The sequence below is a fragment of the Streptomyces mirabilis genome (assembly GCF_039503195.1).
Taxonomy (GTDB): domain Bacteria; phylum Actinomycetota; class Actinomycetes; order Streptomycetales; family Streptomycetaceae; genus Streptomyces; species Streptomyces mirabilis_D.
This window is the reverse complement of record NZ_JBCJKP010000001.1, coordinates 1,648,037-1,763,379: the sequence shown is the minus strand read 5'-3', so window position 1 is coordinate 1,763,379 and position 115,343 is coordinate 1,648,037. Positions and strand designations below refer to the sequence as shown.

The window sequence follows — 115,343 nt, the reverse complement described above, 5'->3', positions numbered from 1 at the left end:
CGCATCCTGCTCGACGAGTCGGTGTGCACCCTCGACGACGCCCGCACCGCCGTCGAGTCCGGGGCCTGCGACGCCTTCAACGTCCGCGTGGCGAAGAACGGCGGCCCGGTCACCGCCGCGCGAGTGATCGAGCTGGCCCGGCGCGCGGGCCTCGGCTTCCAGGTCGGCGTCCAGGTCGCCGAGGTCGGACCGCTCATCAACGCCGGCCGCGCCCTCGCCTTCGCACACGGCGACGCGTTCACCGTGGAGGCCGGCCAGTCCGACCGCTTCTTCCCCGAACCGGTCGTCTCACCACCCCCCGCGGTGTGCCGCACCACCAACACCATCACCCCGGCCCCCGGGCCCGGCTTCGGCCTCGACCTCAACGAACACGCCGAACCCTGGGCCGTGCTGCGCCGCACCGAGGGCGACACGTCCTGGCGGCCCCTCCCCGCTCCCGCGCCCCGTACGAAGGAACACGCATGACGACGTCCTACTTCTCCGACCTGGTGGTGGAGTTCCTGCACCAGCAGGGCATCGACAAGGTCGCCTTCAACCCCGGCGCGTCCTTCCGTGGCGTGCACGACTCCCTCGTCCACGCGGACAACGCCGAGATCGCCCCCGAGATCGTCATGACCTGCCACGAGGAGATCGCCGTGGCCGTGGCGCACGGCTACCACAAGGCGAGCGGCCGGCACATGGGTGTGTTCGTGCACGCCAACGTCGGTCTGCTGCACGCCTCGATGGCCGTCTTCAACGCCTGGTGCGACCGCGTACCGCTGTTCGTACTCGGCGGCAACGGCCCCGTCGACGCCGGCAAGCGCCGCCCGTGGATCGACTGGATCCACACCTCGCAGAACATCGAGTCCGTCGTCAAGGACTACGTGAAGTGGTGCGACCAGCCCATCGGCCAGCGGGCCACCGTCGAGTCCCTCTACCGCGCCTTCAAGCTGATGAACACGCCGATGCAGGCGCCGGTGTTCGTGGCGCTCGACTTCGACGTGCAGGAGCAGCCGCTCGAGGACGGCGTACGGCTGCTGCCCGCGCGATCCACCGAGGCCGCCCGGCTCCCCGCGCTGAACGGCGCCGACCTCGACGACCTGACCGGGCGACTGCTCGCCGCCCGACTCCCGGTCCTGGTCGTCGACTTCTCGGGCCGTGACCCCGGTACCGTCGCGCAGCTGGTCGCGCTCGCCGACGCACTCGGCCTGGCCGTCGTCGACCGCGGCAACAGGCTCAACTTCCCCAACACCCACCAGCTCAACGTCAGCCACACCTCGGGCACGCTCCTGGCCGACGCCGACCTCGTCCTCGCCCTCGAGGTGCAGGACCTGGTCGGCGCCCTCGGCTCCTTTCTCGCGCTCACCGACCAGGGAGCGCCCGCGAACGGCGCCGACATCGTCACCGTCGGCTTCAACGAACTGCTCACCAGCAAATGGGCCGCCGACTACCAGCAGTTCGTGCCGGTCACCCGCGCCGTCGCGGCCGACACCGCGGACTCGGTGGCCGCGCTGCGTACGGTCGTCGAGGACCCGGCCGGTCCGTTCGCGGCGCCCGCGTTCACCGAGCGCCGCGAACAGCGCACCAAGGCCCTCGCCGACCTGCACACCGAAGCCCGCGCCGACTGGGCGCGCCAGGCGGAGGAGGCGAAGGGCCGCGACCGTATCCACGTGTCCGCGGCCGTCGACGAGATCCACCGTGCGGTCCGCGACGAGGAGTGGATCCTCACCAACACCGGCAGCCTCACCATCGACGGCTGGGTGAAGAAGCTCTGGCCGCTGGAGCGACCCGGCAGCTACCTCGGCCTCAACGGCGGCGGCGGCCTCGGCTACGGCCTCGGCGCGTCGATCGGCGCGGCGCTCGCCCACCAGAGCGACGACACGCTCTGCGTCGACCTCCAGGCCGACGGCGACTTCCTCTACACGCCCAGCGCGCTGTGGACCCTCGCCGCCTACGACGTGCCGCTCCTGGTGATCGTCATGAACAACCGCCTGTATCTGAACTCCACCCAGCACGCCGAGCGCATCGCCGGCAACCGCGACCGGGACATCGACCGCGCGCACATCGCCACCAGCTTCTACGACCGGCCCGTCGACTTCGTGACACTGGCCCAGTCGTTCGGTGTCCACACCCTGCCGCGGGTGGAGCACGTCGACGCCGTCGCGCCGACCGTGCGCGAGGCGGTCGCCCACATCAAGGAGCACGGCAGGCCCGTCCTCGTCGAGATCCTCATGGAGTGACCGGACCGGCCCGCCCGGACCGGGCGGGCCCCGTCTTCCCAGCCCGCGACTTCCCAGGAGGCACCCACCATGACGGTGGTCTTCGAATGCATCTACGACGACGAGCGGTACTTCGGACTGGGCGTGCCGCAGGACGGAGCGTCCCTGCGTCTGTATCCCCTGGCCGGTGACACCCTCGCCGCGCTGCTCACCACGGCGGCCGACGACGGGGCGGACACCGCCGCGCTGCTCACCCGGGGCAGGGCGGCCGTCGACGTACCGTCCGCGGACCGTCACCGGGCGCGGCTGCTGCCCCCGCTGCTGCCCGCTCACGTGGGGGACGCGCTGGTCAGCGGCTTCATGATGACGCACAACGTGAAGGTCGGCGCCGAGGTGCCGGACCAGCCCAACTGGTTCGTCAAGGGGCTCGGGGACGTCCTGAAGGTGTCGGGCGAGGCGCTGTCCGTACCCGGAGACGCCGTGGCCGTGTGCGAGGAGGCCGAGGTGGTCCTCGTCCACGTGGGCGACGAACGGGGGACGCCCCGCTACGCCGGCTACACCTTCGGCAACGACGTCACCGACATAGGCCGCTTCCAACAGCACGCCGGACACCTGTCGTACGCGAAGCTGTGCGACGCCGGGGTGGCCCCCTGGCTGCACCTCGGCGAACCGCCGCGCTCGGTGACGGGCGAGGTCACCGTCGAGCGCGGCGGGGCACCGGCCTGGAAGGGCCCGTTCACCACCGGTGTCGACGCCCTCCACTACGACCTGCCCACGATGATGTCGCGCCTCTTCTCCTACGAGGCCCTGCACCGCCCCGGCCGGGTGCACTACGTCTACATCGGCGCCGACCGCAGCAGCTTCCACGCCGGGTTCCGGACCGGGGACGGCGACCGGGTCACCATCGACGTCGCGAGCCACGGTGTGCGGCTGTCCCACCCGCTGGTGTGGACGCGCCGCCCCGGACAGGACTGACGCCGTGACCCCGCTGCGCCGACTCAGTGACGTCGAGGCGGCGTTCGCCCGCACCCACGCGCTGATGCACGGCACCACGCAGGTCACCACCCATGTCACGGTGCGCGGCGACCTCGACCCCGAGCACTTCCGGCGCGGCGCCGAGCGGTGGGCCGCCGAGCTGCCGCTGCTGTCGTTGCGCATGGAGGAGCGGCCCGACGGCCTGTGGTTCACCACCGGTCCCGGACTCCGGCCCGGACAGATCCGACACGACCCGCTCGGCACGCCGGAATCGGCCGACGACGTACTGCGCGGGGAGCTCAACGACGTGCTGGAGACCGGTGGTCCACTGTGGCGGCTACGCCTCGTCCGCGACCCGGGCGCGGGGGCGTCGCACCTCTACTTCACCCGCAACCACGCGATCTCGGACGGCCACTCCACCGGTGCCGTGGTCCGCGCTCTGCTGGACGCGCTGTTCGCCCCGCCCGACGGGGTGAGCGTTCACGACGTCCGGACCCTGCCACCCAACGGCGACGCGTTGACGTACCGTCCACCCGCGCGGCCGGACGCCCCGGTACGGGAGTTCGTGCCGCGGCCCGAGCCCCTGCCGTTCGCGGCGCACCGGCCGTGGGACGAACGGGCCGCGGACTTCGTCCCGCTGACGTTCACCCGGGAGGAGAGCCTGGCCCTCAAGTCCTGGTGCCGGGAGCGGAGGGTGACGGTCAATCAGTTCTTCGCGGTCGCGCTGGCCGACTCGTACGCCGAGGCCACGGGCCGTTCGGAGGTGAATCTGTGCACGGCCGTGTCGCTGCGGCGACGATACGGGGAGAGCGCCGAACTGCCCGACGTGGGCTGTTTCATCAACGTCCTGAACGTTCCCGTGCGGGTCGGCCGGGGCGATCCGGTCCACGAAGCCCGTGACTACGCCGCGGCGCTGGCGCGGGCGGACGCCGCGTGGCGCCCGCCCCTGCGCGACCACGCGGTGATCCGGCGGGCGGTGGAGGAGACCGCGGCCGCCCGGTCGGCCGCCGGGATCTGCATCACCAACGTCGGTGTCGTCGACCCGGCGCTCGGCCCGCACACCGCCCGGGTCACCGGCTATCGCACCGTGGTCAACCGCGTGGGCGCCAACTACGGGGTCGTCCTCCATCTCGGTACCCTCGGCGGGGCGTTCACGACGGCACTGGCCTTCGGCACCCCCAGCACCGCCCCGGACACGGTGCGCGCCATGGCGAAGGCACTGCGCGACCGCGTGCTGCGCCCCGCCGCGGCGCGTCGGGGTCTGCCGGCGGGGGCTTCCCGATGAGGTGTTCAGGCCTTGTCCTTGGTGTCCTTGGTGTCCTTGGTGTCCTCGGTACGCAGGACCAGGGCGAGGAGGCCGGGGAAGCGCTCGTCGAACTCGGCGCGGCGCAGCCGGTTGAGCCTCTTGGGTCCGGCGTCGCGCTGCTCCAGGAGGCCGGCCTCGCGCAGTACGGCGAAGTGGCGGCTGAGGGTCGCTTTGGTGACCGGCACGTCGAAGCTGCCGCACGACCGTTCCCAGTCGGCGGCCCCGGCCAACTCCCTTACCAGGGTCTGGCGGACCGGGTCGGCGAGGGCGAGCAGCGCCGCCTCCAGCGGTACGTCGCCCGGGGGAGTGTGGACCGGCGGCGTCCGGTGACTCGCGGCTGCCGTCGGCTGTCGGCTGTCCACGGTCGCCCGCCCGCCCCGTGCCGTCGACTCTCGGCTCTGTGCCGTCATGGCTGGTTGCTCCGTCCCGACTCGCTTGGTCCGTGAGGCGTGCCGTACACGGATTGCAGAGTGTTCGATGATCTGCGTACACTCGGACTGTTCGCTTGTAGGCGAACAGTCTACCGGAGCCCGCTGCGTATCGCCCGGCTCCGGCTCACCGCCCTCCGGCACGACGGAAGGAAAACCGTGCCTCAGACCCAACCCCACAAGACCCGGCCGGGACTGACGCTGTTCGCGGCCTGCCTCGGTTTCGTGGTCGTCATCCTGGACGTCAGCGTCGTGAACGTCGCCACCAAGGCGCTCGGTGCGGACTTCGGCGGCAGTCTGTCCGGTCTTGAGTGGGTGATCAACGGCTACACGCTCACCTTCGCGGCCTTCCTCCTGACCGCCGGCGCCATGGGCGACCGTTACGACCCCAAGCAGATCTTCATGGCGGGCTTCGCGTTGTTCGCCGTGACGTCCCTGGCCTGCGGCGCCGCCCCCTCGTTGGTCGCCCTCATCGCCGCCCGTGTGGTCCAGGGCGTCGGCGCCGCGATGATCGTGCCGTCCTCGCTGTCGATCGTGAACACCAACTTCCCCGACCCGGCGGAACGCACCCGCGCCGTGAGCCTCTGGGCCGCGGCCGGCGGACTCGCCCTCGCGCTCGGCCCGGTCGTGGGCGGCCTGCTGGTCGACTCGCTCGGCTGGCGCTCGATCTTCTACGTCAACGTCCCCATCGCCGCCGTCGGCATCGTGCTCGTGCGAGCCCACGCCAGGCCCGCCCCCGCGCGCGACGCCTCGGTGCGCCGCTCGCTGGACCTGCCCGGTCAGTTGCTCGCCGTCGTCGGCCTGGGCGCGTTCACCGGAGCGATCGTGGAGGCCAACGCGCAGGGCTGGTCCTCGGCCACCGTTCTGACCTGCCTGGCCGTCTTCCTGGTCGCGCTGCTCGGCTTTCTCGCGGTGGAGCGCCGCAGTGGCGACCCGATGCTGCCCCTCCACCTGTTCGGCCGACGGGCGTTCAGTTCCACGTCCCTCATCGGAGTGCTGCTGAACTTCGCCTTCTACGGCCTGATCTTCGTCTTCAGCCTCTTCTTCCAGCAGGTCTGGGACTACTCGCCCATCGGCGCCGGACTGGCGTTCCTCCCGATGACGGCCGCCATCATGATCGCGAACCTGTCGTGCGGTCCGCTGGTCAAGCGCTACGGCGCCCGGACCGTACTGATCACCGGCAACACCCTCGCCGTCCTCGGCTACCTGGCCACGGTCCCCGTCGTCGACTCCGGGGCGTACGCGCAGATGACCGCGCAGTTCGTCGTCGCCGGATTCGGCATCGGCCTGGTCGTCCCCTCCATGACCAACGCCATGCTCGGGTCCGTGGACCCGGCCAACGCCGGCATCGCCTCCGGGGTCCTCAACGCCTCGCGTCAGCTGGGCGGCCTCATCGGGGTCGCGGTAATGGGTCTTCTCGTCGGCCAGGCCGCCTCCGACCACTTCCTGTCCGGCCTGCGCGCGGCCCTGCTCTGCGCCGTGGTGGCCCTCGCGATCAGCGCGGTGCTCAGCGCGGTCGGCCTGCCCAGGCGGCAGGTGACCACCGCGACGGCACCGACGGCCGCCGCATCCCAGGCCGGGTCCGAGCCCGCTCTGAAGACCGCCGACGCGCGCTGAAGGCCGCCGCCCGGTCGCCCTACCCCAAGGAGTCCCCGTTCCATGCCTCACCTCGTGCTCGAATACTCCGGCAACGTCCGGGAGCGCATAGACCCGGCCGCCCTCTTCGGGAAGCTGCACATCGAACTGGCCTCGGTCGGAGGCTTCCGCATCCAGGACTTCAAGAGCCGTGCCGTCCGCATGGACCAGTACTTCATCGGGGACGGCACCCGCGAGCAGTCGTTCGTCAACCTCGACGTGCGGACGTTCGGCGGCAAGTCCCCGGAGGCCAGGACGGCGGTGAGCGAGGCCGCCCTGACCGTACTCGCCGACGCCTTCGAGGCGACCCTGCGCGAGACGGCCTGCGACATCTCCGTCCAGATCACCGAGCTGGACCGCCCGAGCTTCGCCCGGACCCGGTCCGCGGACCACAGCGACCGTCCCGCGGCCTGACCGGCCCCGCCCCCCTCCACGTACAGGAGCAGAACCAGTCATGAGCGCATACGCAGACCAGCGCGTCCTGGTCGTCGGCGGCACCTCCGGTGTCGGCCTCGCCACCGCCCGGGAGTTCGTCACGCAGGGCGCCGACACCGTCATCGCCTCGCGCAGCCCGCAGCGGCTCGACGCGGCCCTCGCGGTGCTCGGCGGGCTCACCGCGTCCGGCGGCGGGGCGGTGAACGGGCAGACCCTGGACATCCGTTCAGAGGAGGAGGTGGAGAAGTTCGCCGCCACCGCCGGGGAGTTCGACCACGTAGTCGTCTCGGCGGGGGAGACCCCCATGGGGCGGGTCGACGCCCTGCCGCTGGCCGACGCGTACGCCGCCATGGACAGCAAGTTCTGGGGCGCTTACCGGATCGCCCGGTCCGTCCGCGTCCGGCCCTCCGGGTCGCTGACACTGCTCGCCGGCTACCTCTCCCAGCGGCCGGGCCGGGCCTCGGCCCTGCAGAGCGCCATCAACGCCGCCCTCGAGGCCCTCGTGCGCGGCCTGGCCCTGGAGTACGCGCCGTTGCGCGTCAACGCCGTCTCGCCGGGACTGCTGCGGACCCCGCTCTGGGAGGGGATGGACGTCACCGCCCGCGAGCGGATGTACGAGGCGGCGACGCAACGCCTGCCCGTGGGGCGCGTGGGGGAGGCGGCCGACGTCGCCCAGGCGGTGCTCTTCGTCACCGGCAACGCCTACGCGACGGGCACCACCGTGTACGTCGACGGCGGCGGAACCATCGCCTGACGGCACATGACCCGACGCCCCTCGCCGTACCGCGGCGGGTGCGCCGCGAGACCCCGTCTCCGGTACTCGGGGGGACGGGGTTTCCCGCATATGTGACAGATCTCTTCTCCAGCGACCTACCGGCCGGTATACAAGCGATGTTGAGCCTGCAAGGAACGCCGAGTCAGTGTCGACGGAGGAGAGATGATGAACCATCACGTGGTCCGGGGCGACGCCATCCGAAGACGACGACACACCTCCGCGCTGGGAGCCGCCCTCGGTTGCGGTGTCCTGCTCCTCGGCGTCGCCTCCGCGTCTCCCGCCGTCGCGAGCGGACCGCACTCCCACCGGGGGACCGACTACGTGGCGCTCGGCGACTCGTACACCTCCGGACCCCTGATTCCTCGTCAGGTGGACGCCGACTGCGCCCGCTCCGACCAGAACTACCCCTCGCTCGTCGCGGCGCGGCGGCCGACGAGAACGTTCATGGACGTGAGCTGCGCCGGCGCGACGACCGACGACATGTGGAAGGCGCAGGGAACCAACGGACCGCAACTGGACGCCGTCGAGCGCTCCACGGATCTGGTGACCGTGCAGATAGGCGGCAACGACATCGGCTTCGGCTCCATCATCGGCACCTGTGCCGCGCTGAGTTCCAAGGACCCGTCGGGCAACCCCTGCCAGCAGTACTACAACTCCTCGGGCTTCGACCAGCTGACGCGGAACATCATCGAGACGGCTCCCAAGATCGCGCGGGTGCTGCGCGCCGTGCACGACAGGGCCCCGCACGCCCGCGTGCTCGTGGTCGGCTACCCGGACCTCCTGCCCGACGACGGCAGCGGCTGCTATCCGTCCGTCCCCTTCGCCGCCAAGGACTTCGCCTACCTGCGTGACGTCGGGAAGCGGCTCAACCTGATGATGCGCACGGTGGCCCTGTTCAGCCGTGCCGAATACGTCGACACGTACAAACCCACCGTCGGACACGACATGTGCAAGGCGCCCGCCGACCGGTGGATCGAGCCGCTGCAGCCCGCATCGCCCGCCGCCCCCGCACACCCCAACGCCAAGGGCGAGGCGGTCATGGCCGGGGCGGTGCTCCGGCGGCTGTAGCTCCTGCGTGATGCGCGATCCCCACGGACCCCACGGACCCCACGGACCCCACGGACCCCACGGACCCCACGGACCCCACGGACCCCACGGACCCCACGGACCCCATGAACCCCACGGACCCCGCGAACTCCATGGACCAGGCATGTTTACACGATCTGCCCAGGGTCACACGGGTCAGTGAGCACCTGATGCCGAGAGCACCGAGAGGTGAGTTCCATGGCTCGCGACCAGAAAGCCAAGGCCAAGGCCGAGCAGGCCAAGGGCAAGATCAAGGAGACCACGGGTCGTGCCGTGGGCAACGAGCGGATGACGGCCGAGGGGCGCGTGGAGAAGGCCAAGGGTGACGCGCGTCAGGCGAAGGAGAAGACCAAGGACATCTTCCGCGGCTGATGCCCGGCCGCTCGTGGGGCGGACGGTTGACACGGAGCAGGGGGCCCGTCGCAGGGAGCGACGGGCCCCTGCTCCGCTCCGCGCGCACCCGCGCCGAGCGGTGGAGGTTCGTAGGCTTTCCCCTCCGAAGATCGTAGGCTTGCCCCTCCGGAGACTGTGTGGGGGAGCCATCTATGACCACGGCCAGGGACCTCTTGATCACCGCCATGGACGTGGACCCGGACCGCACCGTGGGGCAGGGCGACCTCTCCCTCGCACTCGCCGGGGCCGAGGTGATCGACCTCCTCGCCGCTGACGCCGTCCACCTGGACGGCGACCGCCTCGTGCCGGCCCCGCAGCCGACGACGGAGGACCGCCTCCTGGCCGAGGCGGCGTCCTCACTCGTACGTCAGGTGCCCTACGAGCCGGTCGAGGACTGGCTGTGGCGCAGGGGGCGCGGCCTGGCCGCGGTCCATCTGGCCGCCCTCGAGGCGGACGGTCAGCTGACCCGGCAACGCCGACGCAGACTGCCTTTCGGAGCCGTCCGGATGGTCGTGGTCGACTCGCCCGCCCGGCGCCGGGCCCTGCACCGCTGGGCCGCCGACGAGCCCGTCCTCGTCTCCCTCGCGGCGGCCGTCGGGATTCCGGCCGAGCAGGGCGTGGACGTACCGGTCGTGACCGACGACGCGGTGACGACCGTGCTGGCCGCCGTCAACGACGCGGTCATGGAACTGGAAGCGGTACGCCAGCGCCGGTCCATCGAGAACGCGGCGTTCGCCAACCTCTGGCGAGGTGCGTGACGCGAGCGGGCGCGCCGTGACCCGCCGGGTTCAGAGGGTGACCTCGGGTCGGCACCGGTTTTCCGGTAGCGATCACTCGCCCCTGCCGGGCCCGTTCTCGGGCGTGCCGGTGCCGGTGCCGGTGCCTGTTCCCGTGTCGGTGCCCCGGTCCGGGCCGTCGTCGCGGGCCGCGCGCCGTGCCCGTACGGTGCCCGCGACCCGTTGGAACGTCCGCGTCAGCTGGTGGAGCGGGTTGCCCTCCTGACCGGCGGACGTCTCGTGTGCACCGGACGCACTCGTCCGGAGGTCTCGGAGCTCGGCCAGTGCCGCATGCGCGAGTTCGGTCGCCTCGCGGTACTGGTCGCGCGACCTCGTCATGGCGTCGAGTGCCTCGGCGTAGACAGCCACCAGTGCCCGCGCCTCCTCCAGCGTCAGCAGCTTCCAGTCTTCCCGGAGGCCGGTGAGGGCGTCCTCCGCCGTTTCCGGCAGCGGCCGGGGCAGTGCCGCGTACCGTACGACCTTCTCCAGGAGCTCCGTCGGCTCCGAGCCGTCGAGGAACACGCTGCGTACGGTGCAGTCCTGCTCGTCGTACCCGGGCCGGGCGGGGGAACCGGGCAGAATGACGGCGCCGCCGCGCGGCACCCGTACGCCCAGGTCGTACAGCGCCCAGTTGACCGTCTGGAACTGCTCGGGCGCGGCGCGGTGTTCCACGACGCGGTGACGCAGACCGGGCGGGAGCAGCCGGGCCAGCGGGAGGCGACCGCGTTCGTCGGTGGTCATCGCCTCGTGGATGACGACGTTGATGCTCCAGCTGTGCTGCGCTGCCTCCTTGAGCAGGCGGCGCAGTGTCTTGTCCTCCTGCGGCAGCGGGTTGATGTCCCGCAGGCGGAGCCCGGCCACGATGTCGTGGTCCCAGGGGACCTCGTGCCCCTCGGGCCAGAACATGGTCGCGGGCGAGGGCCACGCGAGGTCCCAGGGCCGTTCCGCCTCGGCCACCAGCGTCCAGCGGGTTCCCTCGGCGGCGTGTTCGCGTCCGTCCGTCGTGAGCCGTGCGCGAACCGGGACGGCGTCGTCGACCAGCCAGCGCGCCTCGAAGACATGGCCCTCGGTGTTCGAGGGGTCCTCTGCCTCCAGGAAGTCGTGGATCGTCTCGTCGGCCTTCAGCCTCCGCAGGTTCTCCCTGAGGATCTCCAGCGGGGCGGGCCCGACGTGGCGCCCGCCGGCCAGCCAGACGGTTTCCGGAGCGGTGGCGCGGGCGGTGGAGGGCTTGGGCATGAGTCACTTTGCGGTGGGAGGCGGCGTGGCCTCCCAGTATGGTCAGCGCGGGTGGCCGGTCGGGCGGCGAGGCCCACGTGGATCACGTACATCCCCTATTGCGGAACTTCGACCCTTCCAGCGCCTTATGCGTGTTTTGAGGCACTGGAGACGTCGCCGCGTCCGTCACGCCGGGCGCAGCGCGCTGTGAATCGCCTTCTGTCCGGCGAAGAAGAGGGACTCTTCGCGTATCGAGGCACCCGGGCTGGGGGCGTGGATCATCATGCCGTTGCCGGTGTAGAAGCCGACGTGGCTGACGTTGTCATAGAAGAAGATCAGGTCGCCGAACTGGATGTCGGTCAGGGGAATCGCCGCACCGGCGGTCGCCTGACCGTGGACGGTCCGCGGAAGTGCGACCCCGGCGGCCCTCCAGGCGGCCTGGACGAGGCTGGCGGAGTCGTACGAGTCAGGCCCGGTCGCACCCCAGACACACGGCTTGCCGATCTGCTCGCGGGCGAAGGCGAGGGCCTTGGCGGCCTTCCCCCCGTACGCCGACTCCGCCGCGCCGACGGCCGTGTTGACCGCGCCGGTGGAGGCACCCGTGCCTACGGGCATACCCGCGGCCAGGGGCATCCCCGCGCCGAGGGACATGTCCGTACCCATGGACAGGTCCGTGGCCGGCGGTGCGCCTCTGCCGAAGGACATGTCCGCGCCGGGAGTCATGCCCGCGGCCAGGGGCATCCCCGCGCCGAGGGACATGTCCGCGCCGAGCGGCATCCCCGTACCCATGGACATCCCCGTACCCATGGACAGGTCCGTGGCCGGTGGTACGCCTCTGTCGAAGGACATGTCCGCGCCGAGAGGCATCCCGGCGCCGAGGGACATGTCCGGGCCGAGTGCGGTCGACTGCTGTCGCTGCCACTCCTCCTCGGCCTGCCGGCGAGCCTGGTCCTCCGGGGTGGGCCAGACACCCTCGACCGGACGTGACTCGATCGCCGCCGGCCCGGGGTTCCACCGCGCGGCGTGCTCGGACACCAGTTCACGGGCCAGCGCCAGCTTGCGCTGGATCTTCGCCTTGGACGTCTTCAACGAGGACTGCCCCGGCCCGGCGGGCAGCGCGGGCAGCAGGGCCGTGGCGGCCTCCTGTGCGGATTGCGGCGCAGGCTCCGGCGCGGCCGGCAGCGCGGCGACGGCTCTGCCCGTCAACTCGGCCACGGGCCCGGCGGCCGCCTCGGCGGAGGGGCCCGCGGTCAATTCCAGAACGGGGCGGGCGGTCAACTCCCGCCCACCGTTGGCGAGTCCGTCCTCCGGCCGCTTCGCCGGGCCCGTGGGCCGCGCCTCGGCCGGGCGGTTCGGCATCCGGTCGGCCGGCAGCCTGGCCGGCGCGGACGGACCCAGCTGCGTGCGCGCCGCGTCGAACCAGGTCTTGGTGATGTCGTCGAGGGCGGGGTCGCGGCGCCTGCGCGCGGTTTCCGGCGCGGGGTTGACGCGGCTTCGGCTCCCCGTGGTCATGGCGCGGGTCCCGTTGACGAACCCGACGGCGTTCTCGGCCTGGTCGTAGAGGGAGCTGATCCGCTGCTGCACCTCCTCGCGGCTCGGACCGTCCGCGCCACTGAGGGCGGCCGTCGCACGTGCGGAGTCGGGCAGGCCAGGGAGGCTGTTGCCTCCAGGGCGCGGGGTTCGTTCCGGCGCCATGGGAGCCGTACTCCTTCCGTACTCCGCCTACCGGGCCGGCTGTCGGGTTCGGGCGGAAGATTCCGGAAGGCATGCCCTACGGCCCTTGCCCGATCGGGCAGTTGGGCCGATTCACCCCAAGGTCGGTTGGGTCCCGGTTCCGGTCGCCACGGGGGCACCGGATTCGGCGGAGGTCGCGCGACCCGGCGAGGTTCGCCGGAGGGAGTCGTGCGGCCTACCGTCAACTTAGCCAATTTGTGTGCCTGGTGTGAAGATTGGAGCGCGAACTGTCCGATATGTAATTGTGACCTTCGTCTACGTGTCCCGGCCGCGACCAGGATGTCGTACGACCGCCGTGCGCCCCATGGTCGCCGCGAGCGTGCGCAATCGGCGCCAGTCCAAGGAGGGTTGAGCCTCCGGCACGCCGGGCCGTTCCTTGGGGACGCGGACGCGCAGCGCGCCGGGTTCGATGCGGCAGTGGACCGGGGCGGGCAGGACCAGGGCCTCGCCGTCGATGCCGGCCTCGATCTCCGCGCGGTCGGCGTCGATGACCACCTCACGGGCGGTCAGGACCGCGAGTCCGTCCGGCGCGGGGTCCAGTACGAGCGCGGCGGCCTCGGCCGCGCTGTCCACCGTGATGCCGAGGACCCCGAGCAGCCCGGAGTCGAGCCGCTCGCGGCGGCCGAGACCGGCCGGATCGTTGGTGCGGTACGGGTTGTTGCTCACCAGTACGGCCTGCGGGGCGTCGAGCGTCGTGTCCTCGGCGCGAGCGGTCAGCCGCGGCCCGCGCTGGCGGGTGAGCAGGTCGGGCAGGAGGTCCAGGATGGTGCCGATCTTGTCGTCGCGGTACGCGGGACTCTGCACGACCGCCGCGTACGCGCCGAAGGAGGCGTTGTTGACGAACGGGTGGCCGCCGGCGAAGCCGAGGTCCACGCGGAGTTCGACGCCGTCGGTGAGGGCGTCCAGACAGGTCGCCGGGTCGTCGCGGTCGAGGCCGAGGTCCATGGCGAAGTGATTGCGGGTGCCGGCGCAGACCACCAGGAACGGCAGACCGTGTTCGGCGGCGACGGCCGCGACCAGCGCCTGGGTACCGTCACCGCCGGCGACGCCCAGCAGATCCGCGCCGTCCGCGACGGCGGCCCGGGCCAGCGCGGTGACGTCCTGGTGCTTGTCCGGGTCGAGGAGCACGACCTGTGCGCCGAGCCGCTCCGCCTTCTCCCGCAGCCCGAACTTCGCCACCTTGCCGCCGCCGGAGTGCGGGTTCATGACGAGGAAGGGGCGCCGCGGTGGTGGTGCCCTGCGTTCCTTCGGGCGCGGGGCGCGCGTCCGGTCGCTCCGCAGGGCGTACCGGCCGCTCCAGACGGCCACGGTCCACAGTGCCAGGGACACGGGAACGGCCCAGAGCAGCCCGGCCACGGCGAACAGGGTGATCACGGCGCCGGGCGCGACGGCCGCCAGCACGGCCGCCACCCAGCGGAGCGGGCCGCGCCGGGTCAGCGCCCACCACAGCGCCGCCGCCGTGACGGCCACGCCGAGGAGCGCGGCGAAGAGCAGCAGTACGCCGTCCACGCCTCCGTAACCGAGCGGCAGCAGCACCGCCAGCGCCGCCGCGACCAGCGCGGCCCTGGCCGCCCACCGTTTCCCGTGGCCGACCTGCGCGCTCGTGTCCACACCCATCGCTCCTCCACGGACGTCGTAGAAGTCCGGCCCTGGTGGGCCCGGCCGCACGGAGGCCTGGTTCGGCGGGTCGTCGGCTGTGTGCGGGGTCGGCCATCGACGACACAGTCGTATGCAACCGTCGGGTCAGGCCCCGCGCAACCGCCACGCTCCGCCGGGCCCGCGCCGACCGGGGCCGGTCCGGGCGGTTCTCACCGAACCCTTGGTCCACCCCTCGGGGCCCGTTCCGTCGTGGCTGATGCACGATGGGCGGCGGCGGGCCCTGGCAGTACGCCGGGGTGTGTGGGAGGGACAGTGGTGATGAGTGGGCAGCGCGGCCGTGTCCTGGTCGTGGACGACGACGCGGCGATCCGCCGCTCGCTGGAGCGGGGCCTGAGGCTCGGCGGATTCGCCGTGGACCTGGCCGACGGCGGCCGGCCGGCCCTGGCGGTGGTCCGGCGGACGCCGCCGGATGTGATCGTGCTGGACATCTCGATGCCCGACCTCAGCGGCATCGAGGTGTGCAGGGCGCTGCGGGACGAGGACAACGACGTACCCGTGCTGATGCTTTCCGCACTCGACGAGACCGCCGACCGGATCGCGGGCCTGCAGGCGGGCGGCGACGACTACCTCGTCAAGCCCTTCGCCCTGCAGGAGTTGGTCCTGCGGCTGGAGGCACTGCTGCGGCGCAGGCCGCCACGGGACAGCGGCACCGTGCGGGCCGGCGGGCTGCTCCTGGATCCCGCCGCCCGCAGGGTGAGCCTCGACGGGCGGCCGGTGGAACTGACCCGCCGCGAGTTCGAACTCCTCCACTTCCTCGCCCGCAACGCCGGCATCGTGCTCAGCCGGGACCAACTCCTCGATCGCGTATGGGGCTACGACTTCGAGGTGCGCACCGACGTGGTGGACACCTTCGTCAGCTATCTGCGCCGCAAACTGGAGACGTCGGGGCGCTCCCGGATCATCCACACCGTACGAGGCGTGGGCTTCGTCCTGCGCGACGACGACCCGCGGGAGCGGCCGTGAGACTGTCCACGCGGATCGCCCTGGCCGTCGGCGCCACCGTGCCCGTACTGGTACTGGCCACCGGCTGGCTGCTGCTGCGGCTGGTCGCCGCGGATCTGCACGATCAGCAGGACACGCATCTGCGTGAGCGCGCGGTGGCCGTCGCCAAGGACGCCCGGAGCCTGCTGCGGGCGAGCGCCGCCGACCGGTCGGCGGCGGTGGAGCAGGCCCGTGAACGCCGTGTGTTCACCTCGGCCCTGGACGTGGGCGTACGACTGATCGGCCCCGAGGAGACCTTCACGGGCGGCCCGCAACCGGCGGCCGACGTGGCGCTGCCCGCCAGGGCGCCCGTGCCGGTCACCCTCCGTGCCGACGGCAGGAGCTGGCGGATCCTGTCGACCCGGGTGACGGGGGCGCGCCCCGGTGTGCGCGGCACCCTGTGGCTGTTCGCGTCCGACACCGCCGCCGACACCCAGGTGCGCCTGGTCCGACGGCGCGTGGTGACCGTCGCCCTGCTCGCCGCACCGCTGTCCGGGCTGCTCGCCTGGGCCGTCGCCACCCGGGCGAGCACACCGCTGCGCCGTCTGCAACGCCGGGCGAGCGGCCTCGACCCCCGCTCCAGTTCCACCCGCCTGGACCACACCCCGACGCGGATCGCCGAGGTCGACGACCTCGCACACACCCTGCAGACCGTCCTGGCCCGCTACGACGAGCAGGCGCTCAGGACCGCCGAGGCACTGGCCACCGCCCGCTCCTTCGCCTCGGCGGCCTCGCACGAACTGCGCACCCCGTTGATGAGCATGCAGACCAACCTGGAGATCCTCACCGAGCATCCGGAGCTCGCCGGACCCGACCGCGACGAAGTGCTGCACGACCTGAGCCGCGAACACGCACGCCTCCTCGGGGTCCTCGTCATGCTGCGCGACCTCGGCCGCGGAGACCTCGTGGAGGCGGACGCCTTCGGCCCGGTCGACCTCGCCGACCTCGTCGAGGCGAGCACCGAGGAACAGCGGCGACGCCATCCGGACGCACGGGTGGCCGGCCACTGCGCACCGGGGCTGCGCGTACACGGCTGGGAGGCGGGACTGCGGAGCCTGGTGGACAACCTGCTCGTCAACGCCCTGGTCCACGGACACACGGACGGGCAGCCCCCGCAGGTCGAGGTGACCTTGCGTGCGAGCGGCGCCGACGCGCTCCTCGTCGTCGAGGACCGGGGCCCTGGCATCCCGCCCGAGCTGAGCACCGAGGTCTTCGAACGCTTCCGCCGCCGACCGGACAGCCCCGGCTCCGGCCTCGGACTGACCCTGGTCGCCCAGCAGATCGCCCTGCACCGGGGCGGGATCCGGGTACTGGACCGGCCCACGGGTCCGGGTACCCGCGTCGAGGTCACCCTGCCGCTGAGCGACGGCACCCCGGACACGGAGGCCACCCTTCCGCTCCCGCGCAACTGGATGATCACGACCGCCGACCGGCCACAAGAATTCCACAAAGACGGCTCCTAGCTTTCCCGGCGAGAGGGCAGTCGCCCGTGAACGCGGAGGAGTTCGTCATGCCAAGCACCAGGAAGACCGTGATCTCGGTCGTCTCGTTGGTCGCCGCCGGATCGCTGTTCGGCGCCGCCGGCGCCGCCACCGCCGACGCCGCGACTCCCGCGCCGTCCGGCACCCCCACGGGCGACGGCGCGGCAGCGCTCTGCAAGCGCGCGCCGAAGATCGACCGGCGGATCGACCGGATCCTCACCCGGCTGCGCGCGGACGCTTCCCAGCGTGGCTCCATCGCCCGTCTCGAGCAGCGGGTGGCGAACGCCAAGTCCGCGGGGCACACCCAGATCGAGACCTACCTGAACGACCGGCTCACCGTCCGGCGTTCCCTGGTCCCCACCCTGGAGACCCGCCAGAAGGACCTGGCCGACGTCGAGAAGTGGTGCGGCACCCACGACAACGGTCGTACGAACTGATGCGCGCGCGCCACACCGTGCCGGCCGTACTGGCCGCCCTGCTGTTCCTGGCCGGATGCGGCCACGGCGGGAGCGCACAGAGCACGCAGGGCACGCACAGCACACAGACAGCACGGGGCACGCAGACCACCGGCCAGCCCGCACCCACCTCCTCCGCGGACCTCGGTCATCTGCGGAAACTCGTCGACGACGCCGATTCCGCGGCGAGCGCGGCGGAGTCGGACATGGCCCGGGAGTGAGGTCAGCGTTCCGCCGACGGGGGCGATCCGGTGGGATGGAGCCGGTGGTGGCCGTCGACGGAACGGGTGGCGAAACGAGGTCGATGCGGGTGGTGCGAGGCGCTGCGTTCGATGATCAGGAGGGCGGCGTCGTCGCCCGGATGGTCGCCGACATGTGCGAGGAGGTCGTCGTGGATGTTCCGCATCAGGGCATCGGGGCTGGAGACGGGAAAGGAGGCGACCCGCTCGAGGAGCGGGTAGAAGACGCCCGACGGTGAGCGGGCTTCGATGACGCCGTCGGTGTAGAGCAGGAGGATGTCACCGGTTTCGAAGGTGAACGGGTCGGGTCGGTGGCTCGCGGCGGGCAGCTCGCACATGCCCAGCGGCGGGAGGGGGTGGCGCGGGTGCAGGGCCGTGACCTCCTGCTTGCGCAGCAGGAGAGGCGGAGGATGACCGCAGGTGATCATCCAGGCGTCCGGCCCCTCGTCGGGGATGTCGAGCACGAGCGCGGTGATGAAGTGCTCGCCCGGGTCGTGCTCGGTGTCGGCCACGTCCTCCAGGTCGCGGCACACGCTGACCTCCAGTGCCGCCGTGAGCTCGGGCAGGGTGGCGTACCGGTGAGCGCCCTCGCGGAACGAGCCGAGCACCACCGAGGCCTCGCCGATGGAGGCCAGACCCTTGCCGCGTACGTCTCCGATGATCACCCGCGTGGAGGGCTGGGCGGCGCGGGAGACCGCGAACAGGTCGCCGCCGATCTGCGTCTCGTCCTCGGCGGCCAGATACAGCCAGGCCACGCGCAAGGGCCCGATCCGGCGGGGCGGCGGTCGCAGCAGGACCCGCTGAGCCGTCTCGGCCACCGACCGCGCCCGGCTCAGCTCCCGGGCACGCCGCTCGCGTACATGGCAGACGAAGACCACCAGCGCGGAGAGCACGGTCAGGGCGATGATCTGCGCGACGTGGTTGGCGGTGGTCAGCCCGCCGTGGAACACCGCGATGAAGACCTGGGCGGCCACGGCCAGCACCCCCACGACCGCGGTCAGCCGTGGGCCGGCCAGGGAGGCGGTGAGGGCGGGGGCGATGACCAGCAACGGACCCAGGTGGACGCTGGTCGGGGAGTGGAGGTCCACCACAGTGATCACTACGATCAGCGCGAGTGGGACTGCCACCAGTCCGCGGCCCGACGGCTGCTCCACGAGGCGGTCCACTGACACACGCCGGACACCCACATATCTCATTTTGCCCCCGAATCTGCGGCCCGTGCTCCCCGGCGACAGGTCATAAGATCGGCTTATGGGGCCATAGATCCAACCCGGCTACTGACTAAGGTTTGCCTTAGTTTAGGCTTCCCGACGAGCCACCCTGCCACCGTTCGAAGGGAACCTGATCATGCCTCGCCCTCTGCGGGTAGCCATTGTCGGAGCCGGCCCCGCCGGGATCTACGCTGCCGACGCGCTGCTGAAGTCCGCAGTTGCGGTCGAGCCCGGTGTGTCCATCGACCTCTTCGAACGGATGCCGGCCCCCTTCGGTCTGATCCGTTACGGCGTGGCCCCCGACCACCCGCGGATCAAGGGCATCATCACGGCCCTGCACCAGGTGCTCGACAAGCCTCAGATACGTCTCTTCGGCAATGTCGACTACCCGGGGGACATCAACCTCGACGACCTGCGCACCTTCTACGACGCCGTGATCTTCTCCACGGGGGCGACGGCGGACCGGGCCCTCGACATACCCGGCATCGGCCTCGACGGCTCGTACGGCGCGGCGGACTTCGTCTCCTGGTACGACGGTCACCCGGACGTGGCACGGACCTGGCCGCTCGAAGCGGAGAAGGTCGCCGTCCTCGGCGTCGGCAACGTGGCGCTCGACGTCGCCCGCATCCTCGCCAAGACCGCCGACGAGCTGCTGCCGACCGAGATCCCGCAGAACGTCTACGACGGCCTCAAGGCCAACAAGGCCCTCGAGGTCCACGTCTTCGGCCGCCGCGGTCCGGCGCAGGCGAAGTTCAGCCCGATGGAGCTGCGGGAACTGGACCACTCCCCGAACATCGAGGTCATCGTCGACCCCGAGGACATCGACTACGACGAGGGTTCGATCGCGACCCGGCGCGGCAACAAGCAGGCCGACATGGTCGCCAAGACCCTGGAGAACTGGGCCATCCGCGACATCGGTGACCGCCCGCACAAGCTGTTCCTGCACTTCTTCGAGTCCCCGACCGAGATCCTCGGCGAGAACGGCCAGGTCGTCGGCCTGCGCACCGAGCGCACCGCCCTCGACGGCACCGGCAACGTCAAGGGAACCGGCGAGTACAAGGACTGGGACCTCGGTGCGGTCTACCGCGCCGTGGGCTATCTGTCCGACGAACTGCCCAAGCTCCCCTGGGACGCCGAGTCGGGCACGGTCCCGGACCAGGGCGGCCGGGTGATCGAGGAGACAGGCGAGCACCTGCAGTCGACGTACGTCACCGGCTGGATCCGGCGCGGCCCCGTGGGTCTGATCGGCCACACCAAGGGCGACGCCAACGAGACCGTCGCCAGCCTGCTGGACGACCACGCGAACGGACGTCTGCACACGCCCGGCTCGCCCGATCCGGAGGCCGTGGACGCGTTCCTCGGCGAGCGGGACGTCCGTTTCACCACCTGGGAGGGCTGGTACCGCCTGGACGCCGCGGAGAAGGCGCTGGGCGAACCGCAGGGCCGGGAGCGCGTGAAGATCGTCGAGCGCGAGGACATGCTCGGCGCGAGCGGCGCGTAGTCCTCGGGGGCTCCTCTGAGCCCCCTCGGCCTCAGGCCCCCTCGGCCTCAGGGCCTTTGACCTCGGGACCCCTTCGGCGCGTTGCCGCAGGGTGGTGTTGAGCTGCTGCTGCTCCTGGTGGAGGAAGGCGACGTCTGACCTCGGCCAGGGTGTCGGCGAGCCGGTCGCCCACGGTGTTGATCTTGTGTCGGACGGTGTCGGTGGTGCCGTCGACGTACTGGCCGCGGCAGGGGGCGTGGTTGCCGGTGTACTCGCCGCTGCCGGTGACGAAGTAGAGGATGCCGGATGTGGCGCACTGTGTGATCAGTTCGCTGAAGCCGATGTCGTTGCCGCCGATGCCGAAGGTGACGAGGGCGGTGGGGGTCCGGGCCCATAGGGGGCGCCGCTGGGTGACTCCTGCACCGCCGGCCCCGGCACCCCCGCCCGGACCGGAACCCCCACGGGATGCGACCGCTCCGACCACCACCACCCCCGCTCTGGGCGCCCACGAACTCGGCATCGAAACAGCCGACGTCCACGGCATGAGTTGCACCGCCCCCACCGTCGACGACCTCACCGCACCTCAGGCCACCGACCGCGGCACCAACCCCGCCGAGCTCTCCGCCTTCAGTCGACGTAGTCGGCGACCAGAGTCGCGAACTCGTCGGGTGCGACCAGCCGGATGCCGAGGTCCTCGGCCTTGGCGCGCTTGGATCCTGCGCCTTCGCCGGCGACGACCAGCGTGGTCTTCTTGGAGACGCTGGAGGAGGAGCGGCCACCGGCGCGCTCGATGAGTTCGTTCATCTGGTTGCGGCTGAGCTTCTCCAGCGGGCCGGTCATCGCTCCGGTGACGACGACCGCCATCCCGGTCAGCGGCCCGCCCGCCGGCTCCGCGCCCAGGGCGCCGGTGTCGGTGTCGTCGGCGGTGACGGGCGGAGTGGCACCGGGCTCGGTCATGTTGACCCCGGCCGCGGTGAGCTTGTCGATGAGGGGGGCGAGTTCGGCGAGTTCGGCCACGATGGACGGGGCCTTCTCCGTGCCGATGCCCTCGACCCGCTGCATCGCTTCGGCGTCGGCGGCACGGATGTGGTCCATGGTCGCGAAGTACCGGGCGATACGACGGGACATGGAGCGACCCGTGCCGCGGACGCCGAGCGCGCACAGCACCCGCGACAACGGCTGCCCCTTGGCGGCGCCGATCGCCGCGAGGAGATTGTCGGTGCTGGTCTCACCCATCCGTTCCAGGGCGAGGAGGTGGCCGCGCGTGAGGGCGAACACGTCGGCCAGATCGGCGACCAGGCCGGCCTCGACGAGCTGGACGACACGGGTGTGACCCAGGCCCTCGATGTCGAGCTGGTCGCGGCCCGCGGCGTACGAGAGGGCGGCGACCAGATGGCAGTTGCGGCCGTTCTCGCAGCGCCAGCGCTGCTCGCTGGTGTCGATGGCGGAGCCGCACCGCGGGCACACCTCGGGGAAGACGATCGGCCGCTCCTCGCCGGTGCGCAGATGGGCGACGGGGGCTTCGACGCGGGGAATCACGTCCCCGGCGCGGTGGACCATCACGTGGTCGCCCAGACGCAGGTCGCGGCGGGTGATGTCGGCAGGGTTGTGGAGGGTCGCGTAGGTGATGGTGGAGCCGTCGATCTCGACCGGTTCGAGGACCGCGCGCGGAGCGATGATGCCGGTGCGGCCCACGTTCCACTCCACCTCCAGCAGCCGGGTGATCTTCTCCACGGCGGGCAGCTTGTAGGCGATCGCCCAACGCGGCGCACGCGAACCGGATCCGGCGGCCTCCTGATCGGCGGCGAGGTCGGCCTTGATGACTATCCCGTCGATCCCGAACGGCAACTCCGCCCGAAGCGCGGCGATCTCCTTGACCCGGGCCAGGACCTGCTCGGCGGTCTCCGCCGTGGTCCCGGGCACGACGGTGACGGCGGTGGTGTTCACGCCGAGCTCGCCGCACCGGGCCATCAGCTCGCTGTGCGCGGCCTCGCCCAGCCGTGCCGCGAGGGCTTCCTCAGTGCCGGGCAGCGGCAGCAGGGCATAGCCGAAGAAGGTCATCGGCACGGTGTAGGCGCGGTCCTTGGCGCGCAGCGTGCCCGCCGCGGCGTTGCGCGGGTTCGCGAACGGCTGGCCGCCGTGCGCGGTGCGTACCTCGTTGGCGTGCTCGAACTGGGCGGTGGTCATCAGGACTTCGCCGCGCACCTCCACCGTGACCGGTTCGGTGAGTTCGGCCGGGAGGCCTTCGACGGTGCCGATGGCGTGCGAGACGTCCTCCCCGGCCGTCCCGTCGCCACGCGTGATCAGCCGGGTGAGGCGACCACGGGTGTACCGGGCGGCGATCGCGAGCCCGTCGAGCTTCGGCTCGACACCGAACCGTGTGACATCATGGCCGATCCGCCGGGCCAGCGACGCGGTCCAGGCGGTGAACTCCTCCGGCGAGAACACGTTGTCCAGGCTCAACATGGGCACCGTGTGCGGGACATCGCCCTCCACGGCGCCACCGGCGACCTTCCCGGTGGGTGAGTCGGGCAGCACCTCGTCGGGATGAGCCGACTCCCACGCCGCGATGCCCCGCACGAGCCGGTCGTAGGTGTCGTCGTCCAGTACTGACGTGCCGCCCGCGTAGTAGGCGGCCGAAGCCTTCACGGCGTCCTCGACCGCCTGCGCGTAGGCGGCAACATCCACGATCACTGCGGCTGGTGTTGTCATGCCCGCCATCCTGCACGCCACCACTGACAACGCCCCGGTACGCGTCTGCCGCACGTCGGAAACCAGGTGACCGCGACGGCGGTGACCACTACGGTGAACTCGTTCAGGTGCGAAGGTTTCGGCTACTTCTCCTGTCAAGAGAGAGACGCGGGTTCGAATCCCGTCGCCCGCCCCGGCGGGTGTCGTCCAGCGGCCCAGGACACTTACGTCGCCGACACCGATCCCGATCTCTGAACACCGCGACACGAGCCGTCCGCCACGGGGGAGTACAGGCGGACGGCTTCGTCGTGCGCGCGGGAGCGGCTGTCGGTGACGACGGCCCGCGGGCCGCGGCTCGGCTCACTCGGGCGGCGCGGAACCCGGCGCGCCCACCCGTAGGCCGTCCATCACGAGGTCCAGAAGGCGGGTGGCGCGCGGCTGCCAGTCCCCGTCCGCGTCGATCTGCCAGAGACCGGCGATGAAGAGGAAGAAGTCCTCCGGGGTCACTCCCGGGCGGATGGTGCCCGCCTTGTCGTTCGCCGCCAGGAGCAGCGCGGTGGCCGAGGACATCGCGCCGTGCCCCAGCCGGGTCAGGGTGCCGTGCGCGAGGGTGGTCGCGCGCAGGGCCTCGGCCAGGCCGACCTTGGTCATGGCGAACTGGGCGAGGCGGTCCATCCACTCCCGCAGGGCCCGGTCCGGCGCACGCGTCTCGAGCAGCTGCGCCGCGGTGTCGGCGACCTGCTGCACCTCGTGGCGGTAGATCTCCAGGAGGAGTGCCTCGCGATGGGGGAAGTTGCGGTAGAACGTCCCTTGCCCGACCCCCGCCTTCTTGGCGATCGCGCTGAGCGGGGTGTCCGCCGACCGCGTCAGCTCGGCCAGGGCCACCTCGAGGATGCGCTCGCGATTGCGTTGCGCGTCCGAGCGCAGCGGGGTGGGCTTCCTCTGCTGCACTCGGGCCTCCTTCGTCCTCCGCCCTGCCAGGCGGGTGCCTTGCTAAGCGGACAGCTGTCCGATAGGTTCATGATTAACGGACAGGTGTCCGCTTAGGTTCACCATACCGCCGGATCCGGCCAGTGTGGACCATCGGTGTTCCCTTTTCCCGGCCCTCTCGCGACTTCCTTTCCCCCTCAGACTGGCGAAAGAAGGCTGATCATGGCCCCCATGACGTCCAGCGCCACGACCTCGACGTCCAGCACCATCACCCTGCACGTCAACGGCGAGAAGTACACGCTGCCCGTCGACCGTCGCACCACCCTGCTCGACGCGCTGCGTGAGCGTCTCGATCTCACCGGTACCAAGAAAGGCTGCGATCAGGGCCAGTGCGGCGCCTGCACGGTGCTGCTCGACGGACGCCGGGCCGTCTCCTGTCTGCAACTCGCCGTCGCCGCCGAGGGACGCGAGATCACCACCATCGAAGGGGTGGCGGACGGTGAGCGGCTGCATCCCGTGCAACAGGCCTTCCTCGACCTCGACGGCTACCAGTGCGGCTACTGCACGCCCGGCCAGATCTGTTCGGCCCTCGCGGTGATCGAGGAGCACGCGGCGGGCTGGCCGAGCGCCGTGACCGCGGACGTACGGCCCGAAGCGGGGGTTCCGCAGCTCACGCCCGAGGAGATCCGTGAGCGGATGAGCGGCAACCTGTGCCGGTGCGGCGCGTACGTGTCGATCGTGCAGGCCGTCGCGCGGGCGGCACAGTCGTCCGATACGCGGTCGTCCGCGACCAAGGAGGCGGCGGCATGAGGGAGTTCGACTACGAGCGCGCCTACGACGTCACCGGCGCGGTCGCCCTGCTGGGCGCCGACCCGGACGCGCGCTATCTCGGCGGTGGGACCAATCTCGTCGACCTGATGAAGAGCGGGGTGGAGCGGCCCGCCCGGCTCGTCGACGTGCGTGAACTCCCCCTCGACCGCGTCGAGTTCACAAGGAGCGGCGGGCTGCGGATCGGCGCGACGGTGACCAACAGCGACCTCGCCGCCCATCCCGACGTACGGCGCCACTACCCGGCGTTGACCCAGGCCGTGCTGGCCGGGGCCTCCGGTCAGCTGCGCAACATGGCCACGGTCGGCGGAAACCTGCTCCAGCGCACCCGCTGCGGCTACTTCACCGATCTGGCGAAGCCCTGCAACAAGCGGGTCCCCGGCAGCGGTTGCCCGGCCGTCGAGGGCGAGCACCACAACCACGCCATCCTCGGTATCTCCGCGCACTGCGTGGCCACGCACCCCTCGGACATGGCCGTGGCCCTCTCCGCCTTCGACGCCGTCGTCTCGTACGAAACGGCGGACGGGTCGGGGGAGTTGCCGCTCGCGGAGTTCTATCTGCCGGTGGGTGACACCCCGCACCTGGAGACCGCCCTGCCGCCCGGCGCACTGATCACCGGCGTCACCCTGCCGGCCGCCCCGGTCGCCGCCCGCTCCCGCTATCGCAAGGTGCGCGAGCGCGCCTCGTACGCGTTCGCGATCGGCTCGATCGCCGCCGCACTCGACGTCCACGACGGTGTCGTGCGCGAAGTGCGCCTCGCGTTCGGGGCGGTGGCCTCCCGGCCGTGGCGGGCCCGTGCGGCCGAACGGGCGCTGACCGGGGGACCGGCGAGCGCCGAGGCCTTCGCCGCCGCCGCGGACGCCGAGCTCGCGGCCGCCCGGACGCTGCCCCACAACGGATACAAGGTGCCCCTGATGCGCAATCTCGTCGTGGCGATGCTGACCGAACTCACCGAGGAGGTGGCCCGATGACCGGCACGACCGCCACCACGACCGCGACGGCGGCGGCGACCGCGACGTTCGGGGCCGTCGGTGCCGCGCACACCCGCGTCGAGGGCGTGGCCAAGGTCACCGGGGCGGCGCGCTACGCGGGCGAGGTCCCGTATCCCGAACTCGCCCACGGCTGGCTGGTGTTGTCCACCGTGGCCCGTGGCCGGATTCGCGTGGTGGAGTCCGCGCCCGTCCTCGCGATGCCGGGCGTCGTCGCCGTCCTGCACCACGAGAACGCCCCGCGTCTCAACGGCGACTACACGAACGCCTTCGGGGCGCCCGACCCGATCGCCCAGATCTTCCAGCACGACCGGGTCCCGTTCGTCGGCTGGCCGGTGGCGCTGGTCGTCGCCGAGACGCCCGAGCAGGCCAGGGAGGCCGCCGAGGCCCTCGTCGTCACGTACGACGAGGAGCCGCACGACGTCGTGTTCGCCGCCGGGCTCCCCGGGGTGTACGCGCCGGAGAGCGCCCCCGCCGCCGACAAGGGCGACCTGGAGGCCGAGCTCGCCGCGTCCGCCGTCGTCGTGGACGCCGAGTACAGCACTCCGGAGGAGCACCACAGCCCCATGGAGCCGCACGCGGCGATCGCGCGCTGGGACGGCGGCCGGCTCGAGGTCATCGACTCCAACCAGGGCAGCAGGTTCGTGGCGGACGAGCTCGCGAAGCTCTTCTCGCTCGACCCCCAGTCGGTGCGGGTGCGCTCGGAACACGTCGGCGGCGGCTTCGGCTCCAAGGGCACCCGCCCGCACTCGGTCGCCGCCGCGATGGCCGCGACCGTCCTCCAGCGCCCCGTACGCGTCGTACTGACCCGCCGCCAGATGTTCTCGCTGGTCGGCTACCGCAGCCCCACGGCCCAGCGGGTCAGGCTCGGCGCCGACGCGGACGGCCGGCTGCGCGCGTTCGACCACCGGGCCGAGTGCCTCACCTCGACCGTGTACGAGTTCGTCGAGCGGTGCGCCGAGTTCGGGCGCGCGATGTACGACTCCGACGCGCACCACTCGCAGACCCGTGTCGTACCGCTCGACGTGCCGACCCCGAGCTGGATGCGGGCGCCCGGCGAGGCGCCGGGCTCGTTCGCGCTGGAGTCCGCGCTCGACGAACTCGCCGAGAAGTGCGGACTCGACCCGATCGCGCTGCGCGCCCGCAACGAACCGGCCGTCGGCCCCGTCTCCGGGCTGCCGTTCAGCGGCCGCAACCTGCTCGCGTGCTTCGAGGAGGGGGCCCGCCGGTTCGGCTGGGCGGACCGTGACCCGCGTCCCGGTGTCCGCCGCGAGGGCCGCTGGCTGCTCGGGACCGGCACGGCCGCGTCCACGTTCCCCGTGCTGTCCGCCCCGTCCACGGCGGCCGTGACGGCCGAGCCGGACGGCAGCTTCACCGTACGGATCACCGCGTCCGACATCGGGACCGGGGCCCGCACCGCCCTCACCCTGATCGCCGCGGACGCGCTGGAGGTGGCGCCGGAGCGCATCCGGATGCGCATCGCGGACAGCGACTTCGGCTTCGCGATGATCGCCGGCGGCTCGATGGGCACCCGCTCCTGGGCCTGGGCGATCAGGGTCGCGGCGGACGAGCTGCGCGAGCGGCTGGCCCTGGGCGGCGGCATTCCGCCGGAGGGGATCACCGCACGCTCGGACACCTCACAGGCGGTCGGCGCGCTGGAGCAGAAGGAACGGCACTCCTTCGGTGCCCAGTTCGCCGAGGTCGCCGTGGATGTCACCAGCGGGGAGGTGCGGGTGCGGCGGATGCTCGGCATCTTCGCGGCCGGCCGGATCGTCAACCCGCTGACCGCGCGCGGTCAGTTCGTCGGAGGCATGATCTGGGGCCTGTCCATGGCCCTGCACGAGGAGGCTCACCGCGACCGGGCAAGCGGCGGTCACGTCGGCGCCGATCTCGCCGGCTACCACTTCTCCGCGCACGCCGACGTGCCCGACATCGAGGCGGACTGGGTGGACGACCCCGACCCCGGGGACCCGGTCGGCATCAAGGGCATCGGCGAGATCGGGGTCGTCGGAGCGGCGGCGGCGATCGCCAACGCGGTCTGGCACGCGACGGGTGTACGTCACCGGAATCTGCCGATCCGCCCGGACCGGGTGCTGCTGGCGGGCACGGGAGAGGACCGGGATGCTTGACATCGCCGACGAGCTGAACCGGTGGGCCGAGGAGGGACGGGACTTCGCCGTCGCCACCGTCGTGAGCGTCGGCGGCAGCGCCCCGCGCGGCCCCGGCGCCGCCCTCGCGGTCGACAGCGGCGGCACGGCCGTCGGCTCGGTCTCCGGCGGCTGTGTGGAAGGCGCCGTGTACGACCTGTGCGTTCAGGCGCTCCAGGACGGCCGGACGGTGCTGGAACGGTTCGGCTACAGCGACGAGGACGCCTTCGCGGTGGGGCTGACCTGCGGCGGGGTGATCGAGGTCCTGGTCACCCCGGTGCGCGCGGACGCGCCTGAGCGGCCGGTGTACGCGGCGGCGCTGGCGGCGGCGTCCCGGGGTGAGGCGGCGGCCGTCGCCCGGGTGGCCCGGGGACCGGTGGAACTGCTGGGGAGGGTGCTGCTCGTCCGCCCCGACGGCTCGTCCGACTCCTTCGGGGCATCCGACCCGTCCCGGTTGTCCACGTCGTACGCGGGAGGCCCGGGCGTCTCCCACGAGGGGAGCCTCGGCGGTCGTCCGGAGCTGGACCGCACGGCGGTGGCCGAGGCACGGGCCCTGCTGTCGGCGGGCCGCACCGGCACCCTCGAACTGTCGGAGGACGGCGCGCGCTGCCCGGGTGGCGTGACCCTGCTCGTCGAGTCGAGCGTGCCGCCGCCCCGAATGATCGTCTTCGGCGCCGTGGACTTCGCGACGGCGCTGGTACGGGTGGGCAGGTTCCTCGGCTATCACGTGACCGTGTGCGACGCCCGCCCGGTCTTCGCCACCCGGGTCCGCTTCCCCGACGCCGACGAGATCGTGGTCGACTGGCCGCACCGCTACCTCCGGCGGACCGTGACCGACGACCGCACGGTGCTGTGCGTGCTCACTCACGACGCCAAGTTCGACGTACCGCTGCTGGAGGCGGCCTTGCGCATGCCGGTGGCGTTCGTCGGCGCCATGGGGTCACGCCGCACGCACGAGGACCGTGAGCGGCGGCTGCGCGAAGTCGGCCTCGGCGAGCGGGAGTTGGCCCGCCTGAGATCCCCGATCGGGCTCGACCTCGGGGCCCGTACGCCCGAGGAGACCGCGCTGTCCATCGCGGCGGAGATCGTCGCAGCCCGGGAGGGTGGGACAGGCGCTCCTCTGACCGGCTCCAGGACACCGATCCACCGCGACGGGGGCGGGCGGGGGACCGGCGCGGCCGGGGCGCGGGAGGCTGCCTGAGAACGGCGCATGAAGTCCGACAACTCAAGCGCGAGGTGCACGGGTCGACCACCCTGGAGGTACCGCCGGTGCCCGGCCGGCGCGACCTGGGAGGTTGGAATGGACACCATGCACGCGGTGCGCGGCCACCGACGGGGCGGCCCCGAGCAGCTGACGTACGAGCTCGCCCCGCGCCCGGTGCCGGGCCCCGGAGAGGTCCTGGTCGGGGTACGGTCCGCGTCCATCACGCCGGACGAACTGGTCTGGGACGCGACCTGGACCGACAGCCTCGACGGCAGCGGCAGCGAGCGGGTGCCCATCGTGCCGTCCAAGGAGGTGTCGGGTGTCGTCGCCGAGCTCGGCCCCGAGGTGTCGGACTGGAAGGTCGGCGACGAGGTGTACGGGCTGATCCCGTTCACCCGGGACGGGGCCGCGGCGGAGTTCGTCGCCGTCCCCGCGGCCGTACTCGCCGCCAAGCCGGCCCGGCTCGACCACGACCACGCGGCGGCGCTGCCGCTGGCCGGGCTGACGGCCTGGCAGGGCCTGGTCGTGCACGGCGGCCTGCGCCCCGGTGCCCGGGTGCTGGTGCAGGGCGGTGCGGGCGGGGTGGGCTCCTTCGCGGTGCAGGTCGCGGTCGCGCTCGGTGCCGCGGTCACCGCGACGGCCGGCGCCGAAGCCGCCGATTTCGTACGCGGGCTGGGCGCCGAGCAGGTCGTCGACTACCGGAGCGGGCGCTTCGAGGAGCAGGTCAAGGACGTCGACCTGGTCTTCGACACCGTCGGCGGCGACACCCAGGAGCGCTCCTGGCAGGTGTTGCGTCCCGGCGGTCGTCTGGTGAGCATCGTCGCCCCGCCCGACGCCACGAAGGAGGGCGGCAGGTTCTTCGTCGTGGAACCGGACCGCTCCGGGCTGGAGGAGCTGTCCCGCCTGGTCGCGGACGGCGAACTGACTCCGCCCGTCGACCGCGTCTTCCCCCTCGCCGAGACCGCGCAGGCGTACGCGGCACTGGAACAGGGCCACCGCCGGGGCAAGATCGTGCTGCATGTTTCCTGAGCCGGCGCCGGAGACCGCACGTCGTCGCGGTGTGGCCGTGGCTCAGGAAGCCGAGGCCGCTCGCGCGAGCCAGTCGTACGCGGTCTGTGCGGTGAACTCGCGCTGACCGCCGCGCAGCAGCAGACCCGCCGTGGCGAACGCCGGGTCGTCGGCCTGTGCGGCGACGTACGGGACGGCGATGCAGCGCATCCCGGCCGCGTGTGCGGCGGCGGCGCCCGGAGCGGCGTCCTCCAGGACCACGCAGTCCGCCGGGTCGGCCTCCAGACGGCGCGCCGCTTCGAGGAAGACGTCCGGGGCGGGCTTGCCGTGCGCGACCTCGTCGGCCGACACGACGGTCGTCAGATGGGCGGCCAGGCCGGTGCCCGTCAGGATCGCCTCGATGGCGGCGGGTGCGGAGCCCGAGGCCACGGCCATCGAGGCGCCCTCGGCGGCCAGCAGTTCCACGAACTTCCGCATCTCCGGGTACACGTGCGTGGCGGCGCGGGCCAGCTCCAGATAGCGGCGGTTCATGTCGGCGAGCAGGGCGTCCAGTGGGGACCGCAAGCCGTAGCGCTCCTTCCAGAGCACCACCGTCTCCCGGGTGCTGATGCCGACGTAGCGCTCGTGCTCGGCCCAGGTGAAGTCGGTGATGCCCTGCTCGGCGAGCGTCTGGCGGCCGGCCTCGAAATAGTTCGGCTCGCTGTCCACGAGTGTGCCGTCGAGATCGAAGATGACCGAAGTGCGGCCGAGCGTGCTCATGGGGTCCAGGATGCCAAGCGAGGCCGAGCGCGGCCGATCACCCCCGTGCCACCGTCAGCTTCTCGCCGCTCGCCCGATCGACTCCACCAGCGGCAGCACCCGGTGCGGAACCCGCTCGCGCAGTGCCACCTCGGTGCGGGTGCGGACGACGCCGGGCATGCTGATGAGCGCCTGGATCACGTCCTCCAGGTGGGCGTTGTCGCGCGCCACGACCCGGGTGAGCAGATCGCCGCCGCCCGTGATCGAGAACGCCTCGATGATCTCAGGTACGGCGGCCAGCGCGTCGCCGACCTCGTCGAGGTGGCCCTGCGTGACCTCGATGTGTACGAAGGCGAGGACGGGGTGGCCGAGCGCCGCGGGGGACAGCGAGGGGCCCGTACCGGTGATCACCCCGTCCCGTTCCAGCCGGTCGAGGCGGGCCTGGAGCGTGCCGCGGGCGACACCGAGCATGCGGGCGTACTCGCGCACGCTGGTACGCGGTTGCTCCAGCAGCAGCCGCAGGATGCGGGTGTCGAGTTCGTCCACGGCCATGATCCACCGGCCTCCCTGCCGCCTGGGCTGATCTTCTTCGACCGTACCAATGGCTCAGCCCGCCGGGAGCCCGGTGGGGTGGGCCGGTTCACCCCTCCCGCTCACTGTGTCCGCCGCGCCGCGTTTGCCGGTGCGCCGCCCACCGCGTTACCTGGAGGGGTGGCGCAGGGCTCGAGGAGCGGCGAGGAGCGACGATGATCACGCAGGAGCAGGTCGACCGAATTCTCCGGCTCGCCGGGAACGGGCTCCCGTTCGTCTCCCTCTACCTTCCGGTGGAACCGGACCGGCCCGGCCGTCGTACGTACCGGGCCCGGCTGGCCAGTCTGCTGGAAGGCATCAGGCCGCTCGCGGGCGACCGCTCGCTGGAGCACGCCGCACGGCTCTCGCTGGGCGACGACATCGCGAAGATCGAGCGGAGGCTCGGCGAGGAACCCCAACGGCCCGGGACCGTCGTCGTCTTCTCCTGCACTGGCCACGGTGTCTACGAGGAGGTGTGGCTGCCGCGCGCCACCCACGAACGCGTCGTGGTGGACGCGGACCCCTACGTCCGACCGATGCTGGCGGTGCTCGACGAGTACGACCGCACCTGCGCGGTCGTCGTGGACGAGGCCACCGCACAGGTCTGGGAGTACCACCTCGACGAGGTCCGGGAGCTGGAGGCGATCCGCGACCGGACGCTGCGGGTGCCCGAGCACGCCGCGGGGCTCGACGAGGTCCGGGTCCGCAACAGGGCCGACGAGCTGAGCAAAAGGCACTACCGGCGGCTCATCGGCGAGCTCAAGCGCCTGTTCAAGGAGGGGGGCTTCGACCTGCTGGCCGTCGGCGGGCACCCCTATCAGGTGCCGGCCTTCATCGAGTACCTCCCCCGTGACCTGCACGACCGGCTCGTCGGCCGCTTCACCGTCGACCGCGACAGCGCGACCGCCGTCGACATCCGGGACAAGGTACGCGTCCTTGTCACCGACCGCGCGTACCAGGAGCAGGAGCGGCTGGTCGGCGAGATCCTCGAAGCCGTCGCGACCAAGCATCACGCGACGGTCGGACTCGACGACACCCTGTGGGCGGGCTCGCTGGCCGCGATCCGGACGCTGGCCGTGGACGCGGAGGCCGTCGCCCCGGGAGTCGTGTGCGACCGTGACGGGCTGCTCGCCCGCACCGGGGAGCAGTGCCCCCTCTGCCAGGAGGCCCTGCGCGAGGTCCCCGACGTCATCGAGGAACTGGTGAGGACCGTCATCGAGGACGGCGGCGAGGTCCGCCACATCGAGAGGGAGACGGACCTGCGCACGCACCTGACCGGGGCCCTGCTGCGCTTCGAGCTCCCCCCGCGCCCGGGCGACCCGGAGTGATGCCAATGGCATCCACATGGCTCCCCTCTCCGCCTGGTGGCTGTGCCAATGGCTCAGTGCTCGGGAGTCCACTTGAGCCAACAGCCCCGATGATGCTGTGATGGGCAGGTCGATGGCGCTGCGGGACCCCCGCGGCGCCTTTTGCATGCCTGAAGTACAGGCTGAGCTCAAGGGGCGGGGAAACAGTGCTGAAGAGGGTGTTCGTGGCACCGGACCCGGGCCGGCTGCGGCTGCGCGGCGCCCTCCGGGCCGTCCTCGGCATCGGCCTGGCGGTGGCCCTGTGCGGTGCGACCGGCTCCTCCCTCGCGGGCGCGGTCGCGGGAGGACTCGCGGCGCTGCTCGCCCTCTTCACGGTCACCGACGCCACGGTGCGCGGACAGCTGGCGACGACGGCGCTGCTGCCCGCGGTGGGCCTGCCGGTCCTGGCTCTCGCGGCCACCCTGCACGACCACCCGACGGCGCGCGGCGCGGCCTTCCTCGCCGTCGTCGGCGCCGGTGTGTACGCCCGGCGCTGGGGCGCGCGCGGCCATGCCCTCGGCGTCTTCGGGTTCATGGCCTTCTTCATGGCGCAGTTCCTGCACACCGTGCCGGCGCGACTGCCCGAGCTGTACGGCGCCGTACTGCTCGCCCTCCTCGCCTCCTCGGCGGTCCGATTCGGACTGTGGTGCTTCGAGCGCCGGATGCCGCCCGCCGGGGCGCCCGCCCCGTCGGCCGGCCGGGGCCTCGCCCGTCCCACCACCCGCCAGGCGGTCCAGGCCGTCGTGGCCGCCGCCTTCGCCCTGGGCGTCGGAAGCCTGCTGTCCCAGGAGCGCTGGTACTGGGCCGTCGGCGCCGCGTGGTGGATCTTCGTCAACACCACCTCGCGCGGCGAGACCCTGATTCGCGGCTACCGCCGGGTCCTCGGAACGGTGATCGGCATCGCCCTCGGGGCCTCGGTCGTCGTCCCCCTGCACGGTGCGCCCGTACCGACCGTGGCCCTGCTCGCCGTCTGTGTGTTCGTCATCTTCTACAGTGCCGCGGTCTCGTACACCTGGATGATGCTCGCGGTGACGGTGATGGCCGAACTGCTGTACGGGATGTTCGGCGTGCTGGACCAGCATCTGGTCGTGCTGCGTCTGGCGGAGACCGGCATCGGGGCGATCGGCGCCGCGCTGGCGGTCCTGCTCGTACTGCCGATCACCACGCACGCCACGACGGACGCCTGGATCGTGCGGGCGATCCAGTGCGTCCACGCCTGCACGACCGAGGCGGCGGCCCGTCTGAACGGCTCCTGCGCCGCCGACCCCGCGGCGCGCGTCGCGGAGCTGGAGACGGTGCTGAACAAGGTGCGGCTCTCGCTCACGCCCCTTCTGCACCCCCTCAATCCCCTGCGCGCCCGTGGCCGCAGGGCGCGCCAGGTACTCGCGGCGCTGAACACCTGCGCGCGGGAGGTACGGGGGCTCGCCGCCATCGCGTCGGACCCCGTGGCCTCCAGCGACCACCGCCTCACCCTCGCGTGCGAGCGCGTCGAGAGGGCCGTCGAGGCACTCACCTCGCCCGAACCGCGGCGGATCACGGTCCAGGCCGGAACACCTCCCCTGGAAGAGCCGGTACTCGCACACCTGCACGGGCTCGAGCGGGCACTCGCCGAACTCGCCGCGCCCCTCCTGCACCCCCGCGTTTCGAACCCCGTTCGCGTCTGACACGCGAGTCACGTGCACGGGCCACGTAGAGGGTGGATCACCGCCCGGGCGGGGTAACCCCGCGGCTATCGGACGCACGGAACCCGCGGACCGTGCGGGAGCGGCCCGCGGGCCAAGCCGCTTGGGGGTGGCACCATGCGGGACTTCCCGCGAGGAACCGGACAGGAAGAGCGCTTCGGCGACGACGGGAGCGCGCGGCACCCGACGCCGTGGGCCGAGGGGCCGGGCGGCTGGCTGGACCGTGTTCCGGCAGGTCGCAGGACGCACGGCGCGACCCCGACGGCACTGCCGCACGCCATCGGTTCCCGGCGGGCGGAGCCGTCCGTCCCGGGTCTCGGCGGGCGCCTGATACCCGTGCCGGGCCGTTCCGCCGCCCCGACGTCGCGCGACGACTCCCCGCCGTACGTACTCCTGCGCGCCGCCGCCGAGTTCCTCACCCTCCGCCACACCGAGGAGCGCCTCGGCGACCCGGCCCGGCGCATCGCCGCCGCGCGGGCCGAGATCGCGGAGACCGGCACCTACCGCCACACCACCGAGGAACTCACCTTCGGTGCCCGCGTCGCCTGGCGCAACGCCAACCGCTGCATCGGGCGCCTGTACTGGCGCTCCCTGTGCGTCCGTGACCGCAGGGACGTGCGGACGGCCGAGGACGTCGCCGAGGCCTCGGCCGACCATCTGCGGGAGGCCGCGGGCGAGGGCCGGATCAGGGCGCTCATCACCGTCTTCGCGCCCGACCGGCCGGGGCGCCCGGGGCCACGGATCTGGAACGAACAGCTCATCCGCTACGCCGGTTACGCCCGCCCGGACGGTGGCGTGACCGGCGATCCGCGCAACGCGGGCCTCACCGCGCTGGCCCGGCGGCTCGGCTGGCCCGGCGGCCCCGGCACCCCGTTCGACGTCCTGCCGCTGGTGGTCCAGGGCGCCGACGGCAAGCCCGACGAGCGACCCCGCTGGTTCACGCTGCCGCAGGACGCGGTGCTCGAAGTGGAGCTCGCCCACCCCGAATACACCTGGTGGCGCTCGCTCGGACTGCGCTGGCACGCGGTGCCCGCGCTCGCCAACATGTGCCTGGAGATCGGCGGCATCTGTTATCCGGCGGCCCCGTTCAACGGCTGGTACATGGGCACCGAGATAGGCGCCCGCAATCTCGCCGACACCGACCGCTACAACCTCCTGCCCTACCTCGCCGACCGCCTGGGCCTCGACACCCGCACCGACCGCTCGCTGTGGAAGGACCGCGCGCTCGTCGAACTCAACCGCTCCGTCCTGCACTCCTTCGACCACGCGGGCGTCACCGTCACCGACCACCACACCGAGTCCCGGCGCTTCCTCACCCACCTCGGCCGCGAGGAGCGCAAGGGCCGCCGGGTCGGCGCGGACTGGTCGTGGATCGTGCCGCCCATCTCCGGCAGCGCCACCCCCGTCTTCCACCGCACCTACGAGACCGTGGAACGGCATCCGGCCTACGTCCACCACCCGGAGGCGCGCGCACGGGCGCTAGGGGAGGCGGGCGGACCCTTGGTCTAGACCGTTGGTCGCCGACTGCTACCGTCGGCCCGGGAGAGCGCGGGACCGAGAGGGGAACGGCAGTGGCAGACGGCGGCACGCGGGAACAGCGGGCGTTCATCGGCTCGTTCACGGCGGCGGGAGGCCCCGGCGTCCTCACCGCGGCCGTGGACCGCGGCAGCGGCGCGCTGACCCTCCTGAGCGCGGTGGACGGCGTACCCGATCCCTCGTACCTCGCTCTGTCGCCCGCCCACGACATGCTCTACGCGGTCAGCGAGACGGCCGACGGCGCGGTGGCCGCGTACCGCGTGGACGGCGACGAACCGAAGCCCGCCGGGCCGTTGGTCTCCGTCGGAGGCAGCGGCCCCACGCACCTCAGCGTGTTCGCGGGACACGTCCTGACCGCCAACTACGGCTCCGGCAGCGTCACCGCCCTGCCCGTACGCGACGACGGCACGCTCGTCGGCGCCGCCTCCAGCGTGCTCCAGCACAAGGGCCGCGGCCCGCACACCCCGCGCCAGCAGAGCCCGCACGCCCACCAGGTACAGCCCGACCCGAGCGGGCGCTGGGCCGTCAGCGTCGACCTCGGCACGGACTCCGTGCGGGTGTGCGCGCTGGACGGCGGCCGGCTCACGCTGCACCGCGAGATCGCGCTGCGCCCCGGCTCCGGGCCCCGCCACCTGGTCTTCCACCCCCGTGGCGAACACGCGTACGTGCTCAACGAACTCGCCCCCACGGTCGCCGTCTGCCGCTGGAGCGCCCAGGAAGGCTCTCTGCGCCCCGTCGGGGAGACACCGGTGCTCTCGGGGGTCCCGGACGGTGACGCGTACCCCTCGGGCATCGTGGTGTCGCCCGACGGGCGCTTCGTGTGGACCGCCACCCGCGGCCAGGACGTCGTCTCCGTGCTCACGCCCGACGCGGTGGGCGAAGGGCTGCGGCTGGTCGCCACGGTGCCCTGCGGCGGCACCTGGCCGCGCGCGCTGGCCCTCGACCCCTCGGGGCGCTTCCTGTACGCCGCCAACGAGCGCTCCGGGGACGTGACCTGGTTCGCGGTCGACCCGGACACGGGGGTGCCGCGACGGGGCGGCTCGGTGGAGGTTCCGGCGGCGTCCTGCGTGGTCTTCGGCTGAGCCGACCGGCGGTGCCCCGCTGCCGAGGCGCGAACCGCCTACGTACGAGCCGCAGACATGCGAGAGGGCCGACGAGAGAAGGGCCCGCTCCTGTGAGAGGAGCGGGCCCTTCGACGTGCGAGGGGTGGTGCCTGGGCGGTCAGCGGACCGGCGCGCCCTGCGGCTGCTGCGGGGCGATGCCCAGCGCCGTCGTGTACTTGGCCAGCGCGAGCTTGCCGATCGCCGGATACGGGCCGAGCGCCTCGGCGGCGGAGCAGCCCGCTTCCTTGGCGGCCGCGTCCAGCAGGCCGGCGTCGATCTCCGGTCCGATCAGGTACGGAGCCAGGGCGAGCTGCTGGGAACCCGAGCCGCGCAGCTGCTCGGCGGTGGCCGCGATCGCGCCCTCCTCGTCCAGCGCTGCCGCCATCACCGGCACGGCGAGCCGCGCGGCGAGCAGCATGCCGGTGATCCCGGCCGCCTGTACGGCCTCCTCGCCGCCCACGGAGGCGAGGATGATGCCGTCGGCGGCCGTGGCCACGGTGAACAGCCGGGCACGGTCGGCGCGCGCCAGACCCGCCTCGGACAGGCGCACGTGCAGCGCCTCCGCGAGCAGCGGGTGGGGGCCGAGAACGTCGGTCAGGTCGGCCGCGATCCGGCTCTCCATGACGGCCTGGCGGACCCGGCGCAGCAACGCGTTGTCCGGGCCGGCGAGCAGGGGCACCACGACGGCGACGGGGCCGTCGGGCTCGGTCACGTCCGCACCGGCGGCACGGGCCTGCTCATAGCGGGCGGTGCGCTCCTCGGCGGCACGCGTGAGCACGGACTGCAGCGTGGGGAACTCGGCGTCGTCCCCGTCGAGGTACCCGATCCGGGCGTCGAGGCCGGGCAGCTCGGAGCGCGCGATGCTCACGACCTCCTCGGCGAGGCTGCGCGTGGCCGCGCTGGAGGTGCCCGGCACCGCGAGGACGAGCGCAGGCGCGCCCTCGGGAGCCGCCAGCGGCTCGGGTCGGCGGTGCCGCCCGGGCTGGCGAGGTCGCGGCATTCGTACTGGCAGGCCGGACGCGGGCCCAGTGGGGGAGCTCATGGCGACGCATGTTACTGGTTTCTTGGGCTCCCCTGTTCGGGGAGGGTGCAGGTGAGCGGTATCCGTCCCCTTTTGTCTGATGAGTTACGTGTGGATCAGAAATGATCGGTGTGGCTGGACTCGCCGGTGCTGTGGTGCTCCTGTGGCGACCGGTGCAGGAGTCAACTTCACTTGTCCGACAGGGTGGATGAATCCCCCTTTCGGAGGACGGATGGCGAGGTTGTGCCCTTTTCGGTCATCACGTAAAGCATGTGTTCGTCGCGGGGGAGCGTGAGCCGGTCGCCCGCCAGGTCGACGGCGATACGTACGGCGCCGTCCAACGGAGTGCCCGCGGCCGGTACCTGCCGGGCGTGCGGCACCCGCTGCGTCAACTCCGCGCGCAGTGGTACGAGGAGGGGGTCGCCCATCTTGAACAGGCCCCCGGTGAGGGCGATCCGGTCCTCCCCGGTGTCCGGGCAGACGGCGGCCGCGGAGTCGGCCAGGTGCCTGGCGGCGGCGCGCATCAGGTCGCGCGCGACGGGGTCGCCGACGGTGGACGCGGCGCACGCGGCCACTTCGGGCGCGAAGGAGGCGAGTACGGCGGGCCGGTCGGTGCGTGGATACAGCTTGCCCGGCAACCCGGCCACCGGCCCGAACATCTCCTCGGCCCGCGCCAGCAACTCCGCCGACCCGCCCGGGCGTCCGTCGAAGGCCCGCAGGGCCGCCTCGAGCCCGGCGCGGCCGATCCACGCCCCACCGCCGCAGTCACCGAGCAGATGGCCCCAGCCGTCCGCCCTGTGCCAGCCGCCCAGATCGGTGCCGACCGCGATCATCCCGGTGCCTGCGGCGATCACCGCGCCCGGCCGGGGGCCGAGCGCGCCCACGTACGCGGTCACCGCGTCCGCGGCCAACGCGATCCGCCGCACGCCGAGTTCGCGCTCCAGCGCGGAGGGCAGCTCGGCCCGCAGTGCGTCGCCGAGGGTGGCGAGCCCCGCCGCTCCGACGGCCACGGCCCCCAGTTCCTCCGTCCCGGTGACCGTCATCAACTCCCGGGCCATCGGGAGCAGTTGATCCAGCAGATGTCCGGCGTCGATGCCGCGCGGGCCGGTGCGGACCGGCTCCTTGGAGGTCAGTGGAACGCCGACGACATGCCCGTGCACGGCCAGTGCCGCCCGCAGCCCCGAGCCACCCGAGTCCACCGCCAGCACACCGACCGACGCGTGGGAGGGACGCAACAGGCTCCCCTCCTCTTTGCTGACCGGCCGCCTGGGCGATCGGTCGGGTGATCGGCTGGACCGGCTCGATGATCTCGGCGCGGTGGAAGACTAGCGCCGAGAGGCGGGTCCGCGCGCGGCGCTCGTCCGTATGAATCCGTATGAAGGCGTCACGGCGTGTGCCAGTAGAGTGGCACGTCGTGGCACCACGACCCTTGCATGAACTCATCGAAGCAGGCTGGGCGAAGGCTCTGGAACCTGCGGCCGAACGCATCGCCGCCATGGGGGACTTCCTCCGGGCCGAGATAGCGGCGGGCCGGACCTATCTCCCGGCCGGGGCGAATGTCCTGCGGGCCTTCCAGCAGCCCTTCGACGACGTCCGGGTGTTGATCGTCGGCCAGGATCCCTACCCCACACCGGGGATGGCCATCGGGCTGAGTTTCGCCGTGTCGCCCGAGGTGCGTTCGCTGCCGGGCAGCCTGGAGAACATCTTCCGGGAACTGCACACGGACCTGGGGCTGCCCAGGCCGTCCAACGGCGATCTGACACCCTGGACCGAGCAGGGGGTGCTGCTGCTCAACAGGGCGCTGACGACGGCGCCCCGCCAGCCCGCGGCGCACCGGGGCAAGGGCTGGGAAGAGGTCACGGAGCAGGCGATCCGGGCGCTGGTCGCGCGGGAGAAGCCGCTGGTGTCGATCCTGTGGGGGCGGGACGCCCGCAATCTGCGGCCGCTGCTCGGGGATCTCCCGGCGATCGAGTCCGCGCACCCCTCACCGATGTCGGCCGACCGCGGTTTCTTCGGCTCGCGTCCGTTCAGCCGGGCCAACGAGCTGTTGGAGAGGCAGGGCGTCGAGCCGGTGGACTGGCGCCTGCCGTAGAGCGGTCACCGGATCTCGTGCCACCCGGCACGGGTTCCGGGGCGCGTGGGCGGGCGGCGTGGGCGGGGCACCGGCGCGAGGCGGTGCCCGTCGGCTCCGTGGCCCGGGACCGACCGTTCGAACTCCCGCCGGACTTCCGGGCGGTGTCGTGCAACCCCGCCAGCGCCGAGCCCGTCGACGTGCACGAGACTGTGCTCCGCGACTGCATTCCGCAGATCGTCCGCACCGACCCGGGAGGGACCAACAGCATGATCATTTTTGGCACCAGGGGATACCTGTACCAGCTCGCGATAATGACGCTGGTGTGTGGCCGCTGTGGCAATCCCTCGGCGCACACGCTCCGCAAGCGTGTCACGAAGTTCACGCTGTTCTTCGTGCCACTGTTCCCGATCTCGTCGAAGTACGCGACGCAGTGCACCTTCTGTGGCGCGGAGCAGAAGGCGACCAAGGAGCAGGCGGAGCAGCTGCAGGCGCAGGCCGCGAGCGCGCACGCCGCCCAGCAGTACGGTCAGCCGCAGCAGCCCCAGCAGCCGTACCAGGCCTGAGCCGGGGGCGGGGTCCGGCGCGGCGGTACGTCGACGACGCCGCGCTCCCCGCGGACGGCGCCGGTCCGCCGCTCACCCCTTCCGTACGAGTCGTCCAGGCTGCATCCCGTGCCGCATCGGTCGGAAATGCCCCTCGTCGGGCAATGATGGACTACTTGGACATGGCGTCTCGACGGAAGGGAACCCTCTCATGGGTCTGATCGGATCGATCGGCCTGATCCTGCATCCCCGGCGCAATCCGGGGCCGGTCATCGAGTCGGTCGTGCAGTGGGCCCGCAAGAACGATGCCGAGGTGCTGGGGCTGCCTGACGAGGTGGGCCGTATCGCCTGCAGCGCCGTGGCCGTACCGGATCAGGACCTCGTCGCCCGGGCCGATCTGATCGTCAGTCTCGGCGGGGACGGGACCATGCTCCGTTCCATGAGGCTGCTGTCCGGAAGCGCCACTCCGGTGCTCGGCGTCAACCTGGGCCGGCTGGGCTTCCTCGCGGAGATCGATGTCGACGAGCTCCAGCCGGCGCTGGACCGGATCGACAGCGGCCAGTTCACCACCGAGGCCCGGATGGCCGTACGAACGCGCCTCCCGGACGGGCGCGAGGTCCGTGCGTTCAACGACATCGCCCTCGTACGGGTACCCGGCAGCGGCATGGCCGCCATCGCGATCCGGCTCCAGGACGAGGAGTTCATCCGCTACGCCGCCGACGCCGTCGTGGTCTCCACCTCGACCGGATCCACGGCGTACAGCTTCGCCGCGGGCGGCCCGATCCTCTCGCCCCGGGTGGAAGCCATCCTGGTCGTCCCCGCCAGCGCGCACTCGTCGTTCGACCGGGCGCTCGTCCTGCCCGCGGACGAGGACGTCACCCTCGAACTGCTCCCCACGACCGGGCGACTGGCGGTCGAGGTCGACGGCGAGGTGCTCGGCTACCTCGACGCGGGCGACCGGGTCACCGTGTCGGCGTGCCCCGCGGCGGCTCATGTCGTGCGCCTGGGCGGTACGACGTTCTACCAGCGAGCACGCAGAAAACTCGGCATCAAGGGAAGTATCGAGGCGGGCGGGCGAACCTCCCAGGGCTCCGCCGGTCCCTCGACGGGGCGCTGAAGAGCGGGCCGAGGAGCGCGTCTTGAGCGGCACAGCGGCCGGCCCGAGGGAGGCGGCCTTGGGCAGGGTGGGCCGCCGACGGAAGGGTCCATGTCATGACCGCACCGCAGACCCGGTCACCCCGACTCCGGCGTGCCCGACCCGGCGGACGACATCGATCCGCGCGCGTTCAGCAGGAGGGAGGGCGAACCGGTCGTCCGGCGGCTCGAGGCGCTCATGCGGGAGTACCGGCCGGATGTGATCGTGGCGTATCCGCCCAACGGGTTCTCGTACCAATCGGGGCTCAGTCCTGCCGGCCGACCCCTTGAAGCGCCGCCCGTTGCCGCGCGGCGCGCACCGCCGCCGACAGCGAGGCGATGTCGTAGGCGCCGTAGTGGCGGCGGCCGTTGACGAAGAACGTCGGGGTGCCCGAGACACCGCTGAGGTCGGCGGACTCCACGTCCGCCGCGACCCTGGCCGTCCCCGTGCCTTCGCGGAGATCCTTGCGGAAGCGTTCGATGTCGAGGCCGATCTCCTCGGCGTAGCGGAGCAGGTCCTTCGGCCGCAGGTCACCCTGGTGCTGCATCAGCAGATCGTGCATCTCCCAGTACCCGTCCTGGTGGGCCGCGGCCTCGGCGGCCTCGGCGGCGAACTGGGCGTTCGGATGGACATCGGTCAGCGGCAGATGCCGCCACACGTAGCGCACGTCGCCGAAGTCGGCGAGCAGCTCGCGCACCACGGGCTCGGCCAGGCCGCAGTACGTGCACTCGAAGTCCCCGTACTCGACGAGCGTCACGGGCGCCTCCAGCGGGCCGCGCACGTGGTCGCGGTCCACGTCCACGGGGTCGCTGAGGTCGACGATGGTGGTGCCCGTACCGAGGAGGGCCCGGACACGGGAACGCTTGGGAAGGGCGCCGATCACCGAGGTGACCAGCCAGGTGAGGAGGAACGCGCCCACCACGGCGGCGAGGATGCCGATCTTCGCCTCCGCCAGCCGGGCCCCGTCGAAGGCGAGGGTCGCGATCAGCAGGGACACGGTGAACCCCACTCCCGCCAGGGTGCCGCCCGCGGTGATGGCGCCCCAGCCGACCGGCGGGTGCAGCCGCCCGCGGCTGGCGCGTGTGGTGAGCCAGGTGGCGCCGATGATGCCGAGCGGCTTGCCGAGCACGTAGCCGAGGAGGATGCCGAGGGCGATCGGTGAGGTGAAGGCATGGGCCAACTGGGCGGCGCTGATGGTGATGCCGGCGTTGGCGAGGGCGAACAGCGGCACGATCACGTAGCTCGTCCAGGGGTGGAACATTCGCGTGAGCCGCTCGTTGGGCGAGAGCGTCGAGGCGATCCCCCGCCGTACGGAGCGCTCCAGTTCCGGCGTCGGCTGTTCACGGAAGCGCCGGAAGAGACGGCTGGCTCGTTCCAGGTCGACGCGCTCGGCGGGGTAGGCGTAGGTGAGCAGGCCCATCGCGAGCCCGGTCACGACCGGGTCAACCCCCGACTTGAGCAGCGCGACCCACACCGCCGCGCCCAGCACCGCGTACAGCGCGGGAACCCGTACCCCGAGGGTGCGCCGCACCAGCACGACGGCCGCGAAGAGGCCGAGCGCCGTCAGCAGCGCGGGCAGGGCCAGGGCGCCGCTGTAGGCGACGGCGATCACGGCCAGGGCCAGGAAGTCGTCCACGACGGAGAGGGTGAGGATGAAGACCCGGAGACTGTCGGGCAGCCGTGCCCCGAAGAGGGCGAGCATGCCCAGGGCGAAGGCCGTGTCCGTCGACATGGCGGCGCCCCAGCCGTGCAGGGAGTCGTGGCCCGCGTTGAGAGCCAGGTAGATCGCGATCGGCACGACCATGCCGCTGAGCCCGGCGAGCAGCGGCAGCGTGACCCTTCTGCGCTCCCGCAACTCGCCCAGGTCGAACTCCCGGCGCGCCTCGAGTCCCACGACGAAGAAGAACAGCGTCATCAGCCCGCTGTTCACCCACTCCCGCAGGCCGAGGGAGACTTCGCGCGCCCCGAGGCGGACCGACAGCTCGGTGCTCCAGAAGGCCTCGTACGTGCCTGGCCCCATGTTGGCCCAGGCGAGGGCCGCGAGCGTGGCGACCAGCAGAACCGCGGCACTGCCGGTCTCGGTCTGCAGGAAGGAGCGCAGCGGACCGCGCCCGTCCTTGCCGCACACGGTCTGCCCCGACATGGGCGAGGTCTCGGCTGGCACAGTCACCCCCTGATTCTCGCCCCGCGCGTGGTCCGGCACGCGGCGAAACGGTGTCGGGGAGGAGATCCGCGCGGTGCTCGGTGAGGAGATCCGCTCAGTGGCCGGTGAGGAGATCCGCTCAGTGGCCGGGGAAGAGGTCCGCTCAGTGGCCGGCGACGAGGTCCCTGATGGCCTTGACGACATCGGCGGGGGCCTCCTCGGCCATGAAGTGCCCGCAGGAGACGGTCGTGTGCCGCAGGTCGGGCGCCCAGGCGCGCCACCGCGCGGCGGCGTCGAAGCCGAGAGCCGCGCCCCAGTCCTGCTGGAGAACGGCCACAGGCATCCGCAGCCGGTTCCCGGCAGCACGGTCGGCCCGGTCGTGCTCGACGTCGATGCCGGCCGAGGCGCGGTAGTCGGCGACGATGGAGGGGACGGCCGCGCGGGAAGCCGCCAGGTAGGCGGCGCGGATCTCGTCCGGGATCGCCCGCGGGTCCCGCGTCCAGATGTCGAGGAAATGGCCGAAGAAGACGTCCGCGGCGGCGTGGATCATCCGCTCGGGCAGACCCGGCGGCTGTGCCATCAGGTAGAGGTGGAAGCCGACGGCCGCGCCGGTGCCGTGCATCACGTCCCACATGTCCAGCGTGGGCAGCACGTCGAGCGAGGCGAGATGGGTGATCGCCTCGGGGTGGTCGAGGCCCGCGCGGATGGCGACCAGTGCGCCCCGGTCGTGCCCCGCCAGGGCGAAACGCTCGTGGCCCAGAGCGCGGGCGAGCGAGACGACGTCGGCGGCCATGGTGCGCTTGGCGTACGCGTTCCCGTCGGCGCCGGTGTCGACGGGCTTGTCGCTGGCGCCGTAGCCCCGCAGGTCGGGACAGATGACGGTGTGGTCGGCCGCGAGGTCGGTGGCCACGTGCCGCCACATCAGGTGCGTCTGCGGGAATCCGTGCAGCAGCACGATCGGGCTGCCGGATCCGGCGACGGCGACGTGGAGCGCGACATGGTCGGCGACGGGGACCCGCCGGTGGTCGAAGCCGGGGATGGTCGGTGCCATGGTTCGCCCTTTCTGGGAGGCGGAAGCGGAAGGTGACGGACGCGACGAGCCTGCCGGGCGCGAATCAGCAGGTGATCAGCGCGTGCTCAGTACGTGATCAGCAGGTCGGCGGCGCAGTACCGTGGCGCATCGGCGCAGTACCGTGGCGAAGGTGTCGGGAGAGGCGAGCAGGGTGCGGGTCACGTTCGGTGTGCTCGGACCGACCGTGGCCGAGAGCGACGGCCGCGCGCTCGCGCTGAAGGGACCGAGGCACCGGGCCGTGCTGGCCCGGCTGGTGGTGGCCCGCCGCCGGGTCGTCCCTGTCACCCACCTGGTCGGCGACCTGTGGACGGATCCCCCGCCCGGCGCCGTGGGCGCCGTACAGACCTTTGTCGCCGCGCTGCGACGCGTCCTGGAGCCGGACCGTCCGTCCCGGGCCCCCGCCCGGCTGCTGGTCACAGACGGCCCCGGGTACGCGTTGCGCCCGGAGCCGGACGCCGTGGACGCCTGGTGCTTCGAGACGGCCGTCGGCGCCGCCGCGCGGTTGCCGGCCACGCAAGCGCTGCCGCGACTGGAGGAGGCGCTGGCCCTGTGGCGCGGGCCCGCCTACGCCGAGTTCGAGGAGGAGGACTGGGCCCGGGGCGAGCGCTCCCGCCTCGCCGAGCTGCGGCTCCAGGCGGTGGAGCAGCGGGCCCGGACGCAGCTGGACCTCGGCCTGGCCGCCGAGGCGGTGCCCGACCTGGACGTACACCTCACCGCTCACCCCTGGCGCGAGGACGCTTGGCGGCTGCTGGCGCTGGCGCTGTACCGGCAGGACCGTCAGGGGGATGCGCTGGGCGTGCTGCGCAGAGCCCGGGCGGTTCTGGCCGACCAGCTGGGAGTGGACCCCGGGCTTCGGCTGCGCCGCCTGGAGGCGGACATCCTCGCCCAGGACCCCGGGCTCGATCCCCCGGCCGGGCCGACGGCGACCGCGGCCCGGCTGTGGACACGGACGGCGGCGGCCTACGACCGTACGGTCGCCGCCGGTGCCCGGGCCCGGTTGGAGACGACGGTGAGTCTGATCCGCAACCTCGCGGTCACCGGGGGCGGTGGGCTCGCGGCCGCCAGGCAGCACCGTATGGAGGCCATCGCGGCGGCGGAGGAGTTCGGCGACCCGGACCTGACCGCCCGGGTGATCGGCGCCTACGACGTCCCCGCGATCTGGACCCGCAGCGACGATCCGGAGCTGGCCCGACGGATCGTCGAGGCCGCCGAGCGCGCCCTCACCGCTTTGCCGGGCGACGCGCACGAGGCCGCGCGGTGCCGCCTGCTGGCCACGATCGCCCTGGAGACGCGCGGCAGCCGGGCGCCGCGCGGTCTCCAGGCCGCCCGCGAGGCGGAGGAGATCGCCCGTCGTCTCGACGATCCCGCGCTGCTGGCGTTCGCGCTGAACGGGGCGTTCATGCAGTCCTTCACCCGCGCGGGGCTGGCCCCGCGGCGTGACGAGATCGGCGGGGAGCTGGTCGAACTGGCCGCGCGGCACGACCTGGTGACCTATGAGGTACTCGGTCACCTCATCCGGCTCCAGGCACGCGGCGCGCTGGCCGACTTCGCCGCGGCCGACCGCCATGCCGCCGCCGTGGACCGGCTGGCCGAGCGCCACGAGCTGCCGCTCGCGAGCGTCTTCACCCAGTGGTACCGGGCGTTGCGGCTGGCCGCGTCCGGGCAACCGGCGGGGGCCGAGACCGCCTACCGGGACGCCGCCGCACGGCTGGACGGCGCCGGGATGCCGGGCCTGGAGCGTGGACTTCTTCCGCTCGCCCTGCTGTGCCTGCGGGTGCAGCGCAGGAGGACGTGGTCCGACACCGATTCAAGGGAAACTGGCCCAGGGGGTACCGGTCCACGAGGTTCCGGTCCAGGGCCGGTCGAGATCGACCCGGGGGCGGACTGGGGCCCGTACCGTCCCTGGGCCACGCCCTTCGCCTTGCTGGCATCCGGACGCCGGGCCGAGGCCCGGGCGGCACTGCGCGCGCTCCCGGAACCGCCGCGCGACCTGATGTACGAGGTGTGCTGCTGCCTGGAGTCCGTGGTCGCGCTGGAGGTCGGTGACCGGGACGTCCTGGAGCGGGCCCGCGCCCGCCTGCTGCCGGCCGCCGGGGAACTCGCCGGCGCGGGCAGCGGTCTGATCACCCTCGGCCGTGTGGAGGACCACCTCGCCGACATCACCACCGCGCTGCGGGCGCCTACGAGTCCAGTTCCGCCCAGATGATCTTTCCCTCGTGTGTGTAGCGGGTGCCCCAGCGGTGGGTGAGCTGGGCGACGAGGAAGAGGCCGCGTCCCCCTTCGTCGGTGGTCCGGGCGTGCCGTAGTCGCGGGGAGCTGTTGCTGGTGTCGGTGACCTCGCAGATCAGACGGGATGCGCGCAACAGTCGCAGTCGCACCGGGCCCGGGGCGTAGCGCACCGCGTTGGTGACCAACTCGCTGACGACGAGTTCGGTCGCCATCGTCAGCTCTTCCAGTCCCCATGCACGGAGTTGGCGGGTGGCGAGGGCGCGGGCCCCCGCCACGGCGGCGGGATCGGAGGCCACGTCCCACGACGCGACGTGGTCGGCGCTGAGCGCGTGCGTGCGCGCCACGAGGAACGCGACGTCGTCGGACTGCGGCGTGGAGGTCATCCCCCGAACGTTGGCGCAGAGCGTCTCGAGCGGGAGGTCGCAAGGACACAGGGCGTCCCTGAGGTGGGCCATTCCGACCTCGACGTCCCGCTCGCCGCCTTCGATGAGGCCGTCGGTGTAGAGGCCGATCAGGCTGTTCTCGGCGAGTTCGATGTCGACCGCCTCGAACGGGAGTCCACCCAGCCCCAGGGGCGGACCGGCCGGCAGTTCCGGGAAGCTGACCCGGCCCTCCGGGGTCACGAGGACCGGCGGCGGATGGCCGGCCCGGGCGAGCGTGCAGTTCCGTGTGACCGGGTCGTAGATGGCGTACAGGCAGGTGGCACCCATCACCGTGGTCCGGATCAGGTCGGCCGACGCGTCGTGCGACTCCTCCTCGCTGAGGCGGAGCACCAGGTCGTCGAGGTGGGCCAGGAGCTCGTCGGGCGGCAGATCCATGTCGGCGAGCGTCTGCACCGCGGTACGCAGCCGGCCCATCGTGGCGGCCGCACTCAGACCGTGGCCGACCACATCGCCCACGACGAGGCCGACTCGGGCTCCGGACAACGGGATGACATCGAACCAGTCCCCGCCCACTCCGTCCTTGGCGTCCGCGGGCAGATACATGGAGGCCACGTCCACGGCCATGCCGCCCTCCAGCGTATGGGGCAGAAGGCTGCGCTGGAGCGTCAGCGTGGCGTGGTGCTCCCGTGTGTAGCGGCGGGCGTTGTCGACGCAGACGGCCGCCCGTGCGACCAGTTCCCGGGCGAGCAGTACGTCGTCCGGGGTGAAGGGAGCCGGGTTCTGGGAGCGGACGAAGGTGGTGAGGCCGAGGATGGTGTCCCGTGCCCGCATCGGCACGGAGATGAGTGAGTGAAGTCCGAACTCGCGCATGCTCGAGGTCCTGGACGGCTGTTCGACGACCCATTGGGGGTTGTCGGGGTTCAGCACCGGTATGAGGACGGGCTCGCCGCTCACGAGGAGGTCGAGATCGTGCGGGGGAGGGATGAAGTCCACCGGATCGCCGACCCGGGCGACCGCCTCCGGACACCCCTTCCGTACGGAACTCATGCCCGCCCGCCGCATCACCGGCCCCGTCACCGCCGGACCCGTGTCGGACAGCCAGGGTCCGTGCCCCTCGGTGCTGAGGACCGGCTCCAGCAGATCCACGATGGCGAAGTCGGCGAACCGGGGCACGGCGAAGTCGGCCAGTTCCTGGGCGGTCTCCATGACGTCCAGGGTGCTGCCCACACAGGCGCCGGCTTCATTGACCATGGAGATCAGTTGGCGGGCGTTCCACCGGTCGGTGACGTCGAGCACCATGTAGCAGATGTCCGTGACGGCGCCCTCGACGTCCACCAGGGGGAAGAACGACGTGGAGTAGGCGTGCTGCCGATGCGGGTCGGCCCAGCTCCAGCCCAGGTACTCGAAGTCGCTGACCGGCTCGCCGGTCCGCAGTACCTTGCGCATCACGTCCTCGAGGGTCTCCGCATGGAGGCCCGGGAAGAGGTCGGTCAGGCGCCGGCCAAGACGCTGCTCACGCGGTATGCCGCCGATGCTCTCCAGGGTGTTGTTGACCCAGGTGCAGCGCAGGTCCATGTCCACGATGGCCATTCCCACGGGCGAGCGGGTCAGGAACCCGTCCAGCACGGACTGCCCCATGGCCCAGCGCGTGACGCGCTCCCGTGCCGAGAGAAGAAAACACTCGTCGTCGCCGACCTGGAAGGACGCGGAAATCCGCAGATTCACTTCGACACGACGGCCGTCGCGATGCGACAGCGTGACCACTCCGCTCCAGGGCTGGCCCTCACGACAGCGTTCCATGATCGCCGCTACACGGCGGGGGTCTTCGGGCACGGCGAGCAGACGGCCGACGGAGCCTCCGACGACCTCGCGGGCCGAACGACCGAGGAGTTCTTCCGCGCTTCTGGTCCAGCCGATCACCATGCCGGCCGGGGTGACGATCGCCGCCGCGTCCGAGGCTGCTTCTTCCGCACCGATATAGGGCTCTGTGCCGGGACCTTCGCCCGATTCCGGAATCGCAGGTGTCACGTCTTCACCGCCATCCCCATACCTCCATGCTCGCGCCTCCCGCAGCGGCGCGCCAGCGGCGCAAGGGACCGTTCGACGCGGTGAATTCGCTACCGGTCGGGTCGGCATCACCACGCCGGGTGACCGGTGCCGGATGTCGTCCCAGCGGCGGCTCCCGGGCCTCAGCCGACGACCGCGGCGCGTACGCACAGCACGTCCGGCAGATGTGAGGCCAGTTGCCGCCAGCTGTCCCCGTCGTCCGCCGACGCGTACACCTCGCCGTTGCGATTGCCGAAGTACACACCCGCCGGGTCCGCGCCGTCCGTGCAGAGCGCGTCGCGCAGCACCGTGCCGTAGTGGTCCTCCGTGGGCAGACCCGCGGTCAGCGGATCCCAGGTCCTGCCGGCGTCCTGTGTGCGAAAGACACGACAGCGCCGGTCGGCCGGGACGCGGTCCGCGTCCGCGTTGATCGGGAAGACGTACGCTGTGTCGCCGCGGTGCGGATGCGCGGCCACCGCGAACCCGAAGGTGGACGGCAGGCCCGCGCCGATGTCGGTCCACGCGCCGCCCGCGTCGTCGCTGCGGTACACACCCCAATGGTTCTGGAGGTAGAGCCGGTCCGGGGTCGACGCGTCCTGTGCGATCTTGTGCACGCACTGACCGAACTCCGGGTTCGGATCCGGCAGGAACACCGCGGAGACACCGGAGTTGGACGGTTCCCAGCTGGCTCCGCCGTCATGCGTGCGGAACACCCCCGCCGTGGAGACGGCGACCGTGACGGCCCCGGGGGCGCGCTGGTCGGTGAGGACGGTGTGCAGCCCCTCGCCACCGCCGCCCGGCACCCACTGTGACCGGGTGGGGTGCTCCCACAGGGGCCGTACCAACTCGAAGGACTCGCCTCTGTCCTCGGAGCGGTACAGCGCGGCCGGCTCCGTGCCCGCGTACACCACGTCCGGCTCGGCCGCCGCCGGGTGCAACTGCCACACCCGCTCCAGCGAAGCCCCGGTGTCCTTAGGGAACTTGACGGCCGGCTGTGCCGGTTCGGTCCATGTCCGTCCCAGGTCGTCGGAGTGGAAGACGGACGGACCCCAGTGCGCGCTGTCCCCTCCGGCCAGCAGTCGTGGTGTCTCGCCGCGGGTGTCGATCGCGACCGAGTACACGGCCTGCGCGTTGAAGTAGGGACTCTCGTCGAACTCCCAGGCGGCGCCGCGCCGCCGTCCGATGAACAGCCCTTTGCGTGTACCGACGGTGAGCAGTACTTCGGCCATGCCGACCACCTCCGCGACGACGTCGTCTCAGACATCGGCCAGTCTGCACCCCGGCACTGACAGTCTCCTCTGTACGTCGAATTTCCGCAGGTCAGCCGGGTGGCGTCGGTCATCGGCGACGTCTCGTCCCGGCCGACGCGCCTGCGGGCGAGGGATGGCCGGATCCCTGGAACGCACGGGTCGTGGGACTCGTTGTGAGCATCGCAGGGACCGATCCCGTATGGGAGGGCGATGTGGCATGTCCGTGCGGTCGTGAGGAGGATGCCAGCGATGGCGGCATTCCGTGGTCCGAAGGCTCCGAAGGTGTGGCTGTGGCGATGGCGTCGCAATCCGCTGCGGCGTCGCAGTGACGCGCTGGAGGCCTGGATCGTGCTCGTCGCCTGGGCGCTCACCGCGCTCGGCGGGGTGCTCACCGGTCTGCTGGCGACGCAGTCCGTGGAGAACGGCCTTGCCAGGCAGCGGGCCGAGTGGCACTCCGTTCAGGCGTTGCTCGACGACGACGTGCCGAAGTCGACCGCGCCGGCCAACGACGCCGACACGGTCTGGGCGAAGGTCCACTGGACCGCGCCGGACGGCTCGCCGCACACCGGCCAGGCCCGGGTGTCCGTCGGCAGCCCCGCGGGCACCCCGGCGACGGTGTGGACGGACGCCGACGGTCGCCTCGTCACCAAGCCCCCCACGCCCTCCCAGGCCCACCTGCGTGCCGCGCTGGTGGGCGTCCTGGTGGGGGTGAGCGTCGCGGGTGTGCCGTTCATCGGCGGACGGCTGGTACGCGGACGAATGGAACGACGGCGCATGGCGCAGTGGGACGAGGACTGGCAACGGGTCGGACCCCTGTGGGGGCGGAAGACGGGCTGAGGAGACCCCGGGGTCAGGCCGGATCGTGGGCCCCCTCCGGTGCCCACGCGGCCGTGAGGAGGGACGCCGTCGCGGCCGAGGCGTATGTGGACGACGCGAGCCAGGCGCGGGCGTACGCCTCCGGGTCGGCCGGCCGCAGTCGGCCCAGCGCGTCATGGCGCCGGTCCGACGCGGTGTCCACCAGCGCTCGCGCGCACGCGGCCCCCGTGGTCAGACCCACCGCGGCGAGCCGACGGGGGAGTGCGCCGTCGGCCACGGTGGCGGTGACGGCGCGGCCTCCCGCGACCGCGCGGTCCACGGCCCGCCGCAGGAGGTCGAGTTCCGTGGGAAGCGCGGGCGCTGAGGTGGAAGGGATGACGGCCGTTGCGGTCCTGGGCAGGTGGGTGCGGTTGAGGCGGCGCAGGCCGAGGTCCGCGCGGACCGGGTCGCCGTCCGTGCCCTGCCAGGCCGCGGCGAGGGCGCGTACACCGCTCGGCCGGTCCGCCGCGAGCCGTGCGACGAGCCGCAGGGACAGACCGTGGGCCCCCGCCAGAAGCCGGAGATTCTCGACGTAGGGGAGTCCGGGACGCTCGTCCGGCGCCAGGAGGCGCACCGTGGGACCACCGTCCACGGCGAACCCTCCGCCGGTGATCGTCCCGGTGAGGAAGAGCAGGTCACCACCCACGTCCCGTTCGTCCGCGGGCTCGGCCGACCACCGCAGCGCGGAGGCCACCTGGTCGGCCGGGGAACGCCGCCAGAGCGTGTCGAGCGGCTCCTCGTGCCAACGGGCCCCCGACGCCCGTACGGAACGGATCACGCCGCCACCGCCGATCCGCCCGTCCGGCGAGACGGTCGCGTCGGTGAGGATCGCCCCGCCGTGGTCGCCCAGTTCCCGCAGGGTGAGGGCGCTGCCGCCGGGGACCGCGGAGCCCGCGGCCTGTCGAGCGCGGTCGGCGTCGCCCGGCGCCACGTCGGACAGCGAGCGGAGCCGGCCGTCCTGCGCGAGGGCGTACGTGACCGCCCCCGCGTACCCCGAAGCGGTCACCACCGGCTCGGTGAACAGACCGTGCACTCGCAGCGAACCGTTCGCCGTATAAGCCCGACGCGCGGTGCCGAGCAGACCCGGGTCCGGCGCCCGGCGCAGCCCGGCGGCGACGGTCAGCAACTCCGCCAGCTCCGAAGCCAGTTCGGGCAGTCGGAACGCGGGGTCCCCGGTGCCCGCCTCGGAGAGCCGCCGCGCCACCCGGACGGCCGCGGCCGCGGCGCGGTGGAGTCCGGCGACGCGCGCCGAGTGGGCGGCATGGAGGAGCGTGGCGCGGAGCACGGCACCGGAGCCGGTCACTCCGGCCGCCAGTACGGCGGTCGCGGCCACCCGGAGGGCGTCCACCGCCGCGGACTGCGGGGGAGTGAGGTCGAAGGCCCCGGTCTCCGGAGGGACGACAGGGGTGGAGTCCCCGGCGTCCGACGGCACGACAGCCGTCGCCGCCGGTTGGTCCGTCTCCTCCGCCAGCGGCGCCAGCGTCAGGACCGCCGCACGATGCAGACACGCCGGCGCGAGCAGACAGCTGCACACGGCATCCTCGGCGGACGTCACCACCCCGGCCGTGGTGGTGAGAGTGACCGTCGTCGAGTCGTCGACCCGCACCACGACCGTCGCGTCCGTGACGGCGACGGGCCAGTTGGCCGCCTTGGTCGCGGCCGAGTCGGCACGTGTGCGCAGCCGGGTCGGGAGCGACTCCAGCGCGCCGGCCGCCACTTCGGCCGTCACCGGGGGAAGCGTGGTCATCGGTGTGTACCTCCCATGCGTTCGCCCACCCAGCGGGCCAGTTCCAGCGGGCTGAGGGCCGCCACCGGCATGCCCGCGGCCACCAACTGCCCCGCCACACCGGCCGAGTAGCGCGGTCGGCCCGCGTCGTCCAGCGAGGCGCAGCCGAGAACGTGGCACCCCGAGTCGACGAGTGCCCGCACCTCGGACAGCAGCGGGCCCACCGGACCCCCCTCCTCGAAGTCGCTGACCAGGACGACCAGGGTGCGGGAGGGAACCGTCACCAGTGAGCGCGCGTGCCGCAGACCCCGGGCGATGCTCGTCCCGCCGCCGACCCGCACCTCGAGGAGCAGCCCGAGGGGATCGTCCACCTGATCGGTGAGGTCCACGACCTCCGTCGAGAACGCCACGAAGTGCGTGCTCAGTGCCGGGACCCCGGCGACCACGGACGCGGTGAGCGCCGCCCAGATCGTCGACGCCTCCATGGACCCGGACACATCGACGACCAGCACGAGCCGCCAGTCGGCCGCCTTGCGGGCCCGGGTACGGAAGACCGGCCGCTCGGGCAGCACCGTCACCGCTCCCGTCGCCGGATCGCGGCGCGCCGTCGCGAGGTTCGCGCGCACGGTGCGGGCGAGATCGAGGGGGCCGCCCGGTCTGCGGGTGGGCCGCGGATGCGCGAGACCTGCGAGGGCGGGCCGCAGCCTGTGGGCGAGGGCGTCCGTGAGCTCCTTGACGAGCCGGGCCACCAGGGGCCGAAGCCGCGCCAGTTGCTGCTCGGGCATGCCTCCCGCGTACGAGAGGACCGTCCGCAGGAGCTCGACCGAGGGGCGGGCCGAGGCAGGGTCGAGTTCCTGCAGGGCGTCGACGCGTCCGGCGTCGGCCGCCGCGGCCAGCACCTCTTCTCGTACCCCGGGCCCGAAGAGCGCCGCCAGCTCCTCGGACCAGCTCCGCACATCCGGGAACGACGCCTCGCTCCCGCCGCCGGCACCGTCGTCGCCGGGCTCTCCCACCCCCTCGCCGCGTCCGCTGCCGTACAACTCGTCGAGTGCGCGGGCGATCCGGCCGGCCCGCCCCGTCAACTGCCGTGCCCTGCCCAGCAGGAGCCGCCAGCGATCTCCGGGGCCGAGAAGGTCGGACACGGCGCGACTGCCGGGTACGGCAGGGCTGTTGGGCACCGGACTGTGGGATACGGCAGGACCGTGGGGCACGCCGGGGTTGTCGTGCGGGGTCTGAATCGAGGCAGGCGTCGCGTCCGTGCCCAAGGGGTCCAACCCCGCCGCCGCCAACGCCGTCCGCCCCGCCAGATCCGCCGCCGCCATCCGGGCCAGGAACCCCGGCTCCGCCACCGCGTCCGGCAACGCGCCCACCGCGCGGCCGGTGCGGTCCTCCACCGCGGCGAGCATCCGGGACCGGGCCGCCGGCGCCAGCACGTCGAAGCCGGCGCGCAGGGCCGGCAGGCGGTCGAGGAAAGCCCGGTCGGTGAGGGACTCGACGCGCTCCAGGAGCGGGTCCACGGCCTCGCCCGTCTCGAGCAGCGGACCGGCGGCGAGCAATGTGCCGCGCAGGAACGCGGTGAGGTCGGAACGGAGTTCGGGAGTCACGGCACCGTCGACACGGGAGGCCAGCCGGGTGCCGAACTCCGTCGCCTCCCGCAGCCCCAGCAGCACCCGGGCGGCTCCCGCGGCGCCGCGGATCAGCGGCGTAGCGTCCTCGTCCAGGCGGCCGAGGGCGTCCGCGAGCCGGAGTCCGCCGCCCGCGCCGTCCACCCGGGTGGCGAGGTCCACCAGAGCGCGGGCGTCGGCGGTGTCGGTGGAGCCGGTCAGCCCGTGGAGCGCGCGGACACCGGCGGCCCCCAGCTCCTCGTACGCGGCCTCGATCCGCTCCTTCTCCCAGAGGGCGGGCAGCCCCGGCACATGTCCCGCGCCGATCCGGCTCAACAGGTCGAGCCCGCTGAGGAGTTCGGGCAGGGTACCGGACGCGGGCAGCAGTTCGGCGACTTCCGTGAGGCGCTCCGAGGCGAGCTTCGGGAGGGCGCAGCGGGCCGCGTCCTCGAGCCCGGCGAGCACCTGGGCCGCGGTCGGACCGCCGTCACGCCGCTCCGCCGCCCGTCGCCGCGCCAGTACGCCGCCGGCCGCCTGTTCCAACGTCACTCCGTGAACGCCGGTCACCTCCAGCATCGCCGCGGTCGAGGGCGTCCAGGTCACCGTCCACCGGGTGGTGAGCGCGGCGCCGTCGCCGACCCGGGCGACGTCGGCCTCCTCGCCGTAGGGGACACGGCAGACCGCCATCCTGCGCAGACAGATCTCGCGTCGGCGGTCGAGCTCGGACCGCAGTGCGTCGAGCCGCAGCTCACGACGGGCGGGAGCGGTGGGGGAGGGCAGCGAGAGTTCCGCGAGGAGGCCCTCGACCGCCGGGCCGAGGCCGGAGCGTGGCGTGCCAGGAGCGAGTCTCCCCTGCCGGTCACCGACGAGCACCCGCTCCATGGCAGTGGCCACCACCCGCCCCCGACCCAGCAACTGGCCCTGCGTGAGCACGGTCTGCACAGCCTCGACCAGCTCGCCCCGGCCCGCGGCGGGCAACCCGCGCAGCGTGGCCAAGTCCCGCGCCACCCGCACCACCTCCCGGGCGTCGGCGGGGCCACTGGGATGTCCCGCCTCGCGGACGGCGGCGCAGATCCGCACAGCCGTCGCCGTCAGCAAGTCGTCCAGTCGTCCCGGCTCCCCGGCCGCCCGGAACACCCCTCGCTGCCACTCCGGATCACGGATACCGGCCGGATACCCGGAGCGCTCGTCGAGCAGCGGGTACGAGTAGGGCACGAGGGAGGTGATGACCGAGGGGACGCCCTCCGCGGATCCGGCACCCGAACCCACCTGCCCGGCACCCGAACCCACCTGCCCGGCACCCGAATCCACCGGGCCGGAACCCGAACCCACCGGCCCGGAACCAGCCCGCAGCAGCGCGGGCGCGTGAAACGCCCCGATCACCGCTGCCGTACGCCGCCCCGAACACTCGGCCAGTCGATCCCGCATATTGGCCTCGCGCCGCAGGTCGTACGGGTCCACGGCGTCCTCTCCGGTGTCCGCCCGCAACGCCCAGCCGACGAGCAGCGCGGCGCGCCGCAACTCCTCCGGCGCGGCGCCCGGCGCGCCCGACTCCACCAACCGCGCCCACAGGTCGTCCTCCGTCCGGCCTCCGGCGCGCGCTCGCAGGGCGGCCGCCAGCCGCCCACGTCCGCCACCCGCTCGGCCCGCACCCGGCTCCTCCGCCACCTCCCGCGTCCGCTCCTCCGCGTCCCGCGCTGCCAGGGGCAGGTCGAACGGCACGACCGGCACCCCTGCCCCCCTCGCCCACCGAATCGCCGCGAGCTCCGGGGAGAACTCGGCGAAGGGCAGAAAGACCACCCCGCCGTGCTCCCGGCTCCCCGCCAGCGCCACCGGCGGCACCGTCGCCGCGTCCCCCAGGTACTCCAGCCACGGCGCGAACTCCTCCGGAAGCTCGATGAGGAGCACCTCCGGCGCCGCCGCCGACAGCATGCCCGGCACGGCCGCCGCGAGCGCCGGTGAATGGTGCCGCACGCCGATCAGGAACGGTTCCCGACACTCGGCCAGCGCCTCCAGAGCCACCTCGGGCGACCCCGCCGAGTCGGGCGCCGCCTCACACGAGGTCATCGCGCAGCTCCCACAGCGTCCGCCACAGCGCGGCGCCCTGCTCCGCGCGCCGCCGCACCGGACCGTCCCAGTAGCCCAGCAGCCGTGCGTGATCGGCCGGGTCGTCCTTGCGTACCGTGCCGAGCAGATGGCCGGGCAGGGTGCGCACGACATCCCTGCCGTCCCCGAGATACGCGGCGCCCAGGCCCATGGACGTGGCGACCTGCACCGCCTCCGCCGTCGACATCACCGTGGTGGGCCGCTCGACCTCCCAGCCCTCCGCGCTGCGGCCCGAGCGCAGCTCCCGGAAGGCCGTGACCAGCGCCTCCAGCACCGCGTCGTCGACGGAGAAACGGGCACCCGAGCGGGCGAGCGCGGCCGTGGCCTGGCCTCGGACCAGCTCCGTCTCGGCGTCGAGGTCGTCGATCGGTCCGACGGTCTCGAAGTTGAAGCGGCGCTTGAGGGCGGCGGACATCTCGGAGACACCGCGGTCACGGAGGTTGGCCGTGGCGATCAGCGTGAACCCCGGCACGGCGTGCACCGTGCCGTCCCCCTCCGGGCCGCCGGCCAACTCCGGTACCGCGATGCGTCGTTCGGACAGCAGGGACACCAGGGCGTCCTGCACCTCGGGCAGACAACGCGTGACCTCCTCGATCCGGGCGACGGCTCCCCGGGTCATGGCCGTGAGCACGGGTGAGGGCACCATGGCCGCTCGGCTCGGCCCCGCGGCGAGCAGCATCGCGTAGTTCCAGCCGTATCTGAGCTGGTCCTCCGTGGTGCCCGCGGTGCCCTGCACGGTGAGCGCGCTGGTGCCGCACACGGCGGCGGCCAGCAGCTCGGAGAGCATCGACTTGGCGGTGCCGGGCTCGCCGACCAGCAGGAGACCCCGCTCGCCCGCGAGCGTCACCACGCACCGCTCGACGAGTCCCCGGTCGCCCACGAACTTCCGTGACACGACGAGCCGTCGCCCGTCCGCGCCGCTCAGCGCCTCGCCGTCCGAACCGCACACGAACGTCACCACGGCGCGCGGGGTCAGGCGCCAGCCCGGCGGTCGCGGCCCCTCGTCGTACGCCGCGAGAAACGCCAGCTCCTCGGCATGACGGTCCTCGGGCAGCTCGATCTGCCGCGCGCCCGTCACGCTCGACACGTCCGGCACACCCGTTACGCCCATCGCCTCCGTCACGTCCGTCCTTGCCGTCTCACCCGATGCCGTCGTCCCGCTCGCCGTGCTCTGTCCGCCGCTCATGCCCTGCCTCCGCTCCGGCCGCCTCTGCCGCCCCGGCCACCGCGCCCGGCGAACTCCTCGAACCCGGGCGCGTCACCCTCGACGACCCGCCGCCAGGCCCGCGCGAACAACTCCGGCACCGGGCGGTCCGGCACCACGAAACCGTGGGCCGTCTCCGGCAGCAGCGGCGTTTTCCAGCTCTCGACGGGCAGCCGCGGCGCCTTGTGCTCCAGCCAGCCGCCGGGCAGGAACTGCGCTCGCCCGGCCCGGGACCGCTTCGCCTCCACCACCAGCCCGGTGGCGGCCAGTTCGACCCTGGCCCGCTTCAGCCGCGCGGGCTTCCAGCCGGTCCAGGCCGCCTGGTTGCGGTCCGTGGGGTCCGGGAGCGCGAGCAGCATCAGATAGAGCCCGGCCGCGTCCTCGGAGAGCCCGCACCGCTGCACTGCCTCGGCCACCAGCTCCGGCACGCTGTGGGCCGGGTGCTGGGCGGCTCCGGGAGGGCCGTCCGCCGTGACCAGGACGGTGAACTCCTCGCTCAACAGCGTGCGCAGCGACTGCAGTTGCCCGCTGTCCCGGCTCAGCGCCGCGAGCAGCTTCAGCGCCGGGTGATCGGGTCCGCCGTCCTCGCCCGCCTGCGGCAGCACGGCCGACGGCCGCAGCCATACGGTGTCCCACTCCGAGCGGTGCCGCATCGGCGCCAGCACGATCGCCGGGCCCGCCCGCAGCAGGCCCTCCGCGTCCCCGCCTCCCTGGGCGGGCAGCCCGAACGTCTCCCGTACCCCGGTCGACACCGTGTTGCCGTCATGGCCCCAGGTCACCCCGAGGTCGAGCAGCAGCCCGGGGTCGGTGAGGCGCTCGCGGAGCATGCGCAGGGTCTCGGGCAGCGTCGCGCGCAGCGGATCGCCGTACGGCAGCCGATAGGCGAGCCAGCGCAGCATGCCGACGTACGCGGCCAGGGTGGAGCCGGTGAACAGGGACTGGGCGTCCAGCGGTTCGAGTCCGTTGCCCCGCATCCGCTGCTCGGTGCGACCGGTCAGCTCGGGGCGCGCCTGGGGGTTGAGGACCGCGTCCAGCATCCGGCCCGGTCCGATCTCGCTCACCATCCGCGCGATCAGCTCGGGCGGCGCCGCCCGCCGCTGCCCCCGCCGCTCGATCCAGATCCGTACGACAGGCTCCAGGTCGAAACCGTCGGTCCACAGCCGTTCCATGCGTCCGGGATCCGTGGGGATCAGCGTGGCGGTGAACAACTGCCGTTCCGCGATGGAGAGTTCATCGAGAGCGGTCCGGGCGGCCTGCGCCTGCGCGCTCTTCGCGCCCAGTGGCTGGAGGTGCTCCGCGGGCAGCAGTCCGTCCTTGCCGTAGGAGTTGAGCCCGGGCAGCCCGAGGAGCAGCAGCGCTCCGGCCACCGCGCTGACACCCACTCGCTCGGCGAACTCCCGCGCCTGCTCCGGCCGGTAGGGCAGCGGTCCCCGCTCCCGCACGAGCGCCACCAACCGCCGTACGGCGGGCGCCAGGGCCTCGTCCCCGGGCGTACCCCGGATCTCGGACGCGACGAGTGCGAAGCCCTCCCAGGGGCCGAACTCGCCCGCCGGGGCGTACTCGACGGCGTTCCAGTACGCGTCGCCCGCGTCGACCTTCTGGCAGGACAGGATCAGCAGCCGCCGGTCGCCCGAGGCCAGCACCTCCCCGACGCGCTCCGGCCGCTCCGACCGGGAGGCCTTGAGCTGCACGACCCGCAGTCGTCCGCGGGGATCGACGAGCACCCCGTCGCCGACCGACAGAACGACGTCGAGGAATTCCAGCAGCCCGGTGCGCCGGCTCTCCGGCGTGGTGGGCGCGGCGGCGCGCAGGGCCGCCGCCGCCGTGCCGGGACCGATCAGCGAGAGCCAGGCGACTCCGGTGCCGACGAACGGGAACTTCGAGGGCGGTGTGCCCGGGGCCAACAGTGAGCGCAGCGCCCTGAGCTGGTCGACCGCGGTGGTGGCGTGTTGCTCGTTGCCGTAGTAACCGTAGAAGTGTCCGGGAGCGGTGAGCTCCCGCAGCGCCTCGCGCAGGACGTGGTCGTACGCGTGCCGGACTTCCTCCTCGTCCTGCGGCGCGGCGACCGGCCGCTCGGCCCGCTCGCCAAGCGTGGCGATTCGCTTGGCGCAGCGGGCCGTCTCCTCGACCAACCCGGCCACCCCGAGGGCGAGCCGCTCGTCGGTGACGGCGGGCAGCAGCCGGGCCACGGCCTCCCGCGGGCTCTCGCCGTCCCGGACGGCGGCCAACAGCGCGGTGGCGTCCGCGTCGGTCACGGCCCGCAGCGCGGCCGAGCCGTGCTCGTCGCGCGGGCGCAGCGCGTGCCAGTACCACAGCGGCGGCAGGAAGCGGGTGCCCGCCGCATGTGCGCTGCCGCGGTCGCCCAGCTGGACGCGGGCCAGCGACAGGCCGTCGCTGTCGCACAGCTCGACGATCGTGCGGTTCCAGCCCGTCTGCACGGGGTGCAGGACGGCGCCGCGCGGCAGGCGCAGGGGCGGGGCCGGAACGCCCTTGGTGGTCGCCGGGCTGCGGTTCCCGTCGACCGAACAGGCCGTCCAGGCACCGGAGTTCTGGTCGTGCGTCACCCACCAGCCGAGCAGCCCGTCCTTGCTGCCGAACGGCGAGCCCTCCAGACCCGGCTGGACCGGCAGCAGCCGGCAGTCCGTCTGTGTGAGGACGATGCCCGGGCGGGCGTCGGCGAGCGCCGAGTCGAAGAACGCAGGCACCGACATCCGGCCGCGCCTGGCGGAGGCGGGGTCGTACTCGTGCCAGCGGTTCTCGTGCAGCACCCAGTACGAGATGCCGTCCGAGGCGATCTCGCGGTGCTGCTCGGCGAACGTGGTGTCCCCGGCGTGCACGGGCCGGCCGCCGAAACAGCGACCGCCGTCGGGCAGCGCGAGCGACACCGGGTGGCCGCCGTACCAGCCGCCCGGCAGGCCCGTCGGCTTGAACACGTCGGCGGGGCGCCCGGACCAGACGGCCCGCTGCTCGTTCCCGTACCCCGACGCGATGAGCCACTGGCCGTCCACGTGACGCACCGTCGGCTCGCCGTACTGGCGTCCCTGGGACGGCAGGGTGAGCGTCCGCGCGTCGAGCAGCGCGTCGGGGCCGGCCAGCGCGACCTGGGTCTCGACACGGACGATCAGCGCGGGCCAGGCGTCCGCGTACTGGTACGACCGGCCGTGCTGACGCTGCCACGGGTGTGGTCCACTCGCCGGAGGAGTGACCTTGCCGAGGGTGTCCAGGGCCTCTTCGAGGGCGGGCCAGCCCAGTTCGTCGAGGATGCCCGCACGCAGGGTGCGGCCCAGGACCGGGGCGGGATCGAATCCGACGATCCGACGGACGGCCTCCGGTGCCGTCGCCAGTACGGCGGGTGCCGAGAAGCGGGAGACCTTGGCCAGCAGCTCGTCGAGCCCCGGCAGGCCGACCGGCTCGGCCAGTGCGTCGGCACGGTCCCGCAGCCAGCCCGCCACGGCCGTGCGCAGCGCCGGATGGTCCGCGAGCCGCCGCACGCGGGCCGACGGTCCGGACGCGGGTCCGTCCACGAGCGAGAGGCTCTCCACCGCCCTGCGCAACAGGGGAGTGAAGCGCGGGTCGGCGGTGACCGCGGCCAGGTCCCGGCGGCCCGGGCGCTCGTCGTCCGTCCAGTAGCGCAGCTCCAGACCCTCGGTCTCAGGGGACGGGTCGGCGACCGGCACACCCGCCGCGAGGGCGGTGTCCAGCAGGTCGAGATCCACAGAGGAGTTCCAGCCCTGCTCGCGCAGCAGCCGCACCGGCTTGCCGTCGGCGATCAGCCGGGGCGCCAGCCGCTCCACCAGGGCGAGCTCCTCGACGAGCCGCTTGCGCTGCCGCCAGCCGCGCTGACGGTGCCGGTCCCAGGAGCTCAGCCAGTCGGCCGCGTCGACCGTGCCGTCGAGCAGCAGACCGATCGCCCCGCAGGCGTCGAGCAGCGCCAGCCACGCCGCGTCGAACTCCTCGCGCTGATCACCGCCCGTGGACGGCATCAGCGTCAACAACCGCTCCCGTACCGCCGGATCCTCGTGCGCCAGCTCCGCCAGAGCGGGCAGCGCGGACTTCCAGAAGCTCCCGGCCGCGCGGTTCATGGCCCCCGAGGGGAGGATCTCGGCGAGCAGCGCCCGCTCCTCGGCGCGCGGGTCGAGTCCCGCCCCCTTCGCCAGCCGCCGCAGATCCTCCAGCATGCCCGCGTAGGGAGCGATCCCGGCCGCGCAGCGCTGCGACGACAGCGTCCTGAACTGCTCGTACGCATCCGTGCCGGACAGTCGTGCCGCCAGGCCCTTGGCGTGCTCGCGCAGTGCCTTCCCGCTCAGCGCGCCCGCTCCGGCGAACTCCAGGAACACCTCCCGCAGCCGGTCCTCGTCCACGTCGAGGGCGTGCCGCTGCTCGGCGGCCCGGGCCTTGCCGAAGAACGACGCGGCGTGCTGGCGCGACTCCGCCGCCAGGAACAACCGGGCCACCTGCTCGTAGTACGTCGGCAGGAAGTGCGGCACCGACCGGTCCAGCCGGGCGCCGATCTCGTCGAAGCCGTCCTTGGCGTGGCCCGGCTTGCTCGACACCATCCGGGTGAGCCGCTCCATCTCCTTGACCACGGCGAGCGCATGGTGCCCGTTCACCGGGTCGTTGACCAGCGCCCAGGCGGGGAAACCCAGCGACTGCCGCCTCACCCGGCCCACCGGCGCCGCGTGGGCGGTACCGAAGCCCAGGTACTCCAGAGCGAGGTCCTCGGCGGGCCCGGTCGCCTCGGGCACCAGCCGCACCACCGTGCGCCCCTCCAGTACGGGATGCCCGTACGTCCGCGCCGTCAGCACATCGCCGGCACCCTCGCCCAGCGGCAGTACCGCTCCCGACTCCAGCAGCTGATCCCCGCTCACAGCTCCCCCTCCTCGTCCTCGCCGTTCACCACACGCCCCGCGTACACCAAAGCCGCCATCCGAACCCCCTCCGACCAGGCGACCGGCCCCACCTCCCGCAACGGCAGCCGGCGCCCGCCCGCGGCCCGCCACTCCAGGCCGCCGGTGCGGGTCTCGGACTCCGGGTAGTCGGCGCCGATCCAGTAGGCCGCCTCCACCGCGACCCCGTTCTCGATCAGCGGGCACACCGCGTACCCGCCGCGTACCCGATAGCCGTACGAACCCGCCCGCGCGGTCGCGTGCCGCAGTTCCTCGAACTTCCCGCCCGCGTAGGCACTCCACTCGAAGGCGGCGCCGTCCCTCTCGTCCGGCCGGGGCCAGACCTCCCGGAACAACTGGCCCGCGCCTTGCTCGACACCGAGCTCCGCCGCGAACTCCCGCAGCTCCTCCAGGTCTTCGAGGAGCACCGGATGCGGTATCACCACCGTCCGCGCGGCGAGCCGGACCGAGTCGCCGTCCAGGTCCACCACGCCGAGGCCCTGCTCCGGATCCGCGTCCCGCAGGAATCCGGCGAGCTCCAGCGCGACCGTGCCGTCCGTGTCCACCGGCGCCACCACCAGGTCCCGCAGCGCCGCCTGCCAGGCGGCGTCGGGCCACACCCGGGCCAGCAGGTCCGTCGGCACGGGCAGGGAGCGGACGATCCAGGTGTCCACCTGGGAGCGGCACTCCCGCTCATGCCGCTCCAGCCACTCGGCCAGCTGCCGCAGCCGGACGACCTCCACGTCGTCCCGCAGCTTCGCGGGCACCTGCTTCAACATGCGTCCGGCCGCGTTACGGCACCGCACCTGTGCGCCGTCCAACGTGACGGCGTACCCACTGGATGTCTCGATCCAACCCATGACAGGACCCCTCCCGAACCCACCTGTCGGCGATGGTGATCACAGTAGGGGAGGGGTCTGACAATGCCCCGAAGGGCTGTGCTCAAGCGGCCTTGAGCTGCGGTTTCTACGCGGCGTCCAGGGCGGCGCGGCAGGCACGCAGCAGCTGTTCGTCCTCGGCGATGTCATGGCTGCCGTATCCGCCGGCGCGTGCCTGGTGCCGCCGCGGCGTGGCGAGTTCTGTACGGAGAAGATCGTGGGCGGGCGCGCCCGCCGGCCCCATCCGGGTCAGACAGCCGGCGAGGAGGGCGCGGGTGTGCGCGTTCTGTTCCCAGACGGAGCGGAGCGTGGGGAGAACCGGTCCTGGATCCCCGGCGATGTCCCACAGGGCGCCCGTGGCGCTCGCACGCAGCCACACCTTCCCGGAGTCGGCCATGGCGCGCAGTGCCGGCAGGGCGGGCCGGGCCGCGGGTCCCAGTCGGCCCAGTGCCTCGGCCGCGTTGCGTGCGTGGAGCGGTTCCTCCACCAATTCTCTTCGCAGCGTCGGCAGTACGGCCTCCGCGTCGCCCTCCAGCGACCAGAGCGCGCCGGCCGCCGCCACCGCGCACCCCCCGTCCAGCAGTTCACGCAGGGCCGGTATCGCCTCTCGCGCGTCCGGGCCGCACCTGCCGAGCGCGTCGGCGATCGCCCGCACGAGCCACTCCCGGCTCCGCAGCCCCTCCGGCGCCCCGTGCAGCAGCCGCAGCATCTCCGGCACCGCAGGCGCGTGTCCCAGCCTGCCGAGCGCGAACAGCAGCGGCGCCGCACGGTCGTAGGTGTCGAGTGCGTCGAGGGGGACCTCGCGGAGCCGCTCGCGCAGCAGTGGAGCGAGTGTGGCCGCGGCCGGGCCCAAGTGCTCGGCTTCGTAACCGGTTTCGGGAGGCACGACCGGCCCGTCCAGCACCTCGGCGAGCGCCGCCACCGCGCGCGGATCGCCGGCTCTGGCGAGCGCCTTGAGCGGGGCGCCGAGGGTCGGCGCCCCGCGCTCCCACTGGCGTATCCGGTGCTCGGGGCCCGTCGCCACCAGGGCGGCCAGGTGGTCGGCGGCCGGGGCGGCCAGACCGAAGAGTGTCTCCAGGACGGAGGCCGCGGCATCGCGCAGCCGCTGCTCCTCGGCGACGACCTGTTCGCCGATCGACGCGACCAGCTCTTCGTAGGAGCCCCGCCATTCACGCAACAGCCCCGCCGCCATCCACACGCCGTTGCACCGGTCGGCCGTCTCGTCGCTGCTCAACTGCCCCTTGAGCAGGGCGATCCGGTCGGCGGTCCGGCCGCCGAGCGCGGTGTGCAGGGTTTGCAGGAGATGCCCCCCCTCCTCGTCGGCGGGGCGCAGGCGTCGCAGGTGGCCGATGAGGGTGTCGGTGTCGGGCCGCTCGGGTTGGTCCGGCACCCGGGGTCGTCGTGATCTGGCCCGAAGCAGTGCGATGACCGTGGGCACGAGGTCGGCTGGAAGGCGATCGGGTGCGCAGCCGGCGAGTTGGCCGAGGGCGGCGAGCCGCAGCCCGGGGTCGTGCGGAGCGGCACCGAGTTCGACCAGGTACTCCACCGCGGGAGCGGCGGACGCGGGGTGCAGGCGCGCGAACAGCCCCAGGCCCTCGGCCAGGGCCGGCCGGACCTGTTCTTCCTCTTCCTCCTCGAGTCGTCCCGTCAACAGCCCAAGGACGTGCTCCGGTTGGCCGAGGAACCGCACCAGCGCCGTCGGTGCCGTCCGGCGCACCTCCGGGTCCCGGTCCGCGAGCAGGCCGATGAAGGCCGCGGCGCCCGACCGTACCGCCGTGCGTGCCATGGCGTAGTTGCCCTCGGCGCCGTCCCCGTCTTCGAGCGGACCGTCGTCGAAGGCGTCCCCACCGCCGATGCTGACGAGCAGCTCCACGACGCCGCCCCGGTCGTGGAGTTCCGTATGCCCGACGAGTTCGAACAGGAACGGGATGCACGCGAGCGTCGAGTCGTAGACATCGCCCTGGTGGTGCACGGCTCCGTACATCCCGTCGAGCGCTCTCTCACGCTCCTGAGGGCATGCGGAGGCCAGTCCCCGGAGCAACTCCGGGACGTCCTCGGCGCTTCCGTAGGCATGTTTCATCGAGGCCCAGCCGACCTCGTCCATCCCCGTGAACACGGCATCCTCCCCAGGCGTACGACAACTCATCGTGAGTGTGCACCAAGGCACTGACAGTCACGTGTGCCTTGTGGGGTGTTCCGGCGACAGGGGTGGCAGGGGCCCGCCGCCCGCGCCCAGGGGATGCGCCTTGAGACGGAGGCGGCGGGAACGGCGGGGAACCGGTGGGACGCGTCAGACCCCGACGCCGAAGTCGGAGGCGATCCCGGACAGACCCGAGGCGTACCCCTGGCCCACCGCGCGGAACTTCCACTCCGCGCCGTTGCGATACAGCTCGCCGAAGATCATCGCGGTTTCGGACGCGGCGTCCTCCGACAGGTCGTAGCGCGCGAGTTCGGTGCCGCCGGCCTGGTTGACGACACGGATGAACGCGTTGCGGACCTGGCCGAAGCTCTGTCCGCGCGCGTCGGCGTCGTGGATCGAGACCGGGAACACGATCTTGGCGACCTCGGCCGGTACGCCGGCCAGGTTCACCTTGATCGACTCGTCGTCGCCCTCGCCCTCACCGGTCAGGTTGTCGCCGGTGTGCTCGACCGAACCGTCCGGGCTCTTCAGGTTGTTGTAGAAGACGAAGTGCTGGTCCGAGAGGACCTTGCCCGACTCGTCGACCAGCAGCGCGGACGCGTCGAGGTCGTAGTCGGTGCCCGTCGTGGTCCGCACGTCCCAGCCCAGACCGACCAGGACCGCGGTCAGGCCCGGTGCCTCCTTGCTGAGCGAGACATTGCCGCCTTTGGACAGGGAAACTCCCACGCTGCTCTCCTCCGTGCTGCCGGCGGCCGGGCGAGTGGACGCCCGGCACTGGATGGATCGACATCAAAAAACTACATCACTGTAGAAACAAAGCGGGAGTTGCCGGCCGGAACCCGTCGGTCCTACGTGTTCCTCGCCGCGGTGCCGGACGTGACCAGGCCCGCTTCGTCCGCCGTGATGACCGCCTGGACGCGGTCGCGGAGGCCGAGTTCGGCGAGGATGCGGGCGACACGGGTCTTGTCCGTCGCCTCGTTCAGGTGAAGGTGGGTGGCGAGTTCGGTGTTGCTCGGGCCCTGGGCGAGCGGACGCGGGACTTCGAGTCCGCGCGGGGTCGACGGGCCAGGTCGGGAGGGAGTGCGGTCGTCTCCGGGGACCGGCGGGCGTGACGTTCGACCAGGCGGCGGGTGATCGCCGGGGCCAGGAGTGCGTCGCCGGAGCGGACCAGGCGCACGGCGGAGACAAGGTGTTCGGGGGTGACGTCCTTGAGGAGGAACCCGCTGGCCCCGGCGGACAGCGCCGCGTACACCAGGTCGTCGAGATCGAAGGTCGTCAGGATGATCAGGCGGGGCGGGTCGGACGCGCCGGTCAGGATACGGCGGGTCGCCTCCAGGCCGTCCGGTTCGGGCATCCGGATGTCCATCAGCACCACGTCGGGGGCGGGTGCGGCGGACCGCTGCCACGGCTTCGGCGTCGTCGGCCGTCTCCGCGACCACGTCGATGCCGTACTCGACCATCACTGTCGCCATGGCGCCGACCGTGTGCTTCACCGTGTCCGTCAACGGCTCCTGCACCACCCGGTACGCGGCCGGATCGCCCCCGACGGCTTCGCTGCCCTGGGTGCGCTGCCGGCCGTCGGCTGGGCCGCCCGGACCCGCAGTGCCGTCGCCCTGCGCACGGAATAGCAGTGGAACAGGAGCGGAACCGGAACGGAAGGCGGGCGGAAGGGGGAGCCGGGAGCCGTCCGATCCGCACCCATGGTTGTACTGTTGCGCAAAGCAGCAATCATCAAGTGGGTGGCGGCCAGTGGGGCGTGCCCTCGACCGAGGCGAAGAAAGGCGGGCGCGCGATGCTCCGCAACGGACTGGAACCCTGGCACCTGCTGATCGTGGCGATCGTGCTCATCGTGCTGTTCGGCTCGAAGAAGCTGCCGGACACCGCCCGTGCGCTGGGCAAGTCGATGCGCATCCTCAAGAGTGAGACCAAGGCGATGAAGGACGAGAACCCCGCGTCCGCCGCCACCGCCGAACAGGGCACGGCTCCGGTGACCCCCACGGCGGTCATCAAGAACTCCGCCGAGCAGGCCGCCCCGCGGGCGACGACCGAGGCTCCGAGCGCCGCGCACTGAGCCCATGTGGTCCGTGTCCGGGGGCGGCGCACACCGCCCCCGGACACGGACACGTCTGAGGACTCAGTCCTCTTCGCCGCCTTCGTCGTCATCGCCCTCGAAGAAGTCGCCCACCTCGTCCACGACTTCGGCCGCGACCAGTCCGCCGACCACCCCCACCGCGAGTCCCGCCGCGCCGGCCGCGACCACGGTGCCGAGGCCGGGCCCGGAGCGGTGGCCCTCATGACCGGACCCATGGCCGGACGCATGGCCGGACCTATGGGCCGAGGGGTGCCCGTACCCGCTTCCGGCGGCATACGGATCGGCGTGGCCGTACGTGGCGTGGGAGCCGTACGACGCCCGGTGTTCGACCAACTGCCTGATCCAGCCGTCGACTTCGCTGTTCCAGTCGCGGGCCCCGACATCGTGATGGCTCACCGTGAAGCGGGTGAGGGCGTCCTGCCCCGACTCGAAGAGCCCGCCGCGCTTGTCGGCCTCCAGGACGATCTCCATGCCGGCCGGGGTGGCGAGGAAGGTCAGCTCGATCTCGTTCACCACGTGCGCGTACTGCGGCGCGGGCGTCAGCTCGATCTCCTGGTAGAAGGGCAACTGCTGCCCCGTACCCCCGATGTGGCCGTGTTCGAGGTCGGCGGACTTGAAGCCGAAGCCCAGCTGCCCCAGCGCCTCCAGGACCGCTTCCTGGACCGGCAGCAGACGCACCGCGAGCGGATCCAGGTCGCCCTTGTCCCTCGCACCGGCCACCGCGAGCTCGGTGCGCACACCGAGGACGATGCCCAGCGGCTGCCCGTACAGCTCGCTGACCGGTGTCTCCCACGGCAGGGACACGCTGAACGGAACGCTGTGGCGTTCCTGCTCGGCGAGGCGGAAACCGCCGCCGACCGTGAACCGCTCGAAGACGACGGCGCCCTCGCTCTCCCCGTCCTCGTGCTCGGCCTCCACCCGGGCGATCAGTTCGAGCCCGATGTGCTCGATCTCCACGTTCGCGCTGCCACCCTGGAGATGGACCTGTCCGGACAGGATCCCGCCGGGCGCCACCGCGCCGCCGTCGAGAACCGTGTCCACCGAGGGGCCGCCTGCGCCCATCGCCCCGAGCAGCCGTTTGAACACCATGTCGGTGTGGCTCCTTCACTGATCGCACTCATCGTTCCGAACCGGCTCGGAGCGTGCCCCGAGCCGGTGTGATCAGAACTGACGGCATCGGTAAAGAAGTTCCCAAGTCACCTGGACGGAGCCTTCGGCGATCCGCGCGAACAGTCCGGGCAGCCGCTGCGCCGTGCGGGCCGCCGTGCCCTGGGTCCCGCCCGCGCCGGGAGCGGGGACAGGAGGAGGACGGAGAGCGCGGACAGGGTGAGGGCCAGGGCGGGGGGTGGCCGCGATGCGTTTCATGAGGGCGTCGATTCGTCCGGGGCGGGCGCGGTGAATCGGCCGCATCGTTTCCGGACGACGTGAACGTCGGATGACTGTGACGTGGCGGGCGCCGGGTGCGCGTGCCCCGGCGCCCGTGCCTCGAACAGGCGCGAGGAGTTACCTGGCTGACGAGGTGTCGGTCGAGGAACCGCGCTGCTGTCCGGGGACCTGCCCGCTGCCGTGCGGGGGCTGGGACCGTCCCCGCGGCGCCCGTAGGAGTGGACGCCGGCCGAGCGCGGGCAGCGCGGGCGGGGTGAGGAAGCCCTCCGCGCGGGCGGCGGCGATCCCGATGCGGGGGAGGTCGCTGCTCTTCTCGAACAGGAGGTAACGGGGCTCCCAGATGGGCCGGTACTTGGCGTTGGCCCGGTAGAGGGACTCGAGTTGCCACCAGCGGGAGAGGAACGTCAGCACCGCGCACCACAGACGCAGCACCGGTCCGGCGCCCAGCCGGGAGCCGCGCTCGAAGACGGAACGGAACATGGCGAAGTTCAGCGAGACCCGCTGCACCCCGATCTCCTCGGCGCGCAGCAGGAGTTCGATGACCATGAACTCCATGAGGCCGTTCTCGGAGTCACGGTCCCGGCGCATCAGGTCGAGCGACAGCCCCTTGTCGCCCCACGGTACGAAGCTCAGCACGGCCCGCGGTTCGTCCTGACTGTCGCGGCACTCCAGCATCACGCACCGGCCGTCGCCCGGGTCGCCGAGCCGGCCGAGCGCCATGGAGAACCCGCGCTCGGTCTCGCCGTCCCGCCAGTGGTCCGCCTTGTCGATGAGGGTGGCCATGTCGGCCTCGGGGATGTCCTCGTGGCGGCGGATGCCGACGGTGTAACCGGCCCGGCGGATGCGGTTGTGCGCCTGGCGCACTCCGCGCATCGCGCGTCCTTCGAGGGTGAAGTCGGCACGGTCCACGATGGCTTCGTCGCCGAGTTCGAGGGCGTCGAGGCCGTGCCGGGCGTAGATCGTGCCGGCCTCCTCGCCGGCGCCCATCACGGCCGGCGTCCAGGCGTGCCGCCGCGCCTCGTGCAGCCATGCCTCGATCGCGCCGGGCCAGGCCTCGGGGTCGCCGATCGGGTCGCCGGAGGCAAGGGTCACACCGCCGACCACCCGGTAGGCGATCGCCGCCTTGCCGCTCGGGGACCACATGACGGCCTTGTCGCGGCGCAACGCGAAGTAGCCCAGCGAGTCCCGCTCACCGTGCTTGGCGAGAAGGTCGCGCAGACGTCGCTCGTCGTCCTCGCCGAGGAGTTCCCGCCCGCGCGGGGCGCGGAAGCAGGCGTAGAGCACGAGCAGGAAGGAGGCCGCGATCAGGATGTTGACGATCACGTCCACCCAGCGGGGCGCGATCACCGAGTCGAGGCGGTCGGCGAGCGGGCCGACGCTGACCCCGCGCAGCAGCGTGTACGCGATCCGGTCGCTCAGCGGCGCCCCGGACACCTTGTTGGTGGCGCTCACCAGCAGCGTTCCGAGGGTGCCGCTGACCAGGAAGCCCCCGGCACCGACGGCCAGCGCCAGCCGGGGGTTGGAGCGGTCCCCGACGGCCTGGAACTCCTTGCGCCCCACCAGCAGCGCGACGACGAAGAGCCCGGTGAACACGGTCGAGAACCAGTTGAAGCCGTGCTGTCGGTACTGCTCCTGCGTGAGGGCCAGGACGTACAGGCCGAAGAGCGGTCCGGCCAGCAGCATGTTGAAGATCCACGCGGCCCGTTTGCGGCGCCGCATCACGAGGGCCAGGAACAGCGCCAGCGCGGCCGAGACCAGCCCGGCGGTGGCCAGGTACGGGGTGAAGAACTCACCTCCGTTGTGCTCGTGCACCTCTTCCCGGAACGGCAGCGACGTGACCGCCACCAGGTTGAGCAGCGCGAGCAGCCGCAGGTACCAGACCGTGGCCGCGGCCGCCCGTGGTCGTAGCCGGTCGACCATGGCCGGCCGTCCGGTCGGGGCCGTCCGGCGGGATTTCGAGTTCCTCTGTTCCGGGACGAGTACTGGCTGTTGTGCAGACACCGTGGAGCATCACCTTGGGGAGAGGGTGGTGGGGGAGAGCTGTGAGAGCGGGGGCGGCGAACTCTGTGTGTTCCCTGAGTGGGGCAGAGCGGGGAAACCCTACATGCTGTAAGGAAAAGGTGAGTTGTGGTCGCGGTGAGGATTGCCGCCGGGGGTCTTAACGAGTGGCGGTCAGCGGTGTTGCGGGGAAAGACTGCCTGGTCCCGGCGGTGCCGCGGGGTAAGTAACTGGTAAGAATCGAAGCGCGGACGGAACGTCCGTGGCGGGGGAGCGACCGCGCCGCCGGGCTGTCGCACTACGCTGCGCGCATGGGCGCGGAGGCCGGGCCTCTTGCCTGCCACTCTGGTGTTACCGCAGCTCAGAGACGTGATGCCCGCCCAGCGTGGCCCCCGCGACGACATATCGGCCGATCCGCGCTCGATGCGGCCGACCCGGGCACCGCGTGCGATCCGCGTCCGCTGTGTCGCGATTTGCGCGCCCTCTTGCCCCCTAGTTAGGCATGCCTACACTAAGCCCCGCCCTTGGCCGTCCGGCCTGGTATTTGCTGCATCGGAGAGAGGCCCGAGGTGTGGGACGACGCGTTTCCCAGCTGTCTGATCGGTCTGCGTGAGGGGTTGGAAGCGGGACTGATCGTCTCGGTTCTGGTCGCCACGCTCGTACGGTCCGACCAGCGCGGCAGACTGCCCCACGTGTGGACGGGAGTTGCCGCCGCCATCGGGTTGTCGATGAGCTTCGGCGCGGTCCTCACGTTCACGGCGGCGAACCTGCCGGGGAAGTCGCAGGAGGCGTTCGGGGGCACGCTGAGTCTGGTCGCGGTCGTGTTCGTCACCGCCATGGTGTTCTGGATGCGGCGCTCGGCCCGTACGTTCTCCGGCGAGATCAAGCAGAAGGTCACCGCCGCGCTGGGCATGGGCGCGGGCGTACTGATCGCCACGTCGTTCCTCGCCGTCGGCCGTGAGGGCCTGGAGACCGCGCTGTTCCTGTGGACCACCGCGCAGGCCGCGGGGAGTTCGTCGGGTCCGCTGGCCGGAGCGGCGGTCGGACTGCTGCTCGCCGCGGCGCTGTGCTGGGGCCTGTACCGGCGCGTCCTGCACATCAACCTCACGCGGTTCTTCAGCATCACCGGTGCCGTGCTCATCGTCATTGCCGCGGGCGTCCTCGGTTACGGCATGCGCGACCTCCAGGAAGCCACGGTGATCCCGGGCGGCACGTCGTACGCCTTCGATCTGTCGGCGCATCTCGACCCGGCCTCCTGGTACGTCACCGTCGTCCAGGGCACGCTCAACCTCACCCCGCAGATGACCTGGCTCCAGGTCGGTGTCTACGGCTCGTACCTGGCGATCGTGATGACGCTGTTCGTACGCGGCGTCCGCGGGGCGGCCCCGGCGAAGCCGGTGCCCGTGGCGCCCGGCGCCGCGGTGGCCGCCGAGCCGACGGCCGGGGCGTCCGCACCCGCCGAGGGCGCGAAGCCCGCGGTGCTCGCCGCGACGGACGTCGCGGGGGCAGCCGAGCGCGTGTCCGTGCCGCTCGACTCCGCCGAGGCGGAGCAGCCCGCGACGCCCGCCGCCACGCGGGCCGGGAGTCCCGCCGACCCCGACCCCGATCCGGGCGCCGGGAGTGCCGTCGCGTCGACCGCCGTCGAGGCCGAGCGGTCCGCCGCGCCCGCTCCGGCCGGGGGTGAGGCCGGCTCGGTTTCCGCCGACGCCGACAAGGCCGCCACGTCGGCCGCGATCGAGGCCGGCCCGTCCGTGACGTCCGCCTCCGAAGGGGAGCATGCCTCCGAGCCTGCTTCGTCCAGCCCCGAGAAGGCGTCCGCTCCCGCCGACAACGCCGAGCCCCCGGTGTCCACGCCGTCCACCCCCCGTCGCTTCCCCCGCTGGACGGTTCCCGCCGCTCTCGTCGGCGTGCCCGCGCTCATCGCGGGGATCACCGTCGCCGCCAGTGGGGGAAAGCCCGCGTCCGGGACGCCCGTCGTCGAGGTGTCCGCGGCCGACTGCGGCAAGGGCTTCAGCGCGCCCAAGCCGGGTCGGCAGACCTTCCAGGTGCGCAACACCGGCTCCCGTACGTCCGAGATCTATCTGATCGACCCGGTCAGCAACGCCGTCTACGGCGAGGTCGAGGGCATCGCTCCCGGCACCACCCGCGCCCTGATCGCCACCGTCGGGACGGGCTCGTACGCCTGGCGCTGTGTGCCCAACGGCGGGAAGGCCGTCACCTCGGCGGCCGTGCGCGTCAGCGCGGGCGGCGGCTCCGTCCAGGCCGTACTTCCGGTCTCCGAGAAGGATCTCGCCGCACCGCTGGCCGCCTACCGGACGTACGTCGACCAGGGTCTGGCCGACCTGCAGACGAAGACGCGCACCCTCCAGAGCGACCTCGACGCCGACAAACTCGACCAGGCGCGCAAGGACTGGCTGCCCGCGCACACGCGGTACGCCTCGCTCGGCGCCGCCTATGGAACGTTCGCCGACTTCGACGCGAAGATCAACGGCCGTACGGCCGGACTCGCGGGCGGGGTCGACGACCCGGCCTTCACCGGCTTCCGCCGCATCGAGTACGGCCTGTGGCACGGCCGGTCCGCCGCCACCCTCGCGCCGTACGCCAAGCAGCTCGCCGCCGATGTGGACGCCCTGCGCAAGGACTTCCCGAAGCAGGACTTCGACCCGGCCGACCTCCCGCTGCGCACCCACGAGATCCTCGAGAACACCCTGCACCGCGAACTGAGCGGCAACGCCGACTACGGCAGCGGCACCGAGCTGGCCACCACCGAGGCCAACCTCGACGGCACCCGAGAACTGCTCACCCTGCTCCGACCGCTGATCGACAAGCGCAACGCCAAGGTGATCCCGGCCGTCGACACGTGGATGCGGCGCACCGAGCAACTGGTGCTCGCCCAGCGGGCCGAGGACGGCACCTGGACGCCGCTGGACAAGCTGTCCGACACCGACCGGCAGCGCGTCGACGGCGCGGTCGGCCAGTTGCTGGAAGAGCTCGCCCCGATCCCGGACCTCCTGGAGATCCGCAAGGCCGCGTGAGCAGCCCAACGCCAGCTTGAGCGACCGCAATGCCTGCCTGAGCGACCCCAAGGCCGCGTGAGCAGCCCCGAGGTCGCGCCGGCGGCCCGGCGGCGCCGGCCCCGAGACCGTCGGCCACCCGTGTCGAACCACCGACCCCGCAGTACCGGGACCATGTGCCCACAGGAGAGGACCTCCCCCGATGACGACCCCGAGCCAGGACGACCAGGCCGCGCAGGGCGGCTGCCCCTTCGGCCGCCGTACGTTCACCAAGACCGCCCTCGGCGTCGGCGCGGCAGGAGCCGCCCTGGCGGGCGCCGGGCTCGTCGGGGCCCAGGTGGCCGCGGGCAGCACTCCCGCCGCGGCGGCCGACTCGGGCAGCGGCAAGGTGTCCTTCCACGGCGCCCACCAGGCCGGCATCACCACCCCCGCGCCCACGGCAGCCGTCTTCGTCTCCTTCGACGTCATCGCCGAGGACCGCACCCAACTGGCCGCCCTGCTGCGCACGATCACCGAACGGGCCCGCTTCCTGACCACCGGTGGCACCCCGGTCGACCTCGGCGTGGGCGCACCGCCCTCCGACAGCGGTCTGCTGGGACCGGACCTGCCCGCGGACGACCTCACCGTCACCGTGGGCGTCGGCGCCTCGCTCTTCGACGACCGCTACGGCCTCGCCGGCCGCATGCCGCGCCACCTCAAGCCGATGCGCACCTTCCCCAACGACAGCCTCGACGCCGCCGAGTGCCACGGCGACCTGTCGTTGCAGCTGTGCGCCGCCAACTCCGACACGGTGCTGCACGCCCTGCGCGACATCACCCGGCACACCCGCGGCGCGATGCAGATCAAGTGGCGCATCGACGGCTTCCAGAACCCGTCCCGTCCCACCGGCGCGCAGCGCAACTTCCTCGGGTTCAAGGACGGCATCGCCAACCCCGACACGGCCTCGTCCCGCGAGATGGACAAGCTCGTCTGGGTCACCGCGGCCGACGGCGAACCGTCCTGGGCGGTCGGCGGCAGCTACCAGGTCATCCGGATCATCCGCATGCTGGTCGAGTTCTGGGACCGGGTCTCGCTCACCGAGCAGGAGAAGATGATAGGCCGCCGCCGTGACACCGGCGCACCGCTGGACGGCGTCCAGGAGACCGACCTCCCGCGCTACACCAAGGACCCCAAGGGCGAGGCGATCCCGCTGGACGCCCACATACGGCTCGCCAACCCCCGTACGGCGAAGACCGACACCACCCGGATCCTGCGCCGCGGCTACAACTACGACCGGGGCGTCGACAAGGCGGGCAACCTCGACATGGGCCTGGCCTTCTGCTCCTACCAGCAGGACGTGGTCCGTCAGTTCGAGGCGACCCAGACGCGTCTGATCGACGAGCCGCTCGTCGACTACATCAGCCCGACCGGGGGCGGCTACTTCTTCGCGCTGCCCGGGGTGAAGGACAAGTCCGACTGGCTGGGCCGCTCCCTCGTGGAGGGCTGAAGCGAAGGGTGAACAGGGGGTTGGGCCGGGGTCGGCAGCGGAGCCGGGCAGGAGGCCGCCCCGTCCAGCGTACCGAGCAGAAACGGCATCACCCCCCGCTCCAACAGGGCCAGTTGCCACTCCTCGTGAGCACGCCTCACCTCGGTATCGCGGTCCTCCGAGGTGGGGCGGTCGCGCGTCGCCAGTGACCAGAGGAGGTCGCCCAGCGCCGCGCCCGCCGTCACCGCGGCCAGGATCACCACCACCATGATCAGTCCGTCGTTCAGATGCGGGCGGACGTCGAGGGCGTGCAGGTCGAACCCGCTCAGGACGTACACACCCGCGGCGACGACACCGAGACTCGGCACGAGCAGTGCCGAGACGGACACGGAGCCGTCCCCGACACGTACGGCGGCCTTCGCGGGTCCCTCGTGTCGCCCGGACGCCCGCAGTCGGAGGTACCGGTCGTACTCGACCGCGGCGGTCAGGGAGAGCGAGGGGCGCGCCTGAAGAGCTTCGGCGCGCAGGCGCTCGCGCGTGTCCGCCACGCCGAAGCGTTCCACGGCTGCCATGATCTCGGGAGAGTGGAGGGCCCGCTCCAGGATCCGCTCGAAAGTGCCGTCGCTCGGCGCCGCCGGACCGTCGTCACGTTCCTTCATTTGGGGGTCCCCCGAGACGTAAGAGGCTCACGATGAGGCAAACCCTACAGTATGTAGGGTTTCCGCTCGTCAACCGCTTCGGTGTCGGGTCTCCGTCGGGTCGTGGGATCTTCGCGGACTCTTCGGCATGGGATACGTCGACCTGCGCCGGGCGTCACGGCCTCCTGGTGGCCCGGTGCACGAAGGCGGGCGGGAGGTTCGGCCACACCACGGGCGAGCGTTCCAACCGGTCGAAGCGGTAAGCCAGTTCAGCGGTGAAGTCACGGGCGGGCGGAGTCCAGGCCGCGTGCAGATACGCGAAGGTGGTGAACCGGCCGCCGGGCGCCAGGACTTCGCTCACGGCGTCCAGGATGTGTCCACGCCGATCCCGCGACATGACCGTCCACGGCAGCCCGGACACCACCACGTCGACCGGTCCGCTCACCGCGGCGGGCAGCTCGGCGGCCGAACCCCGCACCACCGTCAGCCGTTCGTCGTGCCGCGCGGCCGACAGTCGTGCCGCGAGCACCGCATTGAGCTCGACCGCGACGAGCCGCGCCTCGGGTGCCAGCCGGGCGAGGATCGCGTCGGTGAACACCCCGGTCCCCGGACCCAGTTCGACGACGAGCCGGGCTCGCTCCAGATCGATGCCCTCGGTCATCGCGTGGGCCAGCCGACGTGAACTGGCCGCCACGGCACCGGTCATGAGGGGCCGTCTGAGGAACTCGGTGGTGATCGACATGGCCGCCATGCTGGAAGCGCGCCGGGTGGCCGCACGTCGTATCCCCGGTCGGTGCGCGTACGACCGCGGGAGGACCCCGTGACGCCCCGCAGGACGATGCGGCGGAGCGGGCCCCGGTCATAGCGTGAGGCGGTGCATCGGCTGATCGAGACCCTGTCCCGCCGGCGGCGCGGCCACCCGTGGCTGACGGACGTCCTGCTGGTCGTGCTGGTGGCCGTGCCCCCGGTCATCCGCCCGGAGCCGGGCTGGCGGCCGGTCTGGGTGCAGGCGGGCGTGTACGTCGCCCTGGTGTTGCCCCTGTTGTGGCGCCGCCGTCGGCCGGTGCTCGTCGCGGCCCTGGTGACGGCGGCCTTCTGGGCGCAGTACCTCGGACACGTGTGGGGACAGGAGCCGGGGCGCGGCGCCGTCGCCCTGGCCGCGGTCCTGGCCACCCTCACCGTGCGCGGTCTGCGCCGAGCCGCCGCGCTGACCGTGGTGTGTGCCGCCGTCTGCGTACTGCTGTGGATTCCCGCGTGGCAGCGGGAGTACGTGGGTCCGGGTGCCCGAGGCGCCTGGCTCACCCCGCTCGCGGTGGGGCTGCTGCTGGCCGGGGCCTGGGTGTTCGGCGAGTACGTCCGTGCCCGGCGCGCCTACCTCGCCGAGTTCGAGCGGCGGGCCGTACTCGTCGAGTCGGAGCGCCTCGCCCTGGCCCGGGTCGCCGTCGCCGAGGAACGGGCGCGCATCGCCCGCGAGATCCACGACGTCCTCGCGCACAGCGTCAGCGTGATGGTGGTGAACGCCGAGGGCGGCAGGCTGATGCGGCATGTCGACCCCGCCGTCGTCGACCGCACCCTCGGCGTCATCAGTGCGACCGGCCGCGAGGCCCTCGGTGAACTGCGCAGGCTGCTGGAGGTGCTGCGTACGCCCGACGCGGACGCCTCGGCGGATCCCGACCACCACCCCGATTCCGACCCCCGTGCGACTCCCGAGCCCCTCTCGGCCGATCTGCGCCGGCTGATCGGACGCCTCAACACCAGCGGCACGCGCGCCCGGCTGGACGTGCGCGGCGAGCAGCGCGGTCTTCCTGCGGACCTCACCGTGCAGACGTACCGCATCGTGCAGGAAGCGCTCACGAACATCGTCAAGCACGCGCCGCAGGACGCCACGATCCACGTACGGGTCGACACGGGCACTCAGGGGCCCGGGCGGCTGGTCCGCGTGCGGGTGGAGAACTCAGCCGGAGCCGGAGCCGGACACGCAGCAGCCGCAGGGGGCGCCGTCGCCGGGCGCCCCGCCCCGCTGCCCTCGTCCGGTCGCGGTCTCACCGGCATGCGCGAACGCACCGCCCTGTACGGCGGGAGTGTCGATGCCGGGCCCACACCCGACGGCGGTTACCAGGTCGTCGCCACCCTGCGCGTCGCCGAGCCCGAGCCCACCGGGGCGGCCCCATGACCGGCCCGACCCCGATCCCGGCCTCGACCCCACCCCCTATGTCGTCCCCGTCCCGCGTGCTGATCTGCGACGACCAGGAGCTGATCCGGATGGGGCTGCGCATGGTCGTCGACAGCCAGCCCGACCTCACCGTGGTGGGCGAGGCCGCCGACGGCGACGCGGCGATCGCGGGCGCCGCCGCCCTGGAGCCGGACCTCGTCCTGATGGACGTACGCATGCCCGGTCTGGACGGCCTCGCCGCCACCGAGCACCTCTGCGCGCAGCCCCACGGGCCCCGGATCCTCGTCGTCACCACCTTCGACCTCGACGAGTACGCCTACGCCGCCCTGCGTGCCGGCGCGAACGGCTTCCTCGTCAAGGACGCCCCGGCCGAGGAGATCCTGGTGACCGTACGGGCGGTACTGCGGGGCGAGGTCATGGTGGCGCCCTCGCTCACCCGGCGCCTGGTCGAACGCTTCGTCCTGCACGGGCCCGCGTCCGCGTCCACGCCCGACCAGCGCCGCCGCCTCGCCGCCCTCACCGAGCGGGAACGGGAAGTCCTCGCCCTGGTCGCCCGGGGACTGGCCAACGGCGAGATCGCGGGCCGCCTCTTCGTCGGCGAGACGACCGTCAAGACCCACCTCGGGCGCATCCTGACCAAGCTCGGACTCCGGGACCGTATCCACGCGGTGATCTTCGCCTACGAGAGCGGGCTGCTACGGGTCGGGGACTGAGCGCCGAAAGGGGTGAGCGCCGACAGAGGGGAACGGCGACAGAACTGAGCGGCGGCAGGCATCCCGCCGTCCGGCGGGACTTCTCCGCCGTCCGGCGCTGCCGTGGGACCGCGGGCGCGCGGCACGATGACAGTCAGTGGTCACGGTCACAGGGACGTGGCCCGGACGCAGGGAGAGCCGATGACCACCAATCCGTCCGCCGAGGCACAGGGCTCCCGGATCGGGCCGCCCCCGCCGTTCGACCCGGAGCTCGCCGCCGCCCTCGAGATCATCCGCGAACAGCTGCCGTCCTCGTTCAGCATCGAGATGATCCCGGCGCTGCGCGAGGGCATCGCACTGTCCGAGGGGGCGGACCTGGACCTGACCCGGGACGGCGCCTTCGAGGTGGAGGAGCGCACGGTGCCCGGGCCGCAGGGCGCACCGGACATCTCCCTGCTCATCTGCCGGCCGACCCGGGCCGCCGCGGCCGTGCCCGTCGTCTACAACGTGCACGGCGGCGGCATGGTGATCGGCGACAACCGCACCGGTGTCGGGGAAATGCTCGACTGGGCCGAGGAGCTGGGCACGGCCGTGGTGTCGGTGGAGTACCGCCTCGCGCCCGAACACCCGCATCCGGCCCTCGTCGAGGACTGCTACGCCGGACTGAAGTGGACGGCCGAGCATGCCGGGGAATTGGGGTTCGACCCCGAGCGGATCATCGTCGCGGGCGCGAGCGCCGGGGGCGGTCTGACCGCGGCGGTCGCCCTGCTCGCCCGGGACCGCGGCACACCGGTGCTCCTGGGGCAGGTGCTGCTGTGCCCGATGCTCGACGACCGCAACGACACCCCCTCCAGCCATCAGATGGCCGGTCTCGGAGTGTGGGACCGCGCGGCGAACCACATGGGGTGGACGGCCCTGCTCGGTGACGCCCGCGGCGGCCCGGACGTCTCTCCCTACGCCGCCCCGGCCCGCGCCGACGACCTCTCCGGGCTGCCTCCGGCCTTCATCGACGTCGGCTCGGCCGAGACCTTCCGGGACGAGGCCGTCGCCTACGCGAGCGGCCTGTGGCAGGCGGGCGGCCGGGCCGAACTCCACGTGTGGCCCGGTGGCTTCCACGGATACGACCTGATGGCGCCGCAGGCCGCCCTGTCCCAGGACACCAAGGCCGCACGTCTGCGCTGGCTGCGCCGGCTCCTGGAGAACTGACCCCGTCCACCGGGCCTCCTGCCGGTGACGGCTTGGCACCGGGCGCCGGAGGACGGAGCATGAGGGGGCGACGCTTTCCGGTGGCCCGTGCGAGGTGAGTGAGTTCGGTGAAGGAGCTGGCGGGCAGGCTCGCGGCGCTCGACCCCGACGCGGGTGCCGCACTCCAGGTGATCGCCTACTTCGACCGGCTGATCGAGGGCCGGGCGGGTCTGGAGTCGTTGGTGCGGGGCGCGGCGGTGCTGTCCGGCTGCCCGGCTCGGCTCGTCGACGAGGAGCGCGGGGTCCGTGTCCGGGTCGAGGCCGAAGGAACGCGCCGGGACGACGGCGGCCCGCTCGACCCGGCCTGGCCCTCGGCCCCCTTGACGCCGGACGGACCGCCTGCCGTCTGGCTGGAGCGCACAGGAGTCTCCGACGGGGTCCACGCGATGGTCCTCGAGCGCGCCGCGGCCGCCGCCCGGGCGGTGCTGGACAGGACCCGCGGGCGGGCGCCGGCGGAGGCCCGCCAGGCCGACCCCGCCTCGGTCGAGGTGCTCCTGGACGCCGCCGCCACCGAGCACGCCCGGCGTCAGGCGGCCGTCCGGCTCGGCCTGCGGAACGTCTCCGCCGCCCGTGTGGTGGCGACCGCCGAGGGTGGCCCGCTCGTCGAAGCGGTGCCCGCCACCGGCGACAGCACGCCCACCACCGGTGGCCGTCGCGCGGGCATCGGCCCCGCGGTGCCCGTACGGGACCTTCCGGCCTCGTGGGCCGCCGCCCGTACCGCCCTGCGGTTCACCGCGGAGGGCACCGACCAGGACCCCGGCCCCCGCACGGTGTACGCGGACGAGCTGGGCGGCCTCGCGCTGCTCGCGGACACGGTCGGCCCGACCACGGAACCCGTCCCCGACGTCCGCGCCCTCGAACACGCCGTCGCGACGGCCCCCTGGGCGGCGAGCACGCTGAACGCGGTCGCCTTCAGCACGAGTCTGCGCGCCGCCGCGGCGGAGCTGAACGTGCACCACTCCACACTCCAGGACCGCCTCGTCCAGGCCGAGCACTGGCTCGACTGGCCGGTCCAGGACCCGCACGGCCGGCTCCGCCTCCAACTGGCGCTGGTCCTAAGACGGTTGCACCGGAACGCGGCACGCTAGGGCGTGCTCCGGAACGGCCGCGCGGGGTGGTGGTACGGCGGGGTGGCGGTACCTCTACACGGAGCGGTGGTACTGGTCGGGGACGTGGACCTCCGCGCCCAGTTCACGGGCCGCCAGGCGCGCGAACGAGGGGTTGCGCAACAACTCGCGTCCCAGCAGCACGGCGTCGGCCTCGTCGTTGGCGAGGATCTTCGCGGCCTGCTCGGCGTCGGTGATGAGACCGACGGCGGCGACGGGCAGCGAGGTCTCCGCCTTGACCCGGGCGGCGAAGGGGACTTGGTAACCCGGCCCGACCGGAATGCGTACGCCCGAGACGTTGCCGCCGGTGGAGACGTCGAGCAGGTCGATGCCGTGTGCGCGCAGCTCGCCCGCGAAGCGGACGGTGTCGTCGGCGCTCCAGCCGCCCTCCTCCAGCCAGTCGGTGGCGGAGATCCGGAAGAACAGCGGCTTGTCGTCGGGCCACACCTCCCGCACGGCGTCCACGACCTCGAGGGCGAAGCGGACACGGTTCTCGTACGAGCCGCCGTACGCGTCGGTGCGGCGGTTGGAGTGCGGGGAGAGGAACTCGTTGACGAGGTATCCGTGGGCGCCGTGGATCTCGGCGATCTCGAAACCGGCGTCCAGCGCGCGCCGCGCCGCGTCCGCGAACTGGCCCACGATCTCCCGGATCCCGGCCACGGTCAGCTCGGTCGGCACCGGGTGCCGCTCGTCGAAGGCCAGCGCGCTCGGAGCGAGCGGCTGCCAGCCGTACGCGTCCTCGCCGACCGGCGCGCCGCCCTTCCAGGGACGGTCGGTGGAGGCCTTGCGGCCGCTGTGCACGAGCTGGATCGCGGGCACGGTGCCCTGGCTCCGGAGGAAGCGCGTGATCCTGCGGAAGGCCTCGACCTGGGTGTCGTTCCAGATGCCCAGGTCGTAGGGGCTGATCCGGCCCTCGGGGGAGACGGCGGTGGCCTCGACGACGATCAGCCCCGTGCCGCCGGTGGCGCGGGCGGCGTAGTGGGCGAAGTGCCAGTCGTTCGGCGCGCCCGTCGAGGGTCCCTCCGGCGCGGCCGAGTACTGGCACATCGGGGGCATCCACACCCGGTTCGGGATGGTCACCTCGCGCAGGGTCAAGGGCTCGAAGAGCGTGCTCACGGCGGACTCCGTTCGTCGAGGGTGCCGAGCTGCTCCTCGTACGATAGGCATCGTAGTACGGCATGTGTCAAACTACGAGAGATGTCGAACAATCCTCGTAGACTGAGGTTCCTGGACGAAGATGAGGTTCCTGGACGAAGTGGAGCCACCGTGACGACCGCAGACCCCGCCGGCAGCAGCCGTGACCTGCCGCACCCCGTACGTGCGGAGATCCGCCTGGAGTCGGTGCTGCACGCGCTCTCCGACCCCATGCGGCTTCGGATCGTGCGCGAGCTCGCCGCCGTCGGCGACGAGCTCTCCTGTTCGCACTTCGACCTGCCGGTCACCAAGTCCACCACCACGCACCACTTCCGGGTGCTCCGTGAGAGCGGGGTGATCCGGCAGGTCTACCGGGGAACGGCCAAGATGAACGCCCTGCGCGGAGCCGACCTGGACGCGCTGTTCCCCGGGTTCCTCGACAGCGTCCTCGCCGCGATCGAGCGGCAGGGTGAGCGGCTCGGTGAACCTCGGCGCACGGCTGGGTGACCGGCCGGGCGACCGGTGGGGATCAGACCGAGGCGGCCTTCGGTTCGGCGGCGGACCCGGCCGAACCCGCCTTCCCCGGCAGGTGGTTGAAGAGCAGGTTCAGGACGATCGCCGTCAGGCACCCGGCGCTGATCCCGCTGTTCATCACCGTCTGGAACCAGTCGGGGAACTTCGCGTAGACCGTCGGCACGCCGACGGGGAGCATGCCCACGGCGACCGAGACGGCCACCACCGTCAGGTTGTTGTTGCCCTTGAAGTCCACCTCGGCCAGCGTCCGCAGCCCGCTCGCGGCGACCGTCCCGAACATCACCAGACCCGCGCCGCCAAGGACCGGTGCCGGTACCGCCGCGACCACCGCGCCCAGCTTGGGCAGCAGACCGAGCAGGACGAGAATGCCGCCCGCGGTCGCCACCACCCAGCGGCTGCGCACCCGGGTCATGCCGACCAGACCCACGTTCTGCGCGAACGCCGTGTAGGGGAAGGTGTTGAACACACCGCCGAGCACCGTGGAGAGACCGTCGGCGCGCAGACCGTCGGCCAGCGTGCGCGGCTCGACCTTCCGGTCGGTCATCTCGCCGACCGCGATGAGGTCACCGGTCGTCTCCGTCATCGTCACCAGCGCCACGACCAGCATCGACACGATCGCGGAGACGTGGAACGTGGGAGTGCCGAAGTGGAACGGCGTGCTGATCCCGAGCCAGTCGGCGTCCCCGACCCCGCCGAAGTCCGTGAACCCGAACGGCACCGCCACGGCGAGGCCCACCGCGATGCCGACGAGCACCGCGACCCGGCCCAGGAAGGGCGGCGCGAACCGTTGCACAGCCAGCACCACGGCCAGGACGAAGCCCGCGAGCGCCAGGTTCTTCGGTTCCCCGAAGTCCTTCGCGCCCACTCCGCCCGCCGCCCAGTTGCCCGCGACCGGCAGCAGCGAGACCCCGATGATCAGGATGACGGTGCCCGTGACCAGTGGCGGGAAGAAGCGCAGCAGCCTGCCGAAGACCGGCGCCAGCAACACGATCGCGAGCCCCGCGACGATCACCGATCCGTAGATCGCGGGCAGCCCGCCGCCCGTCGTCCCGATCAGGACCATCGGCGAGACCGCCGCGAAGGTGCAGCCCTGCATGATCGGCAGTCGTACACCGAACCGCCAGAAGCCCACGCACTGGATGAGGGTCGCGATACCGCACACCAGCAGGTCCGCGGTGATCAGATACGCGAGGTCGGCAGGCGAGAGCTTCATCGCCCCGCCCACGATCAGCGGCACGGCCACCGCGCCCGCGTACATCGCGAGCACATGCTGGAGCCCGAAGGCGGCCAGGTGGCGTACGGGTGGGACCTCGTCGACGGGATGCACGGGATGCGCGGGTGCGGTGGTCGTCATGGGCACTCCAGGAGCGGCGGGTGGGGACGGGGACGGCCGGACGACGCGAGCAACGTCCGAACAGCACGAGACCGTAAGGGGCTTGAACAGTTTGTTGATTTCCGGCCCGTTGCCGCTATGTGTCATGCCCACCGAGTCGCGCCCGACCCCGCCGGAGACGCGCTAGTGCGAAGTCGCCGTCCGCGCCGCCGCCAGCAGCGACGTCCAGTCGGGCAGCTTGACCACACCCCGTCCGAGCGAGGCCCCGAGCTCCGCCTCCGCCCGCTCGATCGCCTCCCATCCGGCCCACGGAACCGGTGTGGCCCCGGCCGCCCGCAGCGCCGCGAGGGGATCCTCGGCCAGCTCCCGTCGCATGAGTTCGGGAGCGTCCTCGACGAGCGAGGTCACCGTCTCCTTGGCGCACGGGCGGTTGGTGCCGATGACACCGGTCGGGCCCCGCTTGATCCAGCCCGCCACATACTCGCCCGGCGCGACCACGCCGTCCCGCAGCACCCGGCCCGCGCGGTGCGGCACCGTGCCGTGGTCCGTGTCGAAGGGCAGTCCTTCGAGCGGGACGCCCCGATAGCCGACCGAGCGCAGCACCAACTGCGCCTCGATGTCCTCGTACCGTCCCGTGCCCGTCACCCCGCCGTGCCCGTCGGGCGCCGTGCGCTCGAAGCGCACCGCGCCCACCCGGGTGCGGTCGCCCTCGTCGGGAAGCAGCTCGACCGGGCGCAGGAAGAAGCGCAGCCGGATCCGGCGGGCCCGGTCCTGCGCCGGCGTGGCGGCCCACCCCCGCAGCACCTCCACGTTGCGGCGCTGCGCGGCGGGCAGGTCCGACGGGTCGGCGTACTGCGGATCGAGCGCCAACTCCTCGGGATCCACCACGACTTCGGTATCCGGTAGTGAGCCGAGCTCGCGCAGTTCCTTGGTGGTGAACCGGGCCTGCGAGGGACCGCGCCGCCCGATCATGCTGATCTCGGTCACCTTGCTCGCGGCCAGCGCGCTCAGCGCCGCCTGCGGCACGTCCGTGGGGCTCAGCTCGGACGCGCCGCGGGCCAGCATTCGGGTCACGTCCACGGCGACGTTCCCGACGCCGACGACCACCGCCGAGCGCGCGCCGAGCACGAAGCCGTCGGTGGCGGAGTCGGGGTGCGCGCTGTACCAGGACACGAACTCGGTCGCCGACCAGCTGCCCGACAGCTCCTCGCCCGGCACTCCGAGATGGCGGTCGGTGGCGGCGCCCACGCAGTAGACCACCGCGTGGTACAGCTCCCGCAGCCGGGTCACGGGCACCCCGCCCGGGCCGACCTGGACACCGCCCAGGAACCGCACCCGCTCGTCCTCCAGGACCGCCCGCAGATTGTTCTGCAGCGACTTGATCTTCTCGTGGTCCGGCGCCACGCCGTAGCGCACCAGGCCGTACGGGCACGGCAGCCGGTCCAGGACGTCCACCCGGACCTCGGACAGCCCGCTCTGGACGAGGCTCTGAGCGGTGTAGACCCCGCTGGGCCCCGAGCCGACGACGGCGACATGCAGCACGGCGGAACTCCCAATCCGAAACCCGAACAGCTCGAGGAGATCGCTGATGGCTCCAGCATCGCACCACCGACGCTCCGCTGACAGGGTGCGGCGCGCGGCATACGCGTACGGGTTCCTCCGCACGGAAAGTCATGACATGAATACATGTGGTGATCGTTCCGGCGGTCGTCAGAGGTGTCTCCGAGTGTCACCGCAACGCGCGCATCCTGCTGATCTCGCTCGTCTGCTGGGCGATCACGTCGTCGGCCATCTCCTCGACCTGGATGTTGTTGCCCTGGGCCTTCACCTCCGTGGCCATGGTGATCGCCCCGTCGTGATGTGTGATCATCAGCTTCAGGAAGAGCGTGTCGAAGGTCTTGCCCCGCGCCGCGCGCAACTCCCTCAGCTGTGCCTCGGTCGCCATGCCGGGCATCGCCTCGTGCCGGTGCTCCGTTGCCCGCTCGTCGCCGTGGTGGGCCGTGAGCCAGCCCTTCATCGTGGTGATCTCCGGCCCCTGCGCGGCCGCGATCCGCGCCGCGAGCCGCTTCACCTGACCCGACGCTGCCTGCTGGGGGGCGAGCGCGGTCATCTCCAGGGCCTGGGTGTGATGTTCGATCATCATCCGCGCGTAGGCGAAGTCCGCCGTGTTGGGGGAGTCGTCCTCGTTGCGCTGCTTCGCGGCGTCCGCGGCCGAGAGTGTCTCGGCCGCCTCGCCCGGCTTGCCGGGGGCGATCACCGAAGGCCCGCTCGTCCCCGCGGACTTGGGCGCGGAAGCCGAGCCGGAGTCGCAGCCCCCGAGCGCGAGCGCGGCGACCGCCAGCGAGACCGCGCCCAGGAGCGCACGGCATGTGCGGGGCGTACGGGACGCGCGGGACGTACGACGGAGCAACACATCGACCTCCAGGGGCACATGAATCGCCGGACACCTCACGGGTGTTTCATGACCGTCCTAGCACGCCGGTGAACGTTACTGATCGAAAACCTTCATTACGAGTGCGTTGCCATCTGTTGATCAGCGCATGGGTCGGACGATACTTCTGGGGTCCGTGAACCGTTCAACTGCGAACGGCTACAAGGGAGGACGCAGTGACCCTGTTGATCGATCCCCGAACGCGGCGCAGACGCCTGGGAGTTGCCGCAGCCGCGGCCGGACTCCTGGCCGCGCTGCTCACGGCCGGCCCGGCGGCCGCGACCCCCGATCCCGGGGACGGCCCCGCCGTTCCGGAGAAGGTGTCCCGCAGTGACGCCGTCGAGACCAGAACGGCGATCGCGAACGGCGAGATACCCGGGCAGGACGAGATCGTCCACTCCGACAACATCGAACACCTCACCAACATCCCCAAGGACGCGCTGCCCGGCACCAATTCCGACCTCGCCTTCCAGGGCGAGTACGCCTTCGCCGGCAACTACGACGGCTTCCGCATCTTCGACATCAGCAACCCGAAGGCGCCCAGGACGGTGGCGCAGGTGCTCTGCCCGGGCTCGCAGAACGACGTCTCCGTCTCCGGCAACCTGCTCTTCCTGTCCACCGACTCCTCGCGCAGCGACAACTCCTGCAACAGCACCACGCAGCCCGCGACCGAGAAGTCCTCGTGGGAGGGCATGAAGGTCTTCGACATCACCGACAAGGCGAACCCGAAGTACGTCGCCGCCGTGGAGACCGCCTGCGGCTCGCACACCCACACGCTGGTGCCCGAGCGCAAGAACGTCTACATCTACGTCGCCTCGTACTCGCCGAGCGCCACCTTCCCCGACTGCCAGCCCCCGCACGACGGCATCTCGGTCATCAAGGTGCCGCGCAAAGCCCCTGAGAAGGCCGCGGTGGTGAACTTCCCGGTGCTGTTCCCGGGCGAGGGACCGGACGGCGGCGGCAACCCGGGCGCGCCCACCAACCCGGGCGTCTCCAAGACCACCGGCTGCCACGACATCACGGTCCTGCCCTCCAAGGACCTGGCCGCCGGTGCCTGCATGGGCGACGGCATCCTGTTCTCCATCAAGGACCCGGAGCACCCGAAGGTCATCGACCAGGTCGAGGACAACGTCAACTTCGCGTTCTGGCACTCGGCGACCTTCAACCAGAAGGCGAACAAGGTCGTGTTCACCGACGAGTTGGGCGGTGGTGGGGCGGCCACCTGCAACGCGGCCATCGGTCCGAACCGCGGCGCCGACGGCATCTACGACATCGTCGGCAAGGGCGACCAGCGCAAGCTCGTCTTCAAGAACTACTTCAAGATCCCCCGCCACCAGGCCGACACCGAGAACTGCGTGGCCCACAACGGCTCGCTGATCCCCGTCAAGGGCAAGGACCTCATGGTCCAGGCCTGGTATCAGGGCGGTGTCTCCGTCTGGGACTTCACCGACTCCTCGAACCCCAAGGAGATCGCCTACTTCGAGCGCGGACCGCTGACCACCGACAAGCTCACGGTCGGCGGCTCCTGGTCGGCGTACTACTACAACGGCTACATCTACTCGAACGACATCGCCAAGGGCTTCGACGTCCTCAAGCTCAGCGACCGGCGCACCGATCCGGCCAAGCGGGTCCACCTGCGCGAGCTCAACGTCCAGACGCAGCCGGACTACTTCGACTGATCGCCGGGCGACTGATCGTCAGACGGCTGATCGTCGGGCGACTGCTCGTCCGGTCGTGGGCCGGTCGTGAAGAACCGTGACAGATCGCTCTCGCACGTCCCGCCGGGCACCTCGGTGCCCGGCGGGACACCCATCTCCCAGTCGAGGTGGTAGCGCTCGAACAGCTCGGCCCGCAGCCTCGGGACCGGCATCGGCACACCCGGCACCAGGGCCGCGTACACCGCGCCCATGAGCACCGCCCGCAGCATCGGGTAGTCGGTGTCGGCGTCCTGGGAGCCGTACTCGGCGACGGTCTCCCGCAGGAGCTGCGCAAGGCGCTGCTGCTCCGGACACTGTACGAACCCCTCGCCCAGCAATATGCCCGCCATGTGCTGACGCATCAGCACGGGCCGGTCCCGCGCCAGGCCCAGAATCGCGTCGATGGCCCGCGCCAGCCGCTCCCGGCCGTCCTCGGTACGCGGCTCGCGCTCCAGCCCCTCCTCCAGCGTGCGGTGCATCATCCGGTGCACGGCGGACTGCAGGAGCTGGCGTTTGCCGGGGAAGTAGTACGACACCAGTCCGCGCGCCGATCCCGCGCGATCCGCGATGTCCCCGAGCGTCGTCGCCTCGTAGCCGCGTTCGTTCACCAGCTCCACCGCGGCCTGCAACAGCCGCTCCCGGGAACGCCGGCGCAACTCTTCATTGACCGACGGGCTGCGCGGGGACATGCTGGAACTCCTGTGTTGACTGGCTGCCAGCCAACTATACTCAGAGCGTCCGGGCCATGACTCACCGCGGGGGAGGCTTCGGGCTGCCGTCCGCCTGGGGCGACGCGGGGGATCGTCTCAGGCGGACGGGCACAGGTCGAGCGGAATTCCCGGCCGGGCAGGATTCCCGAGCGAGTCGCACAGCCGCCGTGGCCTCCTTAGAGTGAGCGAAAGTGCCGAGGAGGCGAGTGGAGATGGATCAAGAGCAGATCCTGGCGAAGATCACGGCGATGGTGGACGACGAGCGCCGGCTGCGCGACGCCGTCGCATCAGGGCAGATCGACAGCGCCACGGAACACGAACGGCTCGGACAACTGGAGCGCGAACTCGACCAGTGCTGGGACCTGCTGCGCCAGCGGCGCGCGAAGTCCGAGTTCGGGGAGAACCCGGACGAGGCGCGCGTACGACCGTCTTCGCAGGTCGAGGACTATCAGAGCTGATCGTGAAGGGCCGCCCCCGGGTCTCCGGGCCGCTCCCGGGTCTCCGGGCCGACATCGACGGCCCTCGGGCCCACGGGCGCTCCCGGGAAGGTGCGCGGGTCAGCCGACCAGGTCCAGCACCGGCCGCAGTCCCTCCGGGCGCCGTGCCGCGGGCAGGTGGTCCACGAAGTGCACCGCGCAGCCCAGCGCCGCCGCGCCCCCGTCGGCGCGGCGGTCGTCCCCGACCATCAGCGTGTCCTCGGGGGCGATGCCCAGCGCGTCGCAGGCGGTCGCGAACAGCCGGGGGTCCGGCTTCTGGATGCCGTGCTCGTACGACAGGACGTACGCGCCCACGTACCGGTCGAGGCCGTGCTCACGGAAGACGGGTCGCAGATCCCAGCCGATGTTGCTGACCACCCCGACGGCGACCCCGCGCTCGCACAGGGCGTCGAGCACCTCGGCCGTGTCGGGATAGGGCCCCCACGCAGCCGGGAGCATGTGACGCTCGTACAGCGCGTCGTGCAGCCGGGCATCGGGCAGCCGCACCTGGCGGGAGATCGCCGTGTACAGGGCCCGGTGCCCCTCGGCGCTCTTGTCCCGCCTGCGCCACAAGTCCTCCGAGCCCTCCGGCAGTCGGGGCGCGACGCCGCCGCCGGGCAGCGCGCCCACCGCCTCCAGGGCGTCCGCCGCTTCGGTCAACTCCCGTTCCGGCAGGGTGAGGTCGGCGTCCCTGAGCACCGCGCGCAGCCAGGACTCGGTCGGTTCGGCACGGAACAGGGTTCCGGAGAAGTCGAAGAGCACGCCTTTGATCGTCATGAGGCGAATCCTTCGGGGCGCGCTCCGCGCCGGTCAAGCACGCTCCGGGCGGGTCGAGCACACTTCGTGCCGGTCAAGTACGTTCCGAGCCGAAGAGGCGCTCATGGGTCATCACCGCCAGGGCGACCACCAGCGCGCCGAGCAGCCAGCCGCCCAGGACGTCCGAAGGCCAGTGGACGCCCAGCCAGACACGGGTCAGTCCGACACCCACGACGCTGACCACGGCCAGCGCCAGTGCCGTACGCCGCAGCGCGCGCCCGGCGCCGTACAACTGGAGCAACCACAGCAGCAGCCCGCACACCACCGTCGCGGTCATGGCGTGGCCCGAGGGGAAGGCCGCGTAGTGCGCGGAGTCCACGGGGTCGGGCCAGACGGGGCGCGCCCGGCCGACCGCCGCCTTCAGCGACTGCTGGACCACCGTGCCCAGCACACAGGCGGCCGTCACCCACAGCACCGGCCACCACGCCGAACGGCGCCAGACCAGCAGGAGCACGACCAGCGCACCCAGCGCGCGCATCGTCCACGGGTCCCACACCCAGTCCGTCAGAACGCGGAACACCTGGGTGGCACCCGGTTCGTCGACCGCCCAGCGGTGCGTGGTGCGCGCGACGTCGCCGTCGAGGACCAGCAGCGGTCGCCAGGAGAACGCGACCAGCACGAGGAGCAGCACGGACGGAACGGTGAGCACCGCCGTGGTGAGTGCCGCGGTCCGTGGGGCCGGAGTGCGAAGCGGTGGGTCGAGGGGCGGGGACTGCATACGGTGATCCTCCCCGAGGTACGGGGCCGGCGGCCAACCCCGTGGCCCCGAACCGCCGCTGTCGCGGCTAGCCGAGCGCCCGCAGGCCGGGTACGAACGCCACCAGCAGGGGGATCACCGGCACGAGCGTGGCCGCCGCCGTCAGCCGCAGTCGCCGCGACGGCGTCAGCCGGTCCGGAGGAGCGAGCAGGCGGTGCACCCGCAGTGGGACATGGGCCTGCGGAGTCGGACAGGGGCCGAACACGCCCCGGTCCTCGTTCAGTTCCACCAACGCGAGGGCGATCGTGAGGCGGCCGAAACGGCGGGAGGCCATGTCGTCGGCGGCGAGTTCGACCAGCCGGTGCATCTCGTCGCGGAACGCGGCGAACACGGGCACCTGCGGAAAGCCGACGGCGAGCGCGGCCGAGCAGTGCAGCAGCCAGTCGTGCCGGGCCCGCGCGTGCCCCTGCTCATGGGCGAGCACGGCGTCCAGCTGACGCCCTTTGAGGCGGCGCAACGCGGCTGTGGTGACGACCAGTTGGGGAGCGGCCCCGGGCAGCCACCAGGCGTCAGGACGCTCGCCCTCCAGCACCACCAGCCGGTCACTGCCCGGCTCCTCACCGGGCAACAGCGGTGCGCGTACGAGGAGTTCGTCGTGGCTCTGCCGACGCTGGGACCGGGCCCGCAGCACCTCGCGGACCAGCATCGCCGCGGTCCAGGCACCGCCGCAGGCGAGCGCCACGGCGGTCGCCGCGGCCCACGGACTCCCCTTGCTCAACGCGTAGGCGTCCACGACGGAGTGCGGAGCGGGGGCGAAGACATGGCCGCGCACCGCCACCCACGCGGCGGCCGCGCTGAGCGTCATCGACAGGACGCAGCACAGCAGAACGGCCGCCACCACGCACTGCCACGCCCACAGGGCGACCACGGGTTCATGGTCCGGCCAGTTGGCCCGGGCGAGCAGTCGTGGAGCGACCACGGCGGCCAGGGCGCCGAGCAGCAACAGTGCCGCGGGGACCATCATGAGGTGAAGCCTATGAGCGGAGCGTCGCCGGGGGATACGGCCCGCGACGACAAAGTGACGTACGCCACGGTTTCACGTGGCCGGGGCCGGAGCGGCGCTCAGAGCGTGACCAGCATGGCCAGCATCGCGATCCCCATGGACAGACGGCACGCCTGTGACAGCTCGGGGCGGTCGCCCCAGCCGAGGGGCCGGGGGGTGCCGCCGAGCGTCCCCGAGCCGCCGGCCACCGCCGCCACCGGCAACAGCCGGGCCCCGGAGCGCAGCACGTACCCGACGAAGTAGATCAGGAGCGCCCCCGTGACCAGAGGAATCCCGGAGCCGCCGCCGTGTCCGTGGTGCCCGGGGGAGGCGGCCATCGCGGCGGCCATGTAGACCATGGCGCAGGCCCCGACCAGATGGTGCAGATGGTGCGGGCTGCTGCGGACCGACCACAGGGCGCGCAGGGCGGCGGCACCGAACACCGCGGCGTACGCGAACCAGGCCCAGCGCGGCGGAGTGGCCGCCGCCGCGGGCACGGCCATCGCGGCCATCCCGAATCCCATGAGCGCCTCGGCGCCCGCGGTGCGGCGCTGCTCCTCGACGGGGCTGCGCATCCGCAACAGACAGTAGGCCCCGCTCGCCGCGCACAGCGCTACGAGCAGCCAGCCGGGTGACGCCGGTCCGTGCACCGCGTACCTCCCCGCTCGACGGAGTCGGACAGTCGTTGATGTCGGACAGTCGGTCAGGGCATGCCCGGGCCGGGCGGTGCGCAAGCGAGCGCACAGGTGTACGCGGGGGAGCGTGCGGGAGTGCGTCGCAGGTGGGCGTGGGTGGGCGGGGATATGTATTTCACGAGTAAAACACCTGCTAAGCTTGAAGGTATGAGCAGTGCGACCCCCCAGACCCCCCGTGTACGCCGCCGTCCCCAGGGACGTCACCGCTCTCATGGACGTCGTCTCCCGCTGGCCGGTGTGCTGCGGCTCGGCCGCCCCGCCGACATCTGGTTCAAGCCCGCGCTGAGTGTGGTCGCCTCGGTCGCCCCGCCGAATCTGACGCTTCTCGCGCTCGGCCGGCTGGACCTGGCGATGTACACCATGGCCGGGTCGCTCTGCGCGCTCTACGCCCACAACCGTCCGTACGCCGCCCGCGCCCGCGCGCTCGCCTGGGTCGCCCTCGGCATGCTCGGCGGCCTGGCCGTCGCGCTGACCGCGGCCTCGCTCACGACGAACGCCGTCGTGCTGGTCACTGTCGGCGCGCTGCTGGCCGCCGTGCAGAAGGCGCTGTGCGACGCCACGCGCATCGGGCCGCCCGGTCACGTGGTCCTCGCCTTCATCAGTTCCGCGTCCCTGTTCGTGCCGCAGACGCTCGGCCAGGTTCCCGGCCATCTCGCGCTGGGCGCCGCAGCGGGCGCCTGGGCGTGGATCGTCGGCATGGCACCCGGACTCGTCCGCCCGCACGGGCCCGAGCGCCGCGCGACGGCGCACGCGCTGAACGCCGCGGCCGCCTACGCCGAGACGGCGGGCACCGGTGACGGGGCCGCCCGGGCCCGCGCCGCCGCGGCCGCCGCCGTGCACGGGGCCTGGCAGTCGCTGCTCTCCACCGGCACCCGCAGTGCGCCCCGGCGTGCCCTGGAACGGCTCGTCGTGCGCGCCGAGGTGGCGATCGCCGCGCCCGCCGACACGGAGCCCGAGCGGCTGCGGGCGTGGGCGCGCGAGGTGCGGGGTGCCGGGCCCGTACCTCGTCCGGACGACCTCGGGGAAGCCGCCGACGAACTCCTGGGCGTGGAAGTCGAACTCGCCGTCCCCCCGAACCCCTTGTTCCGCCGGCTGGGTCCACTCGCCCCGATCGCCCTGCGCACCGCGCTCGGCTGTGCCCTCGCCGGATACGCGTCGCTCGCGCTCGGCGTCGGCCGCCCCTACTGGGCGCTGGTCACCGCCGCGTCGCTCTACCAGGCCAACGTCACCCTGACCTGGAGCCGGGGAGTGCAGCGCGTCGTCGGCAACCTGATCGGTGTCCTCTTCTTCGCCGTGCTCGCTCCGCTGGCCCATCTCAGCCAGGCGTTCCTCGTCCTGCTGTGCCTCGCCCTCAACTTCGGCGCCGAGGCCCTGATCGGCCGCAACTACTGGCTCGGCAGCATCTGTGTGACCCCCATGGCGCTGCTCATCACCGAGTTCGCCCGCGTCCAGCAGCCCGGCGAGCTGATGACCGACCGGGTCGCGGACACCCTGGTGGGTGCGGTCGTGGGCTTCGCCGCGGCGGTCGCGGTCACCAACCGGCGGGCCGGCGACCGTATCGAGGGAGCCCTCGACGCCGTCGAGCGGGCCCGCGAACGTGCCGTGGGCCTGCTCGATGCCGAGCATCCCGATCCCGGCGCCCTGGAGTCCGCCCGCCGCGCGCTGTCCGGTGCCGTCGTCGAGCTGCGCGCCACCGCCGACGCCGCCGCCGGCGAATGGTGGCAACGCGCCCTGCCGGAGGAGCGGGTGATGCGGGCCGAGCAGTCCGGACACCGTACGCTCGCGGCGACGGTACGACGGCAGGGACTGCACTCCTTGGAGGGCGCACAGGCATGACGGCAGCGGATGGGCGTGCGACGGACGCGGCACTCGGCCAGAGCGGCACCGCGACCCCGGCGACACCTCGGCGCGCGGCGCCGCACGGGCAGCCGAGTCGGATGAGCGAGCCCCCGGCCGGGCGGTCGGGTTCGGCGGGCGTTGTGGTCGGTGGTGGTGCCGGCGCGGACAGGCCTGCGGCCCGGCGCTCGGCGTCGGCGGACGCGCGCGCCGGTGGGCGCGGCCCGTCGGGCGACTCGGCCGGACGGGGGCTCTCGGCGGGTGCTCCCCTCGGAGGCGTGGCGTCGACGGACAACGGGACCGGAGAAACGGCCGGCGCGGGTACCCCGGCCTGGGGGTCCACGCCGGCGCATCCGCAGGCCGACCGGTCGGCGTCGACGGAGCCGGGCCCGGGGCCCGCGCGGGCGTCCGGGGCGTCCGGGGCGTCCGGGGCGTCCGCGGCGGACACGCCCGCCGTTCGACCCGACATCGCAACGGACACCGAGGCCGCTCTCCAGGCTCCCTCGGGTGCCTCGGGTGCCTCGGGTGCCTCGGGTGCCTCGGGCGACCCAGCCGCCTCAGGAACTTCGGTTCCGTCGGGCACTCCGGCTGCTTCGGTTACCCCGGTTTCCTCGGGCAGCCCAGACCCCTCGGGCACTTCGATCCCCTCAGGCGGCCCAGACCCCTCGGGCACTTCGATCCCCTCAGGCGGCCCAGCCCCCTCAGGTGCTCACAACCCCTCAGGTGCCCCCACCACCGCACCCCCCGGCGCCCCCTCCCCGGTCGACACCATGGCTGCCGTGGTGCGGCAGTGGCAGGCCGTGCATCCCGGGATCGACACCGGGCCGATGGAGATCATCGGCCGGATCAACCGCTCGGCCGCGCTGCTTCAGCAGGCCGAGGACGCACCGTTGCGCCGGGCCGGGCTCACCCGTCCCGAGTTCGACGTCCTCGGGACCCTGCGCCGCACCGGTCACGAGCTGACCCCCAGTGAGATCGCCCGCGAGACGTTCTCCTCCGGTGCCGCCGTCACCAAGCGCCTGAAGCAACTGACCGAGCGCGGACTGGTCGAGCGCCGCGGTGACACCCGCGACCGCCGGGTCGCGCACGTCCGTCTCACCGACGCGGGCCGCGACCTCGTCGACGGCATCCTGCCCCAGCAGCTCGCCTACGAGACGACGGCCCTGTCCGGGATCGACCTCGCCCGTCAACGCGAACTCGCCGCCCTGCTCGGTGAGTTGCTCGGTCAGCTCGAAGGCCGTCTCGGGGCGCCGCGCGTCTGAGTCCGGCCGGGTGCCCACCCGCTTCGTGGTCACGCGCCGTTGACACGAGCCGCGCGCCGCTCCTACGTTCAGGCTCGCCCGGTTCGGAGGCCCGGCTGACGTACGGGATGTCGAACAAGCAGCGTGACCACGGAGGCGCAGTGGCAGCAGACACCGAGACGCTCACCATCGACCTCGGCACCGACACCGGCGTCTTCCACGGCGGGGCGAGCGGCACGCTCTACGGCCTGTACGGCGACGGAGTGCCCAGCCGCAACGTGGTCGAGGGAATGTACGTGCGCACGGTGTCGACCAAGGCCCAGGACGGCACCCAGCACCCCGGCGCCGACGCCCTCGACATCCTGCCCTCCTTCGTGGACTGCGGCGGCAGGGACGTCTACCTCTACATGACCGACATCTACCGCGGCTTCCCCTACCGGTGGCCCGGCGCCACCGGCGAGGAACGCCTCGCCGACTACCGGGCCAGGGTGGAGAAGCAGGTCAGGCAGGTCCTGACGACGGGTGCCCTCAAGTCCCACATCGTCTACGTACCGTTCAACGAACCCGAAGGCAACATGTTCGGCACGGGGGAGTGGAGCTACGACAGGACCTCCTGGCACTCCGACCCGCGGCACTACTTCGCCGCCTGGAAGGACCTCCACCACCTCATCAAGGGCCTCGACCCGCACGCGCGCATCGCGGGCCCCAACACCTGCGTCCTGTACGACGAGGTGCGGGGCTTCCTGGAGTTCGCCAAGGCCCATGACGTCCTCCCGGACGTGGTGACCTGGCACGAGCTGTCGACACCCGCCGCGATCCGTACGAACGTCGCCAAGTACCGCGGCATGGAAGGGGAGTTGGGGATCGGTCCCCTCCCCGTCAACATCAACGAGTACGCGCACAACTATCACCTGTCCGTGCCCGGGCAGATGATCCAGTGGATCTCCGCCATCGAGGAGTCGAAGATCGACGCCGACATGGCGTACTGGAACATCGACGGCAACCTCAACGACTCGGCGGTCGAGGCGAACAAGGGCAACGGCCAGTGGTGGCTGTTCCACACCTACGGCCGGATGACCGGCCGCACGGTCCAGGTACGGGCGCCGCACCCCAATGTCCAGTACACCCTCCAGGGCGTCGCCACGCTCGACCGGGACAAGCGCCAGGCCCGCGCCCTGTTCGGCGGCAGCGGCGGCGCCGCGGATCTCGTCTTCGCGAACGTCCCCGCCGAGATCTTCGGCGGCACGGTCCACGCCAGGCTCCACGAGATCCCGTGGACCGGCCAAGTCGGAGCCTCGGCACAGCCCTTGCGCCTCAAGGACCTCGAACTTCCGGTCGACGAAGGCCGGGTGGTCCTTCCCCTCGCGGACCTCGACGCGATGTCCGCCTACGAGGTGATCCTCTCGCCCGGCGGCGACGGGGTCCTCGCGCCGCCCTCCATCGGCTGGCGCCGGTCGTACCACGCGGAGCACGCGACCTGCACGGGCGAGGGGCACGTGAGGAACGGGCCCGAGGGATCGCCCTCCGACGTCGACCGGTTCGCGACCTCGGGCACCTACCACGTCGGCGGACTGCGCACCGGCTCCGACCTCGCCGTCGCCTTCTCCGTCGAGGTCCCGCAGGACGGGACGTACGACCTGAGCGTCCTCGCCAACTCCCACAACCTCCACGAACTCGTGCGGGAGCAGGGCCCCACCGACGTCTTCCTGCGTGTCGACGGAGCGGACCCCCAGGAACTGCGCCTCCCCCTCGGCTACAAGCCGGTCGTCTGGGGGCACACCGACACCCGGGTGGAGCTGACGGCGGGCGCGCACACGCTCACCCTGTCCGCGCGGGACCGCGACCTCGGCGCCACCAAGGGCGACGCGACCATCGACCGGATCGACCTCGTCCTGCGGGACGCGCACGTGACCGCGCCCGCGCTGTACGAGGCCGCGTACGCGGGCCTCGGTGCCGGCGCCCGGGTGACGTACGAGCACGGCGGCGCCTGCGGGCCGGGTGCCGTACTGCTGCCACCAGGAGGGACCGCCACGTTCTGGGTGCACGCGGCCGCCGACGGCGAGGCGTTCGTGACGGTCCATCACATCGGCCCGGGAGAAGGGCTGTTGACGGTCAACGGGGCGGAGGTGGGAGGTCTCGACCGGGACGGGATCCCACTGTTCCTGGCCGGCGGCATCAACAAGCTGACGGTGACCGGCACTTCGGAGCGCCTCGTTCTCGACCGGCTGTGCGTGGGACCGGGAACCGGACGCCTCGAGACCACCGTGTACCCCGCCGAGGAGGGCACGGTGACCGGCGAGGCCAAGGTGACGGGCGCCCACACCTTCGCCACCGGCGGGAAGGCGGTCGAGGGAATCGGCAGGGGGCCGGACAACGCCCTCACCCTGACCGTCACGGCGGCACGCACCGGACGTCATGCCGTGACCGTCCGCTACTCCAACGGCGAGCAGCCCCCGGCCACCCACTACAACCCCGATCCGGTCTGCCGCCACGCGGACCTGTCCGTGAACGGGGCGCCGGCGCACCGGATCCTCTTCCCCACCACCTTCCACTTCAACAACTTCTGGGACCTCGCCGTCCCCGTCACCCTGAACGAGGGCACCAACACCCTCACCTTCACCGCCGACGAACGGCCCGACTTCGACGGCGACACCACCAACGCCCACCAGCAGCGCTCCGCGTACGCGCCGGTCATCGACCAGGTGGCGGTGACACCCCTGGCATGAGTTCCGGTCGAGCGTCCGGTCAGCCCTCCTCGCCCGCCACATGAACCCCGAAGAACGCTCCCTGCGGGTCCCGCAGCACGGCGATCCGGGGGCCCTGCGGCACGGACGTGGGCTCCATGAGAATGCTGCCGCCCGCCCCGACGGCGGCGTTCGCGGTGGCGTCCACGTCCTCGACCGCGAAGTACGGCAGCCAGTGCGGCGGCACCGCGTGCGGGAAGTTGTCGTCCATCGCCACCATGCCGCCGAAGTCGGCTCCCTCGATGCCCCACTGCGTGTAGTGCTCGGAGGCGTTCACGGTCCAGCCGAACACCGTGGTGTAGAACTCGACGGCACGGTCCGGGGCGCGCGTCAGCAGTTCCACCCAGCCGAGCGCGCCCGGCGCGTTGAACAGCCTCGCGCCCGGGAAGGCCCGCGCCTGCCACAGCTGGAAGGCCGCTCCGGTCGGGTCGAACGCCACCGCGAAACGCCCGACGTCGAACACGTCCATCGGGCCGAGGACGACCGTGCCGCCCGCGGCCTGCACCGCGTCCACGGCGGTGTCCGCGTCGGCCACCGCGAAGGACACGTTCCAGGCGACGGGCTGTGACTCCTGGTACAGCGGGGAGATCGCCGCCACCGGCGCGTCGCCGAGGTGCGCGACCGTGTAGCCTCCCGCCTCCTGGCGGGGGTCGGTCTCCGGGCGCCAGCCGAACAGATCGGCGTAGAAGCGCTTGGCCGCCTCCAGATCACTGGTCCCGAGCTCGGTCCAGCACGGACCGCCGGGCACCGGCTTGTCGAGCTTCATGACGTTCCTCCGCCCTTCCGCCAGAAGGCCTCTCCAGCACGCTATGCCCGGGCCCGGACCGTGGCCATCCGACGCAGGGCCTCGTGCGCTCAGATTCCGGGGCGGTAGCGCAGCGGATGATCCGCCGGGATTTCCACGAGCACGATCTCGACGCCGTCCGGATCCGCGATCCACATCTCGATCAGCCCCCACGGCTCCTTCACCGGCGGGCGCACGATGTCGACCCCGGCCGCCGACAGCTCCTCGTACGCCGCGTCGGCGTCGGCCACCTGGAGCCACAGCCTGAGCGCGGGCGAGGGCGGGGTCTCGGAGCGGCCCGAGACCTCCAGGAAGCCGCCGCCGAGGAAGTAGACCGTGCCGCGCTCGGGTCCCGTCCCGAACTCCCGGTGGACGGCGAGCCCCAGCCGTTCGCCGTAGAAGGCGCGGGAGCGCTCCGGGTCGGTGGGCCGCAGAAGGATCCGACTGCTCAGTACATGCACCATGCACCCGGAGCCTAGGGCCTCAAGGGCGGGAGCGTTACGCTCAGCGGTGCCCGAGCCGCGCCAGAGATTTCGGAGAACTGTTCCATGAACACCGCCGCCGCCACCGGACTGACCTTCCGCGATGCCACCGATGCCGATGCGGACGCCCTCGTCGCGCTGATCGAGTCGGCCTACCGCGGGGACTCCAGCCGGACCGGCTGGACCACGGAGGCGGACCTCCTCGAAGGTCAGCGGACGGACCCGGAGGGCGTGCTCGCCGTCATCAAGGCGCCGGACAGCCGCGTCCTGACCGTGGAGCGGGACGGCGCCGTCGTCGCCTGCTGTCAGCTCGAACACCGCGGCGACCACGCCTACTTCGGCATGTTCGCGGTCAGCCCCGCACTCCAGGGCGGCGGACTCGGCAAGGTGATCATCGCCGAGGCGGAGCGGCACGCCCACGAGACCTGGGGTGTCGCGGAGATGCACATGACCGTGATCTCCGCACGCGAGGACCTCATCGCCTGGTACGAGCGGCGCGGCTACCGCCGTACGGGAAAGATGACCCCCTTCCCGTACGGCGACGAGCGCTTCGGGATTCCGCAGCGCGACGACCTGCAGTTCGAGCTGCTGGTCAAGCCCCTGGCGCAGCCGGCGCAGTGATCCTCAGGCCGTGAAGCGGCCGGTGCGTTTGATCTGGGGGTAGTCGGTGGTCGCGCCGTCCAGCTCCAGGGCCCGCACCAGCCGCAGGTGGTCCTGGGTGTTCACCACCCAGCCGATGATCCGCAGATCCGCCTTGCGGGCGTGCTCGACGACCTCCAGGGTCAGCCGTCGGATGTTGAGGCAGACGGTGGCGGCGCCGACCTCCGCGGCGCGGTCCACGACGTCGACGCCGTAGCGGCTCGCGATGAGCGCCGTGCGGACGCCCGGCACGAGCCGCGTGATCTCGGCGATCGCCTCGTCGTGGAAGGACGACACCTCGACCCGCCCCACCAGATCGCGCCGGTGCATCACCTCGGCGAGCGCCCGCGCCGCCGCCGTGTCCTTGATCTCGGCCTGCAGCGGCGCCCTGACGACGTCCAGGACCTCTTCGAAGACGGGCACGCGCTCACCGTGCCCGGCGTCCAGGGCGCGCAGCTCGGCGAGGGTCATCTCCGCGATCGGCCCCGAGCCGTCGGTCGTACGGTCCACGTCCGCGTCGTGCATGACGACCAGCGCGCCGTCCTTGCTCAGATGCAGATCGAGTTCGATCAGGTCGAGGCCCGCGTGCTGGGCGGCGATGAAGGAACGGAGGGTGTTCTCGGGTTCGACACCCATCACTCCGCGATGACCGATGGTGAGGAAGTTCAAGATTCGACTCGCTTCCGTCGACGGCGGCTCGGCTCGCGCGTGGTCTCGGCGGCACCCACGCGGCAAGCCCGCAGCCTAATCGTCCCGCCGCGCGATGTACCCGCTCGTACGCCAGGCGGGGCGTGTCTGCCGCAAGGGGAGGGCGGGCCGTCGCCGCCGGGGCGCGTCACCCGGGCGTGGGCGAGTCTTTCGGCGGTTGACCCCGAGCGCCCCGGAGCCGTTGCTCCTGCCACTTCCCGGCGCTTCCCGCGGACGTCCGTCTGTCCGGCTCCCCATAGCGGAAGTAATCGCCTCCACGGTATCCGGCAGGAAAAAGAGCGGTGAAGGTGGGGTGGTGCAGGATAATCTATCGAGTCTCCCCTTGCGGGAAGGAACCTCGTTTACATACGGTGTGCATACGCGAGGTTCTCCCGTGGAGGGTGAGAGATGACGGAAATTCTTGTGCCAGTGGGTGTGGAGGAGCGGGTTCCTCCCGTGGGCAGGGTGGTGGAGCACCCGGCTTGGCCTGTGCTCAAGGATGCCGTGGAGCAGATCCGGCCCTGGCAGTCCAAGGACGGGTCGATCGACTTCGAGGCCGAGGGTGCCCCGGACACGGCCGATGCCGATCTGGCCGTACGCCGTGCCGTAGACGCCATCGAGCAGCTCGCCCCGCTGCTGCCGCACGACGCCGAGTACCACGAGGCGCTCGTGAAGGACCTGCGCCGCTGGGCCGACGGTGGCTTCCAGGTGCCCGACTTCCTGGACTCGCTGCTGGCCTTCCAGCCCGCCGCGCACCGCGAGGACGGGCTCCAGCACCTGGTCGTCTTCCCGATGTACACGCAGAACGGCAACCCGGACCGCAACTTCGAGGCGGTCGTGCTGCGGATGGTCTGGCCGGACTGGCTGGCGGAGCTGGAGCGCACCCGCTACGACAACCCGCTGTTCTGCGGCATCACCTTCGAGGACTTCACGGCGGGCTACGACACCAACTCGGCCGTTCTCTTCCCGGAGACGATCGCCGTGCGCGAGGCGCCGGAACGATTCTCCTGGGGCGGCATCTTCTGCGACCGCGAGGCCGCCCGCTTCCGCGCCGTCACCGACGCCGCCGTGGACGTCCTGGGCCTTCGGCTGCCCGAGGACATCGCCGCGATGGTCCACGACCAGGACCGCTGCGAGCAGGCCTTCGTGCTGTGGGACATGGTCCACGACCGCACCCACAGCCACGGCGACCTGCCGTTCGACCCGTTCATGATCAAGCAGCGCCAGCCGTTCTGGATGTACGGCCTCGAGGAGCTGCGCTGCGACCTCACCGCCTTCAAGGAGGCCGTGAAGCTGGAGGCCGACGGCTTCCCGCAGGGCCGTGACGTGCAGTACGCGGTGCTTTTCGACCGGATGTTCCGCTTCCCCGTCACCGGCGAACGCGTCCGCAACTACGACGGTCTCGGCGGCCAGCTCCTCTTCGCCTACCTGCACCAGCACGACGTCGTCCGCTGGACCGACAACAAGCTGCACATCGACTGGCAGCGTGCACCGCAGGTCACCAACCAGCTGTGCGCCGAGATCGAGGACCTCTACCGGGCCGGCATCGACCGCCCCAAGCTCGTCCACTGGTTCAAGGCGTACGAGCTCGTCTCCACCTACCTCGCCCCGCACCCCGGCTCCCGCTGGGCCAAGGGCCCGGACGCCCTCGATCTGTCCCAGCCGCCCCGTAAGCTCGTCGACGACGTGCTTCCGGACGAGTTTCCGCTGAGCATGTTCTATGAGGCGCTCTCCAAGAAACTGAAGAACGTGATCGCCTCCACCAGGGGCATCACCGCGACGAGCGCCGAGCGGGCCGCCGCGTGAGCGCTCGTACCGGGGATGTTCAGGAGGCGAAGGCGATGGCACACGGAAACGGCAACGGACCTCTCAGCGGCGCGGTGATCGCGGTCGCCGGAGCGGGTGGACCCGCCGGGCGCGCGACGCTGGCCCGGCTCGCCGACGCGGGCGCGACCGTCATCGGATCGGACAACGATCCCGAGCGGCTCGCGGAGGCCGTGGACGCGGCCCGCTACGGGCACGGCGGCGCCACCGTCGTGGGCGACACGGTCGACCTGCTCGATCTCGAGTCGACCCGCGACTGGGCCGTCCGCATCGAGAAGGACTTCGGCCATGTCGACGGCCTGGTCCACCTGGTCGGCGGCTGGCGGGGCAGCGAGACCTTCACCAGGACGAGCCTCGACGACTGGGACTTCCTGGAGCTGCTGCTCATCCGCACGGTGCAGAACACGTCCCTCGCGTTCCACGAGGCGTTGCAGCGCAGCGACCGTGGCCGCTACCTCCTGATCAGCGCCGCCGGCGCGAGCAAGCCCACCGCGGGCAACGCCGCCTACTCCGCCGCCAAGGCCGCCGCCGAGGCGTGGACGCTGGCCATGGCCGACTACTTCCGCAAGGCAGGGGGCGAGCAGGGCCCGACGTCCGCGGCTGCCATCCTGGTGGTCAAGGCACTGGTGCACGACGCGATGCGCGCCGAGCGCCCGAACGCGAAGTTCGCGGGCTTCACGGACGTCGAGGATCTGGCCGAGGCCATCGCCGGCGTCTGGTCGCGGCCCGCCGGTGAAGTGAACGGAAACCGTCTGTGGCTGACCGAGAAGCCGTGAACCCTCCGAAGACCGACGCCCGGCGTCACCACGACCCGGCCGTCCGCGGCTTCGCCAGCGACAACTACGCGGGAGCCCACCCCGAGGTGCTCGCCGCCGTGGCCCTGGCCAACGGCGGGCACCAGGTCGCGTACGGCGAGGACGACTACACGGCGAACCTCCAGCAGATCATCCGCAGCCACTTCGGCGCCACCGCCGAGGCCTTCCCGGTGTTCAACGGGACCGGCGCGAACGTGGTCGCGCTCCAGGCGGTCACCGACCGCTGGGGCGCGGTGATCTGCGCGGAGAGCGCGCACATCAACGTCGACGAGGGCGGCGCCCCCGAGCGCATGGGCGGCCTCAAGCTGCTCACCGTGCCCACGTCCGACGGCAAACTCACCCCCGAGCTGATCGACCGTCAGGCCTACGGCTGGGACGACGAGCACCGTGCGATGCCGCAGGTCGTCTCGATCACCCAGAGCACCGAACTGGGCACCCTCTACACGCCCGACGAGATCCGCGCGATCTGCGACCACGCCCACGCGCACGGCATGAAGGTGCACCTGGACGGGTCCCGGATAGCCAATGCGGCCGCCTCCCTGGACGTCCCCATGCGGACGTTCACCAACGCGGTCGGCGTCGACCTCCTGAGCCTCGGCGGGACGAAGAACGGCGCGCTGTACGGCGAGGCCGTCGTCGTCCTCAACCAGGACGCGGTCAGTCACATGAAGCACCTGCGCAAGCTGTCCATGCAGCTCGCCTCCAAGATGCGCTTCGTCTCCGTGCAGTTGGAGGCGCTGCTCGCCAAGGACCTGTGGCTGCGCAACGCCCGCCACTCCAACCAGATGGCCCAGCGGCTGGCCGAGGGCGTGCGCGCGGTGCACGGCGTGGAGATCCTCCACCCGGTCCAGGCCAACGCCGTCTTCGCGCGTCTCCCGCACGACGTGAGCGAGCGGCTCCAGAAGCGCTACCGCTTCTACTTCTGGGACGAGGCGGCGGGCGACGTCCGCTGGATGTGCTCCTTCGACACGACCGAGGACGACGTCGACGGTTTCGTGGCGGCGCTCAAGGAGGAGATGGCGCACGCGTAGCCCGAGCGCCAGCGTATGCATAGATATGCGGTCACCTGAAAAGTCATTGACTCTCGGGTGACCGCATTCCTATGCTCTCCGGGCATGGAGCTGATCCAGAACACCGCCGACCTGTCCGCGTACTTGGCCGCCGACGAGGTCATCGACCATCATCATCCGCTCGTGCGGGAGACGGCCGCGCGGCTGGCCAAAGGTGTCGTCGATTCGTATGCCTATGCGCGGGCGGCCTTCGAATTCGTGCGCGACACCATTCCGCACTCGCAGGACTCCGGCGATCTTCGGGTCACCTGGCGTGCCTCCGACGTGCTGGAGCGGCGCACCGGCATCTGCTACGCGAAGGCCCACGCCCTGGCCGCGCTGCTGCGGGCCGAGGACATCCCGACGGCGTTCTGCTACCAGAAGTTCGACGAGGTGCACGGGCTCGTCGCCGTGCGGTTCAACGGCGCCTGGCACCGGCAGGACCCTCGAGGCAACAAGCCGGGCGTGGACGCCCAGTTCTCCCTGGACGGCGAGCGGCTGGCCTTCACGCCCGACCCCGAGTTCGATGAGCTCGACCATCCGGTCCTGTACGCCGCACCTCACCCGGTCGTGCTGAGCGTCCTCAAGGCCGCCCCCGACCGGTCGCACCTGTGGAAGACGCTTCCCGCCGCACTCTGAGACCGGCCGCCCATCACCCGGACACGGGCGGAGCGGTGCGGTGCGACGGGGCCGAACTCGCGGCGCTGCCGGAGAAGTTCAGCCCCGGGGCGCGGATCACCGTCCACGCCCCGGCGTGACGATTCAGCGGGCCTCGGCCGCCTTGACCTCTTCGGGGGTCGGCGCCGTGCCGCCGAGGTGTGCGGGCATCCACCAGGTGTCGTCCGGGCCCTTGGGGCGGACCGGATAGGCGCGCTGCGCGGCCTCCAGGAGCTCCTGGACACGCTCGCGCAGCCGCCGGGTGATGGCGCCCGCGTACTGGTCCTGCGGCGCCTCCACCGGTTCGCCGACCCGGATGGTGATCGGCGTGTGGCTGCGCTTGAAGTTGCGCGGGTGGCCCTTGGTCCACAGCCGCTGGGTGCCCCACAGGGCCATCGGGATCAGCGGCACGCCGGCCTCCTGGGCCATGCGCGCGGCACCCGACTTGAAGCTCTTCAGGGTGAAGGACTGGGAGATGGTCGCTTCGGGGAAGACGCCCACGATCTCGCCGGATCGCAGTGAATCCAACGCGTGCTGATACGCCGTCTCGCCCTGCTTGCGGTCCACCGGGATGTGCTTCATGCCCCGCATCAGCGGACCGGAGATCTTGTGCCGGAAGACCGACTCCTTCGCCATGAAACGCACCAGGCGCTTCTGCGGCAGGGTGGCCAGACCGTCGAAGATGAAGTCCAGATAACTGATGTGGTTGCTGACCAGCACGGCGCCGCCCGAGCGCGGAATGTTCTCCGATCCCTTGCAGTCGATCTTGAGGTCCCAGGCCTTGAACAACACTTGGGCGAGACCGACGACGGGACGGTAGACAAGCTCTGCCATGGACGGGGTGGACCCTTTCTCTCTGCTCGGGAAGGGTTCTCCCGGCGGGAAAGTTACGCAGCCGTAGGTTTACGGCATTGCGCAGATCGTGCCCCAAGAACGGACGAGTGGCCAGTCCCAGTGCCGCGATGCGGCGAGATCCTCGTCACGTGTCCCCTGATCGACCTCGGACTTCTCACTCACCGTCACTGGGCGCGTACCGTCATCCGACGTACGAGCAGGTACATCTCGCAGCCCAGGCAGTACCCGAACGCCGCGTTGAGGAACGCGGCCGCCAGCGCGCAGCCGGTCGCGGCGAACCCCAGCCAGTCGGGTCCCGCCGTGAAACCGATCAGCCCCACCACGGCGAACACGAGCCCGACGGCCTGCGCGAACTGCGGAGGCTGCGGCGACTCGAACTGTGCGGGCGGCCCGAGTCGGGGGCGTACGACCTTCCGGAACAGCCAGCCGTAAGGAGAGCGCGCCACGCCGCCCGAGGCGCCCAGCGCGAACGCCAGTACCTGCCAGGCCAACAGCCAGGTGCTGCCGGTGATCAGAACGGCCGCCAGTACGACGGTCGTCACGGCCGCACCGAACCGCGGCCCTCTTGCGTCAATGTCCATGAATCAAGCATTCCGTATGAACGGCGGTCCGTGGACCCGGGAATCTTTGCGGTCTCGTGAATGCTTGTGCTGGAGATGACCGGACTTGTGGTGTGCGTGGTGGTGCTCGCGGCGGCGAGCGCGTTCGGAGTGCTGCAACGGCGGCGGAACGGGAGGGTGAGAGTGCGCGGGCGTGACGGTGGAAAGCGGCTCGGCGCGGCGGAGTTGGGGGAGGGGCTCGGTGAACGGGCCACTCTCGTCCAGTTCTCCAGCGCTTTCTGCGCTCCGTGCCGGGCCACCCGGCGGGTGCTCGCCGAGGTGGCCGGAATGGTCCCGGGCGTGCACCACGTGGAGATCGACGCCGAGGACCGCCTCGAACTCGTCCGCGAGCTCGAGATCCTCAAGACCCCGACCGTGCTCGTCCTCGACGCCGACGGACGGATCGTGCGGCGCGCGACCGGACAGCCGCGCAAGGCGGATGTGATCGCGGCGCTGGGAGAGGCCGTCTGACTCGTGGCGATCATGGTGAGGCATCTCGCAGATGACCGGACGTACTTGACTGCACGCACCACCTATCGTCAACCTGACCGTATGCCCCCGGAACTCCTTCTCTTCGAGCGCGTCCACGTGGATCTGGCCCGCACCGCGAGTGCGCGCTGTCCGGTCTGTTGAGCACCGACGGATCTGCTCTTCACCACTCGCAGAAGGACGACTCCATGACGGCCACGCCCGACCTGGACACTTTTCGGCTCGCCTCTCCCGATGCGCAACCCGCCTCACCCGACCTCCTGCGCTCCGTATTCCGGCAGCACGCGGCCGGTGTCGCCGTGATCACGGCGCAGGGCGGCTCGGGTCCCGTGGGCTTCACCGCCACCTCGCTCAGCTCGGTCTCCGCCGAGCCCCCGATCGTCTCCTTCGGCATCGGTGTCGGCGCCTCCAGCTGGCCCGCGATCTCCGAGTCCGAGCATGTCGGCATCCACATACTCGGCGAGCACCAGCAGGAACTCGCCGCCACCTTCGCCCGCAGCGGCGCCGACCGCTTCGGCGCGCCCACCCGTTGGCGCAAGGGCCCGAAAGGTGTTCCCGTCCTCGACGGCGTACTGGCCTGGCTCGTCTGCCGGGTCGCGGCGCGGGTGCCGGCCGGGGATCATCGCATCGTGCTGGCCGAGGTCGTCCTCGGTGATCCGTCCGGCGCGGGCCGCCCGCTGCTGTACCACCAGGGACGCTTCAACGGCCTGCGCGACTGAAACTACTCGCCGGTCCTACCGGTGAGTCCTACTCGTCGGTTACGCAGCGTTGCCAAGGTCACAGTTCAAAGCGCTTGCTTAGTGGGCGGGAACTGGGTGTACTGACGAGTAATATTTCGTTCGGAGCGCGGGCCGCCCCGACCGGGATCGGCCGCTTCAGGCGCCTATGCTGCCTGAAAGAAGGCAGCCCAGAAATGACGATGCAGTAGGAGAGCCGGCGTGAGCTTGAGGATCGTTGTCACTGTGAAGTACGTGCCCGACGCCACTGGCGACCGGCACTTCGCCGATGACCTGACCGTGGACCGTGACGACGTGGACGGTCTGCTCTCGGAGCTCGACGAATACGCGGTGGAGCAGGCGCTGCAGATCGCCGACGAAGCGGACGACGCCGAGATCACCGTGCTGACCGTCGGCCCCGAGGACGCCAAGGACGCGCTGCGCAAGGCGCTTTCCATGGGCGCGGACAAGGCCATCCACGTCGAGGACGACGACCTGCACGGCACCGACGCGATCGGTACGTCGCTGGTGCTCGCCAAGGCGATCGAGAAGGCCGGCTACGACCTGGTCATCTCCGGCATGGCCTCGACCGACGGCACCGCCGGTATCGTCCCCGCCCTGCTGGCGGAGCGCCTGGGTGTCCCGCAGGTCACCCTGCTCTCCGAGGTCTCCGTCGAGGACGGCGTCGTCAAGGGCCGCCGTGACGGTGACAGCGCGTCCGAGCAGCTGGAGGCCTCCCTCCCGGCCGTCGTGTCGGTGACCGACCAGTCGGGTGAGGCGCGTTACCCCTCCTTCAAGGGCATCATGGCCGCCAAGAAGAAGCCGGTGGAGTCCTGGGACCTGGAGGACCTGGAGATCGAGGCGGACGAGGTCGGTCTCGAGGGCGCCTGGACCAAGGTCGACTCCGCGACCGAGCGCCCGGCGCGCACGGCCGGCACGATCGTCAAGGACGAGGGCGAGGGCGGCAAGCAGCTCGCCGAGTTCCTCGCGGGCCAGAAGTTCATCTAAAGGCCCGTTCGAGGCTCGCTGAACCTCCACTCGCTGACCGCCCCTCATCTTTCGTAAGCAGGAGAGAAGAAGTCCCATGGCTGAAGTTCTCGTCTACGTCGACCACGTGGACGGCGCCGTCCGCAAGCCCACCCTGGAGCTGCTGACGCTGGCCCGTCGCATCGGTGAGCCCGTCGCCGTCGCCCTCGGCTCCGGCGCCGAGGCCACCGCCCCCGCGCTCGCCGAGCACGGCGCGGTCAAGGTCCTCACGCACGACGCCGCCGAGTACGCCGACTACCTGGTCGTCCCGAAGGTGGACGCGCTCCAGGCCGCGTACGAGGTGGTGTCCGCCGCGGGCTCCCTGGCCGCCGTTCTCGTCCCGTCCTCCGCCGAGGGCAAGGAGATCGCGGCGCGCCTCGCGGTCCGCATCGGCTCCGGCATCATCACGGACGCGACCGACCTGGAAGCCGGCGACGAGGGCCCGGTGGCCACGCAGTCCGCGTTCGCCGCCTCCTTCACCACCAAGTCCCGTGTCGCCAAGGGCACCCCGGTCATCACGGTCAAGCCGAACTCGGCCGCCGTGGAGGCCGCCCCGGCCGCGGGCGCCGTCGAGGCCCTCGCGGTCTCCTTCTCCGAGAAGGCCACCGGCACCAAGGTCACCGCTCGTACCCCGCGCGAGTCGACCGGCCGCCCCGAGCTGACCGAGGCCGCGATCGTGGTCTCCGGCGGCCGTGGCGTCAACGGCGCCGAGAACTTCTCGATCATCGAGGCGCTCGCCGACTCCCTCGGCGCGGCCGTGGGTGCCTCGCGCGCCGCGGTGGACGCCGGCTGGTACCCGCACACCAACCAGGTCGGCCAGACCGGCAAGTCCGTCTCGCCGCAGCTGTACATCGCCTCCGGCATCTCCGGCGCGATCCAGCACCGCGCCGGTATGCAGACGTCGAAGACGATCGTGGCGATCAACAAGGACGCCGAGGCGCCCATCTTCGACCTGGTCGACTACGGCGTGGTCGGCGACCTCTTCGAGGTCGTCCCGCAGCTCACCGAGGAGATCAAGACCCGCAAGGGCTGATCGAGTCAGGCTCCGGTCGTACGAGGCCCCCGTGACCGCCCGCGCGGTCTCGGGGGCCTCGCTGATGCCAGGCTCAGCCAGGCCTGCACGGGCAGATGGCCGCTCGGGAACTCGCCGTCCACCGAGAGGGTGTTGACGGCCGCCCGGTGCACGCTCACCCCGGGGCCCACCAGGATCCAGTCGATACGGTCGCCGTCCGGCGTCAACGGCTGGTAGCCGTGGAAGGTCCCATAGAGCGTGCCGCGCTCGGCCGCTGTGTCCCAGGTGTCGACGAGCCCGGCGCCCAGCATCGCCTCGTACACCGGGTTCTGGTGGGCGACGGCATTGAAGTCGCCGGTCACGACGAGCGGCAGAGCGCGGTCGAAGCGCGCGATGCGTTCGGAAATCAGACGCGCGGCACGCATGCGTGCGTACTGACTCGCGTGGTCCAGATGGGTGTTGAGCACATAGAACTCCCGTGCGTCCCGCAGATCGCGGAAGCGGACCCAGGTGACGATGCGCGGGAAGGCGGCGCCCCAGGTGTTCGAGCCGATCAGCTCGGGGGTGTCGGAGAGCCAGAAGCAGTCGTGCTCGACCGGTGCCAGCCGACGGGTGTCGAAGAAGATCGCCACCGCCTCGTCGTGGCTGCCGCCCACGCGGCCCGTGCCGATCCAGTCGTAGTGCGGTCCGAGGTCGGAATCGATGTCACGCAGTTGCTGGTAGATGCCCTCCTGGGTGCCGATGACGTGGGGCGCCTCCCGGCGTAACAGTTCGCGCATCACCGGGCGGGCAGGAGCGCACAGGACGGACCACGCCGTGGACAGGTGTTGACCATCAGGAAGGGCCACGGATAACTTCGCTCTACGGATTGTTGATTCCGTGGAGCGGAAAACTGGAGGGTGTGGGATGGGTCAGGGCCAGCAGGAGAACGTGGCGACGAGCCTCGCGGGCGCCGTCAGCGAGGAGATCAGCGCCTCCCTCGCCCCGGTCGACGCCGAACTGGCGCGGCGTTACCCCGGAGACCCCGGCACCCGGCAGCCCGTCCACACCGTGTACGTCCCCGGCGACGTGTTCGCCGCCGACACCATCCGCTCCTGGGGTGACCGGGCCCTCGCCGCCCTCGACGAGCACGCCCCCGACGCCGCGTCCTTCGCCGCCGTCCTCGGCCTCACCGACGACCTCGCCGAACCCGTGTACGACCGCGTACGCGCCAAGCTGGAGCGCGAGCCCATCGAGGACCTGCGGATCGACTTCGAGGACGGCTACGGCCCGCGTCCGGACGCCGAGGAGGACGAGGCGGCGGCCCGCGCGGCCCGTCTGATCGCCGAGGCGTACGAGAACGGCACGGCCGCCCCGTACATGGGCATCCGTATGAAGTGCATGGAGGCGCCGGTACGAGACCGGGGCATCCGCACGCTCGACATCTTCCTGACGGGCCTGATGGAGTCGGGAGGCCTGCCCGCGGGGCTCGTGCTGACGCTGCCCAAGGTGACGTACGCCGAGCAGGTCACCGCGATGGTCCGGCTCCTGGAGGAGTTCGAGAAGGCGCGCGGCCTGGAGCCCGGCCGCATCGGCTTCGAGATCCAGATCGAGACCAGCCAGTCCATCCTCGCGACCGACGGCACCGCGACCGTCGCCCGGATGATCCAGGCCGCCGAGGGCCGCGCCACCGGACTGCACTACGGCACCTTCGACTACAGCGCCTGCCTCGGCGTCAGCGCCGCCTACCAGGCCAGCGACCATCCGGCCGCCGACCACGCCAAGGCGATCATGCAGGTCGCGGCCGCCGGCACCGGCGTACGCGTCTCGGACGGCTCGACCAACGTGCTGCCGATCGGTCCCACCGAGAAGGTCCACGACGCCTGGCGTCTCCACTACGGCCTCACCCGCCGCGCCCTGGCCCGCGCCTACTACCAGGGCTGGGACATGCACCCCGGCCACATCCCGACCCGCTACGCCGCCGTCTTCGCCTTCTACCGCGAGGGCTTCGAACAGGCGGCCGCCCGCCTCTCCCGCTACGCCAACCACACCGACGGCGACGTCATGGACGAGCCCGCGACCGCCAAGGCCCTCAGCGGCTACCTCCTGCGCGGCCTGGACTGCGGTGCCCTCGACATCGCGGAGGTGGCGCGGGTGACAGGCCTGACCAGGGCCGACCTGGAGGGCTTCGCCGTGCCGAGGCGCGGTGACCTGACCATCTCGGGGAAGTGAAGCTCCCTGCTTTCGGGGGCGCGAGGAACCGTGCGACCAACCACGGACAACCCACGCTCTGACGACGGACCGTCTACGTGTACCTCTCAAGCCCGGAAGCCGTGGTGAGCCCCTCCACGGCCAACAGCTCGGTTCCCCGCGCGCAGAGCGCGGCGTCGCCGCGAGCCCGCGCACAGAACTCCTCCGGCGTCTCCCCGAACAGCTCCCGCAGCCGCGCCGACCCGGCGAGGAGCGAGGCGAGCAGCGGTCGCTCGCCGGGGTGCGGGCGAGGTGTCCCGGCGCCGTTGTGGAGAACCCCGCGGCGGTTGACGTACACATGGGCACCCGGCAGGAGCTCACCGGAGTCCAACTCGATCCGCACGTCGGAGGCGGGCAGCCACGCCCGGCCGTACGCCCCCTCGGCCACCGGAACGCCCTCACTCGCGTCCACCACCTCGAGCTGCGCCGCGTCCAGCCACGTCAGGAACAACTCGCCGACGGCGCCCGGCGCGTGGAAGGGCGACGCGGACACGTACCCCATCACACTGACATGGGCCGAGACGCCGACCCCGAGGCCGAGGACCCGCGTTCTCACCATCGGGATCGTGCCCGACACCCCGGACTGCGCCATCTTGTGCCGGAGTTGGGCCGGGCAGGCGTTCGAGCCGACCGCGAGGACCGGGACGCGGTCCTCGTACACCCTGCGCGTGAGCGGCAACAGCCGGTCCCTGTCGAGGAGTACGGACTCCTCGGGGCGGGCGCCCGGGTAGCTCAGCGGGTGCTCGTGGGGTGTTTCGGCGAGGCCGAGCGCTTCGAGGGTGCGCGGGTCCGGCTCGGCCACGGCTCAGTCCGCGGGCGGCAGTTCGCCCGAGCCGCGGGTGATCAGACGGGTCGGGAGTTCGATGCGCTCCGGGGTGATGAGGCTGCCCTCCAGCTGGCGGAAGAGACGCTCGGCGGCGGTGCGGCCGAGGGCGGCGGCGTCCTGGGCGACGACGGTGACGCCGGGCTCGAGGAGGTCGGCGAGCTCGATGTCGTCGAAGCCGACGAGGGCGACGGGCCGGCCGCGCTCGGCGATGACACGGACGACCGTGACGGTGACGCGGTTGTTGCCGGCGAAGACCGCGGTGACGGGGGAGGGACCGGACAGCATGTCCTCGGCCGCCTTGCGCACCCGCTGCGGGTCGGTGACGCCCAGGGACATCCAGTCGTCCTCGACAGGTATGCCCGCCTCCTCCATGGCCGCCCGGTAGCCGCGCAGCCGTTCGGCGGCGGTGTGGATACGCGGCATGTCGCCGATGAAGCCGATCCGGCGGTGGCCGTGGGCGATCAGGTGGGCGACGCCGTCGCGGGCCCCGCCGAAGCTGTCGGACAGCACCACGTCGGCGTCGATCTGTCCCGCCGGGCGGTCCACGAACACCGTGGCGACGCCCGCCTTGATCTCGGGCTCCAGATAGCGGTGGTCGTCACCGGCCGGAATGATCACCAGCCCGTCCACGCGTCGTGCGCACAGGGCGAGAACCAGCTCCTGTTCGCGGTCCGGGTCCTCGGCGCTGGAGCCGTTGATGAGCAGCGCGCCGTGGGCGCGGGCCACCTCCTCGACCGCACGGCTGAGGGGACCGTAGAAGGGGTCGGCGAGGTCCTCCAGGACGAGGCCGATGCTCGCGGTGCGGCCCTTGCGCAGCACCCGGGCGCTGTCGTTGCGGCGGAAGCCCAGCGCGTCGATGGCCTCCTGGACGCGGCGCTCGGTGTCCGGAGTGACTCCGGGCTCACCGTTGACGACCCGCGAGACCGTCTTG

96 protein-coding genes, 2 pseudogenes and 1 riboswitch (2 of these 99 running past the window's edge) are annotated in these 115,343 nt (G+C 72.1%); of the genes and pseudogenes, 53 read left to right on the top strand and 45 right to left on the bottom strand.

The window, feature by feature from the left end; all coding sequences use genetic code 11:
- The 4 genes from AAFF41_RS08560 to AAFF41_RS08545 all read left to right on the top strand — a co-directional run.
- A protein-coding gene (locus AAFF41_RS08560; protein WP_319745404.1) for a mandelate racemase/muconate lactonizing enzyme family protein crosses the window boundary here: on the top strand, positions 1-465 show its 3' portion. 738 nt of this gene lie to the left of the window's left edge; 465 of the gene's 1,203 nt are visible here — the last part of the coding sequence; its start codon lies beyond the left edge, outside the window; the stop codon is at positions 463-465.
- A complete protein-coding gene (locus AAFF41_RS08555) occupies positions 462-2,219 on the top strand; it encodes a thiamine pyrophosphate-binding protein (protein WP_319745406.1) in 1,758 nt (585 codons plus the stop codon). The genes AAFF41_RS08560 and AAFF41_RS08555 overlap by 4 nt, the downstream gene beginning before the upstream one ends.
- Before the next feature lie 69 nt (positions 2,220-2,288).
- Positions 2,289-3,173 (top strand): FAH family protein, encoded by an 885-nt coding sequence (locus tag AAFF41_RS08550; RefSeq protein ID WP_319745408.1) that lies wholly within the window; start codon positions 2,289-2,291, stop codon positions 3,171-3,173.
- Positions 3,174-3,177: 4 nt separating this feature from the next.
- Complete coding sequence (locus AAFF41_RS08545; RefSeq protein ID WP_343323787.1) at positions 3,178-4,458, top strand: phthiocerol/phthiodiolone dimycocerosyl transferase family protein; 1,281 nt, start codon at positions 3,178-3,180, stop codon at positions 4,456-4,458.
- A 5-nt stretch (positions 4,459-4,463) separates the two neighbouring features.
- Here AAFF41_RS08545 and AAFF41_RS08540 read toward each other — a convergent pair whose 3' ends face one another.
- A complete protein-coding gene (locus AAFF41_RS08540) occupies positions 4,464-4,889 on the bottom strand; it encodes an ArsR/SmtB family transcription factor (RefSeq protein WP_343323786.1) in 426 nt (141 codons plus the stop codon).
- A gap of 177 nt (positions 4,890-5,066) precedes the next feature.
- Between AAFF41_RS08540 and AAFF41_RS08535 the strand changes: the two genes are divergently transcribed.
- The 6 genes from AAFF41_RS08535 (at position 5,067) to AAFF41_RS08510 (ending at position 9,989) form a co-directional block, all read left to right on the top strand.
- Positions 5,067-6,524 (top strand): MFS transporter, encoded by a 1,458-nt coding sequence (locus AAFF41_RS08535; protein WP_319745414.1) that lies wholly within the window; start codon positions 5,067-5,069, stop codon positions 6,522-6,524.
- 42 nt (positions 6,525-6,566) lie between these two features.
- On the top strand, positions 6,567-6,956 hold the full coding sequence (locus tag AAFF41_RS08530) for a 5-carboxymethyl-2-hydroxymuconate Delta-isomerase (protein WP_319745416.1): 390 nt from the start codon (positions 6,567-6,569) through the stop codon (positions 6,954-6,956).
- Between the two features lie 40 nt (positions 6,957-6,996).
- The gene (locus AAFF41_RS08525) at positions 6,997-7,731 is read left to right on the top strand and encodes an SDR family oxidoreductase (RefSeq protein ID WP_075025471.1); all 735 of its coding nucleotides are present in this window, start codon (positions 6,997-6,999) and stop codon (positions 7,729-7,731) included.
- Positions 7,732-7,917: 186 nt separating this feature from the next.
- The gene (locus tag AAFF41_RS08520; RefSeq protein WP_319746061.1) at positions 7,918-8,820 is read left to right on the top strand and encodes an SGNH/GDSL hydrolase family protein; all 903 of its coding nucleotides are present in this window, start codon (positions 7,918-7,920) and stop codon (positions 8,818-8,820) included.
- Between the two features lie 216 nt (positions 8,821-9,036).
- Positions 9,037-9,210, top strand: a complete 174-nt coding sequence (locus tag AAFF41_RS08515; RefSeq protein WP_075025472.1) for a CsbD family protein — start codon at positions 9,037-9,039, stop codon at positions 9,208-9,210.
- Positions 9,211-9,383: 173 nt separating this feature from the next.
- Positions 9,384-9,989 (top strand): GOLPH3/VPS74 family protein, encoded by a 606-nt coding sequence (locus AAFF41_RS08510; RefSeq protein ID WP_319745418.1) that lies wholly within the window; start codon positions 9,384-9,386, stop codon positions 9,987-9,989.
- 72 nt (positions 9,990-10,061) lie between these two features.
- Here AAFF41_RS08510 and AAFF41_RS08505 read toward each other — a convergent pair whose 3' ends face one another.
- From AAFF41_RS08505 to AAFF41_RS08495, 3 genes are all read right to left on the bottom strand, one after another.
- Positions 10,062-11,243 carry a hypothetical protein gene (locus AAFF41_RS08505; RefSeq protein ID WP_343323785.1) on the bottom strand — a complete coding sequence of 394 codons (1,182 nt, stop codon included), beginning with the start codon at positions 11,241-11,243 and terminating at the stop codon, positions 10,062-10,064.
- Between the two features lie 165 nt (positions 11,244-11,408).
- Positions 11,409-12,917: a C40 family peptidase gene (locus AAFF41_RS08500; RefSeq protein ID WP_319745422.1), complete on the bottom strand. Its 1,509-nt coding sequence runs from the start codon at positions 12,915-12,917 to the stop codon at positions 11,409-11,411.
- Between the two features lie 8 nt (positions 12,918-12,925).
- Positions 12,926-13,096, bottom strand: a riboswitch (cyclic di-AMP (ydaO/yuaA leader).
- 115 nt (positions 13,097-13,211) lie between these two features.
- Complete coding sequence (locus AAFF41_RS08495; RefSeq protein ID WP_343323784.1) at positions 13,212-14,573, bottom strand: diacylglycerol/lipid kinase family protein; 1,362 nt, start codon at positions 14,571-14,573, stop codon at positions 13,212-13,214.
- A 300-nt stretch (positions 14,574-14,873) separates the two neighbouring features.
- On the opposite strand from AAFF41_RS08495, the gene AAFF41_RS08490 reads away from it, so the two are divergent.
- Genes AAFF41_RS08490 through AAFF41_RS08475 form a run of 4 tightly spaced genes read left to right on the top strand, consistent with a single transcriptional unit; the run spans position 14,874 to position 17,753 of the window.
- Positions 14,874-15,578 carry a response regulator transcription factor gene (locus tag AAFF41_RS08490; RefSeq protein WP_343323783.1) on the top strand — a complete coding sequence of 235 codons (705 nt, stop codon included), beginning with the start codon at positions 14,874-14,876 and terminating at the stop codon, positions 15,576-15,578.
- The gene (locus AAFF41_RS08485; protein WP_319745428.1) at positions 15,575-17,059 is read left to right on the top strand and encodes a sensor histidine kinase; all 1,485 of its coding nucleotides are present in this window, start codon (positions 15,575-15,577) and stop codon (positions 17,057-17,059) included. The genes AAFF41_RS08490 and AAFF41_RS08485 overlap by 4 nt, the downstream gene beginning before the upstream one ends.
- Positions 17,060-17,106: 47 nt before the next feature.
- A complete protein-coding gene (locus tag AAFF41_RS08480; protein WP_319745430.1) occupies positions 17,107-17,514 on the top strand; it encodes a hypothetical protein in 408 nt (135 codons plus the stop codon).
- Positions 17,514-17,753, top strand: coding sequence for a hypothetical protein (locus AAFF41_RS08475; protein WP_319745432.1), 240 nt, complete (start codon positions 17,514-17,516; stop codon positions 17,751-17,753). Before AAFF41_RS08480 ends, AAFF41_RS08475 begins: the two co-directional genes overlap by 1 nt.
- 2 nt (positions 17,754-17,755) lie before the next feature.
- Here the strand turns inward: AAFF41_RS08475 and AAFF41_RS08470 are convergent, their stop codons facing one another.
- Entirely contained in the window at positions 17,756-18,967 is a 1,212-nt protein-coding gene (locus AAFF41_RS08470) for a PP2C family protein-serine/threonine phosphatase (RefSeq protein WP_415925831.1), read from the bottom strand.
- A gap of 151 nt (positions 18,968-19,118) precedes the next feature.
- Here AAFF41_RS08470 and AAFF41_RS08465 point away from each other — a divergent pair, with 151 nt between their 5' ends.
- Positions 19,119-20,483: an FAD-dependent oxidoreductase gene (locus AAFF41_RS08465; RefSeq protein ID WP_060897995.1), complete on the top strand. Its 1,365-nt coding sequence runs from the start codon at positions 19,119-19,121 to the stop codon at positions 20,481-20,483.
- A gap of 31 nt (positions 20,484-20,514) precedes the next feature.
- Here the strand turns inward: AAFF41_RS08465 and AAFF41_RS08460 are convergent, their stop codons facing one another.
- The 3 genes from AAFF41_RS08460 to AAFF41_RS08450 all read right to left on the bottom strand — a co-directional run bounded on the left by AAFF41_RS08460 (position 20,515) and on the right by AAFF41_RS08450 (position 24,104).
- Positions 20,515-20,982 carry an SGNH/GDSL hydrolase family protein gene (locus AAFF41_RS08460; protein WP_319745436.1) on the bottom strand — a complete coding sequence of 156 codons (468 nt, stop codon included), beginning with the start codon at positions 20,980-20,982 and terminating at the stop codon, positions 20,515-20,517.
- A 107-nt stretch (positions 20,983-21,089) separates the two neighbouring features.
- The gene (gene ligA / locus AAFF41_RS08455) at positions 21,090-23,183 is read right to left on the bottom strand and encodes an NAD-dependent DNA ligase LigA (RefSeq protein ID WP_343323782.1); all 2,094 of its coding nucleotides are present in this window, start codon (positions 23,181-23,183) and stop codon (positions 21,090-21,092) included.
- 330 nt (positions 23,184-23,513) lie between these two features.
- The gene (locus tag AAFF41_RS08450) at positions 23,514-24,104 is read right to left on the bottom strand and encodes a TetR/AcrR family transcriptional regulator (RefSeq protein WP_319745440.1); all 591 of its coding nucleotides are present in this window, start codon (positions 24,102-24,104) and stop codon (positions 23,514-23,516) included.
- Positions 24,105-24,314: 210 nt separating this feature from the next.
- On the opposite strand from AAFF41_RS08450, the gene AAFF41_RS08445 reads away from it, so the two are divergent.
- From AAFF41_RS08445 to AAFF41_RS08425, 5 genes are all read left to right on the top strand, one after another.
- On the top strand, positions 24,315-24,893 hold the full coding sequence (locus AAFF41_RS08445) for a (2Fe-2S)-binding protein (protein ID WP_415925832.1): 579 nt from the start codon (positions 24,315-24,317) through the stop codon (positions 24,891-24,893).
- Positions 24,890-25,882 (top strand): FAD binding domain-containing protein, encoded by a 993-nt coding sequence (locus AAFF41_RS08440; protein WP_343323781.1) that lies wholly within the window; start codon positions 24,890-24,892, stop codon positions 25,880-25,882. Before AAFF41_RS08445 ends, AAFF41_RS08440 begins: the two co-directional genes overlap by 4 nt.
- On the top strand, positions 25,879-28,029 hold the full coding sequence (locus AAFF41_RS08435) for a xanthine dehydrogenase family protein molybdopterin-binding subunit (protein WP_343323780.1): 2,151 nt from the start codon (positions 25,879-25,881) through the stop codon (positions 28,027-28,029). The genes AAFF41_RS08440 and AAFF41_RS08435 overlap by 4 nt, the downstream gene beginning before the upstream one ends.
- Positions 28,022-29,248, top strand: coding sequence for an XdhC family protein (locus AAFF41_RS08430; RefSeq protein WP_319745449.1), 1,227 nt, complete (start codon positions 28,022-28,024; stop codon positions 29,246-29,248). The genes AAFF41_RS08435 and AAFF41_RS08430 overlap by 8 nt, the downstream gene beginning before the upstream one ends.
- A 99-nt stretch (positions 29,249-29,347) precedes the next feature.
- Positions 29,348-30,280 (top strand): NADP-dependent oxidoreductase, encoded by a 933-nt coding sequence (locus AAFF41_RS08425; RefSeq protein ID WP_319745451.1) that lies wholly within the window; start codon positions 29,348-29,350, stop codon positions 30,278-30,280.
- Between the two features lie 42 nt (positions 30,281-30,322).
- Here the strand turns inward: AAFF41_RS08425 and AAFF41_RS08420 are convergent, their stop codons facing one another.
- Together AAFF41_RS08420 and AAFF41_RS08415 are read right to left on the bottom strand one after the other, a co-directional pair.
- Positions 30,323-31,018: an HAD family hydrolase gene (locus AAFF41_RS08420; RefSeq protein WP_319745453.1), complete on the bottom strand. Its 696-nt coding sequence runs from the start codon at positions 31,016-31,018 to the stop codon at positions 30,323-30,325.
- A gap of 54 nt (positions 31,019-31,072) precedes the next feature.
- A complete protein-coding gene (locus AAFF41_RS08415) occupies positions 31,073-31,549 on the bottom strand; it encodes an Lrp/AsnC family transcriptional regulator (protein ID WP_054228858.1) in 477 nt (158 codons plus the stop codon).
- A gap of 194 nt (positions 31,550-31,743) precedes the next feature.
- Here AAFF41_RS08415 and AAFF41_RS08410 point away from each other — a divergent pair, with 194 nt between their 5' ends.
- The 4 genes from AAFF41_RS08410 to AAFF41_RS08395 all read left to right on the top strand — a co-directional run bounded on the left by AAFF41_RS08410 (position 31,744) and on the right by AAFF41_RS08395 (position 37,213).
- Positions 31,744-32,895 (top strand): baeRF10 domain-containing protein, encoded by a 1,152-nt coding sequence (locus AAFF41_RS08410; RefSeq protein ID WP_343323779.1) that lies wholly within the window; start codon positions 31,744-31,746, stop codon positions 32,893-32,895.
- A 185-nt stretch (positions 32,896-33,080) separates the two neighbouring features.
- Positions 33,081-34,577, top strand: coding sequence for an FUSC family protein (locus AAFF41_RS08405; RefSeq protein WP_343323778.1), 1,497 nt, complete (start codon positions 33,081-33,083; stop codon positions 34,575-34,577).
- A gap of 135 nt (positions 34,578-34,712) precedes the next feature.
- The gene (locus tag AAFF41_RS08400) at positions 34,713-36,104 is read left to right on the top strand and encodes a nitric oxide synthase oxygenase (protein WP_319745459.1); all 1,392 of its coding nucleotides are present in this window, start codon (positions 34,713-34,715) and stop codon (positions 36,102-36,104) included.
- Between the two features lie 62 nt (positions 36,105-36,166).
- Positions 36,167-37,213, top strand: coding sequence for a lactonase family protein (locus AAFF41_RS08395; RefSeq protein WP_343323777.1), 1,047 nt, complete (start codon positions 36,167-36,169; stop codon positions 37,211-37,213).
- 139 nt (positions 37,214-37,352) lie between these two features.
- Here AAFF41_RS08395 and AAFF41_RS08390 read toward each other — a convergent pair whose 3' ends face one another.
- Both AAFF41_RS08390 and AAFF41_RS08385 read right to left on the bottom strand, forming a co-directional pair.
- The gene (locus AAFF41_RS08390) at positions 37,353-38,276 is read right to left on the bottom strand and encodes a sirohydrochlorin chelatase (protein WP_095856132.1); all 924 of its coding nucleotides are present in this window, start codon (positions 38,274-38,276) and stop codon (positions 37,353-37,355) included.
- Positions 38,277-38,443: 167 nt separating this feature from the next.
- Entirely contained in the window at positions 38,444-39,490 is a 1,047-nt protein-coding gene (locus tag AAFF41_RS08385; protein ID WP_343323776.1) for an N-acetylglucosamine kinase, read from the bottom strand.
- Between the two features lie 179 nt (positions 39,491-39,669).
- Between AAFF41_RS08385 and AAFF41_RS08380 the strand changes: the two genes are divergently transcribed.
- The 3 genes from AAFF41_RS08380 (at position 39,670) to AAFF41_RS08370 (ending at position 41,988) form a co-directional block, all read left to right on the top strand.
- Positions 39,670-40,347 (top strand): uracil-DNA glycosylase, encoded by a 678-nt coding sequence (locus tag AAFF41_RS08380; RefSeq protein ID WP_319745465.1) that lies wholly within the window; start codon positions 39,670-39,672, stop codon positions 40,345-40,347.
- 248 nt (positions 40,348-40,595) lie between these two features.
- Entirely contained in the window at positions 40,596-40,892 is a 297-nt protein-coding gene (locus tag AAFF41_RS08375) for a zinc-ribbon domain-containing protein (protein WP_054229155.1), read from the top strand.
- A gap of 190 nt (positions 40,893-41,082) precedes the next feature.
- Positions 41,083-41,988: an NAD(+)/NADH kinase gene (locus AAFF41_RS08370; protein WP_319745467.1), complete on the top strand. Its 906-nt coding sequence runs from the start codon at positions 41,083-41,085 to the stop codon at positions 41,986-41,988.
- A 283-nt stretch (positions 41,989-42,271) separates the two neighbouring features.
- Here AAFF41_RS08370 and nhaA read toward each other — a convergent pair whose 3' ends face one another.
- Positions 42,272-44,149 (bottom strand): Na+/H+ antiporter NhaA, encoded by a 1,878-nt coding sequence (nhaA, locus tag AAFF41_RS08365; protein WP_319746063.1) that lies wholly within the window; start codon positions 44,147-44,149, stop codon positions 42,272-42,274.
- A gap of 163 nt (positions 44,150-44,312) precedes the next feature.
- On the bottom strand, positions 44,313-45,200 hold the full coding sequence (locus tag AAFF41_RS08360; RefSeq protein WP_343323775.1) for an alpha/beta fold hydrolase: 888 nt from the start codon (positions 45,198-45,200) through the stop codon (positions 44,313-44,315).
- 172 nt (positions 45,201-45,372) lie between these two features.
- On the opposite strand from AAFF41_RS08360, the gene AAFF41_RS08355 reads away from it, so the two are divergent.
- Entirely contained in the window at positions 45,373-47,427 is a 2,055-nt protein-coding gene (locus tag AAFF41_RS08355; RefSeq protein ID WP_343326269.1) for an AfsR/SARP family transcriptional regulator, read from the top strand.
- On the opposite strand, the gene AAFF41_RS08350 is transcribed toward AAFF41_RS08355, so the two are convergent.
- Both AAFF41_RS08350 and AAFF41_RS08345 read right to left on the bottom strand, forming a co-directional pair.
- Complete coding sequence (locus tag AAFF41_RS08350) at positions 47,402-49,849, bottom strand: SpoIIE family protein phosphatase (protein ID WP_425526238.1); 2,448 nt, start codon at positions 49,847-49,849, stop codon at positions 47,402-47,404. The two genes, AAFF41_RS08355 and AAFF41_RS08350, sit on opposite strands and share 26 nt — an antisense overlap.
- A 173-nt stretch (positions 49,850-50,022) precedes the next feature.
- The gene (locus tag AAFF41_RS08345; RefSeq protein ID WP_343323774.1) at positions 50,023-51,108 is read right to left on the bottom strand and encodes a WD40/YVTN/BNR-like repeat-containing protein; all 1,086 of its coding nucleotides are present in this window, start codon (positions 51,106-51,108) and stop codon (positions 50,023-50,025) included.
- Between the two features lie 270 nt (positions 51,109-51,378).
- Between AAFF41_RS08345 and AAFF41_RS08340 the strand changes: the two genes are divergently transcribed.
- Positions 51,379-51,966 (top strand): Rv1733c family protein, encoded by a 588-nt coding sequence (locus AAFF41_RS08340; RefSeq protein WP_319745473.1) that lies wholly within the window; start codon positions 51,379-51,381, stop codon positions 51,964-51,966.
- Between the two features lie 13 nt (positions 51,967-51,979).
- Here AAFF41_RS08340 and AAFF41_RS08335 read toward each other — a convergent pair whose 3' ends face one another.
- From AAFF41_RS08335 to AAFF41_RS08300, 8 genes and pseudogenes are all read right to left on the bottom strand, one after another.
- Positions 51,980-53,731: a hypothetical protein gene (locus AAFF41_RS08335; RefSeq protein WP_343323773.1), complete on the bottom strand. Its 1,752-nt coding sequence runs from the start codon at positions 53,729-53,731 to the stop codon at positions 51,980-51,982.
- A complete protein-coding gene (locus AAFF41_RS08330) occupies positions 53,728-57,381 on the bottom strand; it encodes a vWA domain-containing protein (RefSeq protein WP_343323772.1) in 3,654 nt (1,217 codons plus the stop codon). Before AAFF41_RS08330 ends, AAFF41_RS08335 begins: the two co-directional genes overlap by 4 nt.
- Complete coding sequence (locus AAFF41_RS08325; protein ID WP_319746070.1) at positions 57,368-58,531, bottom strand: AAA family ATPase; 1,164 nt, start codon at positions 58,529-58,531, stop codon at positions 57,368-57,370. Before AAFF41_RS08325 ends, AAFF41_RS08330 begins: the two co-directional genes overlap by 14 nt.
- 71 nt (positions 58,532-58,602) lie before the next feature.
- Complete coding sequence (locus AAFF41_RS08320; RefSeq protein WP_343323771.1) at positions 58,603-63,492, bottom strand: hypothetical protein; 4,890 nt, start codon at positions 63,490-63,492, stop codon at positions 58,603-58,605.
- A complete protein-coding gene (locus AAFF41_RS08315) occupies positions 63,489-64,370 on the bottom strand; it encodes a DUF4132 domain-containing protein (RefSeq protein WP_319745481.1) in 882 nt (293 codons plus the stop codon). The genes AAFF41_RS08320 and AAFF41_RS08315 overlap by 4 nt, the downstream gene beginning before the upstream one ends.
- Before the next feature lie 106 nt (positions 64,371-64,476).
- Positions 64,477-66,504, bottom strand: a complete 2,028-nt coding sequence (locus tag AAFF41_RS08310) for a HEAT repeat domain-containing protein (protein WP_319745482.1) — start codon at positions 66,502-66,504, stop codon at positions 64,477-64,479.
- Between the two features lie 174 nt (positions 66,505-66,678).
- Positions 66,679-67,254 (bottom strand): TerD family protein, encoded by a 576-nt coding sequence (locus tag AAFF41_RS08305; RefSeq protein WP_075025505.1) that lies wholly within the window; start codon positions 67,252-67,254, stop codon positions 66,679-66,681.
- A gap of 122 nt (positions 67,255-67,376) precedes the next feature.
- A pseudogene (locus tag AAFF41_RS08300) lies at positions 67,377-68,000 on the bottom strand (response regulator).
- 12 nt (positions 68,001-68,012) lie between these two features.
- On the opposite strand from AAFF41_RS08300, the gene AAFF41_RS08295 reads away from it, so the two are divergent.
- On the top strand, positions 68,013-68,156 hold the full coding sequence (locus AAFF41_RS08295) for a hypothetical protein (protein WP_319745483.1): 144 nt from the start codon (positions 68,013-68,015) through the stop codon (positions 68,154-68,156).
- A gap of 164 nt (positions 68,157-68,320) precedes the next feature.
- Complete coding sequence (tatA, locus tag AAFF41_RS08290; protein ID WP_075026032.1) at positions 68,321-68,599, top strand: Sec-independent protein translocase subunit TatA; 279 nt, start codon at positions 68,321-68,323, stop codon at positions 68,597-68,599.
- A gap of 63 nt (positions 68,600-68,662) precedes the next feature.
- Here tatA and AAFF41_RS08285 read toward each other — a convergent pair whose 3' ends face one another.
- Positions 68,663-69,709 carry a sporulation protein gene (locus tag AAFF41_RS08285; protein ID WP_343323770.1) on the bottom strand — a complete coding sequence of 349 codons (1,047 nt, stop codon included), beginning with the start codon at positions 69,707-69,709 and terminating at the stop codon, positions 68,663-68,665.
- 414 nt (positions 69,710-70,123) lie between these two features.
- Positions 70,124-71,926: a phosphatidylglycerol lysyltransferase domain-containing protein gene (locus AAFF41_RS08280; protein ID WP_319746071.1), complete on the bottom strand. Its 1,803-nt coding sequence runs from the start codon at positions 71,924-71,926 to the stop codon at positions 70,124-70,126.
- Between the two features lie 647 nt (positions 71,927-72,573).
- Between AAFF41_RS08280 and efeU the strand changes: the two genes are divergently transcribed.
- A complete protein-coding gene (gene efeU, locus AAFF41_RS08275; RefSeq protein ID WP_343323769.1) occupies positions 72,574-75,039 on the top strand; it encodes an iron uptake transporter permease EfeU in 2,466 nt (821 codons plus the stop codon).
- 181 nt (positions 75,040-75,220) lie between these two features.
- On the top strand, positions 75,221-76,504 hold the full coding sequence (gene efeB, locus AAFF41_RS08270; RefSeq protein WP_319745488.1) for an iron uptake transporter deferrochelatase/peroxidase subunit: 1,284 nt from the start codon (positions 75,221-75,223) through the stop codon (positions 76,502-76,504).
- Here the strand turns inward: efeB and AAFF41_RS08265 are convergent.
- Both AAFF41_RS08265 and AAFF41_RS08260 read right to left on the bottom strand, forming a co-directional pair.
- Complete coding sequence (locus AAFF41_RS08265) at positions 76,435-77,142, bottom strand: hypothetical protein (RefSeq protein ID WP_319745489.1); 708 nt, start codon at positions 77,140-77,142, stop codon at positions 76,435-76,437. The two genes, efeB and AAFF41_RS08265, sit on opposite strands and share 70 nt — an antisense overlap.
- Positions 77,143-77,296: 154 nt before the next feature.
- The gene (locus AAFF41_RS08260) at positions 77,297-77,863 is read right to left on the bottom strand and encodes a class I SAM-dependent methyltransferase (protein WP_319745490.1); all 567 of its coding nucleotides are present in this window, start codon (positions 77,861-77,863) and stop codon (positions 77,297-77,299) included.
- 132 nt (positions 77,864-77,995) lie between these two features.
- Here AAFF41_RS08260 and AAFF41_RS08255 point away from each other — a divergent pair, with 132 nt between their 5' ends.
- From AAFF41_RS08255 to AAFF41_RS08240, 4 genes are all read left to right on the top strand, one after another.
- Positions 77,996-79,294 (top strand): sensor histidine kinase, encoded by a 1,299-nt coding sequence (locus AAFF41_RS08255; protein ID WP_319745491.1) that lies wholly within the window; start codon positions 77,996-77,998, stop codon positions 79,292-79,294.
- Positions 79,295-79,332: 38 nt separating this feature from the next.
- The gene (locus tag AAFF41_RS08250) at positions 79,333-80,007 is read left to right on the top strand and encodes a response regulator transcription factor (RefSeq protein WP_319745492.1); all 675 of its coding nucleotides are present in this window, start codon (positions 79,333-79,335) and stop codon (positions 80,005-80,007) included.
- A gap of 180 nt (positions 80,008-80,187) precedes the next feature.
- Positions 80,188-81,192: an alpha/beta hydrolase gene (locus AAFF41_RS08245; RefSeq protein ID WP_319745493.1), complete on the top strand. Its 1,005-nt coding sequence runs from the start codon at positions 80,188-80,190 to the stop codon at positions 81,190-81,192.
- A gap of 107 nt (positions 81,193-81,299) precedes the next feature.
- Positions 81,300-82,319: a helix-turn-helix domain-containing protein gene (locus tag AAFF41_RS08240; RefSeq protein WP_319745494.1), complete on the top strand. Its 1,020-nt coding sequence runs from the start codon at positions 81,300-81,302 to the stop codon at positions 82,317-82,319.
- Positions 82,320-82,373: 54 nt separating this feature from the next.
- Here the strand turns inward: AAFF41_RS08240 and AAFF41_RS08235 are convergent, their stop codons facing one another.
- Positions 82,374-83,453, bottom strand: coding sequence for an NADH:flavin oxidoreductase/NADH oxidase (locus AAFF41_RS08235; RefSeq protein WP_319745495.1), 1,080 nt, complete (start codon positions 83,451-83,453; stop codon positions 82,374-82,376).
- A 150-nt stretch (positions 83,454-83,603) separates the two neighbouring features.
- On the opposite strand from AAFF41_RS08235, the gene AAFF41_RS08230 reads away from it, so the two are divergent.
- Positions 83,604-83,978, top strand: coding sequence for an ArsR/SmtB family transcription factor (locus tag AAFF41_RS08230; protein WP_060897354.1), 375 nt, complete (start codon positions 83,604-83,606; stop codon positions 83,976-83,978).
- A 22-nt stretch (positions 83,979-84,000) separates the two neighbouring features.
- Here AAFF41_RS08230 and AAFF41_RS08225 read toward each other — a convergent pair whose 3' ends face one another.
- The 3 genes from AAFF41_RS08225 to AAFF41_RS08215 all read right to left on the bottom strand — a co-directional run bounded on the left by AAFF41_RS08225 (position 84,001) and on the right by AAFF41_RS08215 (position 87,694).
- Complete coding sequence (locus AAFF41_RS08225) at positions 84,001-85,359, bottom strand: nucleobase:cation symporter-2 family protein (protein WP_319745497.1); 1,359 nt, start codon at positions 85,357-85,359, stop codon at positions 84,001-84,003.
- A gap of 162 nt (positions 85,360-85,521) precedes the next feature.
- Positions 85,522-86,880 (bottom strand): FAD-dependent oxidoreductase, encoded by a 1,359-nt coding sequence (locus tag AAFF41_RS08220; protein ID WP_343323768.1) that lies wholly within the window; start codon positions 86,878-86,880, stop codon positions 85,522-85,524.
- 187 nt (positions 86,881-87,067) lie between these two features.
- Positions 87,068-87,694, bottom strand: a complete 627-nt coding sequence (locus AAFF41_RS08215) for a DUF305 domain-containing protein (RefSeq protein WP_319746073.1) — start codon at positions 87,692-87,694, stop codon at positions 87,068-87,070.
- A gap of 251 nt (positions 87,695-87,945) precedes the next feature.
- Between AAFF41_RS08215 and AAFF41_RS08210 the strand changes: the two genes are divergently transcribed.
- Positions 87,946-89,448: an LVIVD repeat-containing protein gene (locus AAFF41_RS08210; RefSeq protein ID WP_319745501.1), complete on the top strand. Its 1,503-nt coding sequence runs from the start codon at positions 87,946-87,948 to the stop codon at positions 89,446-89,448.
- Here AAFF41_RS08210 and AAFF41_RS08205 read toward each other — a convergent pair.
- Positions 89,436-90,155 (bottom strand): TetR/AcrR family transcriptional regulator, encoded by a 720-nt coding sequence (locus tag AAFF41_RS08205; protein WP_319745503.1) that lies wholly within the window; start codon positions 90,153-90,155, stop codon positions 89,436-89,438. The two genes, AAFF41_RS08210 and AAFF41_RS08205, sit on opposite strands and share 13 nt — an antisense overlap.
- A gap of 233 nt (positions 90,156-90,388) precedes the next feature.
- Between AAFF41_RS08205 and AAFF41_RS08200 the strand changes: the two genes are divergently transcribed.
- Positions 90,389-90,634: a DUF2630 family protein gene (locus AAFF41_RS08200; RefSeq protein ID WP_190169273.1), complete on the top strand. Its 246-nt coding sequence runs from the start codon at positions 90,389-90,391 to the stop codon at positions 90,632-90,634.
- 99 nt (positions 90,635-90,733) lie between these two features.
- Here AAFF41_RS08200 and AAFF41_RS08195 read toward each other — a convergent pair whose 3' ends face one another.
- The 4 genes from AAFF41_RS08195 to AAFF41_RS08180 all read right to left on the bottom strand — a co-directional run bounded on the left by AAFF41_RS08195 (position 90,734) and on the right by AAFF41_RS08180 (position 93,857).
- Entirely contained in the window at positions 90,734-91,429 is a 696-nt protein-coding gene (locus AAFF41_RS08195; protein ID WP_343323767.1) for an HAD family hydrolase, read from the bottom strand.
- Positions 91,430-91,502: 73 nt separating this feature from the next.
- Entirely contained in the window at positions 91,503-92,186 is a 684-nt protein-coding gene (locus tag AAFF41_RS08190; RefSeq protein WP_319745507.1) for a phosphatase PAP2 family protein, read from the bottom strand.
- A 67-nt stretch (positions 92,187-92,253) separates the two neighbouring features.
- Entirely contained in the window at positions 92,254-93,189 is a 936-nt protein-coding gene (locus AAFF41_RS08185) for a M56 family metallopeptidase (RefSeq protein ID WP_319745509.1), read from the bottom strand.
- A gap of 98 nt (positions 93,190-93,287) precedes the next feature.
- The gene (locus AAFF41_RS08180) at positions 93,288-93,857 is read right to left on the bottom strand and encodes a DUF5134 domain-containing protein (protein ID WP_319745512.1); all 570 of its coding nucleotides are present in this window, start codon (positions 93,855-93,857) and stop codon (positions 93,288-93,290) included.
- A 192-nt stretch (positions 93,858-94,049) separates the two neighbouring features.
- Here AAFF41_RS08180 and AAFF41_RS08175 point away from each other — a divergent pair, with 192 nt between their 5' ends.
- From AAFF41_RS08175 to AAFF41_RS08165, 3 genes are all read left to right on the top strand, one after another.
- On the top strand, positions 94,050-95,738 hold the full coding sequence (locus AAFF41_RS08175; RefSeq protein ID WP_343323766.1) for an FUSC family protein: 1,689 nt from the start codon (positions 94,050-94,052) through the stop codon (positions 95,736-95,738).
- Between the two features lie 770 nt (positions 95,739-96,508).
- The gene (locus AAFF41_RS08170; protein WP_319745516.1) at positions 96,509-97,000 is read left to right on the top strand and encodes a MarR family winged helix-turn-helix transcriptional regulator; all 492 of its coding nucleotides are present in this window, start codon (positions 96,509-96,511) and stop codon (positions 96,998-97,000) included.
- A 107-nt stretch (positions 97,001-97,107) separates the two neighbouring features.
- Positions 97,108-99,705: a cellulosome protein gene (locus AAFF41_RS08165; protein WP_343323765.1), complete on the top strand. Its 2,598-nt coding sequence runs from the start codon at positions 97,108-97,110 to the stop codon at positions 99,703-99,705.
- Positions 99,706-99,724: 19 nt separating this feature from the next.
- Here the strand turns inward: AAFF41_RS08165 and AAFF41_RS08160 are convergent, their stop codons facing one another.
- Both AAFF41_RS08160 and AAFF41_RS08155 read right to left on the bottom strand, forming a co-directional pair.
- Entirely contained in the window at positions 99,725-100,489 is a 765-nt protein-coding gene (locus tag AAFF41_RS08160) for a VOC family protein (protein WP_343323764.1), read from the bottom strand.
- Between the two features lie 89 nt (positions 100,490-100,578).
- Positions 100,579-100,971: a VOC family protein gene (locus tag AAFF41_RS08155; protein WP_060902501.1), complete on the bottom strand. Its 393-nt coding sequence runs from the start codon at positions 100,969-100,971 to the stop codon at positions 100,579-100,581.
- An 84-nt stretch (positions 100,972-101,055) separates the two neighbouring features.
- Between AAFF41_RS08155 and AAFF41_RS08150 the strand changes: the two genes are divergently transcribed.
- The gene (locus tag AAFF41_RS08150; protein ID WP_343323763.1) at positions 101,056-101,610 is read left to right on the top strand and encodes a GNAT family N-acetyltransferase; all 555 of its coding nucleotides are present in this window, start codon (positions 101,056-101,058) and stop codon (positions 101,608-101,610) included.
- Positions 101,611-101,613: 3 nt separating this feature from the next.
- On the opposite strand, the gene AAFF41_RS08145 is transcribed toward AAFF41_RS08150, so the two are convergent.
- Positions 101,614-102,297: a glycerophosphodiester phosphodiesterase gene (locus AAFF41_RS08145; RefSeq protein ID WP_319745527.1), complete on the bottom strand. Its 684-nt coding sequence runs from the start codon at positions 102,295-102,297 to the stop codon at positions 101,614-101,616.
- 426 nt (positions 102,298-102,723) lie between these two features.
- Between AAFF41_RS08145 and AAFF41_RS08140 the strand changes: the two genes are divergently transcribed.
- The 4 genes from AAFF41_RS08140 (at position 102,724) to AAFF41_RS08125 (ending at position 106,642) form a co-directional block, all read left to right on the top strand.
- Positions 102,724-104,121, top strand: a complete 1,398-nt coding sequence (locus AAFF41_RS08140; protein WP_319745529.1) for a DUF6421 family protein — start codon at positions 102,724-102,726, stop codon at positions 104,119-104,121.
- A gap of 35 nt (positions 104,122-104,156) precedes the next feature.
- Positions 104,157-104,915 (top strand): SDR family oxidoreductase, encoded by a 759-nt coding sequence (locus tag AAFF41_RS08135; protein ID WP_099924211.1) that lies wholly within the window; start codon positions 104,157-104,159, stop codon positions 104,913-104,915.
- The gene (locus AAFF41_RS08130) at positions 104,912-105,985 is read left to right on the top strand and encodes a threonine aldolase family protein (protein WP_319745531.1); all 1,074 of its coding nucleotides are present in this window, start codon (positions 104,912-104,914) and stop codon (positions 105,983-105,985) included. The genes AAFF41_RS08135 and AAFF41_RS08130 overlap by 4 nt, the downstream gene beginning before the upstream one ends.
- Positions 105,986-106,069: 84 nt before the next feature.
- Entirely contained in the window at positions 106,070-106,642 is a 573-nt protein-coding gene (locus tag AAFF41_RS08125) for a transglutaminase domain-containing protein (protein WP_319745533.1), read from the top strand.
- 123 nt (positions 106,643-106,765) lie between these two features.
- On the opposite strand, the gene AAFF41_RS08120 is transcribed toward AAFF41_RS08125, so the two are convergent.
- Entirely contained in the window at positions 106,766-107,494 is a 729-nt protein-coding gene (locus AAFF41_RS08120; RefSeq protein WP_075025534.1) for a lysophospholipid acyltransferase family protein, read from the bottom strand.
- A 185-nt stretch (positions 107,495-107,679) separates the two neighbouring features.
- Positions 107,680-108,096 (bottom strand): DUF4395 domain-containing protein, encoded by a 417-nt coding sequence (locus AAFF41_RS08115; protein WP_319745535.1) that lies wholly within the window; start codon positions 108,094-108,096, stop codon positions 107,680-107,682.
- A gap of 75 nt (positions 108,097-108,171) precedes the next feature.
- On the opposite strand from AAFF41_RS08115, the gene AAFF41_RS08110 reads away from it, so the two are divergent.
- From AAFF41_RS08110 to AAFF41_RS08095, 4 genes are all read left to right on the top strand, one after another.
- A complete protein-coding gene (locus AAFF41_RS08110; RefSeq protein WP_217567206.1) occupies positions 108,172-108,585 on the top strand; it encodes a TlpA family protein disulfide reductase in 414 nt (137 codons plus the stop codon).
- Between the two features lie 206 nt (positions 108,586-108,791).
- Positions 108,792-109,322: a flavin reductase family protein gene (locus tag AAFF41_RS08105; RefSeq protein ID WP_319745537.1), complete on the top strand. Its 531-nt coding sequence runs from the start codon at positions 108,792-108,794 to the stop codon at positions 109,320-109,322.
- Between the two features lie 219 nt (positions 109,323-109,541).
- Complete coding sequence (locus AAFF41_RS08100; RefSeq protein ID WP_054228809.1) at positions 109,542-110,327, top strand: electron transfer flavoprotein subunit beta/FixA family protein; 786 nt, start codon at positions 109,542-109,544, stop codon at positions 110,325-110,327.
- Positions 110,328-110,403: 76 nt separating this feature from the next.
- Complete coding sequence (locus AAFF41_RS08095; RefSeq protein ID WP_319745540.1) at positions 110,404-111,378, top strand: electron transfer flavoprotein subunit alpha/FixB family protein; 975 nt, start codon at positions 110,404-110,406, stop codon at positions 111,376-111,378.
- Positions 111,379-111,446: 68 nt separating this feature from the next.
- Here the strand turns inward: AAFF41_RS08095 and AAFF41_RS08090 are convergent.
- Positions 111,447-112,154 (bottom strand): annotated as a pseudogene (locus tag AAFF41_RS08090) (endonuclease/exonuclease/phosphatase family protein); the annotation flags it as partial.
- Positions 112,155-112,263: 109 nt separating this feature from the next.
- Here AAFF41_RS08090 and AAFF41_RS08085 point away from each other — a divergent pair.
- Positions 112,264-113,568, top strand: a complete 1,305-nt coding sequence (locus tag AAFF41_RS08085; RefSeq protein ID WP_319745542.1) for a DUF6986 family protein — start codon at positions 112,264-112,266, stop codon at positions 113,566-113,568.
- 73 nt (positions 113,569-113,641) lie between these two features.
- Here the strand turns inward: AAFF41_RS08085 and AAFF41_RS08080 are convergent, their stop codons facing one another.
- The gene (locus AAFF41_RS08080) at positions 113,642-114,388 is read right to left on the bottom strand and encodes a hypothetical protein (RefSeq protein WP_343323762.1); all 747 of its coding nucleotides are present in this window, start codon (positions 114,386-114,388) and stop codon (positions 113,642-113,644) included.
- Between the two features lie 3 nt (positions 114,389-114,391).
- Positions 114,392-115,343, bottom strand: the 3' portion of a protein-coding gene (locus AAFF41_RS08075) for a LacI family DNA-binding transcriptional regulator (RefSeq protein WP_079090421.1). The gene runs 113 nt beyond the window's last position; the window shows 952 of its 1,065 coding nt (coding positions 114-1,065); its start codon lies off the right edge, out of view — the gene reads right to left on this strand; the stop codon is at positions 114,392-114,394.

Coding starts and splice junctions, on each gene's coding strand:
- AAFF41_RS08390 (WP_095856132.1), bottom strand. CDS start 38,276: ATGAGCTCCCCCACTGGGCCCGCGTCCGGCCTGCCAGTACGAATGCCG.
- AAFF41_RS08540 (WP_343323786.1), bottom strand. CDS start 4,889: ATGACGGCACAGAGCCGAGAGTCGACGGCACGGGGCGGGCGGGCGACC.
- AAFF41_RS08520 (WP_319746061.1), top strand. CDS start 7,918: ATGAACCATCACGTGGTCCGGGGCGACGCCATCCGAAGACGACGACAC.
- AAFF41_RS08250 (WP_319745492.1), top strand. CDS start 79,333: ATGTCGTCCCCGTCCCGCGTGCTGATCTGCGACGACCAGGAGCTGATC.
- AAFF41_RS08335 (WP_343323773.1), bottom strand. CDS start 53,731: ATGACCACGCTTCCCCCGGTGACGGCCGAAGTGGCGGCCGGCGCGCTG.
- AAFF41_RS08470 (WP_415925831.1), bottom strand. CDS start 18,967: ATGAGATATGTGGGTGTCCGGCGTGTGTCAGTGGACCGCCTCGTGGAG.
- AAFF41_RS08175 (WP_343323766.1), top strand. CDS start 94,050: ATGAGCAGTGCGACCCCCCAGACCCCCCGTGTACGCCGCCGTCCCCAG.
- tatA (WP_075026032.1), top strand. CDS start 68,321: ATGCTCCGCAACGGACTGGAACCCTGGCACCTGCTGATCGTGGCGATC.
- AAFF41_RS08170 (WP_319745516.1), top strand. CDS start 96,509: ATGGCTGCCGTGGTGCGGCAGTGGCAGGCCGTGCATCCCGGGATCGAC.
- AAFF41_RS08360 (WP_343323775.1), bottom strand. CDS start 45,200: ATGGCACCGACCATCCCCGGCTTCGACCACCGGCGGGTCCCCGTCGCC.
- ligA (WP_343323782.1), bottom strand. CDS start 23,183: ATGGCGGGCATGACAACACCAGCCGCAGTGATCGTGGATGTTGCCGCC.
- AAFF41_RS08140 (WP_319745529.1), top strand. CDS start 102,724: ATGACGGAAATTCTTGTGCCAGTGGGTGTGGAGGAGCGGGTTCCTCCC.
- AAFF41_RS08420 (WP_319745453.1), bottom strand. CDS start 31,018: ATGAGCACGCTCGGCCGCACTTCGGTCATCTTCGATCTCGACGGCACA.
- AAFF41_RS08125 (WP_319745533.1), top strand. CDS start 106,070: ATGGAGCTGATCCAGAACACCGCCGACCTGTCCGCGTACTTGGCCGCC.
- AAFF41_RS08095 (WP_319745540.1), top strand. CDS start 110,404: ATGGCTGAAGTTCTCGTCTACGTCGACCACGTGGACGGCGCCGTCCGC.
- AAFF41_RS08160 (WP_343323764.1), bottom strand. CDS start 100,489: ATGAAGCTCGACAAGCCGGTGCCCGGCGGTCCGTGCTGGACCGAGCTC.
- nhaA (WP_319746063.1), bottom strand. CDS start 44,149: ATGTCGGGGCAGACCGTGTGCGGCAAGGACGGGCGCGGTCCGCTGCGC.
- AAFF41_RS08530 (WP_319745416.1), top strand. CDS start 6,567: ATGCCTCACCTCGTGCTCGAATACTCCGGCAACGTCCGGGAGCGCATA.
- AAFF41_RS08225 (WP_319745497.1), bottom strand. CDS start 85,359: ATGACGACCACCGCACCCGCGCATCCCGTGCATCCCGTCGACGAGGTC.
- AAFF41_RS08430 (WP_319745449.1), top strand. CDS start 28,022: ATGCTTGACATCGCCGACGAGCTGAACCGGTGGGCCGAGGAGGGACGG.
- AAFF41_RS08495 (WP_343323784.1), bottom strand. CDS start 14,573: ATGGGTGTGGACACGAGCGCGCAGGTCGGCCACGGGAAACGGTGGGCG.
- AAFF41_RS08370 (WP_319745467.1), top strand. CDS start 41,083: ATGGGTCTGATCGGATCGATCGGCCTGATCCTGCATCCCCGGCGCAAT.
- AAFF41_RS08190 (WP_319745507.1), bottom strand. CDS start 92,186: ATGCAGTCCCCGCCCCTCGACCCACCGCTTCGCACTCCGGCCCCACGG.
- AAFF41_RS08475 (WP_319745432.1), top strand. CDS start 17,514: ATGCGCGCGCGCCACACCGTGCCGGCCGTACTGGCCGCCCTGCTGTTC.
- AAFF41_RS08515 (WP_075025472.1), top strand. CDS start 9,037: ATGGCTCGCGACCAGAAAGCCAAGGCCAAGGCCGAGCAGGCCAAGGGC.
- AAFF41_RS08155 (WP_060902501.1), bottom strand. CDS start 100,971: ATGGTGCATGTACTGAGCAGTCGGATCCTTCTGCGGCCCACCGACCCG.
- AAFF41_RS08285 (WP_343323770.1), bottom strand. CDS start 69,709: ATGGTGTTCAAACGGCTGCTCGGGGCGATGGGCGCAGGCGGCCCCTCG.
- AAFF41_RS08260 (WP_319745490.1), bottom strand. CDS start 77,863: ATGTCGATCACCACCGAGTTCCTCAGACGGCCCCTCATGACCGGTGCC.
- AAFF41_RS08265 (WP_319745489.1), bottom strand. CDS start 77,142: ATGAAGGAACGTGACGACGGTCCGGCGGCGCCGAGCGACGGCACTTTC.
- AAFF41_RS08280 (WP_319746071.1), bottom strand. CDS start 71,926: ATGGTCGACCGGCTACGACCACGGGCGGCCGCGGCCACGGTCTGGTAC.
- AAFF41_RS08345 (WP_343323774.1), bottom strand. CDS start 51,108: ATGGCCGAAGTACTGCTCACCGTCGGTACACGCAAAGGGCTGTTCATC.
- AAFF41_RS08115 (WP_319745535.1), bottom strand. CDS start 108,096: ATGGACATTGACGCAAGAGGGCCGCGGTTCGGTGCGGCCGTGACGACC.
- AAFF41_RS08340 (WP_319745473.1), top strand. CDS start 51,379: ATGGCGGCATTCCGTGGTCCGAAGGCTCCGAAGGTGTGGCTGTGGCGA.
- AAFF41_RS08480 (WP_319745430.1), top strand. CDS start 17,107: ATGCCAAGCACCAGGAAGACCGTGATCTCGGTCGTCTCGTTGGTCGCC.
- efeB (WP_319745488.1), top strand. CDS start 75,221: ATGACGACCCCGAGCCAGGACGACCAGGCCGCGCAGGGCGGCTGCCCC.
- AAFF41_RS08375 (WP_054229155.1), top strand. CDS start 40,596: ATGATCATTTTTGGCACCAGGGGATACCTGTACCAGCTCGCGATAATG.
- AAFF41_RS08400 (WP_319745459.1), top strand. CDS start 34,713: ATGCGGGACTTCCCGCGAGGAACCGGACAGGAAGAGCGCTTCGGCGAC.
- AAFF41_RS08415 (WP_054228858.1), bottom strand. CDS start 31,549: ATGGCCGTGGACGAACTCGACACCCGCATCCTGCGGCTGCTGCTGGAG.
- AAFF41_RS08490 (WP_343323783.1), top strand. CDS start 14,874: ATGAGTGGGCAGCGCGGCCGTGTCCTGGTCGTGGACGACGACGCGGCG.
- AAFF41_RS08330 (WP_343323772.1), bottom strand. CDS start 57,381: ATGACCTCGTGTGAGGCGGCGCCCGACTCGGCGGGGTCGCCCGAGGTG.
- AAFF41_RS08445 (WP_415925832.1), top strand. CDS start 24,315: ATGACGTCCAGCGCCACGACCTCGACGTCCAGCACCATCACCCTGCAC.
- AAFF41_RS08105 (WP_319745537.1), top strand. CDS start 108,792: ATGACGGCCACGCCCGACCTGGACACTTTTCGGCTCGCCTCTCCCGAT.
- AAFF41_RS08150 (WP_343323763.1), top strand. CDS start 101,056: ATGAACACCGCCGCCGCCACCGGACTGACCTTCCGCGATGCCACCGAT.
- AAFF41_RS08435 (WP_343323780.1), top strand. CDS start 25,879: ATGACCGGCACGACCGCCACCACGACCGCGACGGCGGCGGCGACCGCG.
- AAFF41_RS08505 (WP_343323785.1), bottom strand. CDS start 11,243: ATGCCCAAGCCCTCCACCGCCCGCGCCACCGCTCCGGAAACCGTCTGG.
- AAFF41_RS08120 (WP_075025534.1), bottom strand. CDS start 107,494: ATGGCAGAGCTTGTCTACCGTCCCGTCGTCGGTCTCGCCCAAGTGTTG.
- AAFF41_RS08550 (WP_319745408.1), top strand. CDS start 2,289: ATGACGGTGGTCTTCGAATGCATCTACGACGACGAGCGGTACTTCGGA.
- AAFF41_RS08510 (WP_319745418.1), top strand. CDS start 9,384: ATGACCACGGCCAGGGACCTCTTGATCACCGCCATGGACGTGGACCCG.
- AAFF41_RS08085 (WP_319745542.1), top strand. CDS start 112,264: ATGGGTCAGGGCCAGCAGGAGAACGTGGCGACGAGCCTCGCGGGCGCC.
- AAFF41_RS08315 (WP_319745481.1), bottom strand. CDS start 64,370: ATGGGTTGGATCGAGACATCCAGTGGGTACGCCGTCACGTTGGACGGC.
- AAFF41_RS08500 (WP_319745422.1), bottom strand. CDS start 12,917: ATGGCGCCGGAACGAACCCCGCGCCCTGGAGGCAACAGCCTCCCTGGC.
- AAFF41_RS08195 (WP_343323767.1), bottom strand. CDS start 91,429: ATGACGATCAAAGGCGTGCTCTTCGACTTCTCCGGAACCCTGTTCCGT.
- AAFF41_RS08185 (WP_319745509.1), bottom strand. CDS start 93,189: ATGATGGTCCCCGCGGCACTGTTGCTGCTCGGCGCCCTGGCCGCCGTG.
- AAFF41_RS08460 (WP_319745436.1), bottom strand. CDS start 20,982: ATGCCGAGTTCGTGGGCGCCCAGAGCGGGGGTGGTGGTGGTCGGAGCG.
- AAFF41_RS08135 (WP_099924211.1), top strand. CDS start 104,157: ATGGCACACGGAAACGGCAACGGACCTCTCAGCGGCGCGGTGATCGCG.
- AAFF41_RS08555 (WP_319745406.1), top strand. CDS start 462: ATGACGACGTCCTACTTCTCCGACCTGGTGGTGGAGTTCCTGCACCAG.
- AAFF41_RS08200 (WP_190169273.1), top strand. CDS start 90,389: ATGGATCAAGAGCAGATCCTGGCGAAGATCACGGCGATGGTGGACGAC.
- AAFF41_RS08440 (WP_343323781.1), top strand. CDS start 24,890: ATGAGGGAGTTCGACTACGAGCGCGCCTACGACGTCACCGGCGCGGTC.
- AAFF41_RS08325 (WP_319746070.1), bottom strand. CDS start 58,531: ATGGGCGTAACGGGTGTGCCGGACGTGTCGAGCGTGACGGGCGCGCGG.
- AAFF41_RS08410 (WP_343323779.1), top strand. CDS start 31,744: ATGATCACGCAGGAGCAGGTCGACCGAATTCTCCGGCTCGCCGGGAAC.
- AAFF41_RS08465 (WP_060897995.1), top strand. CDS start 19,119: ATGCCTCGCCCTCTGCGGGTAGCCATTGTCGGAGCCGGCCCCGCCGGG.
- AAFF41_RS08205 (WP_319745503.1), bottom strand. CDS start 90,155: ATGTCCCCGCGCAGCCCGTCGGTCAATGAAGAGTTGCGCCGGCGTTCC.
- AAFF41_RS08165 (WP_343323765.1), top strand. CDS start 97,108: ATGTCGAACAAGCAGCGTGACCACGGAGGCGCAGTGGCAGCAGACACC.
- AAFF41_RS08425 (WP_319745451.1), top strand. CDS start 29,348: ATGGACACCATGCACGCGGTGCGCGGCCACCGACGGGGCGGCCCCGAG.
- AAFF41_RS08525 (WP_075025471.1), top strand. CDS start 6,997: ATGAGCGCATACGCAGACCAGCGCGTCCTGGTCGTCGGCGGCACCTCC.
- AAFF41_RS08245 (WP_319745493.1), top strand. CDS start 80,188: ATGACCACCAATCCGTCCGCCGAGGCACAGGGCTCCCGGATCGGGCCG.
- AAFF41_RS08110 (WP_217567206.1), top strand. CDS start 108,172: ATGACCGGACTTGTGGTGTGCGTGGTGGTGCTCGCGGCGGCGAGCGCG.